Origin of the sequence: Vibrio variabilis (genome assembly GCF_003263785.1) — a bacterium.
Taxonomy (GTDB): Bacteria; Pseudomonadota; Gammaproteobacteria; order Enterobacterales; family Vibrionaceae; genus Vibrio; species Vibrio variabilis.
This window is the reverse complement of the sequence record NZ_JYJK01000073.1, coordinates 173015-286707: the sequence shown is the minus strand read 5'-3', so window position 1 is coordinate 286707 and position 113693 is coordinate 173015. Positions and strand designations below refer to the sequence as shown.

At 46.5% G+C, this 113693-nt stretch carries 86 protein-coding genes and 29 pseudogenes (1 of these 115 cut by a window edge); 61 read left to right on the top strand and 54 right to left on the bottom strand.

All coding sequences use genetic code 11. From position 1 onward, the window contains the following. The coding region (locus TZ48_RS12240) for a DnaJ C-terminal domain-containing protein (protein WP_275426434.1) at window positions 1-576 on the top strand (576 nt) is incomplete at its 5' end. 180 nt (window positions 577-756) lie between these two features. Further along, complete coding sequence (locus tag TZ48_RS12235; RefSeq protein ID WP_239670824.1) at window positions 757-1299, top strand: glutathione peroxidase; 543 nt, start codon at window positions 757-759, stop codon at window positions 1297-1299. Window positions 1300-1357: 58 nt separating this feature from the next. Here the strand turns inward: TZ48_RS12235 and TZ48_RS12230 are convergent, their stop codons facing one another. After that, window positions 1358-2488, bottom strand: a complete 1131-nt coding sequence (locus tag TZ48_RS12230) for an HlyD family secretion protein (RefSeq protein WP_112479348.1) — start codon at window positions 2486-2488, stop codon at window positions 1358-1360. Window positions 2489-2491: 3 nt separating this feature from the next. After that, complete coding sequence (locus TZ48_RS12225; protein ID WP_042495088.1) at window positions 2492-2875, bottom strand: DUF3302 domain-containing protein; 384 nt, start codon at window positions 2873-2875, stop codon at window positions 2492-2494. A gap of 110 nt (window positions 2876-2985) precedes the next feature. Here TZ48_RS12225 and TZ48_RS12220 point away from each other — a divergent pair, with 110 nt between their 5' ends. Further along, entirely contained in the window at window positions 2986-3876 is an 891-nt protein-coding gene (locus tag TZ48_RS12220) for a DMT family transporter (RefSeq protein ID WP_112479347.1), read from the top strand. 47 nt (window positions 3877-3923) lie between these two features. Here the strand turns inward: TZ48_RS12220 and TZ48_RS12215 are convergent. Further along, window positions 3924-5410 (bottom strand): annotated as a pseudogene (locus TZ48_RS12215) (transposase). Window positions 5411-5558: 148 nt separating this feature from the next. Continuing rightward, the gene (gene deoD, locus TZ48_RS12210) at window positions 5559-6269 is read right to left on the bottom strand and encodes a purine-nucleoside phosphorylase (protein ID WP_042495091.1); all 711 of its coding nucleotides are present in this window, start codon (window positions 6267-6269) and stop codon (window positions 5559-5561) included. Between the two features lie 347 nt (window positions 6270-6616). On the opposite strand from deoD, the gene TZ48_RS12205 reads away from it, so the two are divergent. The 4 genes from TZ48_RS12205 to TZ48_RS12190 are packed head-to-tail and all read left to right on the top strand — an operon-like array spanning window position 6617 to window position 10676. After that, entirely contained in the window at window positions 6617-7567 is a 951-nt protein-coding gene (locus tag TZ48_RS12205) for a YbgA family protein (protein WP_112479345.1), read from the top strand. Beyond that, window positions 7557-8357, top strand: a complete 801-nt coding sequence (locus TZ48_RS12200; RefSeq protein WP_112479344.1) for a MerR family transcriptional regulator — start codon at window positions 7557-7559, stop codon at window positions 8355-8357. The genes TZ48_RS12205 and TZ48_RS12200 overlap by 11 nt, the downstream gene beginning before the upstream one ends. Window position 8358: 1 nt before the next feature. Beyond that, window positions 8359-9765, top strand: a complete 1407-nt coding sequence (gene phrB / locus TZ48_RS12195) for a deoxyribodipyrimidine photo-lyase (RefSeq protein ID WP_112479342.1) — start codon at window positions 8359-8361, stop codon at window positions 9763-9765. Next, entirely contained in the window at window positions 9765-10676 is a 912-nt protein-coding gene (locus tag TZ48_RS12190) for a L,D-transpeptidase family protein (protein WP_112479341.1), read from the top strand. The genes phrB and TZ48_RS12190 overlap by 1 nt, the downstream gene beginning before the upstream one ends. Before the next feature lie 100 nt (window positions 10677-10776). Here TZ48_RS12190 and TZ48_RS12185 read toward each other — a convergent pair whose 3' ends face one another. Beyond that, window positions 10777-11025, bottom strand: coding sequence for an Lpp/OprI family alanine-zipper lipoprotein (locus tag TZ48_RS12185; protein WP_042495096.1), 249 nt, complete (start codon window positions 11023-11025; stop codon window positions 10777-10779). Between the two features lie 410 nt (window positions 11026-11435). On the opposite strand from TZ48_RS12185, the gene TZ48_RS12180 reads away from it, so the two are divergent. The 5 genes and pseudogenes from TZ48_RS12180 (at window position 11436) to pstB (ending at window position 16627) form a co-directional block, all read left to right on the top strand. Further along, entirely contained in the window at window positions 11436-12764 is a 1329-nt protein-coding gene (locus TZ48_RS12180; RefSeq protein WP_112479339.1) for a DEAD/DEAH box helicase, read from the top strand. A gap of 298 nt (window positions 12765-13062) precedes the next feature. Beyond that, a complete protein-coding gene (locus tag TZ48_RS12175) occupies window positions 13063-13884 on the top strand; it encodes a phosphate ABC transporter substrate-binding protein (protein WP_112479338.1) in 822 nt (273 codons plus the stop codon). Between the two features lie 94 nt (window positions 13885-13978). After that, window positions 13979-14910, top strand: a pseudogene (gene pstC, locus TZ48_RS12170) (phosphate ABC transporter permease subunit PstC). Between the two features lie 5 nt (window positions 14911-14915). Further along, on the top strand, window positions 14916-15779 hold the full coding sequence (pstA, locus tag TZ48_RS12165) for a phosphate ABC transporter permease PstA (RefSeq protein ID WP_112479337.1): 864 nt from the start codon (window positions 14916-14918) through the stop codon (window positions 15777-15779). Window positions 15780-15877: 98 nt separating this feature from the next. Beyond that, window positions 15878-16627, top strand: a complete 750-nt coding sequence (pstB, locus tag TZ48_RS12160; RefSeq protein ID WP_239670817.1) for a phosphate ABC transporter ATP-binding protein PstB — start codon at window positions 15878-15880, stop codon at window positions 16625-16627. A gap of 268 nt (window positions 16628-16895) precedes the next feature. On the opposite strand, the gene TZ48_RS12155 is transcribed toward pstB, so the two are convergent. From TZ48_RS12155 to TZ48_RS12145, 3 genes are all read right to left on the bottom strand, one after another. Next, on the bottom strand, window positions 16896-17192 hold the full coding sequence (locus TZ48_RS12155; RefSeq protein WP_112479335.1) for a hypothetical protein: 297 nt from the start codon (window positions 17190-17192) through the stop codon (window positions 16896-16898). 171 nt (window positions 17193-17363) lie between these two features. Continuing rightward, window positions 17364-18578 (bottom strand): MFS transporter, encoded by a 1215-nt coding sequence (locus TZ48_RS12150; protein WP_112479334.1) that lies wholly within the window; start codon window positions 18576-18578, stop codon window positions 17364-17366. 12 nt (window positions 18579-18590) lie between these two features. Continuing rightward, window positions 18591-18737, bottom strand: coding sequence for a hypothetical protein (locus TZ48_RS12145; protein ID WP_420822936.1), 147 nt, complete (start codon window positions 18735-18737; stop codon window positions 18591-18593). A 237-nt stretch (window positions 18738-18974) separates the two neighbouring features. Here TZ48_RS12145 and yjjG point away from each other — a divergent pair, with 237 nt between their 5' ends. The 6 genes and pseudogenes from yjjG (at window position 18975) to TZ48_RS12115 (ending at window position 26739) form a co-directional block, all read left to right on the top strand. Continuing rightward, window positions 18975-19649 (top strand): pyrimidine 5'-nucleotidase, encoded by a 675-nt coding sequence (gene yjjG, locus TZ48_RS12140; protein ID WP_112479331.1) that lies wholly within the window; start codon window positions 18975-18977, stop codon window positions 19647-19649. Window positions 19650-19865: 216 nt separating this feature from the next. Continuing rightward, a pseudogene (locus tag TZ48_RS12135) lies at window positions 19866-21907 on the top strand (sensor domain-containing protein). Between the two features lie 299 nt (window positions 21908-22206). Next, window positions 22207-22551 (top strand): c-type cytochrome, encoded by a 345-nt coding sequence (locus tag TZ48_RS12130; protein WP_112479330.1) that lies wholly within the window; start codon window positions 22207-22209, stop codon window positions 22549-22551. Beyond that, window positions 22535-23980: pseudogene (locus TZ48_RS12125) on the top strand (cbb3-type cytochrome c oxidase subunit I). Before TZ48_RS12130 ends, TZ48_RS12125 begins: the two are co-directional and overlap by 17 nt. Continuing rightward, the gene (locus TZ48_RS12120; RefSeq protein ID WP_112479329.1) at window positions 23977-24588 is read left to right on the top strand and encodes a cbb3-type cytochrome c oxidase subunit II; all 612 of its coding nucleotides are present in this window, start codon (window positions 23977-23979) and stop codon (window positions 24586-24588) included. The pseudogene TZ48_RS12125 and the gene TZ48_RS12120 overlap by 4 nt, the downstream one beginning before the upstream one ends. Further along, window positions 24585-26739 (top strand): annotated as a pseudogene (locus TZ48_RS12115) (c-type cytochrome). The gene TZ48_RS12120 and the pseudogene TZ48_RS12115 overlap by 4 nt, the downstream one beginning before the upstream one ends. A 71-nt stretch (window positions 26740-26810) precedes the next feature. Here TZ48_RS12115 and TZ48_RS12110 read toward each other — a convergent pair. Beyond that, a complete protein-coding gene (locus tag TZ48_RS12110; protein ID WP_112479327.1) occupies window positions 26811-28295 on the bottom strand; it encodes a peptide MFS transporter in 1485 nt (494 codons plus the stop codon). Window positions 28296-28549: 254 nt separating this feature from the next. Between TZ48_RS12110 and TZ48_RS12105 the strand changes: the two genes are divergently transcribed. Continuing rightward, on the top strand, window positions 28550-28903 hold the full coding sequence (locus TZ48_RS12105) for a hypothetical protein (protein WP_112479326.1): 354 nt from the start codon (window positions 28550-28552) through the stop codon (window positions 28901-28903). Continuing rightward, window positions 28858-29394, top strand: coding sequence for a hypothetical protein (locus TZ48_RS12100; protein WP_162674562.1), 537 nt, complete (start codon window positions 28858-28860; stop codon window positions 29392-29394). Before TZ48_RS12105 ends, TZ48_RS12100 begins: the two co-directional genes overlap by 46 nt. 84 nt (window positions 29395-29478) lie before the next feature. Here TZ48_RS12100 and TZ48_RS12095 read toward each other — a convergent pair. The 6 genes and pseudogenes from TZ48_RS12095 to TZ48_RS12070 all read right to left on the bottom strand — a co-directional run bounded on the left by TZ48_RS12095 (window position 29479) and on the right by TZ48_RS12070 (window position 37631). Beyond that, window positions 29479-32555, bottom strand: a pseudogene (locus TZ48_RS12095) (efflux RND transporter permease subunit). Between the two features lie 8 nt (window positions 32556-32563). After that, window positions 32564-33646 carry an efflux RND transporter periplasmic adaptor subunit gene (locus TZ48_RS12090; RefSeq protein ID WP_112479324.1) on the bottom strand — a complete coding sequence of 361 codons (1083 nt, stop codon included), beginning with the start codon at window positions 33644-33646 and terminating at the stop codon, window positions 32564-32566. A gap of 156 nt (window positions 33647-33802) precedes the next feature. Beyond that, window positions 33803-34756, bottom strand: a complete 954-nt coding sequence (locus tag TZ48_RS12085) for a LysR family transcriptional regulator (protein WP_162674561.1) — start codon at window positions 34754-34756, stop codon at window positions 33803-33805. Between the two features lie 96 nt (window positions 34757-34852). Continuing rightward, window positions 34853-35371, bottom strand: a complete 519-nt coding sequence (locus TZ48_RS12080) for a porin family protein (protein ID WP_162674560.1) — start codon at window positions 35369-35371, stop codon at window positions 34853-34855. 413 nt (window positions 35372-35784) lie between these two features. Continuing rightward, window positions 35785-36795: an AraC family transcriptional regulator gene (locus tag TZ48_RS12075; RefSeq protein ID WP_112479321.1), complete on the bottom strand. Its 1011-nt coding sequence runs from the start codon at window positions 36793-36795 to the stop codon at window positions 35785-35787. A gap of 56 nt (window positions 36796-36851) precedes the next feature. Beyond that, window positions 36852-37631: an SDR family NAD(P)-dependent oxidoreductase gene (locus tag TZ48_RS12070; RefSeq protein ID WP_112479320.1), complete on the bottom strand. Its 780-nt coding sequence runs from the start codon at window positions 37629-37631 to the stop codon at window positions 36852-36854. Between the two features lie 250 nt (window positions 37632-37881). Between TZ48_RS12070 and TZ48_RS12065 the strand changes: the two genes are divergently transcribed. From TZ48_RS12065 to TZ48_RS12055, 3 genes are all read left to right on the top strand, one after another. Next, entirely contained in the window at window positions 37882-38379 is a 498-nt protein-coding gene (locus TZ48_RS12065; RefSeq protein ID WP_112479318.1) for a GNAT family N-acetyltransferase, read from the top strand. Between the two features lie 14 nt (window positions 38380-38393). Next, complete coding sequence (locus TZ48_RS12060) at window positions 38394-38999, top strand: nucleotidyltransferase domain-containing protein (RefSeq protein WP_239670815.1); 606 nt, start codon at window positions 38394-38396, stop codon at window positions 38997-38999. Window positions 39000-39210: 211 nt separating this feature from the next. After that, complete coding sequence (locus tag TZ48_RS12055) at window positions 39211-39645, top strand: hypothetical protein (RefSeq protein ID WP_112479362.1); 435 nt, start codon at window positions 39211-39213, stop codon at window positions 39643-39645. 145 nt (window positions 39646-39790) lie between these two features. Here the strand turns inward: TZ48_RS12055 and truD are convergent, their stop codons facing one another. From truD to phnW, 5 genes and pseudogenes are all read right to left on the bottom strand, one after another. Next, entirely contained in the window at window positions 39791-40744 is a 954-nt protein-coding gene (gene truD, locus TZ48_RS12050; RefSeq protein WP_162674559.1) for a tRNA pseudouridine(13) synthase TruD, read from the bottom strand. Window positions 40745-40793: 49 nt separating this feature from the next. Next, window positions 40794-41386, bottom strand: a pseudogene (locus TZ48_RS12045) (NADPH-dependent FMN reductase). Window positions 41387-41802: 416 nt separating this feature from the next. Continuing rightward, window positions 41803-42621, bottom strand: a complete 819-nt coding sequence (gene phnX, locus TZ48_RS12040; RefSeq protein WP_112479316.1) for a phosphonoacetaldehyde hydrolase — start codon at window positions 42619-42621, stop codon at window positions 41803-41805. An 18-nt stretch (window positions 42622-42639) separates the two neighbouring features. Further along, window positions 42640-44006: pseudogene (locus tag TZ48_RS12035) on the bottom strand (aspartate aminotransferase family protein). Further along, window positions 44006-45108, bottom strand: a pseudogene (gene phnW, locus TZ48_RS12030) (2-aminoethylphosphonate--pyruvate transaminase). Before phnW ends, TZ48_RS12035 begins: the two co-directional pseudogenes overlap by 1 nt. Window positions 45109-45350: 242 nt before the next feature. Between phnW and TZ48_RS12025 the strand changes: the two are divergent. The 6 genes and pseudogenes from TZ48_RS12025 (at window position 45351) to TZ48_RS12000 (ending at window position 51521) form a co-directional block, all read left to right on the top strand. Next, window positions 45351-46358 (top strand): putative 2-aminoethylphosphonate ABC transporter substrate-binding protein, encoded by a 1008-nt coding sequence (locus tag TZ48_RS12025; protein ID WP_112479315.1) that lies wholly within the window; start codon window positions 45351-45353, stop codon window positions 46356-46358. Between the two features lie 172 nt (window positions 46359-46530). Continuing rightward, window positions 46531-47636: pseudogene (locus tag TZ48_RS12020) on the top strand (putative 2-aminoethylphosphonate ABC transporter ATP-binding protein). A gap of 45 nt (window positions 47637-47681) precedes the next feature. Next, window positions 47682-49384 (top strand): annotated as a pseudogene (locus TZ48_RS12015) (putative 2-aminoethylphosphonate ABC transporter permease subunit). A gap of 49 nt (window positions 49385-49433) precedes the next feature. Continuing rightward, window positions 49434-50141: a phosphonate utilization transcriptional regulator PhnR gene (gene phnR / locus TZ48_RS12010; RefSeq protein WP_112479314.1), complete on the top strand. Its 708-nt coding sequence runs from the start codon at window positions 49434-49436 to the stop codon at window positions 50139-50141. A gap of 88 nt (window positions 50142-50229) precedes the next feature. Next, a pseudogene (locus TZ48_RS12005) lies at window positions 50230-51129 on the top strand (EamA family transporter). Between the two features lie 101 nt (window positions 51130-51230). Beyond that, window positions 51231-51521, top strand: coding sequence for a hypothetical protein (locus tag TZ48_RS12000; RefSeq protein ID WP_042495170.1), 291 nt, complete (start codon window positions 51231-51233; stop codon window positions 51519-51521). 74 nt (window positions 51522-51595) lie between these two features. Here TZ48_RS12000 and TZ48_RS11995 read toward each other — a convergent pair whose 3' ends face one another. The 5 genes from TZ48_RS11995 to TZ48_RS11975 all read right to left on the bottom strand — a co-directional run bounded on the left by TZ48_RS11995 (window position 51596) and on the right by TZ48_RS11975 (window position 54566). Further along, on the bottom strand, window positions 51596-52045 hold the full coding sequence (locus TZ48_RS11995; RefSeq protein ID WP_042495172.1) for a PTS sugar transporter subunit IIA: 450 nt from the start codon (window positions 52043-52045) through the stop codon (window positions 51596-51598). Further along, complete coding sequence (locus TZ48_RS11990; RefSeq protein WP_112479312.1) at window positions 52042-53298, bottom strand: PTS ascorbate transporter subunit IIC; 1257 nt, start codon at window positions 53296-53298, stop codon at window positions 52042-52044. Before TZ48_RS11990 ends, TZ48_RS11995 begins: the two co-directional genes overlap by 4 nt. 12 nt (window positions 53299-53310) lie before the next feature. Continuing rightward, window positions 53311-53580, bottom strand: a complete 270-nt coding sequence (locus tag TZ48_RS11985; protein WP_042470938.1) for a PTS sugar transporter subunit IIB — start codon at window positions 53578-53580, stop codon at window positions 53311-53313. A gap of 291 nt (window positions 53581-53871) precedes the next feature. Further along, on the bottom strand, window positions 53872-54357 hold the full coding sequence (locus tag TZ48_RS11980; protein WP_112479310.1) for a hypothetical protein: 486 nt from the start codon (window positions 54355-54357) through the stop codon (window positions 53872-53874). Window positions 54358-54434: 77 nt separating this feature from the next. Next, entirely contained in the window at window positions 54435-54566 is a 132-nt protein-coding gene (locus TZ48_RS11975; RefSeq protein WP_112479309.1) for a helix-turn-helix domain-containing protein, read from the bottom strand. Between the two features lie 107 nt (window positions 54567-54673). Between TZ48_RS11975 and TZ48_RS11970 the strand changes: the two genes are divergently transcribed. Beyond that, window positions 54674-55306: a flavin reductase family protein gene (locus TZ48_RS11970; RefSeq protein WP_112479308.1), complete on the top strand. Its 633-nt coding sequence runs from the start codon at window positions 54674-54676 to the stop codon at window positions 55304-55306. On the opposite strand, the pseudogene TZ48_RS11965 reads toward TZ48_RS11970, so the two are convergent. From TZ48_RS11965 to TZ48_RS11955, 3 genes and pseudogenes are all read right to left on the bottom strand, one after another. Next, window positions 55303-56042: pseudogene (locus tag TZ48_RS11965) on the bottom strand (DeoR family transcriptional regulator). The gene TZ48_RS11970 and the pseudogene TZ48_RS11965 sit on opposite strands and share 4 nt — an antisense overlap. A 281-nt stretch (window positions 56043-56323) precedes the next feature. Next, window positions 56324-58746: pseudogene (locus TZ48_RS11960) on the bottom strand (formate C-acetyltransferase/glycerol dehydratase family glycyl radical enzyme). Window positions 58747-58751: 5 nt separating this feature from the next. Further along, window positions 58752-59657, bottom strand: coding sequence for a glycyl-radical enzyme activating protein (locus tag TZ48_RS11955; protein ID WP_112479361.1), 906 nt, complete (start codon window positions 59655-59657; stop codon window positions 58752-58754). Window positions 59658-59828: 171 nt separating this feature from the next. Here TZ48_RS11955 and TZ48_RS11950 point away from each other — a divergent pair. Further along, window positions 59829-60502 (top strand): annotated as a pseudogene (locus TZ48_RS11950) (fructose-6-phosphate aldolase). 55 nt (window positions 60503-60557) lie between these two features. Here TZ48_RS11950 and TZ48_RS11945 read toward each other — a convergent pair. Continuing rightward, window positions 60558-61087 (bottom strand): annotated as a pseudogene (locus TZ48_RS11945) (dihydrofolate reductase family protein). 232 nt (window positions 61088-61319) lie between these two features. Here TZ48_RS11945 and lhgO point away from each other — a divergent pair. The 3 genes from lhgO to TZ48_RS11930 all read left to right on the top strand — a co-directional run bounded on the left by lhgO (window position 61320) and on the right by TZ48_RS11930 (window position 64316). After that, window positions 61320-62552, top strand: a complete 1233-nt coding sequence (lhgO, locus tag TZ48_RS11940; RefSeq protein WP_112479307.1) for an L-2-hydroxyglutarate oxidase — start codon at window positions 61320-61322, stop codon at window positions 62550-62552. A 94-nt stretch (window positions 62553-62646) separates the two neighbouring features. Then, on the top strand, window positions 62647-63069 hold the full coding sequence (locus TZ48_RS11935; protein ID WP_112479305.1) for an N-acetyltransferase: 423 nt from the start codon (window positions 62647-62649) through the stop codon (window positions 63067-63069). 83 nt (window positions 63070-63152) lie between these two features. Further along, on the top strand, window positions 63153-64316 hold the full coding sequence (locus tag TZ48_RS11930) for a MalY/PatB family protein (protein WP_112479304.1): 1164 nt from the start codon (window positions 63153-63155) through the stop codon (window positions 64314-64316). Between the two features lie 49 nt (window positions 64317-64365). On the opposite strand, the gene TZ48_RS11925 is transcribed toward TZ48_RS11930, so the two are convergent. Beyond that, the gene (locus TZ48_RS11925) at window positions 64366-64911 is read right to left on the bottom strand and encodes a TetR/AcrR family transcriptional regulator (protein WP_112479303.1); all 546 of its coding nucleotides are present in this window, start codon (window positions 64909-64911) and stop codon (window positions 64366-64368) included. Window positions 64912-65189: 278 nt separating this feature from the next. Between TZ48_RS11925 and TZ48_RS11920 the strand changes: the two genes are divergently transcribed. From TZ48_RS11920 to TZ48_RS11905, 4 genes are all read left to right on the top strand, one after another. Then, the gene (locus TZ48_RS11920; protein ID WP_112479302.1) at window positions 65190-66065 is read left to right on the top strand and encodes an SDR family oxidoreductase; all 876 of its coding nucleotides are present in this window, start codon (window positions 65190-65192) and stop codon (window positions 66063-66065) included. 16 nt (window positions 66066-66081) lie between these two features. Continuing rightward, the gene (locus TZ48_RS11915; RefSeq protein ID WP_112479300.1) at window positions 66082-66765 is read left to right on the top strand and encodes a DNA alkylation repair protein; all 684 of its coding nucleotides are present in this window, start codon (window positions 66082-66084) and stop codon (window positions 66763-66765) included. Window positions 66766-66882: 117 nt separating this feature from the next. Further along, window positions 66883-67914, top strand: coding sequence for a metal-dependent hydrolase (locus TZ48_RS11910; RefSeq protein ID WP_112479299.1), 1032 nt, complete (start codon window positions 66883-66885; stop codon window positions 67912-67914). Window positions 67915-68105: 191 nt separating this feature from the next. Continuing rightward, window positions 68106-69077: a calcium/sodium antiporter gene (locus TZ48_RS11905; RefSeq protein WP_112479298.1), complete on the top strand. Its 972-nt coding sequence runs from the start codon at window positions 68106-68108 to the stop codon at window positions 69075-69077. Window positions 69078-69155: 78 nt separating this feature from the next. Here the strand turns inward: TZ48_RS11905 and TZ48_RS11900 are convergent, their stop codons facing one another. The 4 genes and pseudogenes from TZ48_RS11900 to TZ48_RS11880 form a co-directional block, all read right to left on the bottom strand. Further along, a complete protein-coding gene (locus tag TZ48_RS11900) occupies window positions 69156-69419 on the bottom strand; it encodes a hypothetical protein (protein WP_112479297.1) in 264 nt (87 codons plus the stop codon). A gap of 433 nt (window positions 69420-69852) precedes the next feature. Then, a complete protein-coding gene (locus tag TZ48_RS11890) occupies window positions 69853-71184 on the bottom strand; it encodes an LssY C-terminal domain-containing protein (protein WP_112479295.1) in 1332 nt (443 codons plus the stop codon). 109 nt (window positions 71185-71293) lie between these two features. After that, window positions 71294-72022, bottom strand: a complete 729-nt coding sequence (locus TZ48_RS11885; protein WP_112479294.1) for a glycosyltransferase family 2 protein — start codon at window positions 72020-72022, stop codon at window positions 71294-71296. Window positions 72023-72230: 208 nt separating this feature from the next. Continuing rightward, a pseudogene (locus tag TZ48_RS11880) lies at window positions 72231-74254 on the bottom strand (acetoacetate--CoA ligase). A 223-nt stretch (window positions 74255-74477) separates the two neighbouring features. Here TZ48_RS11880 and phhA point away from each other — a divergent pair. From phhA to TZ48_RS11850, 6 genes and pseudogenes are all read left to right on the top strand, one after another. Further along, the gene (gene phhA, locus TZ48_RS11875) at window positions 74478-75269 is read left to right on the top strand and encodes a phenylalanine 4-monooxygenase (RefSeq protein WP_112479293.1); all 792 of its coding nucleotides are present in this window, start codon (window positions 74478-74480) and stop codon (window positions 75267-75269) included. Further along, complete coding sequence (locus tag TZ48_RS11870; protein ID WP_112479292.1) at window positions 75262-75597, top strand: 4a-hydroxytetrahydrobiopterin dehydratase; 336 nt, start codon at window positions 75262-75264, stop codon at window positions 75595-75597. The genes phhA and TZ48_RS11870 overlap by 8 nt, the downstream gene beginning before the upstream one ends. Before the next feature lie 246 nt (window positions 75598-75843). Beyond that, on the top strand, window positions 75844-77010 hold the full coding sequence (locus TZ48_RS11865; protein WP_112479291.1) for an efflux RND transporter periplasmic adaptor subunit: 1167 nt from the start codon (window positions 75844-75846) through the stop codon (window positions 77008-77010). Beyond that, window positions 77003-80125 (top strand): annotated as a pseudogene (locus TZ48_RS11860) (efflux RND transporter permease subunit). The gene TZ48_RS11865 and the pseudogene TZ48_RS11860 overlap by 8 nt, the downstream one beginning before the upstream one ends. A gap of 288 nt (window positions 80126-80413) precedes the next feature. Beyond that, complete coding sequence (locus TZ48_RS11855; protein ID WP_112479290.1) at window positions 80414-81475, top strand: linear amide C-N hydrolase; 1062 nt, start codon at window positions 80414-80416, stop codon at window positions 81473-81475. Between the two features lie 92 nt (window positions 81476-81567). After that, window positions 81568-82299 carry a hypothetical protein gene (locus TZ48_RS11850; RefSeq protein ID WP_112479289.1) on the top strand — a complete coding sequence of 244 codons (732 nt, stop codon included), beginning with the start codon at window positions 81568-81570 and terminating at the stop codon, window positions 82297-82299. A gap of 214 nt (window positions 82300-82513) precedes the next feature. Here TZ48_RS11850 and TZ48_RS25025 read toward each other — a convergent pair whose 3' ends face one another. The 8 genes and pseudogenes from TZ48_RS25025 to TZ48_RS11810 form a co-directional block, all read right to left on the bottom strand. Next, on the bottom strand, window positions 82514-82588 hold the full coding sequence (locus tag TZ48_RS25025; protein ID WP_239670822.1) for a hypothetical protein: 75 nt from the start codon (window positions 82586-82588) through the stop codon (window positions 82514-82516). Window positions 82589-83207: 619 nt separating this feature from the next. Next, window positions 83208-83372, bottom strand: coding sequence for a hypothetical protein (locus TZ48_RS25015; protein ID WP_239670812.1), 165 nt, complete (start codon window positions 83370-83372; stop codon window positions 83208-83210). Window positions 83373-83541: 169 nt separating this feature from the next. Then, the gene (gene yiaY / locus TZ48_RS11835; RefSeq protein ID WP_112479287.1) at window positions 83542-84690 is read right to left on the bottom strand and encodes an L-threonine dehydrogenase; all 1149 of its coding nucleotides are present in this window, start codon (window positions 84688-84690) and stop codon (window positions 83542-83544) included. Between the two features lie 239 nt (window positions 84691-84929). After that, entirely contained in the window at window positions 84930-86249 is a 1320-nt protein-coding gene (locus tag TZ48_RS11830; RefSeq protein ID WP_112479286.1) for a BamA/TamA family outer membrane protein, read from the bottom strand. A 185-nt stretch (window positions 86250-86434) separates the two neighbouring features. Further along, on the bottom strand, window positions 86435-87355 hold the full coding sequence (locus TZ48_RS11825) for a M14 family metallopeptidase (protein ID WP_112479360.1): 921 nt from the start codon (window positions 87353-87355) through the stop codon (window positions 86435-86437). Window positions 87356-87471: 116 nt separating this feature from the next. Next, on the bottom strand, window positions 87472-87810 hold the full coding sequence (locus TZ48_RS11820; protein ID WP_112479285.1) for a cytosolic protein: 339 nt from the start codon (window positions 87808-87810) through the stop codon (window positions 87472-87474). A 112-nt stretch (window positions 87811-87922) separates the two neighbouring features. Beyond that, window positions 87923-88202 (bottom strand): annotated as a pseudogene (locus tag TZ48_RS11815) (type II toxin-antitoxin system RelE/ParE family toxin). Beyond that, on the bottom strand, window positions 88199-88483 hold the full coding sequence (locus TZ48_RS11810) for a type II toxin-antitoxin system TacA family antitoxin (protein WP_112479284.1): 285 nt from the start codon (window positions 88481-88483) through the stop codon (window positions 88199-88201). Before TZ48_RS11810 ends, TZ48_RS11815 begins: the two are co-directional and overlap by 4 nt. A gap of 213 nt (window positions 88484-88696) precedes the next feature. On the opposite strand from TZ48_RS11810, the gene TZ48_RS11805 reads away from it, so the two are divergent. Next, on the top strand, window positions 88697-89011 hold the full coding sequence (locus tag TZ48_RS11805; protein ID WP_112479359.1) for a PTS sugar transporter subunit IIB: 315 nt from the start codon (window positions 88697-88699) through the stop codon (window positions 89009-89011). 145 nt (window positions 89012-89156) lie between these two features. On the opposite strand, the pseudogene TZ48_RS11800 reads toward TZ48_RS11805, so the two are convergent. From TZ48_RS11800 to pyrC, 3 genes and pseudogenes are all read right to left on the bottom strand, one after another. Further along, a pseudogene (locus TZ48_RS11800) lies at window positions 89157-89593 on the bottom strand (acyl-CoA thioesterase). 99 nt (window positions 89594-89692) lie between these two features. Then, entirely contained in the window at window positions 89693-90001 is a 309-nt protein-coding gene (locus tag TZ48_RS11795; RefSeq protein ID WP_112479358.1) for a cysteine-rich CWC family protein, read from the bottom strand. Between the two features lie 112 nt (window positions 90002-90113). Continuing rightward, on the bottom strand, window positions 90114-91142 hold the full coding sequence (gene pyrC, locus TZ48_RS11790) for a dihydroorotase (protein ID WP_112479283.1): 1029 nt from the start codon (window positions 91140-91142) through the stop codon (window positions 90114-90116). A 197-nt stretch (window positions 91143-91339) separates the two neighbouring features. Here pyrC and TZ48_RS11785 point away from each other — a divergent pair. Then, a pseudogene (locus TZ48_RS11785) lies at window positions 91340-93159 on the top strand (MOSC N-terminal beta barrel domain-containing protein). Between the two features lie 80 nt (window positions 93160-93239). Here the strand turns inward: TZ48_RS11785 and TZ48_RS11780 are convergent. Further along, the gene (locus TZ48_RS11780) at window positions 93240-93485 is read right to left on the bottom strand and encodes an HP1242/YdcH family protein (RefSeq protein ID WP_112479282.1); all 246 of its coding nucleotides are present in this window, start codon (window positions 93483-93485) and stop codon (window positions 93240-93242) included. A 164-nt stretch (window positions 93486-93649) separates the two neighbouring features. Next, window positions 93650-94540 carry an ammonia-dependent NAD(+) synthetase gene (gene nadE, locus TZ48_RS11775; protein ID WP_239670811.1) on the bottom strand — a complete coding sequence of 297 codons (891 nt, stop codon included), beginning with the start codon at window positions 94538-94540 and terminating at the stop codon, window positions 93650-93652. A 117-nt stretch (window positions 94541-94657) separates the two neighbouring features. Here nadE and TZ48_RS11770 point away from each other — a divergent pair, with 117 nt between their 5' ends. Together TZ48_RS11770 and TZ48_RS11765 are read left to right on the top strand one after the other, a co-directional pair. After that, a complete protein-coding gene (locus TZ48_RS11770) occupies window positions 94658-95170 on the top strand; it encodes a nicotinate-nicotinamide nucleotide adenylyltransferase (protein WP_112479281.1) in 513 nt (170 codons plus the stop codon). Window positions 95171-95323: 153 nt separating this feature from the next. Next, window positions 95324-95695, top strand: a complete 372-nt coding sequence (locus tag TZ48_RS11765) for a hypothetical protein (RefSeq protein WP_112479280.1) — start codon at window positions 95324-95326, stop codon at window positions 95693-95695. Window positions 95696-95806: 111 nt separating this feature from the next. Here the strand turns inward: TZ48_RS11765 and TZ48_RS11760 are convergent, their stop codons facing one another. Continuing rightward, window positions 95807-96409, bottom strand: coding sequence for an AraC family ligand binding domain-containing protein (locus TZ48_RS11760; RefSeq protein WP_112479279.1), 603 nt, complete (start codon window positions 96407-96409; stop codon window positions 95807-95809). Window positions 96410-96607: 198 nt separating this feature from the next. On the opposite strand from TZ48_RS11760, the gene TZ48_RS11755 reads away from it, so the two are divergent. Then, the gene (locus TZ48_RS11755; protein ID WP_112479278.1) at window positions 96608-97750 is read left to right on the top strand and encodes a 1-acyl-sn-glycerol-3-phosphate acyltransferase; all 1143 of its coding nucleotides are present in this window, start codon (window positions 96608-96610) and stop codon (window positions 97748-97750) included. A gap of 108 nt (window positions 97751-97858) precedes the next feature. Here the strand turns inward: TZ48_RS11755 and TZ48_RS11750 are convergent, their stop codons facing one another. The 3 genes and pseudogenes from TZ48_RS11750 to TZ48_RS11745 all read right to left on the bottom strand — a co-directional run. Next, window positions 97859-98638, bottom strand: coding sequence for a slipin family protein (locus tag TZ48_RS11750; RefSeq protein WP_112479277.1), 780 nt, complete (start codon window positions 98636-98638; stop codon window positions 97859-97861). A 9-nt stretch (window positions 98639-98647) separates the two neighbouring features. Then, a complete protein-coding gene (locus TZ48_RS26615) occupies window positions 98648-98884 on the bottom strand; it encodes an NfeD family protein (RefSeq protein ID WP_476723315.1) in 237 nt (78 codons plus the stop codon). A gap of 82 nt (window positions 98885-98966) precedes the next feature. Then, window positions 98967-100013, bottom strand: a pseudogene (locus TZ48_RS11745) (NfeD family protein); the annotation flags it as partial. Window positions 100014-100167: 154 nt separating this feature from the next. On the opposite strand from TZ48_RS11745, the gene TZ48_RS11740 reads away from it, so the two are divergent. Both TZ48_RS11740 and TZ48_RS24385 read left to right on the top strand, forming a co-directional pair. Then, entirely contained in the window at window positions 100168-100959 is a 792-nt protein-coding gene (locus TZ48_RS11740) for a hypothetical protein (RefSeq protein WP_112479276.1), read from the top strand. A gap of 98 nt (window positions 100960-101057) precedes the next feature. Next, window positions 101058-101222 (top strand): hypothetical protein, encoded by a 165-nt coding sequence (locus TZ48_RS24385; RefSeq protein WP_156110033.1) that lies wholly within the window; start codon window positions 101058-101060, stop codon window positions 101220-101222. Window positions 101223-101302: 80 nt separating this feature from the next. Here TZ48_RS24385 and TZ48_RS11735 read toward each other — a convergent pair whose 3' ends face one another. After that, window positions 101303-101728 carry a DUF6515 family protein gene (locus tag TZ48_RS11735; protein ID WP_112479275.1) on the bottom strand — a complete coding sequence of 142 codons (426 nt, stop codon included), beginning with the start codon at window positions 101726-101728 and terminating at the stop codon, window positions 101303-101305. Window positions 101729-101842: 114 nt separating this feature from the next. After that, on the bottom strand, window positions 101843-102514 hold the full coding sequence (locus TZ48_RS11730) for a CatB-related O-acetyltransferase (RefSeq protein ID WP_112479274.1): 672 nt from the start codon (window positions 102512-102514) through the stop codon (window positions 101843-101845). A 157-nt stretch (window positions 102515-102671) separates the two neighbouring features. Between TZ48_RS11730 and TZ48_RS11725 the strand changes: the two genes are divergently transcribed. Further along, window positions 102672-103517 (top strand): GNAT family N-acetyltransferase, encoded by an 846-nt coding sequence (locus TZ48_RS11725; protein WP_239670810.1) that lies wholly within the window; start codon window positions 102672-102674, stop codon window positions 103515-103517. 26 nt (window positions 103518-103543) lie between these two features. Here TZ48_RS11725 and TZ48_RS11720 read toward each other — a convergent pair. After that, window positions 103544-104811: pseudogene (locus tag TZ48_RS11720) on the bottom strand (MATE family efflux transporter). Between the two features lie 480 nt (window positions 104812-105291). Between TZ48_RS11720 and urtA the strand changes: the two are divergent. The 9 genes and pseudogenes from urtA to ureC all read left to right on the top strand — a co-directional run. Beyond that, window positions 105292-106580 (top strand): annotated as a pseudogene (urtA, locus tag TZ48_RS11715) (urea ABC transporter substrate-binding protein). Window positions 106581-106686: 106 nt separating this feature from the next. Continuing rightward, window positions 106687-108310, top strand: a pseudogene (gene urtB, locus TZ48_RS11710) (urea ABC transporter permease subunit UrtB). A 9-nt stretch (window positions 108311-108319) separates the two neighbouring features. Continuing rightward, window positions 108320-109505, top strand: a pseudogene (gene urtC, locus TZ48_RS11705) (urea ABC transporter permease subunit UrtC). After that, window positions 109502-110351, top strand: a pseudogene (urtD, locus tag TZ48_RS11700) (urea ABC transporter ATP-binding protein UrtD). The pseudogenes urtC and urtD overlap by 4 nt, the downstream one beginning before the upstream one ends. 1 nt (window position 110352) lies before the next feature. Continuing rightward, complete coding sequence (gene urtE / locus TZ48_RS11695; protein ID WP_112479273.1) at window positions 110353-111048, top strand: urea ABC transporter ATP-binding subunit UrtE; 696 nt, start codon at window positions 110353-110355, stop codon at window positions 111046-111048. Next, window positions 111045-111944 (top strand): urease accessory protein UreD, encoded by a 900-nt coding sequence (locus tag TZ48_RS11690; protein ID WP_112479272.1) that lies wholly within the window; start codon window positions 111045-111047, stop codon window positions 111942-111944. Before urtE ends, TZ48_RS11690 begins: the two co-directional genes overlap by 4 nt. A 33-nt stretch (window positions 111945-111977) precedes the next feature. Then, the gene (gene ureA / locus TZ48_RS11685) at window positions 111978-112280 is read left to right on the top strand and encodes an urease subunit gamma (protein ID WP_042495301.1); all 303 of its coding nucleotides are present in this window, start codon (window positions 111978-111980) and stop codon (window positions 112278-112280) included. 57 nt (window positions 112281-112337) lie between these two features. Further along, window positions 112338-112672 (top strand): annotated as a pseudogene (locus tag TZ48_RS11680) (urease subunit beta). An 87-nt stretch (window positions 112673-112759) separates the two neighbouring features. After that, a pseudogene (gene ureC, locus TZ48_RS11675) lies at window positions 112760-113693 on the top strand (urease subunit alpha); it runs 766 nt beyond the window's last position.

The following is a 113693-nucleotide window of genomic DNA, read 5'->3' as shown; positions in this document are numbered from 1 at the left end:
GTGGTTTTTGAGGACATTTTCTCTCAAGCTCGTGGCGGACGTGGACGCCCGAGAGCGGAAAAAGGTCAAGATCAGGAATATACATTAACCGTAGATTTCGTTGATGCGATTCAAGGTACCGAGAAAGTCGTTGAACTGCCTATCAATGGTGAGAGCAAAAAGATCAATGTAAAAGTTCCGGCTGGCATTAAAGATGGTGAGAAAATCCGCTTTTCTGGTAAAGGCCGCCCGGGTGTCAACGGTGGCCCAGCGGGTGACTTGCTCTTGACCATATCGACTCGCTCACATGCTTTCCTTGAACGTGATGGCAATGACCTTATCTGTTTGACCAAAGTATCAATGGTGACGGCGGCATTGGGCGGTGAAGTCGAAGTCAACGTGTTGGACAGTCGCTTTAAACTTAAAATTCCTGCAGGAACGCAATCGGGTCGAAAATTCAAAATGACCGGCCGTGGTGTGACGAGCCGTAAAGGTGAAACGGGTGACTTATTGGTAAAAATTCAGGTGGAAACGCCGACGAATCTTACTGATAAGCAGCGTGAACTGCTTGAGCAATTCAAAGCAACGCTTGCATAACCAACAAGCTTTACAGAATCCAAAACAGCCACATTACCGTGGCTGTTTTGCTATCCATATGACAATACCTACTCTAGGACCTAGGTCCAAACAGGCTTCCAGATAGCGCCCTTTTGGGGTTTGAACTATTCTTGATTTTACCCGTAAGAAAATGTTCGCAATAAGGAGGTGGCAATGAGCATGGTTTTTAAAGCACTTATACTCGGACTGTTATTTGGCCTTTTCGCTAAGGAAACGCTGGCGAGCAGTTGCCCAACCCTCCTAGATTCCACGCAGCGAAAACTTAACTCGGCCGATACAGTGAGTCTTTGCGACGAGTATCAAGGCAAAGTGTTGCTGGTGGTGAATACGGCCAGCCAATGCGGTTTTACCGGCCAATTTGAACAGCTAGAAGCCCTCCACAATCAGTTCAAAGACCAAGGCTTCAGTGTCGTTGGCTTTCCTTCCAACGATTTCAATCAAGATAGAGGCAGTGAAGAGAATACTGCGAAGGTCTGTTATCTCGATTATGGTGTGACCTTTCCAATGATGGCGCGTAGTTCGGTAAAAGGCTCCGACGTCAACCCAGTTTTTTCCGAAATCGCTAAGCAAAGCGGCGTCACCCCGAAGTGGAATTTCTATAAATACTTAGTAGGCCGAGATGGCAATGTCGTCGGCGTGTTTTCGACAGGTACTTCGCCAACGGATGATAAAATCACCACGATGATTGAGCAGTATTTGTGATGAGTCACCCAATATAAAAACGGCAACCGATGAGGTTGCCGTTTTTGATGGTGCTAACTTAGTGATCCAGGTAGAGGTAGTTTTGCCAGCTCTTCATTCGGATCAGTACCTTACGCATAATAGAAACGTGGGTGAAGCTATCAGAATACACCGCAATTTCTACGTTAGAGCCCGTTGGTAGCACGTACTCACTCATATCATCGTCAATGACCAGCTTAACCATAGCTCGGCCAGTGGTATTGAATGTTTGAGTGGTTCGTAACGTACCGCTTGCTTGAATTTGGCCTTCAGGGATAGTGGGAAGAACCTCGACAACTTTGCCTTTAAAGACTTTGCCCGGCAGTGCTCTAAATAGAAACTCCGCTTCAAAACCTGATTTAAGACGTTGCAGTGAGTTTTGTCTGAACGCACCCACATAAAAATCTTGCTCTGTATGAACAAAGGTCATGAGTGGTGCCAGTGGCAGCGGTACCGCCATCATACCTGGTCTCAGTGCTAGTTGAGTTACGTAGCCATCGGTCGGAGCAACAACCGTAGTTTCTCGCAGATTAAACTCGGCTTGAATCAGTTGGGCTTTCAATTGAGCAACCATGGTGTTCTCACCGAAAATTTGCGACTCAAACGCAAGTCGAGCGCTCTCTTCTTGTGCTTGTGCCGCTTCAAGCGCAGCTTGGTTCGCTTTGAAGGTTTGAAGGCGAGTATCGACTTGTTGCTCAGTGAATGCGCCTTTTTTAAAGCCTTGTTGATATCGATTGTACTCTCTTTCGGCTTTATCACGTTCAGCGAGTGCTTTGATGGTATCGGATTGAGCGGCCTTGTAGGCACTTTCCAGCTCCAATACGTCTTGCTCAGCATCGGCAAGGGCTGCTTTAGCTCGAATGACTTCAGCTTCGAAAGGAATAGGGTCAATACGAAACAGTACATCACCTTTCTTGAGCTGTTGGTTGGCTTCGACTTCCACTGAGACGACTTTGCCACGCACGCTGGAAACAATCGGTGTGGTGGTGTAGAACTGGCCGCCAATCTGGCTAAATGGGTGGTTGTAGTTCATTAATAAAATCAACGTCCCAACCAGAACAACGCCGCCTAACACGGCGGTGGGTACTGTCCATTTGTTGAGAGGTATCTTGAAGATCTTAAAGATAGCAATACACAGTGCGGCGTAGGTTAATATTAATAATAGATCCATAGGTTACTTCTCCTCTGCCTGCACTTGGGTGGTCGCGGCTTTCTCTTGAGCCTGCTTACCCTTGAGGTAGCTCACCTCATTTTTGAGTTCATCGACTTGGTCAATGAGCTTTTCTAAACGGTGATGTAAATCGTGTTGCTCTTCCTCTAGTTTATGGAAGCCCCAGCCACGTTCATTTCGCCATAGCGTTGCCCAAATCCACAAAAATGGCCAAATGGCGTGTAGCGTAAATAAGCTTACCCATCCCGCAACATGTATGGCATCCTGGTGAGGATGATCTCGCTCTTTGGCGATCTCATAGGGGATGTCGTGAATGACGATGATTCCGTAGAACAGAACCAGGGCAACGAATACCAGCAGCCCTAAAGCAAAATAATCCAAAAACATAATGCATCCTTGGTGAAGAGTATTGAATCGCGTAATCAATTTACGCTGGTTAAGTATTTGTTATAATTATGTATTATGCAATAGCAAACTGATAAATATTAGAGGGTTGAGTGCAATTTCTTGGTGAATTTGCAGCCATTGGTGCTGCGATTGTGTGGGCAGTTGCCACATGGATATACAGTCAGTTCAGTCATCACTTTTCTGCGATGCAGCTCAATATTATTAAGGGTATTTTGGCATCGGTAATGATGCTACTGGTGATGCCTTTCGTTCCCATGCCGGATGTGCAACTAGAAGCGAGTTATGTCTGGATACTCGGCATATCTGGCATCATAGGCATCGCGATTGGTGATAGTGCCTACTTTGCTTCACTAAAACGTATCGGTGCCAGCAAAACGCTATTGCTGGAATCATTAGCACCGCCACTATCCGGCGTTCTCGCTTTGGTGGCGCTTGGCACGGCATTGGGGTTTCAGAGTTGGCTAGGCGTGATTATCACCGCCATTGCGGTGACCGCGGTCGTGTTTCAACCTGCCGATGAGCACAATCAAAAAGCGAGTTTGTCAGGCATTGGATTTGGATTGCTGGCCAGCGTGTGCCAGGCAAGCGGTGTTGTCATTTCCCATTTTGCGTTGGTGCAAGGAGACTTACCACCGCTACTGGGCGCTTTGATTCGTCTCACTATCGGTGTTGCAGCAGTGGCGCTTTTTATTGGTTTTGTTGAGAAAAAACCGTACCAAAAAATGGTTGAGCAGAGCAAAGGCATGAGTCAGAAAAACTGGTGTTGGTTGCTGGCAGCGATTTTTGTAGGGACATTCCTCGCTCTTTGGTTGCAACAGGTTGCGCTTAAACATGCTAATCCCGCTATCGCGCAAACCTTGATTGCCACCAGTCCTTTGTTCATTCTGATTATCTATGCCATCCGTGGTGAGCCAATTTCACGTCGTAGTGTCGTCGGTACTCTATTTGCGCTCGCTGGGATTTCGCTGTTCTTTTTGTAGTGCTTGATTGTAGCGATTGGTTGTAGCGCTTGTTTGTAACAAATGAGCTACTCAAGCAGGCAGCGTAGGGTCATCGGTGCTTCGGTGACCCCCAATCTTTGAGCGGCCGTCTGACCTTGCTTGTCTTGATAACACAGGTTGTGCCAAGCACGGAAAATATCCAGCAGCGGGTGGATCCCCGCAGGTCGTAGTTTTCGTCTTGGTTCATTCACAAAGCTTTCAAACAGCAAGTGGAAACGGTCTTGATAAAAGGTAACCTGTTTGGTTGAGGCGGTTTGTAGCCAATAAGAGGCATTTGGATTATTGCCCGCTAGGTAACACACTCCTTTGCTTGCCCCTGAAGATTGATTAGTGACCGCCCAGCGATCGCGCCACCATCCCATCAGCACCACGTCAATAAGCTCGGATGACTGTGCATCTTGCCAATGTTCATCTTGTTCTACGTACATTAGCTCCACGTTACCGTGTTGGATTTCACCCAGAAAAACAGTAAGCGCGGCAGAGCGCAGCACGGGATCTTGTGGCATGTATACCGTCACGCGCTTTTTGTTTTCTCCAGACTCGCTGCTTAGCGATTCTAGAATCGATAAGTAGTGAGCATAAGAGGTGTAGGGGGCTCTAATTAGCGAGCCTACAGCAGGGTAATGAAACTCGGCAAAGTTACCCAGAGGATCTTCGACGTTACTACGCGCAAGGATGTTTTGATAAGTAATATCAATTTGTCCTTTCAAATCGGTCGCCGTGGTGTTGATCTCATGATTGGTCTCTGCACTGTAGTTTTTCGGGAGCACTTGAGTACCCGCTGCATAGGCATCGTGATCTTCTCGTGTATTCTCGGCATCGGCTGAGCTGTAGTTGGTGTGTTGGCACAGCACATAACCTGAATCGGCATCGCAGGTTGCAAACCAAAAAACGCCGTTGTGGCTTTGTGGCTGCAATGGTCGATAATGTGAGGCCAGATGGAATGAATCTGAGTGCTTTATCCAACGACCATCGATATCCGCTAATTTACGACGACAGCGACTGGCAATCTGATCGATATGATCATAAAAGGTTTTTGGATTGATTTTTAGCTTTCGACAGATCTCGCGCACTGAGTATCCGGTAAACAAAAGTCCAAGTAACGACTCTTGGAAGCTCAGTTTTTTATTACTGCCCGACCATTTATCAACAAAGGTGCCTTGGCAAGATTTACAGCGATAACGTTGACGATCGCCACTAAACCCAAAAGAGTGATAACGCTCTTTGTGGGTATGTACCGACAGTCCAAAGTGTTCGCATTGCGGATCTTTGCACGAAGGGAGCCCTTCGTGATGATGCTGCTTCAATCGAGTCAGTTCATTGAGCACTTCTCGATTGTTAAGTAGGGGGGAAACGCGCCACACTCGCGGCATACCATCGCTGGCCGTTTGGGGTTACGGTGCTGCAGGATATAGAGGTTTGCATCACTTTGTCCAAAATTGTCACACGCCAATGTTTTACAAAAATTGAGCTGTAACCCGTCCGCGGCCATCGGCAGTTTGCCTTCTGACACGTTCACCCCTATGGTTTGGTGACATCAAGCCATGAATATTGCTATACATGAAGATTGCTATACAAGAATACTGTTATAGGGCTCGATGAAGTCTTTAAATCAGTTAGAAAAAGCCAGCTCACTTCAGGCTTGAGCTGGCTTTCTCCTTTTATAGGTTGATTGCAGTTTCTAGTGCAACGACCATCATATCGTTGAACGATTTTTGGCGATCTTCTGAGCTTAGTTTCTCACCACGGATGATGTGGTCAGATACGGTCAGTACCGTTAGAGCTTTCGCGCCAAGGTCTGCAGCAACGCCGTAGATACCCGCTGCTTCCATATCGACACCTAGGATGCCAAGGTGCTTCATTTTGTCGAAGATATCGGCTTCTGGAGTGTAGAACAGGTCTGCCGAGAAGATGTTACCTACTTTAACCGGTACTTCTTTAATGCGTGCTTGCTTCACGGCTTCTTCTAGAAGACCGAAATCAGCAATCGCAGCAAAATCGTGGTCATTGAATCGAATACGGTTCACTTTAGAGTCTGTTGACGCACCCATACCGATCACAACATCCATTAGGTTGACGTCGTCACGTACCGCACCACAGCTACCTACGCGAATTACGTTTTTAACGCCGTAATCTTTGATAAGTTCGTGAACGTAGATACAGCAAGAAGGGATGCCCATACCGTGACCCATCACTGACACTCGCTTGCCTTTGTAGGTACCTGTGTAGCCAAACATGTTGCGAACGTCACACACTTTCTCCACGTCTTCTAAGAAGGTTTCTGCGATGTATTGTGCGCGAAGTGGATCGCCTGGCATGAGTACTGTCTCTGCGAAATCACCTGGTTTTGCATTGATATGAGGGGTTGCCATGGGGGTCGCTCCTAAATTTTAACTAATTATGTTGAACGCTATGTTCGTTGTTGATGAGGATTTTAACTTGACCGGAAAGGGCTCTATGAGAGTTTAGTCACAAATTTGTCGGTAACGAACAGGAATTCGCTAAATGATAACTAATTTTGTTGAAAGTGGTTGGGCAATCGATTCTATCGATGATTGAAAGGGGGAGAAATATTTGTCTCGTGAGTGAACCATTTGCCTGCGGCAACCATACAATTGTACAAAAGAAAATTTTGTATCACTTATAGAAATAGTCTAATACTTATACATATAAATATTTTGTACAACGTTAGAAAGCGTGAGAACTCGAGGGAAAGACAATGAGCGATAAGATTACAGTGGGTATTAGTTCCTGTTTGTTGGGTGAAAAAGTACGTTTTGATTCTGGCCACAAGCAGAGTACGTATGTGAACAAAGAACTTAGAGATTACTTTGACTTCGTTTCAGTCTGCCCTGAGGTTGGGATGGGATTGCCCGTTCCTCGTCCTACCATTCGTTTAATGAGCAACGAAGAACGTATCGCGTTAGTAGATACAAAAGATGAAACTAAAGATCATACTGACGGGATGATGCAATTTACTACCCAAAAAGTCGCCGAGCTTGAAGATACCGAAATGTGCGGTTACATCGTATGTGCCAAGTCGCCGAGTTGTGGTATGGAGCGAGTAAAAGTCTATACCAGAGGACACGCAAGAACTGATGGCGTAGGCCTTTATACCCAGCACTTAATGAAGAGAATGCCGTGGCTTCCCGTAGAGGAGGACGGTCGTCTTAACGATCCAGTACTCAAGGAAAACTTCATTACTCGGGTTTTCGGCCTAAAAGACTTTTATGAGTCAATGGGAGGAGAGCCTACAGCAGGCAAAATCGTTGCTTTTCACTCTCGATACAAACTGACTCTAATGGCACACGATCCTCAATCTTACAAGGAGCTAGGTCGCCTTGTCGCTAACCAAGCAGACTATGATCCAGCAGATTTTTACAAAGCTTATCGACTTGGCCTAATGGAAGGTCTCAAAAATAGAGCGAGCCGCAAAAACGTGACTAACGTCCTTATGCACATTCAAGGCTATTTCAAGCGGTCGCTCAACAAGGACGAAAAAGCGGAGCTCGCGCGTGTCATTGATGAGTATCGTACAGGATTACTGCCGATCTTAGCACCACTAACTCTGCTCAAGCACTATTTAAGCACTTACCCTGATGACTATTTAGCGCAGCAGAAATTTTTACAACCTCACCCAGAGGAGATGCGTCTGAGATATGGATTGTAGTGAACGAATGTATGCGATACGCGAAGTCTCTGATATGACGGGTGTTAAGCCCGTTACTTTACGAGCTTGGCAACGGCGTTATAGTCTGATCCAGCCGCAACGCACAGAGAAAGGCCATCGTGTCTACAGTGCACAAGACATAGAGCGTATCAATACGATACAGAGCTGGCTAGGTAAAGGCGTGTCGATCGGAAAAGTTAAGGCGCTGCTCGATTCGGAAACCCTCGCTCACACAGCGGCTGACACTGAGCAGCTTGAAGAAGTGGCGGTTCTGCTTGATGCTCTGGGTAATTTGGATAGCAAAAAACTGGACGCCGTCATTGATACTGTTTTGAAGGCCTATCCTCTTGCCGTGGTGGAGTCTAAGTTTGTCATGCCCGTTCTCAACGCGACAGACTTTCTTAAAACCAGTCCGAAAGCGATTCAGCAATCTCTTTTCAAAACGGCCATGATACAAAAACTTGCTGTGTCAGCCCATGCCGAAAGAAAGCGCAAACAGGGCAATTCAGCACTTGTCGTCAATATGGATGTGACCGGCAATGTCTTTGCTTGGTTGAGTTACGCAAGGCTCGCAGAAAAGGGTGTCAATGCGACCTTTATGGATGGTGTTGAAGATATATCGTCTTTACTTTCAGAGGGCGTCAGCTTTGATTCCATCCACTTATTTGCAGAGAAATCTCTGTCAGAGAAGCAGTTAGAGGCTATTCGGCTTCAAAAAGAGCAGAGCGAGACACCGTGGTTTTTATCGCCTGTTATTGAACATTTAATTAGCAACAAAGCGAGCACCTAGAATGAAGCTTGTCCTTTTTAATCGTGATCTCAGAACCATTGACAATACTGCACTAATCGCTGCCATCGACGGCGTCAAGCCTGTGGTTGCCTGTTTTATCGTTACGCCGCAGCAATGGGCTGAGCATGACCTTGCTCCAATCCAAGCGGATTTGATATTTAGACGTTTGAAAGAGCTCGAGAATGAGCTCAGTGCGCTCAACATACCTCTGGTAGTGGGGTGTTCTGATAACTTCGATGGAGCCAATCAGTGGCTTGTAGAATTCTGCACCAAACATGGTATCGGTGATATCTATCTAAACCGAGATTACGAGTTCAATGAAAGTCAGCGAGTAGAGCAACTAGAGTTGCTGGCGGCTAATAATGGCGTAAATGTGAGCGCCTTTGATGACAAGTGCATGATGTTGCCAGGTAGCGTTCTTAACAAACAAGGCGGGTACTTTAAAGTATTCACGCCATTTAGAAAGGCATGGCAAAATCAGTTTTCAAGAGTTGAAGTTGTTAAGCCATTAGTCTCCGCACCTTGTACAGCTGACTTCCAAGGTTTAACTTCTTTGGAGGAATGCTTTACTTATCCAAGGCAAGATAGCCGTCAATATCCTGTATCGACAGATTCAATATTGACCCGTTTGAGGCAGTTCTCTGATGAATCCGTACGCAACTATCACAACGAACGTGACATACCGGCGATTGATGGTACGAGTCAATTGAGTCCCTATTTAGCGATTGGCGCGTTGTCTGTTCGTCAATGCATAGCTCGCCTTTACTATGATGCCGAGGGTGAGCCTTTGTCTGAAGGGGCACAAGTATGGCTCAGTGAGCTTATTTGGCGAGAGTTCTATCAACATCTCATCCACTTTGAACCGAAGCTCTCGAAGCACAAAGGCTATTTAGAGTGGGAGAAGGGGCTACGCTGGCCTGGAGAGGACGCGTGGTTTGAGCGTTGGTGTGAAGGAAAAACAGGCTACCCGATTGTAGATGCGGCGATGCAGCAGCTTAACCAGACAGGTTGGATGCACAACAGACTGAGAATGATTGTCGCGAGCTTTTTGACCAAAGATCTCAACATCGATTGGCGTCGAGGCGAGCGTTATTTTATGAGCAAACTAGTGGATGGCGACTTCGCAGCGAATAACGGCGGATGGCAGTGGTGTGCGTCGACAGGGTGCGATGGACAGCCCTATTTTCGGATTTTCAACCCTATCACCCAGGGTGAGCGATTCGATGCCCAAGGTGAATTTATTCGCACATGGCTGCCTGAGCTTCGCGATGTGCCTAACAAATTTATCCATAAGCCATGGACGTGGCCGCACTTCGATGGTGTAGCCTATCCGGCACCAATAGTTGATCACAAGACACAAAGAGAGATAACCTTAGCTCTATACAAAGAAGCTAAGGATCAATATTGATGTTACGTAAGACCTTACTGGCAGCTTGCTTAGGATTTTCTCAGTGGTTAAGCGCAGCGACTTTTGAGCTTCCAACTGATGGTAGCAATATGGTTGGAACGCTCCAGTACCACAGCGTTGAAGCGGGTGAGACCATGTCTGACATCGCTAAGCGCTACGATGTGGGCTTTTTGTCACTGATGGCCGCCAACAAAGGTGTCGACCCATTTTTGCCACCTGAAGGCTACGTATTGACCATACCATCTCAAGCTATTCTGCCTGAGGTTGATTACGAAGGTATCGTGATCAACTTGGCTGAACTGCGTCTGTATTACTTTGAGCCAGACAAAAACTTGGTGCACATTTTCCCAGTAGGTATTGGGCGTATTGGCCAAGACACCCCCGAAATGACCACGACGATCAGTCAATTGCGTGAAAACCCAACTTGGACACCACCGAACTCTATCCGTAAAGACTACTTAGCAAAAGGGATTGAGCTCCCGGATGTTGTGCCAGCAGGGCCTGAGAATCCGCTCGGTGATTACGCGATGCGTCTTGCCTACGGTACAGGTAGTTATTTGATTCACGGTACCAACAAAGACTTCGGCATTGGGCTTCGCGTGAGTGCAGGCTGTATTCGGATGGATCCTAAAGATATCGATTGGCTGTTCTATCAAGTGAAGCTTGGCACTAAAGTTCGTGTGATTGACGAACCAATCAAAATAGCGCTTGAGCCTGATAGAAGCGTCTTTATCGAGGCTCATGAGCCTCTCACTCGTAGCGACGGCACCAAAAAAGCGATGGAACTCCCCCAAGAGCTAACTTGGTGGCTAGAAGAGTACGGGATCCGAGACCAAATTGCTCGTGCAGCGGTATTAGCTCAAAACGGCGTGCCTATTGAGGTGGTGCCAGCGATGGATGATTTGGAGTAACTGCATATAGAGCGACCGAGATAACTCGGTTGCTCACTGTAACGTAGACAAAAAAACGCCCACGATATCGTGGGCGCTTTTCATTGTCTTAACTAGTGTCTTACTTAGTGTAAGATTGAGCGATGTTGTCGATACGCTCGTTTGCACGTTCAGCTTCTTCTTGAGCTGCCATTGCATTCTTGTTGCCTGCTTGTACTTCGTTTTTAAGCGCTTGAACGTCTGCACTTAGCTGGCTAACTTGGTTGCTTAGGTCATCCATTTTTGCTGTTGTTGCTTCATCTGGACCAGACGCACAACCTGCAAGTAGTAAAACTGACGATGCTGCAGCTGCAATTAAAACTTTCTTCATTATAAGCTCCTTCAGGATTAGTATTTAGAACAGCCCTGCAACGTGAATGTTCGCATAAAGCTATTTCTGAGTTTAGTGCCTAATTTTAAGAACGCAAATTATTTAAAAGTCAGAAAAACCAAAAAATTACGCCATTTTGGGGTTAATCTTCCTTTGTCTTAATTATGAGATTAACCTCAGCAAGATTAATGTGATCTGAATCACGTAGATGGAAACATCCCATGATAAGTCCCTGTAACCGCTGATTTTATTTTTTTGGGGTCAATAAGCGAGCAAATGTGATTCAGGCTTATCCTACAATGTGTGTATTGACCCCGTTTTTCGCCTCGATTGTTCGCTGGTGACAAGGAGAATTATCGGGTATCATGCGCCCTCATTTTTAGCCTGCAACCGTCTGAGGAGAACTTGCATTGCAATTTAAAGAACTTGGCCTAGATAACCGACTATTGAAGAACTTAAGTCATTACGACTTTAAAAAAGCGACTGACATCCAGAAACAAGCTATTCCGGTAGCCATTGCTGGTAAAGATTTGCTGGCGTCTTCAAAAACGGGCTCTGGCAAGACTTTGGCATTTGTATTGCCAATGCTGCATAAATCTCTTAAGAGCAAAGCATTTTCTGCAAAAGATCCACGTGGCGTGATTCTGGCACCAACGCGTGAATTGGCAAAGCAGGTATACGGTGAACTTAAATCTATGCTAGGTGGTTTGTCTTACGAGGCAACGCTTATCTTAGGTGGTGAAAACTTTAACGACCAAGTGAAAGCGCTGCGTCGTTTTCCAAAGTTCATTGTTGCGACGCCAGGACGTTTGGCTGACCACTTAGAGCACCGCTCACTGTTTTTAGACGGTTTGGAAACTTTGGTTCTTGATGAAGCTGACCGTATGTTGGATCTCGGTTTTGCTCCAGAGCTTCGCCGCATCCACAACGCAGCGAAACACCGTCGCCGTCAAACATTGATGTTTTCTGCGACGCTTGATCACGCTGAAGTCAACGACATTGCAGCAGAGATGTTGGACGCGCCAAAACGTATCTCGATTGGTGTATCCAACGAAGAGCACAAAGACATCACTCAGAAATTCTATCTGTGTGATCATCTCGATCACAAAGAAGCGTTGCTAGAGCGTATCCTTGAAGAAGCCGAGTACAAGCAGGTGATCATCTTTACTGCGACTCGTGTTGATACTGATCGTTTGACTAAATGGCTCAATGAAAAACAGCTTAAGGCTATCGCGTTAAGCGGTAATTTAAACCAGACTCAGCGCAACACCATTATGAGTCAGTTTGAACGTCACGTATTTAAGATCCTAGTGACCACAGATGTGGCTTCACGAGGTCTCGACATCGCAACAGTGACTCACGTGATTAACTTCGATATGCCAAAGCACACCGAAGAATACGTACACCGCGTAGGCCGTACTGGCCGTGCGGGTAATAAAGGTGATGCCATCTCTTTGGTTGGTCCAAAAGACTGGGATAGCTTTAAGCGTGTTGAGGCATTCCTTCAGCAGGATATTAGCTTCTCGGTACTAGAAGGTCTGAAAGGTAAGTTTAAAGGTTTCCGTCCTAAGAAACCGGCCTTCAAAAAGAAAGCGCAAGCGGCTAAAGGCAAAGCACAGCATAAGAAGGCGGCACCTAAGAAGCCAGCGAATCGCGACAAAACCTTCTATAAAAATGTGGCTGTGGGTGATTCTGTGTTCATTCCGAAGAAAAAACCTAAGCAACAAGATAGCGAATAACCGTAAAAAGGCCTCATTGAGGCCTTTTTTGATCGTGAGTAGCGCTCAAACTTTCCCCAAACAAACCACTTTATGACAAAGATTACCGTACAATTTTTGACTGTCATATTGGTGTTTGTACTCAACTATTCATGATAAATCACTGATTTTAGGTGATCTTCTCCCATAAACCTCCATCTTCAAAATTCTCATTTGTCATAGACCTTTCAAGTAACTGAAACACAACTGTCATATTTGGCTACTAATCTTGTCAGCGTTCAAACGAAACAAGGCAATCAAGCCATTAAAGGAAATTGTGATGAAAAAGACAGTTATCGGTGCAATCGCTCTACTAGGCGCACTAACAGTGACATCAGCTTCAGCAAAAGAAACTATCTCTGTAGTAGGTTCTAATAGTGCTTCTCCACTGGTTGAGGTTTTTGCAGAAACTTACATGAACAAAGGCGAACCAGTGTTTATCGAAATTCAAGCACCAGGTTCTTCAGCAGGTATTCGTGCAGCGAAGGATGGCAGCGCAGACCTAGGTATCTCTTCTCGTGACCTAAAGCCGGAAGAAAAATCAGCAGACCTTAAAGAGCTAGTTATCGCTCGTGACGGTATCGCAGTTGTTGTTAACCCAAACAACAGTGTTAAAGAGCTAACGTCAGAGCAAATCACAAGCATCTACAAAGGCGAAATCACTAACTGGAGCCAAGTTGGCGGTGAAAACAAGCCAATCGTTGCTATCACTCGTGATACCGCTTCAGGTACTCGTGGTGCATTCGAAGACATCATGAAACTAAAAATGAAGATCAGCGGTAAGAAAGTATCGGCTATCTCTCAACGTGCTCAAGTTGCTAACGGTAATGGTGCACTGAAAGTATCTGTAGCTAGCAACCCATACGCTATTGGCTACATCTCTCTAGGTACAGTAGACAACACAGTTCAGCCTCTAGTTATTGACGGCGCTGCAGCAACAGTAGACAACGTGAAGAGTGGTTCTTACAAAGTTGCTCGTCCATTCCTTGTTCTTTACAAAGATGGCAAGCCATCAGCTGAAACTCAACAGTTCCTAGACTGGATGGTTGGCGACGAAGCTCAAGCACTATCAGCTAAGAAAGGTTACATCACTGTAAACTAATCGAACCAGTAAATTATTTAAGTTGCTCAGCCCGCCTTTTAGGGCTGAGCCTTTTGCGCGTCTATCGAAGTAATACAAACATAGAAGCAGAATTATGACCATCGCAACAAATAGTGAGAAGCTTATGAACAATGAAGCGACTCAGTCTGGCACTCGAGGCCTAAAAACCCAAAAACGAGTGGATTGGAAAGAGAGAATCTTCCACGGACTTTTCCTAACCAGTGCAGTAGTCGGCATCCTTTCCCTTGCTGTTATTGCTTACTTCATCGTTAAAGAAAGTATTCCTGCATTCCAAGAAGCGGGTGTTTCTGGAATCGTACTTGGTCAGCACTGGCTACCGCCGGCGCTTTATGGTGTTGCCACCATGATTGTCGCATCGGTTGTGTCAACGCTTGGCGCGGTAGTGGTTGGTGTACCTATTGGTGTTCTAACGGCTATTTTCATCGCCGAGATTGCGCCAAAACGTCTAGCTGACATTATCCGCCCAGCGGTTGAGCTACTTGCGGGTATCCCATCGGTTGTTTACGGCTTCTTCGGCCTGATTATTATCGTACCGCTTATTCAGCAAATCTTTAATGTTCCTGCTGGTAACACGATTCTTGCCGGTATCATTGTACTTGGCGTAATGATTCTGCCGACGGTCATTACGGTATCTGAAACGTCGATTCGCGCGGTGCCTCGCACGTACAAAGAGGGCTCATTGGCTCTTGGCGCATCAAAAATTTACACCATTTTCAAACTTCTCGTTCCGGCAGCTCGTTCAGGCATTATGACTGGCGTCATTCTGGGTATCGGTCGTGCACTAGGCGAAACCATGGCCATCATCATGGTAATGGGTAACGCGCCAGCGATGCCAGGTAGCATTTTGGAATCAGCACGTAGCTTACCGCGAACATCGCGATCGAAATGTCTTACGCAAGTGGCGTTCACGCAAACGCGCTCTACGCGACTGGTGTTGTGCTTCTGGTATTTATCATGATGCTCAACTCAGCTCTACTTTACTTGAACCGTGAGAAAGCGAAGTAATTATTATGGATACAGTAAAACTAAAGAAAGCGCGTGACCAAAAAGACGCGATTCTAAACGCCTTTGTATGGGCAGCCGCAGCGCTGACCGTTGGCTTCTTGTTCTGGATTATTTGGTACATCCTTTCTAACGGTCTTCAGCACGTGGATTGGAACTTCATTACTGACAACTACACTGCAACGGGCAAAGAGAAGGGCATCTTCCCGATGATCATCTCGACCATTTACATGGTCATGGCGTCGATTGCAGTCGCTGCACCACTGGGCATTATGACGGCCATTTACTTGACCGAATATGCGAAAGTAGGCAGTAAGTTGGTTAAGGTCATCCGTTTCTGTACTGAGTCATTGGCAGGTATTCCGTCAATTATCTTCGGTCTGTTCGGTATGACGTTCTTCGTGGTTATCTTGGGCTTCGGCTTCTCGATTCTATCGGGTGCACTAACGCTGAGTATCCTGATTCTGCCGGTTATCATTCGTACCACAGAAGAAGCATTAATGGCGGTACCGCAAACTTACCGTGAAGGTTCTTACGGTTTGGGTGCATCGAAAATCTACACCATTTGGCGCCTTATACTGCCAAGTGCAACTCCAGGTATTCTTACTTCGGTCATTCTAAGTATTGGTCGTGTAATCGGTGAATCTGCACCGGTATTTCTAACAGCCGGTATGGTGGCACGTGTCCCAGACTCACTGTTAGATTCAGGTCGTACCCTAACGGTTCACCTGTACAAACTCACAACGGAACTGTTTACGATTGACGAGTGGAACCAAGCATACGGCACAGCGACCGTACTGATTGTGGTCGTCCTACTTATCAACACGCTAACGAAGTTTATCGCTAGCCGCTTTAACACAGCAACGTACTAATTGAGAACAATTCGGTGGATGATGAGGCCAGAACATAAAGAGCCAAGCCATCAATGAAAACTCGAATCTACACGACAAAGAATTTAGAGAATAAAGACATGAACAAGTTTAACATTGAAAATCTAGACCTTTTCTACGGTGACAACCAAGCACTGAAATCGATCAACCTACCGATCCCAACTCGCCAAGTAACGGCGCTAATCGGTCCATCAGGTTGTGGTAAATCGACCCTGCTACGCTGTTTGAACCGCATGAACGACCTTATTGAAGGCGTTAAGATCACAGGTCTTCTAGAAATGGATGGCACGGACATCTACGGCAACATCGACGTTGCTGACCTACGTATCAAAGTCGGTATGGTATTCCAAAAGCCAAACCCATTCCCAATGAGCATCTATGAGAACGTGGCTTACGGTCTGCGTGCACAAGGCATCAAAGACAAGAAGCACATCGACGAAGTGGTTGAAAGCTCGCTTCGCGGTGCAGCGCTTTGGGACGAAGTAAAAGATCGTCTTAAGTCACATGCGTTTGGCTTGTCTGGTGGTCAGCAGCAGCGTCTGTGTATCGCTCGTACGATTGCCATGCAGCCTGACGTTATCCTGATGGATGAGCCAACGTCTGCACTTGACCCAATCGCGACGCACAAAATCGAAGAGTTGATGGAAGAGCTGAAAAAAGACTACACCATCGTTATCGTTACTCACTCAATGCAGCAAGCGCGTCGTATTTCAGACCGCACTGCGTTCTTCCTAATGGGCGAACTGGTTGAGCACAACGACACTCAGGTTATTTTCTCTAACCCAAGTGATGACCGTACTCAAGGCTACGTAAACGGTGACTTTGGTTAATGGCAGCGTAACGCTTGTTATCGTTTGAACACAATTTTTATTTATCGCACGATTCATTTTGAATCACAGCATTAGCGAGTGACAGAATTTACTGGCATATCACTATAACTATAAGCGATGGTACTATTGCCCTTCCTTGTGAAGGGCTTTTTTTCGTCTGTACAAAGTGAGCTTGTTGATCGCTTCGCGGTTGAAAAACACAAACAAAAACGTCAAACCTCCTTCAAGGTTTGACGTTAGTCGTAGACGGGTTGTTTGCAGTCGCGAATTAGTTTTGGAATAGAAACACGCAACTGGAGAGGTAATCCAACATCTCTTGATGAGACACAGCCTGATCGGCGCGGTAGCCAGTAATCAATCCGTAAACAATGGCGTAATTTTTGTCGTTGTGCGCGACATGCTCCTGGGCAAAGAAGTCAGAAATCACCTTACTCAGCTCAAAGATATCACTGCGGTCTAGCGCCTCTGCGTTTACCTGTGGTGCACTGGCGAGGTCACCGAGCTTATTCGTTAGCCATTTGACGAGTTGCGAGTCTTCTACGGGACTTTGTTGATCAATTTCCACAATGTAATTCCAAGTATGAGTGAATGCTCTAATCCTAGGAAACTTTTCACTCTCTTGCCATAGGAGAAAAGTCGCAACTATCGAAGTTAGCGATTGAAGTCACACTGACCTTTTAAAAATAGAAAAAAGCCAACGAACAAACGTTGGCTTAATGAGATTGGGTTGTGCTAGCTAAGCGGTTGCCGTTGCAATTGGGCGTAAAGGCTTATCATTGATTGGCAAATGAATAAGCGCGGCTGCAAAAGCCAGAACAACCGTTGACCACCAGATAGGCTCGTAAGAGCCGTAATAATCGTAAATCCTACCGCCAGCCCAAGCACCAAGGAAACTGCCTACTTGGTGAGTGAAGAACACCAACCCGTACAAGGTTGATAGGTAACGCGCGCCGAAGATCTGACGAACGAGGCCAGAGGTCAGCGGTACTGTACCCAACCAACAAAAACCGATGGCACCACCAAATAGCGCCGCAGTGTGTTCAGTGACTGGCATCGTCACAAATGCCGCAATCACAACCGTTCTAAATAAGTACAGCATCGACATCACATGGCGTTTACTGAACTTATCGCCCATCAAACCCCAGAAGTACGAACCAAAGATATTGAAGATACCCACGTAAGCAAGCGCCAGTGCTGCACTACTAGCAGGAAGATCTTTATCGGCTAAGTAGCTTGGTAAGTGCGTCGCGATAAACATTACGTGGAAGCCACAAACGAAGAAACCAGCATGGATAAGCCAGTAGCCTTTATGGTTGAAGGCCTCTTTGAGCGCTTGCTTTAGTGTTAGCTCGTTTTGTTCAGCAGCGCCATTAGCACTATTTGCGGGACGGGCTGACTTCATAAACAGTGAGAAAGCAATCATCATGGTACAAAGCACAGCAAAGCCTTGTAGCGCGCCTTGCCAGCCCATGTCTTCTAACATCAACTGGGCACCAGGAATCATCGCAAACATACCGAACGATCCAGCCGCGGTAGTCAGGCCAAATGCTTTAGCAGCGTGTTCAGCAGGTACTACTTTAGCAACAGCGCCGAGAACAATTACATAACTCGTTGCGCTTAGACCCAAGCCAACTAATGCGCCGAGTGAAAAATAAAGCACAGAGGCTTCTGTGGTGACAGAGGTCAAATACAAGCCCACTGCATAGGCGATAGAGCCCATTAAAATGATGCGTTTTGAGCCCCATTTATCCGCAGCCATACCAACAAAGGGTTGAAACATACCAAACAGTAAGTTTTGCAGCGCAATGGCGAAGCTAAAAAACTCACGCCCTGTTTGGAAATGGTCGGAAATTGGCATCATAAAAATGCCAAATGACTGGCGAATGCCCAAGCTGACGATAAGGATGCCAATACCCAGCCAAACTAGGGCTGGAAAGCGGAAAATACTCATTGTAATAACACTCTAGTGATGATGGTGGTGTGAGTGATCCATAGGATCAGATGGGTTTTGTTGGTGACACCCACTGTTAATGGCTTGCTTGGCCAAAAGGTCGAGCAAGGCGGGTGAGTGGTGCACCGCCATCAATGCCACGGCAAGAAGCAGCAACATTCGTATTATCTGAGCAAAAATGGATTGTGAGGACATAAACTCAATTCGCGTTGATGCGCAAAAGTGGCGTTAAAAAAGAGCGCGCAGTGTAATGATCTACTGGGTATGACTCAAATGACATTTAGTGAAGTAATGTATGCATGAAATGCATATTTAAAAATCAACCTTCTTCCTCAGTACCTATTCGCCATTTGAGGGGGTATAATTCCGCGGTTCATCACTAGGGATACAACAATAATGAAGTACGATTGGGTTCTATTTGACGCGGACGAGACGCTGTTCCACTTTGATTCATTTGGTGGCATGAAGCTGATGTTTGAGCGTTTTGGCGTCAATTTCACGCGTGACGACTACGACGCGTATCAATTGGTTAATCAGCCGCTATGGGTGGACTATCAAGATGGAAAAATCACTGCTGATGAGCTGAAAACCATCCGTTTTGAAGGTTGGGCTGCGAAACTTGGAATCACCCCTTTTGAGCTAAATTCTGCATTCCTAGAGGCAATGGCGGATATTTGTACTCTGTTGCCGGGGGCAAAAGAGCTGCTTGATGCTCTTTCAGGTAAGGCAAAGCTCGGCATCATTACCAATGGCTTTACTGAGCTGCAAGCGATTCGTCTTGAGCGCACTGGGCTTAGTGACTACTTCGAACATGTGGTTATCTCTGAGGAAGTGGGCGTAGCGAAACCGGATTTTGGGATTTTTGACCATGCTCATCAATTGATGGGGCTACCATGTAAAACTAAAATTTTGATGGTGGGCGACAATCCTCATTCCGATGTGCTTGGCGGTATTAACTTTGGTATTGAGACGTGTTGGTTAAACACGCGAGGTGCTCAGACGCCTGAGGGTATTCGTCCACACTATGAAGTGAATTCCCTTGAACAGCTTAGAATGACGCTGTTTGCATAAGTTTTAGCTATGCCGAGTAGCGGTCTATTTAGGGGTAAAATGTGAGAAATTGTAAACTTAGCTTTGCACTTTGCCCCTTTAGAGGTACTGACAATCTTCACATTCAAACATCTGTTCGGTATAAATCTTCACTTTCATTTAGTACGATATGTTGAAACTTCGGCCGAGGGATCTTTGGCCTAGCCGAACGAATGAGTAGTTCTGAGTTTCTGTATCATGCCTTTAAAAAATCTTCCTACGCTTCAGCAATTTATTGATGCACTCGATGACCATATTTGGGTCAAGAATGCTGATGGTCAATATGTTGCTGTCAACGAAGCCAGCGAAACCGCTTGGCGCCACTCTCGCGAATATATCGTTGGTAAGACCGACGAACAGCTATTTAGCAAGGAACGTGCTGAGTGCTTTAAACGTATTGATGAGAAAGTGATCGCTAATGGCGGTCAGCGAACGGTTGAAGAGTGCGCTGCGCTAGATAAAGAAGGTAACGAAGTTTGGCTAGAGACAGTAAAATCTCCAATAAAGGATGAGACCGGCGACCTGGTCGGTATCATTGGTATGACCCGCAATGCCACAAGAAGAAAGCAAGTAGAAGCTCGGTTATCGCTTACTTCAGAGATATTTAACAATTTCCAAGAAGGCATGATGATCACTGATCACAACGCGAATATCATGGACGTTAACCGTGCATTCACCGCCCTTACCGGTTACGAAGAAGCTGAAGTCATAGGGCGCAACCCGAGCTTTCTTCAATCTGGTCAGCACCATCCAGACTTCTACACTGAGCTTTGGCGACAGTTAAGGGAGTATGGTCAGTGGAAAGGGGAGTTCATCAACCGCAAAAAGAACGGCAGTATTTACCCTCAGTTGGCGACTATCAGTGCTATTACCGATGAAAGCGATGAGATCCTGCACTATATTTGTGTATTTGAGGACATTTCACTTCGTAAAGCGCACGAAGAGAAGCTGCGCCGGATGGCCTTCTTTGATCCGTTAACCAATTTACCTAACCGTGTTCACCTTACCCATCTATTGGAACAAAGCATTGCTTTGGGCGAAAAGAGTGATACTCCGTTTGCGACTTTGTTTCTCGATCTTGATCATTTTAAACATATCAACGATAGCAAAGGGCATTTGTTTGGTGACCAGCTTTTAGCGCAAGTTGCTGAGCGTTTGCAAGCGATGCAAGCAGGGAATGCAACGATAGGCCGAATTGGTGGTGATGAGTTTGTTATTATCCTTACCGATTATGATGGTGAAGCGATGCTGCTCGATATTATCGATCAGACCTTAGGGGTGTTTAATACACCGTTCGTATTTGAGCAAAATGAACATCTTCGCGTATCGGGCAGCATTGGCGTCGCACGATATCCGAATGACGGCTACGATAGTGAAACATTGCTCAAAAATGCCGATACGGCTATGTATCTGGCTAAAAAGAACGGCCGCAGTGGCTACGCGTTCTACTCACCTGATTTAACCGATCGATCGGTGCAGCATGTTCGCATCCAATCTGCCCTTCATGATGCCGTCGATAAAGAACAGCTCTCGCTCGCTTACCAGCCACAATACCGCTTTGAAGATAACGCTTTAGTCGGCGTAGAAGTGCTGCTTCGCTGGGAACATCCTGAACTTGGCTTTATCCCACCAATCTTTTCATCCCAATTGCAGAAAAGACAGGATTGATACAACACATTGGACAGTGGGTGCTAAAAGCCGCTTGTCAGCAAGGAAGAGCGTGGCTCGAGCAGGGGCTTTTCTTTGGAAAACTGGCGGTTAACGTGTCCGCCTTACAACTGCAAAGAGCGGAATTTGTAAAACAGTTGGCCGATATTACCGAGCAAACGAAGTTTCCCTTAGAACAACTGGAGATTGAAATTACCGAGAGCTTTCTTCTTCATAATCAGCAGCATGCGTTCAATACATTGAATGAGCTTCGAGAGCTTGGCGTTGATGTTTCGCTGGATGATTTTGGTACCGGGTATTCTTCTCTTTCTTATTTGAAAGGCTTGCCGATCAACAAGCTCAAGATTGATCGCTCGTTTGTCAATGATGTGCCAGAGGAAAGTGATAGCAACGCGCTGGTACTTGCGATTATCGCCATGGGCAACGCGTTAGATTTGCGCGTGGTTGCAGAAGGGATTGAAACCAAACAGCAAATCGATTTTCTTACTCAGCATGGTTGTCAGTTTGGCCAAGGTTATGCCTTTGCTAAACCGCTGACAGCGACAGACTTTGTTTCCCTAATATCCTCATAATTATTGGCAAACCTTGTCGTTCGAGTTTGTAAGGTTTGCCAAATATACCCTCAAAGAAAATACGCCCTTGTTTGCACTATTGTTGTTGCTAGCGCGTAGCAGTTAACGTCAGGTCATAGCGACGTTAAGAGACGGGCACGTCTCCCTAAATAGAGAAAACAGGCACCAATCGCTTGTGCTTTTTGACTGACGACGCAACCCGTTACTATGCTTTCTAATCAAGCTAGCTTTATCAGACACGGTAAGCGTTACGTCAGTAAGCATGCAGTCCTGACTTTCGTCAAACAAGGAAGCGCATCATGGGTAAATTTACCTCCAGGGTGATTCTGGGTCTTTTTACTGGAACACTCCTGTTTTCATTTCAGACGCTCGCAGATGAGCGATTCAAAGTGGGCATGGAGAAAGCCAAAACCTGCGCCACCTGTCACGGTGACGAAGGTATCTCCAGCATAGAGTCCTACCCCAACTTACAAGGTCAAAAGATGGGATATCTGATGACCGCTCTTCGAAGCTATCAAACCAGAGAACGCAGCGGCGGCCTTGCGGTGTTGATGCAGCAACAAGCCGACGCATTGAGTGAGCAAGACATCGCTGACATCGCTTACTACTACTCTCGATTAGGCTCTGATGCCAACAAGCAGTGAAGGAGCCTTTATGGACATTAGGGCGAACAATTACGACACCAAAGTCGTACGTTACTTTATCTTAGCGTCACTCATCTGGGCAGTTGCCGGTATGGTAATCGGCGTTATTTTGGCTGCTCAGCTCTACTGGCCAGTGCTCAACTTTGACTCCGAGTACTTTCAATTCGGCCGGCTTCGACCGCTCCACACCTCTGGTGTGATATACGGATTTGTCGTCAACATATTGATGGGGACTTCTCTGTATATTGTTCAGCGCACATGCCAATGTGCACTGTTCAATAAAAGTTTGTCTTGGATGGTATTTTGGGGCTGGCAGTTGGTGCTGCTGCTTGCACTTATTTCGTTGCCGCTGGGTTACACGACATCAAAAGAATACGCTGAGCTCGAGTGGCCAATCGATTTACTGATCGTGTTGGTTTGGGTGCTTTATGGTGTGCTGTTTTTCGGTACGATAGCGAAGCGAAAAGTCGAACACATCTTTGTTGCCAACTGGTTCTTTGCGGCGTTTATCATCGTGATTGCGATGATATTTGTCGTTAATAATCTGGCTATGCCAGCTTCGTTTATGAAGTCATACTCCGTGTATGCCGGAGCGCAGGATGCTATTGTCCAGTGGTGGTGGGGCATAACGCCGTCGGTTTCCTACTCACAGCTGGGGTCATTGGTATGAACTACTACTTCATACCTAAAGTTGCCGATAGACCCATCTACTCTTACCGTCTTTCGATTATTCACTTTTGGGTTTGGTGGGCTTCTATACCTGGCTGGTACACACCATCTCATCTACAGCTCGGTGCCACTGTGGGTGCAGAATATTGGTATCGTGATGTCGTTAATACTTTGGCTTCCATCTTGGGCTGGGGCGTTTAACAGCGCGATGACCTTACTCCAGAACAAACAGAAGCTGAAAACCAATTACATCATGCTGTTTTTCTTATCAGCCATTCTCTACTACTGTCTTGCCACATTTGAAGGACCACTGCTTGCGATCCGTTGGTTTAACATGATTGCGCACAACAGTGAGTGGGTGATAGGGCATGTCCATTCAGGCGCCTTGGGTTGGGTAGGTATGTCTGGGATAGCCGTGTTCTATTACTTCATCCCTAAGTTATGGGGCAAAGACGAACTTTGGTCATCAAGGTTGCTTAAGTGGCACTTTTGGCTTGCTCATGCTGGTGTTGCCTTATATGCCATTGCGCTTTGGATAGCGGGTATCGGAGAAGGGGTGATGTGGCTTGCACAAGGCGAAAATGGCGAGCTGCAATACAGTTTTGTTGAAGCGATGAATTTCAAAGCACCTTGGTTGTTCTTGCGCTTCTTTGGCGGCGCGCTATTTGTTCTTGGCTTATTCCTGATGGTCTTGAACCTCTACAATACGGTGCGTATGCCGCTTACTCGTCGGGTGAGTAGTGAAGGAGGCGTATCATGAATGCTGATTTTACTAAGTCTTTGGTCATATTGATCGTATCGACCGCTGTGGTGGCGTCTTTCTCCATTTTAGTATGGGTGCTTCCAAATTTGTTACGTACCCCTGAGCTCGTGCAACAAAGTCAAGCGAAGCCACTTACCGCGATAGAGGTGGCAGGGCGAGATATCTATATCAGTGAGGGGTGCCATGTGTGCCACACGCAAATGGTTCGCCCACTTGAACCTGAAATAAAACGCAATGGCCGCGCCAATCAAGAGTCTGATGATATTTATGAATTTCCGAATCTCTGGGGCTCTAAGCGCACGGGACCCGATCTTACGAACCTCGGTAGAAAGTACTCAGATCAATGGCATGAGATTCACCTGATTGACCCGCGTCGTGTTGTCCCCACATCGATCATGCCTGCTTATCCTTGGTTGTTCGAACAGGTGTTGTCTGGCGATGCCATTACCGGAAAAATGCAAACGCTGAAAGCACTTGGCGTGCCTTATTCTGAGGATGAAATAGCCAACGCAAGGTTACAGGTCAGAGGCAAAACCAAAGGTGAAGCGCTGATCCGCTACTTGCAAAGTCTTGGTGTCGATACGGCTGGGGAGAGTGTGCAATGAGTAGTTTCTGGACTCTATGGGCTGCCGTTGGCACCGTCGTATTCTTCGCTCTAATGGTCGCTGTGATTGTTAAGTACTGGCGCAATAACCATCAAGCGGACAAAGACAAAGTGCTGGATACGTTCGATGGGATTGAAGAAAAAGATGCGCCGCCGCCAAAGATACTGTTTGTTTCTTACTTTGCTGCGTTCGTTATCTCTGTTGGCTATCTAATCTTATACCCGGGGATCAGCGGTTGGTCAGGCTTGCTCAATTACGACCAAGCCGACGACAAACTCAGTACACCGACGACAAGCCTTGATGAGCAGTTTTCCCAACTGCAAGATCAGTCTCTCATGCTTTGGCGGACAACACTGAGATAGTTGCTTCAGGGCGAATGTTGTTCCAAACCCATTGTGCTGCGTGCCATCGAGACAACGCACAGGGAGCGAAGCACTTCCCAAATCTCATCGATAATGAATGGATGTATGGTGGTTCAGACGAGGCCATCATCCATTCCATCGAACTCGGTAGAATGGTGCGATGCCGGGGTGGGTAGAGGTGTTAAGGCCAGATGAAATTGCCAAAATTTCTTACTACCTCGCATCGCTCAACCAACGTCATACCGATGTGCCGGAGGTCAAGGTGGAGCTGGGTAAAGAGCTGTTTGTGAAAACGTGCTCGTCTTGCCATGGCGACGGTCGCTTAGTGAATACGGAAACGGGCGTCCCCGATCTGTCTGACAACATTTGGCTTCATGGCGGAAGCATAGAAGAGATCCAACACACTATACGTGAGGGATTGAATAATGTCATGCCAGCCTTTGGTGAGCAGCTCACTCAAAATGAAATCCTTTCGATTGGTGCTTATATCACACACGCTCGGTTGCAAAACAACATCCGACTTGCGTCATTGGATGCAGAGGCGGTTGAGCGCGGCGAGTATCTGGCTCATGCAGGAGACTGTGTGGCTTGTCACAGTGCTGAAGGTGGAGAGCCGTTTGCTGGTGGCCTGCCGTTTGTCACGCCATTTGGTACCATTTACTCAACCAACATAACGCCTCATGTCACTGAAGGTATTGGCAGTTATGACTATGAGGACTTTAGAGCGGCTCTTGTTGATGGTAAGGGAAGGCATGGGTATCTGTATCCAGCAATGCCGTTTACCTCCTACCAGCATGTGACTGAGCAAGATTTGCGCGATATGTGGGAGTACATGCAATCCATTGCCGCTGTACCAAGACGCAATGATGCCAATCAGATGATGTTCCCATCGAACATACGCTTAGGTCTGTTAGCTTGGGATATTGCCTTTGCCGATCGCACGCCAATGACTTACGAGGTGCCAGTAGAGATCCAGGGTAACGTCGAGGATGTAGAAAAGTGGCAGCGGGGCAAATATTGGGTTGCAGGATTGGGCCATTGCTCGGAGTGTCATACGCCAAGAAATATCGCTCAAGCGCTGGATAATGATCGTATATTCCAAGGCAATTTAATCGATGGATGGCAAGCGCCTAACATTACTGCCGACGAATTGTACATCGATGGTTGGGATCTAAAATCTCTCACCGATTTTCTTCACACGGGTCATTCTGACAAAGGCAGTGCGTTTGCTGGAATGGCTGATGTGATCAAAAACAGCTTGAGTTTGATGACCAGAGAAGACATTGAATCCATGTCTTACTACTTATTAAAGGGCGATACCAACAACTTCATTAGTGCCACTGCGGTGCAACTACAGCCAAAAGGGTTCGATGAGGCTGCTTATTCAGAAGAGATTTATGCCACTTACAACCAAACCTGTGGCGCGTGCCACGGGCCTGACGGTAGAGGTCGTGACCCTATCGCACCAACTTTGCTCAATAACGGCATCATAATGCACAGCGATCCGTTCAACACAATCGCTGTGACGATTCGTGGGCTCCAACCGACGTACTTAGACAAAGAGCGCAACTTTATGCCGATGGCGAGCTTTGAAGATGTGTTGTCAGATAAAAAGCTGGCAGAGTTGATAACCTTCGTTCGACTGCATCTGGGGGCGCGTGAAGTGCCAGTGACGGAAGAGGATGTGAGGCAAGTGAGGGAGATGTTGGAAAAAGCAGGCTACTCAGGTGGCTTACATGTTACGCCTGAAATGTATGACCAGCGTGATGGCAGCATTAACGTCAACTAAGCCTGTTTTGAGTTGGGTTTAGTGGGAAGAAAAAGGCTCGCTACATTTAAAATAGCGAGCCTTTTCTATGGTTAACTTTCCGCTTCGGTCAGTTCCACTTGCTCTTTCGGTTGATGAGCATCCGCTGCGGCAAGCATCTTGCGAATTGCAATGGATGAGAGCAGAGCAACGAGCACCATGACAACGGCTAGCATGGTCAATAAACCAAAGTAGTCGCCGTAAACAGTTTGGACGAACTCTTGGGTGATCTCCTGGCCTTTCTCTGCCGCAATTGAGGTGGAGAAGACGGCACCGACAATGCCAGATAGGGCAATCGCCACCGAGAAGAGACTCACTGAGAAGTTTTCAATGTGTTTAGGTGCTACCGATAGGATAAACGCAACTACTAGCGATCCAACAATCACTTCAGCAAACGCTTGGAAGAAGTGAATAACGAGGAACACCTCTGGACGGATAATCACATCTTCCCCCACGTTCTTAACTGCAAACGCTAGGATGCCAAACGCAATTGCCGTCATGATGAATGAAAAACCAATCTTGGTAGCAGTGGTGAAGTGAATATTACGCTTTTCTAGTCCAGAGAACGTCGCGGCTATCACCGGCCCCGCGACAATGCACCAAAGTGGGTTCATCGACATGGATGCTTCCGGTGCGATTGGAATGATGCCAAACAAATCACCACGCATTGTATTGATGGTCACCATAGTCATTGATGTCATCATTTGTCCGTAGTAGACAAAGAACGCTGTCGTTAGAACGGTAACAATGATGATGGTACCCATGCGAAGTGCATCGGCTTTTTCTGCTTTGAACATCAGTGAGATGAAATAACCAATCGCAGCCAAACCGATGGCGTAAACGATGTTTTTACCAATGTCCATGTTCGAGAACATGAAGAACACCATGCCGATCATGGCCACGGAAGTGATTGCAAATTTTACCCAGTTCGCGTTAGAGACTGGCGCTTTATCAATATCCGCACCGATTCCTTGTAGCTGTTTTCTGAATGTGAACAGCATAAACAGAGCCGTAAACGCCAAAATGCCCGAAAGCGCAAAGCTGCCATAGAAGCCAATCACCAACACAAACATTGGGAATAAGTACTGACCAAGTAGGGCGCCAATGTTGTTCACCGAATAGTTAACAGGGTAACCATTTTCAAAGTCTTCTTGGCTTTTGAACGTGCGCTTATAAAGGCTTGGGTAAGATGGGGACATTAAGCCACGTGCGTAACTTGCCAGTGCGATACCAGCGAGACTCATTGGAATGTTAACGGTAGACGCGCCCAAAACCAGCAGACCATAACCACAGGTAAAACCAAGGTAGGCAATAGTTAAAGAGCGATACGCGCCTAGAAATTTGTCGGCGATAAAGCCACCTGCAATGGCGAACAGTGGGCCGATAGATGAGAAGGCGCCGACCACCATCATAGTATCCGCTTCGCTGTAATCGAGGTTCTCGAGGAAGAATCGAGTCAAGATGACCATGACGCCGTAAAATGACAGACCAAACATCATTTGGCAGAACATCATGGATTTGTTTAGTTTATTCCACATAACTTTGTCCTTAATAATTCATATTAAGTGGTTTAAATATCCATTCTTATGTTAACAGACAAAATTTGTTACATGTTTTATCGCTGGGTGAGAATGTGGGGCGCGAGCACGAGTTTTTCTAATCAACAAGGTGAGTATTACTAATGTGGCTGCTTTAGATAAACGTAATGTTTTGTTTACGCTGAAATAGTTAGTTACATGTGAAGTAAGTGGTGACACTTATGTTAATGTGCAAACAAAAAAAGGACATAAATATGAAGAATGTAACAACTGCTCTCCTCGCATCAACACTCGCTCTCCCGACACTGGCAGCCGACAATGACGAATGGATAGTGGATGCGAAACGTAATTTTGGTCGTGTACTGCAAGATCCGCTTGGTAACTTTCGTGGTGTGATTGCGGAGAATGCCGTTTATGGTGGATTTGAGGAGTCAGATGAAACCGCAGGCCTTATCCGTCTGCAAGGCCTATACGCGATTCCGATGCCAGAATATGGTATTAACTTTATCCCAAGGGTTATCGTCCCGGTTGTTGGCCTACCACCGGAGACCAGCCTTCCAATTTGGCTCAATCGCCAAACCCAACCAGCAATGACAACTGGGGTTTAAGTGATGTGATACTGCAAGGTTTCATTGGCCCATCGGATGCTGGTGATATCAAATGGGGTATCGGACCACAAATCTCGCTGCCAACCGCGAGTGAAGATTATCTCGAAGCCGCCGGTATGGGTGGTGGCTTAAGCGGGGTAGTGGTGACCAAAATTGGCAACTGGGGTTTGACTGGGGTTGCGGGTCATCTTTGGGGACAAAATGGCGATTTCTCTACATCACTATTTCGACCGTTTGTCAGCTACAATGTGGAGTCCATCCCAGGATTTTCTATCTCAACATCACCGCAGATTACTTACGATTGGAAAGCCGAATCGGGTAATGGCTGGACCATACCAATCGGTGGTGGATTTACTCAGGCCGTCCCTTTCTCCTCGACAAAAGCGATGCTAGTCGGACTCAGCGCTTATAAGTTCGCTCAGCAAGCGGAATTCGGTCCGGAGTGGCAGGTGAATCTGACTTTGGCATTTATGTTCGCAGAAGACCGTTAATAGCCCACCAGAGTAGAAAAACGCCTCGTAATGAGGCGTTTGCTTTTTAAGGAGTTTGCTTTTCAAGGAGTTTGCTTTACTGGTTTAAGTAATTGAAGCGCCTGAATTGAGCCGTTTCTTCACCATCAAACGATACATGACAGGAACAAAATAGAACGATAATAGCGTTGTCAGTACTGTACCGCCGGCAATGGCGACGGCAAATGGTGGCCAAAAACCACCACCAGCGATGATGAGAGGCATGAAACCACCCACCGTGGTAATAGTCGTGGAGGTGATGTGACGAGTACACGACATCACCGCATCAACCGAGGCCTCGATATCACCACTGGCGGCTTTTTCATCCATTCTTAGCTCAGCGAGTATGACGATCGCGGCATTAATTGCGAGCCCCATAATACCCAACATGGCAATGATAACGGTAAAGCCAAACGGGTAGTTAAAGATCCACACAGACAACAGACCCAAACCGCCAGCCAGACCAGCCACCATGAAAATGATCGAGCTTAGTCTAAATGAGTTGAACGACATCACCACAACTAAGACCATCAAAACCACCACGACAGAGATATTCGAGATGAGCAATGCCACCGAGCGATCACGCTCAGCGGATTCACCACCAAAATCAATGTGGTAGCCAGAGGGCAATGTATAAGATTCCAGTCTTTGTTGAAACTCGTTTAACACGGTTTGTGGTAATACGCCTGCTTGAATATAGCCTTCGATAGTATTGACTCGTTCACCGTTGCGGCGTGTGATGGCACCGCGACTGGTCGTCAGTTCCAGTTCGGCCAACGTCGATACGTTGACGCCAGTGGTGTAAACCTCAGAAGCAATAGGTAATCTTAGGTTACTAAGGTGCGATAGATTTTCACGCGCTTCATTGGCGACTCGAACACGTATTGGGATCGATTCACTGCCTTCCGTTACCGATCCGGTTTCTCGTCCTACCAAGGTAGCCTGCAACATGTTGGCAAATTGATTGAGTGAGATGCCATTAAGCTTGGCAGTGTCTTCATCGACTTTAAGCCAAACTTTGGGCGTGCCAGGTTGAAGCGTTTCCCGCGTATGCGTGACGTGCGGTGTATTGGCCAAAATAAGACGAATATCTTCACCTATCGCTTTGAGTGTATTTAGGTTTTCACCATAAACTCGAAGCTCAATAGGCGCGCGGAACGGAGGGCCTTGTTCGAGCTTTCTTACTAAGATCTGAGCACCAGGAAGCTCGCGATTTAGCCGAGCTTGCAGCTTAGGAATGAGCGCATTGGCCTGCCGAAAGTTTTCCATTTTCACCATGGCCTGTGAAAAATACGGCGCGTTGTTTTGTGTTGCTTGTAAGTTGTAATAGAAGGAAGGGAAGTTAGCACCCACTAGCCAATCAACACGTTCAACGCCCTGATAGTCGCGAATAATGGTATCGACATCCTCAGTTGTCGCTTTGGTCGCATACAAGCTAGCTTGAGGAGGCAGGTATACTTGAACCTCAAACATATCTCGGTCCGAGGGTGGGAAAAATTGCTCGGTTAGCTGCGACATACTCCAATAGCCAGTCACAGGAACGGCGAGAACCGCGACGAGTGAAATAGCGGGATGTTTGATGGCGAGTCTTACCGATTGGCTAAATCCACGGGTCAGCGCTGGAATGCGAAGACCGCTGTTATACCAATGGTTGCCAGAGGCATGGCTTGGCAGCAGCATAGTCGCAAAGCCAGCGATGACGGTATGCGACAGAATATAAGAGCCAACCAGAGAGAACGAAACAGTAATCGCAATCGCACCAACAAACTCTCCCGTTGCACCCGGCATTAAGAAGATAGGCGCAAATGCCAAAATGGTGGTCAGTGTAGAGCCAAGGAGCGGCACCCATAAGTGGGAGATAGCATTGATGGTCGCTTCCAATCTAGCTTGACCTTTGAGTCGATAACTCTGAATCGTATCCACCATGACCACGGCATTATCGACCATGATCCCCAGCGCGACAATGAGTCCGGTGACTGACATTTGGTTAATAGGAATGCCCGTCATTTTCATCAATGACAAGGTGATCATACAGGTCAGTGGCAACGCAATCGCAACGAGTATCGCTGCGCGTACACCAAGGGTGACAAAAAGTACGATGAGGATAAGAGAAAAACCAATCAGTAGACTTTTACCTAAATCGACCAAACGTGTTGTGGTGTAGCCTTGTTGATCAAATAACAGAGTGACTTTGATATTACTTGGAAGGTCGCGTTCGAACTGATGGATGACCGTTTTTGCTCGTGCCTTCCATTGATCAACTCGAAGTTCCGGCTCCATGCGAGCGGCAATAATCACACCCGGATGGCCATCGATGATAGCCACTTCACTTTCTGGTGTTTTTTGGCTACGAGTGACGCTTGCGATGTCTTCCACGCGGATGATATGACCGTTCTTAGCGACAAGAAGAGGCACCTGTTTGATACGCTCAATCGAATCGAGTTCAGACTCAATTTCCAAGCCGAATCGCGAGAACTGGCTGACTAGTTGCCCTGCTGAGTTCTTTGCATCAGCACCACGCAGGCTATCACCGATTTGAATGCTCGATGCCCCAAACGCGGAAGTGTCTGCGGTTCGTAGGTTCACTTGGATCTCTTCTTTCGGCATGCCGTATTCGTCAACAAACTCGGTGCCAGATAAAGTGCGTAGCCTTTTCGCCAGCTCCTTACCATAACGACCGAGTGTCAAAATATCCGGTTCGCCTGCACCCTCCCAAGTCAGTGAAGAGATGATAGTAAATGCGTAGGTATGATCGCTATCGAGGTCGGGTGGTGCTGTTCCCACTGGAAGCAACGGTTCAATATCGGAAAGTTTGTCTCTGGCTTTTGACAGATAGGCTCTGGCTCTGTCACTTCGTCTTTGAGTTCAATCGTGACGATAGAGACTCCAGGACGCGAACTGGACGTGAGCAGCTTAACTTCACTCAGCTCGCGCAATTTGTTTTCTACGACTTCAGTGACCAGTGTTTCTACGCGTTCGGCGCTCGCACCAGGGAAGCTGGTGGTGACGTTGGCAAAGCGATTACTAATGATTGGATCTTCTGCGCGTGGCAATGAAGTAAATGCCGCTAGGCCGCTGACGATCACTAATGCGGTAACCAGCAACAATAGACGAGTATTAGTGATTGCATCAATAAGCTTCATAGTGATCCTTATTGCTGCGCAACTTGAACAGGTTGCCCAGGTACGACACGATGTAAGCCACTGGCGATGATGGCTTCGCCATCTTCAACTGCTCCGGATACAAAAGCGCGCTGACCATCAGCATAAAGCACATTGACGCTGCGTCTTTCAACTTTATTGTCCTCTCCGACCACGTACACGTTCCAGACGCCACGGAGTCCATCGATAAGCGCAGTGAGGGGAACCCAGTAACCGCTGTCTTGCACCGTTTCATCAAAGGAAAGGTAGGCCAGTTGACCTTCTAGTAGGTCTGGGTTTTCCGGGAGTTGATATCTAAGCCCAACGCTTCGAGATTGGGTGTCGACCATCGCACCCGGATTGAGCAGTGTAGCGGCATAGTCGTTATCATCGACTCGGATGATAGGAGAAGTGAGAGCGGTAACGCGCTTTAGCTGCTTGGCAGGGATGCCGATAAATGCCTCTTTCCCTTGTGTTGCAAGCAGTACAAATGTCGGGGTACCCACATTGACAACGTCACCTAATGAGACGTAACGCTCTGAGATACGTCCCGCGTACGGAGCCAGAATAGTCGATTTCTCGATGCGCAATTTATTAGCGCGAATTGCCGCTTGCAAACGGACGAGATTCGCTTGTAGGACGCCCTTTTCGCTGGTGAGTGCATCGATTTCTGCATCCGCACTAAACCCTTTGGATTTTAGTGATTGTTGGCGTTTGAGGTTGGCATTGACGAGTTTTAATTGCGCACGCACTTCTTTGTCTTGGGCGTTAAGTTGACCAAGTTCCGTTTTCAGAAGATCGGTATTGAGCTGAATTAGCGCGGTACCTTTAGCGACGCTGTCACCGACATCGACCAAAATGGCTTCAACTTTTCCTGGGAGTTCAAAGCCAAGCTGAGCTTGTTGGCCGGCTTTGACGATTCCCACGTATTCGCGCTTTACTTGATACGATGGGCTGAGTTCGACATAGGTCGTGGAGACCGTCAATGGCTCGACAGCGGTGATGTCCGTTTCATTTTGCTCGCTACAGCCTAAAACGAGAGCCATAGCACTTAACATTGATGCTTTAATTAGTATTTTCGAAGAGCGCATCATTAATTCCTATACAACTAACTGCAATGTATAGGTTAATCAATGCGTTTCGCTGCTGTCCACCTTGGTTATATTAATGAAAGGTAAAATATAGAGAAGATGGCCGGGGTGTGAAGTTGATCGGAAAATGAGCGAGTGTTTACACTGTGCCACTCTCTTTTAATGTTGTTTACTGCGCTCAAAAATATCGGCTAGAGAGCGGGTAAACCAGTTCATCATGTCGCTATTGACGTGCCGAGAGTGAAAGTATCCATTCGCTGGGTAGTGTGCTTCAGGAACGTGTATGTCCGGTTCAAGCATCGCCAGATCAGGATAGTCTTGAATAGGGAAGCTGTCGTTTATCCCCATAAACATATCAGAGTGTCGCAGCACATCGATGAGCACCAATGGGAATTCGGAAGCAAACCCCACCTCAAGCTCAAATCCCAGGCGCTTAAAGGCCTCAACGGTAGGACTGGTAAGTTTGCTGTAGTCGCTAACTAAGAGGCGAGCGAGTGGGTAAGGGCTGAGATTTTCTGCCGTAATGGGCTGACTTGCTATGGGGTGATCATGTCTGACCAAGAGCTTGGCAGTAAGCTGCGTCAGTTGTTGCTCAACCAAAAAAGGCAAGCTTTCTGTGATTGGTGCATTCACGCCAAGCAGAATATCTCCCTTTTCTATTCCTTCAATGGTGTGCTCATTCCAAGAGGTGATGTGTACCGTTAAGTTAGGTGCAGTGTTAGAGAAGTAGCGATATATCTCTCCTGAGACTGAAAATACGAACTGAGATGACAATGCGATGGTGACTTCTCCATCAAGCTCTGCGGGATCGAATTCGCTGCTAGAATTGACCACGCTTTCAAGCTGATGAAGTAGCGGTAATAGATCTCGGGCAAGTTGCTCGGAAAACGTGGTTGGCTCAAGTCCGGTTTTTACTTTGACGAACAGTAAATCATCAAAATGATGTCGCAGCTTTTGTAAAGATTGGCTAACGGCGGGCTGTGATACAAACAAACGCTCAGCGGCTTTACGCATGTTTTTCTCTTCAAGCAGAATTTTAAACACGCGAAGTAGATTGAGGTCGAGATTGTTGAATCGATTTTTAGCCAAGGTGCTCACTCTTGTTTTTGACATTGTCGCGAACCTTAGCATAGTGCGTTTGAGGAATGTCATAGAGCCAACAAATCACTTGTTGGCTCTGGAAGAAAATAGTAACTAACTATGAATGTGCTAGAAGCGGTAGCCTACGGTAAATGACAGTGAATCGGTATCAACATTGTCGTAACCGCTCATGTCATAACGAAGATCTGCGTAGATGCCCATTTGGGTTTGCGCTCTCACGCCCATACCGATCATTAAGCTGGTATCGCTGGCAGAGAAGCTATCACGGCGATCGGAAATTTTCTCATTGGCAAAAGCAAGGCCGATTGCGCCATAGGGTTTTAGCCAAAGCTGGCCAACGTCGAACGTATAGCCAATATCCGTATCGATTTTGAACGTATTGAAATCGTAGTCGATATCAAATGCGCTTTTGCTGTTCATACTGTAAGAAGCGTTAACACCGAAAATGTGGTTGATGTCGTAACCGTATTCGAGCTTAAAGCCTGAATCGAGTTTTAAGTCGACTCCGCCTTCGCTCAGTGTCACACCAGAAATACCTGCGCCTACTCGATGACCCTGAAAATCCGTATTGGCAACGGCGCCAAATGAAAGCGTAGAGATAGCGGCGATGATGAGTGTTTTTTTCATGTTAATGTGCTCTTGTTGGGTATAAATCACAGCGTCCTAGCTGTATTAATCACTCCTTGTTGGACGAGCGGCATTGTAGAAGCGTGTTGTTTTCCCGACTAATCACCTTTGTTTACTAGTCTCATTAGCCCTACTTATCACCTAGCCAACCTTTATTACTCATGTTCAACTAATTAGAGGTATCTTGAAAAATCCTCACTGTTATCGACAAAGTTCACTTGATAACTTGGAGTGAGGAACACCAAAGGATTGGAAACGTTATGGAACTATGGATAAAGCTGGAGTATCTGGTGCTGCAAATCTGGGCGATATTTTTGATAAAAGCGCTGCTATTTGGGTGAGTTTTTAGGCGCAGCGCAGATAGTGATTTGTAGATGGTGTTTCATTGATATGGTAGATGATCTAATGTCAGACTATAGATGTTGCTCCCGTTGCTGGTGTGGCGACAACCCGTGCCAAGATGTGTGGGCGCGGATAAATGAATTACTTTCCTGAAAGCCCAGCAAGAACGCGATCTCACTGATCGGTAGTTGGGACTTAGTGAGATAATCGTGAGCCAAGCTCTGCCTCACTTCTTGCAGTAGCTCTTGATAGCTTTGTTCTTGTTCTGACAGTTTTCGCTGCAATGTACGCTTGCTCATCGCAAGCTGTCCGCTGACGTAGTCTATGCTGCTTTGCCCTTGGGGCAGTGCATTGATGAGTACCTGCGTAACTTGCGCTGTGATATCGGTATTCTCAGGGCTTGATGTACTTGTAGCGCGCTCTAGCTGTTTTTGTAATTCTCCTTCAAAACAGTTCAGCATAGTTTGATTGTGAGTGAGAAATGGCAGGGTCGCATCTGCCGCTGAAAATCTCACTTTAGTCTCTGAGCCCAAAGTCAAAGGACAACCAAAGTAGGCTTCATACTTCTTCGGATGTTTCGGCAATTTTGGTAGTTCAACTCGCGTCGGCGTGACGGTTTTGCGCGTTGCTAGTCGAGCCAACTGAGTAAAGAAAATCAGTTCAGAAAGGTTTAAACACAGGGGCAACGGCGCTTCATGTCCATAACATCGGATGCCAAGCTCGGTAAAATCGTGCGTTTGCTCAATATCCAATATCATCGGACCAATGAGAGGTTTGTACTCTTGTAAACGCTTTGCTGCTGAATTGAGGTTAGGGGTGCAAATGGCGGCATAGATAGGGACGTCAAAAAACTCAAGACTCATCACATTAGCAAATTCTAGCGGCATATCGCGACCTTGCGCCGCGATATCAATACCATGCCAAAGCTGGAAATACTGTGCAGGAGAAAGCTGTATCTTTTGTTGACGGAATAACCCGCTTGGCAGCTCAGCGCATGCAAGAACCTCTTCGATACTCAAACCCAAATCTTGAAACAGAAGCTTCCAGTTCGGTGGAATAACAAATTTATTCGCTCGTTTCATAGTGGTACGTCTATCTCCAAATCATAGTATCGGCTTGGTGCAATATAGGGTGGCAATTATCCGTTTTTCTCCATCGCTTGACGAGAGAGCTTGAGCACCATTCTTCGCGGTAACAACGGGACGATCCAGTTGAGCATAAATTTGAGGCTTGATTCATTAAAGGCAACCAAATCACCTTTCTCCATCGCTTGGTAGCCGCATTCTGCGACTGATTTCGGCGACTTCGCTTTATCGAAGATCTCAACACCTTCAAGATTGGCTGCCTCGACAAACCCTGTAGCAACCGCGCCCGGACACAGTGCTGTAACGGTGATGTTGTTGTCTTTAACTTCTTCGGCAATGGCCTGACTAAAGGAAGTAACATAGGCCTTAGTTGCGTAGTAAACGGCTTGCAAGGGGCCGGGCATAAACGATGCGGTAGAAGAAACGTTTAAAATACGTCCTTGATTGCGCTCAACCATGCCTTTCAAGTAGAAGTGAGTAAGATCAGTCAGCGTTAGCATGTTAACTTGCATCATAGCTTGCTCATCAACAAGCTCGCGCTCATGGAATAATCCGTGACCACCAAAACCAGCGTTATTGATTAGCGTGTCGATTTTAAGTCCTTGCGCTTCGGTTTGTTCAAAGATTTTTGCCGCGGAATCCGCTTTTGATAGATCAGCAGGAAGGACGGTTACCTTGATCTTGAACTGATTCTCTAACTCTTGTTTTAGGGCTTCTAATTTGTCGGCTGAGCGTGCTACCAACACCATGTCGCCGCCTTTTTGCGCGTGAATTTTCGCAAACTCCAATCCAATGCCACTTGATGCGCCAGTGATGAGTGCTGTATTTGCCATGATGCCGATCTCCGAGTGATGTTGTAGGTATAAGTTGTGATTTGATGGGATGAGTATAGGTAATCAAATAGCGCCATGAGACATCTGATCGTGCCAAAATCAATTCAGATCACGCCAATATGACAAAACGTCGGTGATGACAGCCTCACTCTCTAATATCACTTGAAATAGTGGTTGTTGCTTTGCAATATACCTAATCAGAAAACGTACCCACTCCCCTTAGTTGGCATCAAGTGTCGTGGTAATGAATATGATTGAAACAGAAAGATTAGTACTCCGACCCACACTACAAGATGATCTACAGCTTTATCGTGTGCTATTCCAAGATCCGGATATCGTTAAATACTTACCCGGTGGCGAGCCTTATTCGTCGGACTATATTGCCAATTACGTAACCGAAAAATTAGCGCACTGGGAAAAGGGCTTTGGGACTTTTACTATCACGTTGAAAGCGCAGCCCCAAGTACTGATTGGTTATGCAGGCGTAGAGCAATTGTTAGACTCTCTAGATCACGATGTGCGTTATGGTTTGCTTCCCGAGTATCAGGGCAGAGGTTACGCGTTTGAGGCAGCAAAGGCGGCCATTGACTTTGTGTTGACCAACTATCTAGATGAAGTGTTTGGCGTTGCTGTAAAGGCCAATGTTCCGTCTCTGAAGATCTTAAAAAAACTGGGTATGGAGCCGTCATCTGAGGTCTTGTACGACAGCGATGATCTTGTGACATTGAGTTTGAAGAAGCCTTTATAGGGTAAGGACAATCTATGATTCAACTCGACAATGGATTGGACGAGCATGGCTACATACGTAATGTCTATTCGCCTTTAAATATTCAAGATGAATTTAAGATTGTTGTAGATGCCGCAGTTAATGAGCTGACAACGAAATTTCCTGATCAAATAGATGGGATTTATCTTTACGGGAGTATTGGTCGCGGCAATGCCGTTCTTTGCAAGTCTGATCTCGATCTATCCGTGGTTCTCAAACACCCTCAAAACAACGTACAGCGTCAGGTTTTCAGGGGTATGGCTGATGATTTTCCTAGGCGTTACACACAGGTAAGTAAGATCGACCTGGATATAGGTCATGTGGATGAGGTATTGCAGGCCGATGAGTACTACCGATGGCAGTTTTGGCTTAAGCACTGTTGCTGTTGTATTTGGGGTAATGACCTGTCGAAAGGGTTTGAATCACAAAAGCCAAGTTATAATATTGCAATGGCGCTCAATGGTGACCTATTTAAGTTCACCGAACAGATGATACCCAAACTACTAAGTGGTAAAGAACAGGGCATTGAAAAAGTTATCGGCAAGAAGTTATTGCGAACTGCTACTATTTTGTCGCTGAACATGACCTTAGTTGGTACATAAATTTGGAACAATGTTTTGAGGCCTGTATCCGACATCACCCGAGTCATATTGAAGAGTTTCGAAAAATTTATGATGTTGCGACGGGTAATCCAATAAACCCTAACGATGCGCTCCACCTTTTTGAGCAGTTAAGCGAGTTTGTAAAACACAAATGGATGGCATGATTCACCTCAGTTTTGGTGTTAATTCATGGCCGATGAAAGGAACCTATATGAACAAAGCTCAACTTTTAAGCCAACTATATATCAGAGAATCAAGCGGTAAAAAGCTAGTACTACCAACTCAAATGATAATGGATTCCGTGGATCCTATTATGTTTCAGGAATGGCAGAACCGTAAACGAGAGCTTGTTCCTATTGATGCAGCAGACACGCATTGGATCAAAACATGCACCGAGGGATATATCACCGAAGTGGTGTTTCATGCAGATGGCACGTTACATGAGTACCGATTGTTCGATCGCTTTGAAACTAAGGGGACGTGGTTCTTAGCTGATGGCATTTTGTATGTAGAAATCATCAAAGGGGAAAATCGCTATTCCTTTGGCGTCGTGGGCAATGCAAATGTCAATATTCACTCTGCGGTTGAGCATAAGAACGGTGAACTGCACTCTTACCTTAAACTGGCCCAGGTCAAGCCAAACTGATGAAAAGTGAATGGTTTGAGCGGAAAGTGCGATAGCCAAGAGAGCGGCTACCGCAACTCTTAAAGACGAGTTACACAGAATTGTTTACAGGGTCATCATTTGAACTAGTTTTGCTGACAGGATGACCGTGCCAAGCTAAAGCCTACTAAACACCTAGAATGCCTTTTATTGCCATCGTTGCATAGCTGCCGGTTGGCAATGTGAACTGCAACTCACAGCTCTCAGAGTCGAGAGGTTTGGACTTAAAATGGCAATAAATAAAGCAGTCCCTTGTTGCAGAAAGTTTCTTAATTTCACCATCGATTGCGCGCCACTTGTCTATGGCTAATTTATTCGGAAGCTTATGCGCGGCGAACTCATCTTGGTTTGGAGCAAAATAACAGTTGTCTGCGATGCGGATAGAGGCGGTAGCAAAGCCTTCTGCTCGTATGAGTTCACTGAGCTTCTTATTCCACATGTACGAGCCATGAGAACAAAGCCAAAAAGCCCGTTCGCGCATAGGTATTACAGAATCTAGGTTTTCTACAGTGACCTCTCTATTTGCTAGCACGCCCGATTCACGCGCGAATTCTAGGCACTTGTCGAGGTTACCTTCCAGATAGTGTTGTCCGATCAGATGTGTCAGCGCGGGTTGATCAGGCAAGCCGAAACGTTGGCTGTCATAGTAATTCGGGATTCTAATCTGGGTTTCATTAATACTTGTAAGGGCATTTTGAGCCTCTTCGTCAAGTCCTCTTAAGACAATTTTAAATGCGTTACCAAGGTTAGAGCCTACAGTGATTTTATTATTAGAGAAACCAATTTGGTATAACTCAAGCCAGAAGTCACTATCTTTGTCCTTAAATTTATTAGGGACTTTCTGACTTTCAATGGTGAGATATTGCTGCGTGACTCCTTCCTCATCTTTTAAACCGGCTACGCCAATTTGACCTTCCTCTAGGTTAAATTCTTGGCTTATTATATCTATAGCGTTAAATGTTGAAATGCCACTTTTCACTAAACAAAAAAGTCGATAGTTAGTAGGGCTATCGGCAATATCTAAATTAATAACTTCGCATACCCTAAAGTCTTCATTTTTTTGTTTTACTCTATACTTCATCCATTTCTCCTTGCGATTACGCTTCATCTGGTTGAAAGTCAGTGATTAATTACATTCCGTATTGAAATGGTTTACCGGCACTTACCATGTCTCGGTGTACGGGGGCTAAAGCATTGGCATAGGCTGCAAGTAACTTGAGTGTATATTCGCTTCGAGCATGTTGTTTTTTGTCTGTACATTGGTGATCTGCAGTCAATATTTGTTCGCAGTTTCTAAAGATAAGATGGTCTGGCAAAAAACAGACGTGATTGTTTTTATTACCAGTCATACGCAGTTCGCTGATGGGGTATACGCCATTGATGCCAGCAGAGACGCTTACCAGTAACGCCGCTTTGTGTGCCAACTCGTCGTCGGTAGTCAACATCAAAAAATTCTTTAGTGAAGGCGTTGCCATACCATGCCACTCTGGCGTGATAAAAATAAAGGCATCCGACTGGTTTAGCTGCTGTCTAATGGGCTCGAATGGCGCCCATTCTTCGCTACCTTGCCACACCCCTCATTCCAAAAAGGTAAGTTTAATTGATGCAGGTCGAGAACATTGACCTGTTCAAAGTGTTGGTCAGCGAGTGTTGCGAGGTAGTTAGCCACATTGAGGCTTTGAGAGTTTGGCCTTTGGCTACCAGCAATAATGGTGATATTCATTTTAAGTTCCTTTTTGGCTTGATGCGCTAGCCGTACATGAGCTTTCAGCTAAATAATTTTAATCGTGTAGTATCATTAAAATTGGAGTGGTAATTGCGCTGAAAAAAATAATAAACTTATTCTCTAACTAGATTGTTAAATCATAAGTAGAAGTCTCAGTTAAATGTTTACTAAATTACCAATACTACTAGTTAGAGTGTATGCTGCTTATTATGGAACTTTATAATATGTGAAGCTTATCGAGTTGTTAGCTAGAATTAGTTTTAACCTTGTCATTAAATCTACATTTGGTGTGGCTGATTTTTTGTATATTCTTTAACTAGCGCAGTTGTTATTTTTGTCATTAAAATACCAAAGTTTAACAAAAAAGCTCACGAACTAGTCGTGAGCTTTTGCGTTTTAGAATGAGCTTGAAACTACGGACGTTCACCAGCCAAAATACGCTTCTCAATATCGGCAATCACATCAGGAAGGTCGGCAATCGTATCCACTAGATAATGAGGTGAAGCCTTGCCAAGCTTGATGCGTGCACGTTCGCGAGCTGCTGTTAGCGTTGCTTCATCAGCGGCTTGGTATTGGTCAAAGGTAAGGCCAGCCTCGTTGCCAGAAAGAAGCAGACCCACAGTCCACATGCCCGCATTGTGGCCTTCTTCGATACCGGGTGCAGCATCATCCACTTTTACGCAAGCACCGACGTTAGTTGCGCCCAACTCGATAACATTTTTCAGTGCCATAAATGCAGCAGGGCGGCCGCCTTGCGGCAAGTCATCCGTTGCGACGACATAGTCTGGTTTATAGCCATAATCTGCAGCCACTGGAATCAATACATCCATCACTTGACGTGGGTAGCCAGAGCAAGAGCCGATCTTGATGCCTTTGGCTTTTAGGTCGTTCACAACTTCTACTGCGTTAAGAATTGGCTCGGCGTGATCCGCGACTTTGGCTTTTTGAAGAGGCATGAAAGCAGCGTAGATGGCATCAACGTCGCTGTCTTGCATTTCTTGGCCAAATTGGGCTGCCCAACGTGCTTTTACGGCTGGAATTTGGCCTACTGCTTTAATGTGATCCCATTTACCAATGCCCATAGGTTCGCGAGCTTCGTCTAGAGAAATCTCTAAGTCAAAGCCTTGCTTAAATGCTTCGACAAAAATACTAGTCGGGGCGAACGAACCAAAGTCAACAATGGTGCCAGCCCAGTCGAAGATAACGGCTTGAATCGGTGATGAGTGAGACATGATGTCATTCCTTAATAGTTAATTTTTTATGTTCGATACGTGAGCAATAGCTTGCTCGAAGATGTCGAGTGCTTTGGTTAGCTCGTCACGGGTAATAATCAGCGGAGGGCTAAGCTGAATGACGTTGCCTTGCGACACCTTAAAGCTCAGACCTTGATTTAAACATTGATAGAGAACTTGCTCGGCTTCGTCGTAGGCTCTGTCTTTGGTGATGTGATTTTTCACAAGTTCCACTCCCCACAAAAGACCAATGCCACGAACATCGCCAATAATTGGGTATTGCTGCTTCATTTGAAGTAGACGCGCTTTAACAAATTCACTGTCTCTGCGTGTCTTTTCTAGTAGCTGTTCTTGCTCAATCGCTTCCATGGTGGCAAGCGCCGCTGCGCATCCAAGGGCGCTTTTCTCATGCGTGTAGTGACCTAGAGAGATTTCCGCAGCCGTGTTGTATTTGTCTTTAGTAACCATCGCAGCGATAGGAACCAAACCGCCGCCAAATCCTTTGCCGATACAAAGAATGTCGGGTTCAATGTCAAACGCCTGATAGGTAAACCATTCGCCACTACGTCCCATGCCATTTGGAATATCGTCAATAATGAGCAGCACATTGTGTTTGTCGCAAATTTCGCGGATACGTTTCCAATACGCCTTACTGGGTACCTGCACGTCGGTATTACGAACGCCTTCTGCGATAAACGCGCCGATGCCGCCTTCTTTTTCAATCACGTATTCGAGATAGTCAGCGTAGTGAACATCGGTTCCGTCTTGTGAAGGGAAGGCACCTCGATATGATACTGCTGGTGGAATGCGTTCGACACCGGCCATGAGTGGCCCCATGCCCTCACGAAAACACGCTTCACCACCGACTGAAATCGCATCAAGTGATGCACCATGAAATGAGTCCCACAAAGACACGACTTTGTAATTGCCGGTGATATAGCGTGCCAGCTTGAGCGCCATTCCAACCACAGAGGTGCCACCGGGCGCAAACAGCACTCGGTTGAGTTCTCCACCGCAGATCTCGGTAAGCTTTTCTGCACATTTGACCGCTGTTTCGTTGGTAAAACGGCGCGGCGAGAAGGGCAGCGAATGCATCTGCTCCGTTACACGTTTGATGACATGTGGGTGGCATAACCAAGTTGATGGACATTGTTGCCATGAAAGTCCATGTAGCGCTTTCCACGTGTATCTTGGATATAAATCCCTTCCGCCGCTTCTAGTGAGTCTAGGCAGGGCGTTGACATGGATTGATGCAAGAAGACATCAGCATCGCGTTTCAGCAGTGCTTGGGTCGCGTCGTCTTGTATTTGTTGATTCCACTCTTCACGCGCCGGAGTGTTGTTCACATCTCCCTCGCTGCGCAGGTGCGTTGCTTGGTCTGCCATTACGCTAGCTCCCAGTACATTGCGTTTTTCACGGCGCTGATTAAGCGCTTAATGTCCGCTGGATGCACGTCACCAATGTTGCCAATTCGGAAGCAATCGGCATTGGACACTTTGCCGGGGTAGATAACAAAACCCTGCTCTTTCAAGCGTTCATAGAACGCTTTGAACTGGTAGTCACTGTGCTCAGGTGAGTAAAACGAGGTAATGATTGGGGAGTGAAGATCATCGTTTAACAGTGTGCGGAAGCCCAAAGAGCGCATACCTTCGACCAATGTTTTTTGGTTGGTTTGATAGCGATTGAAACGCGCTTCAATGCCGCCCTCTTGTTCAAGTTCTATAAGTGCTTGATAGAAAGCACGTACAGTATGAGTAGGGGAGGTGAAGCGCCACTTGCCGTGGTTCACTTCCATGCAGTGCCATTGATCATAGAGGTCTAGGCTGAGTGAGCGCGCTTGGCCTTGGCATTTTTCTAGTTCTGATTGCTTGGCAACCACAAATCCAAAGCCCGGAACGCCCTGAATGCATTTGTTGGCAGAGCTAATCATAAAGTCGATACCGAGCTCACCAATATCCATTGGGATGCCACCAAAACTCGACATCGCATCAAGGATCACTGTTTTGTCATGTTGCTTTGCTAGTTTGATGACCGCTTCAATAGGGTTAAGCATGCCAGTTGTGGTTTCGCAGTGAACAATCGCAACATGCGTAATGGCACTGTCTTGCTCTAGGATGTTGGCAATCTCATCTAGGTTTGGTCTGCTGACTTCGCCTGGTGCAATGACACGGGTTTCGATATTTAGGTAGTGAGCAATCTGCGCAATACGAGCGCCGTAGGCACCATTGTCGACAACCAGCAATTTGCCCTTTGAAGTAATAGTACTACCAATTGTCGCCTCGACTGACGCGGTGCCGCTGCCTTGCATTAATACACTGGTGTAGCCCGCTTGCTTCGTGGCAAGTTGAGTCAGTTTAGCGCGAATGACCTCGACAATATCTTTGTTGTAGTCGTCATCCCATGTACACCAGTCTTTTAACATGCTTCGCGCACGGTTTCAGTCGTCGATAGCGGACCCGGAGTTAATAGCAAGTATTCGTTTTTCATCTTGATTCTCGGTTTGGACTATACCAATAAGTTGCGATTACTCTAGCAATCGAAAATACGCGTCGTAAAGTATCAAAATCAATATTCATAAAAGTTTCACACGTAGGAAAAGCCGCTTTAATTAGCCGTCCAATCCAACTTAATTTAGTAAAACTGCCACTTTTCGTTCATTTAATCGTCATAAACCAAAATTAAGGTGGTTTGTATCAACTGGTACAGACCAAATCTAACTGGAGACGACAATGAAAAACCGTTTGATGAAGGGAACACTGGCTACACTGGTTTCTCTATTAGCCACTAACGCATTAGCAGCAACAGAAGTCACTGTGTACACCGCTTTCGAAACGGACATTCTTGCGAAATACAAGAATGCATTCGAGAAAGAGAACCCAGACGTGAAAATCAAATGGGTTCGCGACTCAACGGGTATCATGACAGCGAAGCTTTTGGCGGAGAAAAACAACCCGCGTGCTGAAGTGGTTTGGGGTTTGGCTGGCTCTTCCATGGCATTGCTAAAAGAAGAGGGTGTGCTTAAGCCATATGCGCCGAAAGGACTAGAAGACCTGAAGCCGAGCCTGAATGATCCCCAGTCAAACCAAGCATGGTTTGGTAATGATGCTTTCTTTAACGCTATCTGTTTTAACGAAGCCGTGGCTAAGCAGCTTAACCTTCCAAAACCACAATCTTGGGAAGATTTGACCAAGCCGATATATCAAGGTCATATCGCGATGCCAAACCCGGCATCTTCAGGTACAGGTTATATGCAAGTCTCCGCTTGGCTCCAAAACATGGGTGAAGACCAAGCTTGGAACTACATGAAAAATCTCGATAAAAACATTGCACATTACACGCACTCAGGCTCTAAGCCATGCGTCCAAGCAGGAATGGGTGAGGTCGCTATCGGTATTTCTATGGCGGTTCGTGGTGCTAAGCTGATTAACCAAGGCGCGCCTCTTGCAGTGATCACGCCAAAAGGGATTGGCTGGGAGTCAGAAGCCGTTGGTTTGGTGAAAGAATCGGATGCGGCTAAGCGCGTCGTAGATTGGTCTGTGTCTAAGTCGGCAAACGAGCTGTATGTTGAATCTTACCCGGTGGTTGCTCATAAAGCGGTAACCGGTAATGTTAACAACTACCCTGAAGTTCAAGGGGCGATGGCCGAGATGGACTTTGGTAAGATGGGGGCAGAACGAGCTGAGGTTCTTAAAACTTGGTCTCAGAAGTTTGATGCTAAGTCTGAACCGAAATCCTAATAGACTTGTGTAAATTCTAATGGGGCGATCAAGAGATCGCCCCATTGTCGTTTTAATGAAAGCCAATAAACCAGTTCAAAAAATTCTGCACTGCAATCTACCTGCTACAAAACTGTCATGCCGATGAAATAAACCAGATTTAAATTTGGTATATACCATTGGAGAGACGACGATGACAGTATCCAACCCTTATCTAAATATCAAAAATGTGGTGAAACAGTTCGGTCAGTTCACGGCATTAAAACAAATTTCGCTTGCCATCAATAAAGGCGAGTTTGTCTGCTTCCTTGGCCCATCGGGCTGCGGAAAAACCACTTTGTTGCGTGCTATCGCCGGATTGGATCTTCCAACCTCCGGTGAAATTCATCAAGCGGATCAAGAGACTACTTTTCTGCCACCGGAAAAGCGCGACTTCGGAATTGTGTTTCAATCTTACGCGCTATTTCCAAATCTAACGGTGCAGGAAAACATTGCGGTTGGACTTAAAAATCAGGGTATGACCAACAAAGAAGCGCTGGAGAAAGTCGAGCACTGGCTAGAGATGATTGGTCTACCGACGTCTGGAAACAAGTACCCAAATCAACTCTCGGGCGGGCAGCAGCAGCGTGTAGCGTTGGCGCGCGCACTGGCGTTGTCTCCCGGTCTGTTATTGTTGGATGAACCTCTGTCGGCTCTGGATGCGAAAGTGCGTACTCATCTTCGTGAAGAAATTTGTCAGATGCAGCGTAGGCTCGGTATCACCACAATCATGGTGACTCACGATCAAGAAGAAGCGTTATCAATGGCCGATCGCATCGTGGTCATGAACCACGGCGTCATTGAACAAGTAGGTACGCCGCAAGAGGTGTATGAAAAGCCCGCGACTCGCTTCGTGGCGGATTTTGTTGGCAGCATGAACTTCATAGAAGCCTCGGTTGCATCGACCACCAGTTTACGTATCGCGGAAAGCATGTTGCCGCTGCCAACCTTGGACAATATGACGCTCGAGCAAGGCGATATTTTTGACCTCGCCGTGCGACCAGAAGGGCTGCGCTTTGTTGAGCGAGCATCCAATGCCATTCCGGTAAAAGTATTGGCGAAAGAGTTTCAAGGGGCGTTTTATCGCGTCGAAGTTCAGATGCAGCATGCCCCGACCTCAGCGCTATCTACATCGATGTGCCTATCAAGCGAGTGAACGAACTTGATTTGCGCCGCAACGACATTCGTTATATCGAGTTTGCAGAAGATGGCCTGTTAGGTTACGCCAGCAGCAAATCATCACTGGGCGCTGCAGCGTAGAGGCCGATGATGCAGATAACTTCAACATTAAATGCGAGTCAGACTATGAGACAGCGAGCAGCAACATTCACTGCACAGCATGTGACGGCGAAACTGAGCAAAGACAACATGGTGCTTTTCACTCTGTTAACTGTGCTGTTTGTTGGAATGGCGCTGTTCATTCTTATGCCGCTTTGGGCGATGGTGAAAAAGAGTTTGCAAAACAGTGAAGGAGAGTTTGTTGGACTCGCTAACTTTGCCAACTACTTTGCCACCGACAGCCTTTGGTTCTCACTCAGCAACACCATGACTTTAGGCCTTATTGTGACGGTTGTTGTAGGTGTGTTGGCATTCGGCTATGCGTTTGCTTTGACTCGCTCTTGCATGCCATTTAAAGGACTATTTCATTTGATGGGTACCGCGCCAATCCTCGCACCTTCTTTGCTACCTGCTATCAGCTTGATCTTTTTATTTGGTAATCAGGGCATCGCGAAGGAGTTGCTGCAAGGACATTCTGTGTATGGTTTGATTGGTGTTTCCCTTGGTTTGATCTTCTGGACGTTTCCCCATGCATTAATGATTTTAACCACCTCACTGCGAACCTCTGACGCGCGTTTGTATGAAGCGGCGAGAGCACTAAAAACATCACCAATCAAAACCTTCTTCATGGTGACGTTACCCGCTGCGAAATACGGTGTGATTAGCACGCTCATCGTGGTATTTACTCTGGTGGTGTGCGACTTTGGTGTGCCAAAAGTGATCGGTGGCAGTTACAGTGTCTTGGCGACAGATATCTTTAAGCAGGTCGTCGGACAGCAAAACTTTTCTATGGGTGCGGTGACGAGTATTTTGCTGCTGTTGCCCGCGGTACTTGCATTTGCCGTAGACCGCTGGGTTCAGAAAAAGCAAAAGAGCATGCTCGACACGCGCTCGGTGCCTTATCAGCCGTCACCGAACAAGTTCCGTGATTCGCTATGTTTTGTATACTGTTTGCTGGTGTCTCTTGCTGTGCTGGCAGTATTGGGCATGGCGGTGTATGGCTCGTTAGTGACTTTCTGGCCGTGGAACAAAGCCTAACACTAAACAACTATAACTTTGCTGAAATGAGCACCTATGGCTGGAGCCCTTACTTTAACTCATTGAAGCTGGCGACTTGGACTGCGATCATCGGCTCAGTGGTGATTTTTGTCGGCGCTTACTGCATTGAAAAAGGTCGTGCGTTCGCGCCAATTCGCCAAGCGATGCAAATGATGAGTGTGATCCCGATGGCAGTGCCGGGTTTGGTATTGGGCTTGGGTTACATTTTCTACTTCAATGATGCCAACAACCCATTGGGCGTGCTTTATGGCACCATGGCGTTCTTGGTAATTAATACCGTAGTGCATTACTACACTGTGGGACATATGACGGCGCTAACCGCTCTTAAGCAGCTACCGGCTGAGATTGAGGCCACAGCTGCATCTGTCAAACTGCCCCAGTATAAGCTGTTTTTCAAAGTGTCATTGCCGTGTTGTTTGCCGGCGGTGTTGGACATTGCCATATATCTATTTATCAACGCTTTAACAACGACGTCGGCAGTAGTATTCTTGTATTCAACCAATACGATTCCAGCGTCAGTGGCAGTACTGAACATGGATGATGCTGGCCAAACGGGCAGCGCAGCAGCGATGGCGGTGATGATTATGCTTTCCGCGGCTATTGCGAAACTGCTGCACATGTTGGTCGGAAAGTTGTTTGAAGCAAAGACTCAAGCTTGGCGTAAACGCTAATATTGAAATGTAGGATCGTGGGTAATGACGATTGATATAAGGATGCCAAGTGCAATACGTAAAAATTAAAGACGCTATCGTTGAGCAAATTGAGTCAGGAATGCTGTCTCCAAGACAAAAGCTACCTGCAGAGCGAAAGCTAGCAGAGTCATTTGACACCACCCGTGTCACTTTGCGAGAGGCACTTTCATTGCTTGAAGCAGAAGGGCGCATTTATCGCGAGGATCGCCGAGGCTGGTTTATCTCACCAGAGCCACTGCGCTATGACCCAACGCAAACACTCAACTTTACCAATATGGCGATTGCTCAAAATAGGCAGCCGCGTACCGAGCTTCTGTCGGCAAAAGGGATCCTAACGACCAAACAAGCGGCGCAACTGCTTGAACTGCCGCCATTCTCTGATATTTATCGGGTTGATAGGGTGCGTTTTCTAGAAGAGCGTCCAGTCGTTTTTGTCACCAACTTCATCAGGCCTGAGAAGTTTCCTGAATTGCTCAACCTTGATTTAGCTGGCGCGTCGCTGACAGATATTTATCGTGAAAAATACGGCGTGGTTTATGCCAAGGTGAAGTATCGCGTGACGACAACTTCACTGTTAGGCGAAGTGGCTCAAGCATTAAGAGCGACATCGGGCACCCCAGCAATGATGGTTGAGCGCATCAATTACAATCAACATGGTGAGCTGATTGATTGTGATATTGAGTATTGGCGCCATGATGCCATCAGCATAGAGTCTATCGCTCAGCTTGAACGTTAGTTCTTCTCTCTAGTTTCTACTAGTACTACGCCTCTACACCAAGCAGCATTGTATTAATGCTGCTTTGTTTTTCTACATGGATTTTGTTTTGACTCTTTACGCTGCACTTCTCGTCATTTTCTCCGCACTCCTTCACGCGGGTTGGAATATTCTTGGTAAATCAAACAGCGGCTCTGGCTACTCCTTTACTTTAGGTGCTGCGCTTTCTCAATGCTTACTACTTGCCCCGTTTATGGTTTGGTGTTTTGTCCAAATCGGGAGCAGCAACGTTTCCGCTCACTTTTGGGGACTGCTTGGTTTGAGTGCTGTTGGCAGGTGATTTATTTGGTGGGGCTTCTCAATGCCTATAAGCAGGGCGACGTTGGTGTTATCTATCCCATTGCGCGTGCGCTGCCCGTATTAATGGTTGGCGTTGGTGCTTGGTTCATTGGCCAATCGCTTGAAGTCAGTGCTTGGATAGGGTTTGCGATTCTAACGTTGGGTTGTTTACTGGTGCCTATTAAAACCTTTAGACAACTGACGGTGAGTGCTTATGCCAACCTTGGCGTATTATGGGCGTTTGTGGCGGCTATTGGTACCACCATCTATCAATTGTCGACAAAGAGGGGTTAACTGGTTGATGACCGAGACCTCTGCTTTGACTCCTCACCACATAGCTATCCTCTACCTAGGATTACAAACGGCTGGTATCGCAGTGTTACTCTTGATATGGCTACTTATCACTCGGCAGTTTGAACAGCTTTCGTTAACTTGGAAATACAAGCGTCAGTCATCTATCGCTGGTGTCATGATGGGGCTGACTTACGGCATTGTATTGTTTGCAATGACGATGGTTGAGAATGTTAGCTATGTGGTCGCGCTTCGCCAAGTCAGTATCATCTTTGGTGTATTTATGGGGATGTGGTTTCTCAAAGAGCCGTGGCTCAATACGCGTATTTTTGGGGTGGCTTTAGTGAGTGCGGGTCTTGTTATCGCGCTCGCGATCTAAAAATACGGCAAGAATGACATTGATCCAATCCATGTAACCGGGGCGAGAACTAGTGTACACTCTGGCAGTAACTCTATGATTAAAATGGAATTGAGTAATACATGCGATTGGAACACGTTATTGAGATCATTGAACACACCGACTCAGACCTATTTGCAGACGCGATTGAGCAGTTTAACGCGCAGGGCATAGTAACCGATGGCCAGCTGCCCTTTTTGGATGTTGTTTATCAATCGGCGCCTGACGCAGTATGTCAAAGGCTAGCATCGGCGGGCTTTAAAGGGCGACCTCAAGTAACTAGTGGCATCTTGTTCAACGGTTTTGTCATCTTTAATGCGGAAATGTTCGATAAAGAGCGCGCGTTGCACTTGGCCGCTGAAGAAATCAAATAGACAATTCGACTTCATAAAAAAAGCCCTTGTATCTGCATACAAGGGCTTTCTATTTCAAGCGTATCTTATTGAGGTTAGTACTTTTTCAGAATCTCAATAATCTCAGCTTCGTTTTGTGCAGCGATGATAGCGTCAACGTCATCTTCGTTTTGGAACAGTTCAGCCAGCGCCATAATGGTTTGGATGTGGCTGTCTGAATCCATTGCCGCTAGTGTGATTGAGAAGTAAACGTCACCGTTATCTTCTGACTCTAAATCCACACCGTTCTTGAACACAGTCACTTGAAGCGCCGCTTCGTTTACACCGTCTTCTGGGCGAGCGTGAGGCATTGCAATCTTTGGAGCCAGTACATAGTAAGCACCGATTTCTTTGTGCTTCTCTTTGATAGCTTCAAGGTAGCTTGCTTCAACCTTGCCTTGCTCTAGTAGCTTTGAACAAGTGATGTCCAGTGCTGCGTCAACCGATAGATTTTCTTCGTTGCAGATAACGATGCCGTTATCGCCGATTAGATTAAAGATACTCATTGAACCAACCAACCTAGAATTAGACCAACAACACCGAAGTCAAAGTCAGCAAACGTTGTTGCTTCTAGACCAAGACCACCTAGAACCGGTAGCAGTAGCATTGGTAGGAACGAGATACATAGACCTTGGGTGAATGCACCAAGAACCGCACCGCGTAGACCACCCATCGCGTTACCATAAACACCTGCTGCGCCACCTACGAAGAAGTGAGGTACAACACCGGCTACAATAATCGTCCAGTCAAATGCACCTTGGATACCCATAGCCACAAGACCAGCAGAGAAGGACGATAGGAAACCAATCAATACTGCATTAGGCGCAACTGGGAATACCATTGGACAGTCTAGTGCTGGTTTTGCGCCCGGTACTAGCTTGTCAGAGATGCCTTTAAATGCTGGAACGATTTCCGCAATCAACATTTTCACACCCTGAAGAACAATGTACACACCGCCGGCAAACGTTAGTGATTGCATAAAGGTGAACACAACCCAGTTTTGACCGCCAGACACGCTTTCTACAAATTCGCCACCTGCAAAGATAGAAGCAAACATGAAGAAGATAGCCATAGTCGTTGCAACCGCAACAGGCGTATCACGCAAGAACATTAGGCTCTTTGGTACGTTGATATCTTCTGTTGATTTAGATGCATCACCGAACTTGCTACCAACGAAGCCCGCAATAAGGTACGAGAACGTTGAGAAGTGACCCATAGCTAGCTGGTCAGTGCCCATTACTTTTACAGTATATTTCTGTGCTAGAGCAGGCATGATAACCATCAGCGAACCAACGATAATAGAGCCCATAGCCACTAGCATCGCACCTTGAATTTCCGCTGTAGACAGGATTACCGCAACCAGCATAGACATAAACATGGTGTGGTGACCTGTAAGGAAAATAAACTTTAGCGGAGTGAAGCGCGCTAAAATAATATTCACAAGGAATGCGAAAAACATAATTAGTGCCATTTCGTAACCGAACGCTTCTTGTGCTAGAGCAACAATTGCTTCGTTATTCGGAATAACACCACTTACGCCAAAGGCTTCTGTAAATACAGTAGAGAAATTATTTAGTGCGCCAACAAGTGCGCCAGCACCGAAACCCAAAATTAGGAAACCCATTACGGTTTTAATAGTGCCTTTTAGAATGGTCGATACATCAGCTTTCTGGGCAATTAAGCCCACGAAAGCTATTAGACCTACCATGATTGCCGGCTCTTTTAATAAGCCAAGCATAAACTCGAAGAAATTTTGCATTACAACGGTTCCTTACATGAACTTTTTCAATTGTTCTTCGATAGAAGCTTTATCAAAAATATTCGCAAGGCTTACAATGTTTTCTTTACCAGCGTCAGCTAGTTGGTTAGCAACGTCTGTTGCAGCTACCCAAATATCAGCAGTGCTTGACGCTGCAGATGATAGATCTTCATGATCAACTTCGGCATCCAGACCAATTTTACCTGCTACTTCTTTAACTGCCATTTCCATCATCAGTGAAGTACCAAGACCATTTCCGCATACAACCATAATCTTTTTCATATCATCATTCTCTTGTGAGTTTATAGGGGAGGAAGGCTTTTCCTCGCTATTGGATGGTACAAATCATATCCAAATTGACCAAAACAACAATAGACCTGCGTCACAAAACCAAATTGACCTTGTGACGTGGATCGCATTAATTTGAGTTAAAGTCTCGATTATGACGTCTTTAACTCTTAAGTGTTATGGTTCACTGAGAAGTATAGGAAAGGGTGGTGTTATTTGTAGTGTAAATGGGTGGGTTTTTGATTATACAAGGCGCTATGAATGCAATGGCAGTGCAGAGAGTTATTATTTACCGTAGTCAGTAAGCATTTTCTTAAGCATTTTATTTACATCTTTAGTTTTCTTATTTCTTTTAGTGAGTGCACTCAAAGAAGTTGGAAGTTGCGGCTGTTCGTTTTCTAAATCAGCTTCATTACTACTCTCGCGTAGTTTTTGTACTGCTGGACGAAGCATGCGAATTTCTTCGCCTTCTTCAGTCTCTAATAGAATAACATTCTCAGACTCAACCTGAGTGATGGTCAGTAATCCATGTTTTGGAGATAATACCGTTTCTCCAACCATCGACGATTGAATGGGAGCTGCTCGGTCAGTAATTTGACCTGCACGCAGTTTGGAAGCCGTGGTAGAGCGAATATTGCCCGTGTTCTCAAATGCAACAATCACGGTATGTGTGTTGTAATAGTCAATAACTGTTACAAATCCATGTGACTTTGTCTCAAATCTAGCACCTTTTTGCATATCTATAGGTGCTTCCATTTTTTTGAACTGCATGTGAAACTCGGTAATCGTTTATCTTAAAGTATTAATGAAATTATACACCTTTAAATATATTTATAGAAGAAGTGGAATTAGGTGAGTTGGCGATTTTGTCTGTTTCGAAATGCGGAAGGTGAAAGTTGAGTTACTTTCTTAAAGGCTCGATTGAAGTTGCTAACATCCTGATATCCCAGCTCAAACGCGACTTTCTCGATAACGTACATGGTAGCAGTGACCACATAGTGAGTAAATCAGTGTCACTGTGATCGAAACACATCTAACTTCAGTACCTTATTTCACCTCAATGTACTTAACTTAGGTAGCGATACGCATGCATGTGACAAATCAAGACATACGAAACCTAGAAGACCGTTATCGTGCCAACTTCGTCAATAGCTTATCTGGCTTTAAAAGCGCCAACCTTGTAGGCACTGCCGATCATGAAGGAAACACCAATCTCGCCATAGTGAGTTCGGTCTTTCATTTGGGAGCCAATCCGCCATTAATAGGGATGATTTCCAGACCGCATTCGGTTACCAGGGACACGCTAGAGAATATTCAGTCGGTGGGCGAATACACCATTAATCATGTAAATAGCGGCATCTGGAAACGAGCACACCAAACATCGGCGCGATACCCAAAAGAGGTGTCCGAGTTTGAAGCCGTGGGACTAACACCACAATGGCAAGAGGGCGTTCGAGCACCTTTTGTGGCAGAGAGTCGACTCAAATACTCGCTGGCGCTTAGAAGCAGTCAAACCATCGATTTGAACGGGGTGGTGCTGCTTATCGGAGAGATCACGCATTTGCACGTGGAGCGAGAGGCGATTGCGGAGGGTGGTTACATTGATATTGAATCGCTAGGCAGTGTCGCGGTATCAGGTTTGGACAACTACCATGTGACCGATAGTTTGGGGAGGCTCACTTATGCCAAGCCTCACACCAAACCAGAGATATTTGGCTAATCGACAATGACCTCAACGCCCTTGGACTTAAGGTGTTCAAGTATGTCTTTTGGGGCAGCTTTATCCGTGATAAGTACTGAGATCTCTTCTGTGCTACCGATGGATGATGGGAATATCTGTCCGAACTTACTGGAGTCGGTCAACACCACATTGCGGCGTTTCTTACCTAAGATGGTACTGGCGATGTCTGCACGCATCATGTCTCGGCTGGTAAAGCCGGTATCAATATCAAAGCCATCGATACCCAAGAAGGCTGTGCTGAAGTGAATGTTTTCAATACATAGCTTGGTTAGCGGGCCGACCAAGCTCTCTCCCTGATGCTGATAGACGCCGCCCAACAGAATAATGTTGGCTGAGGTGTGGCGAATTAAATGAGCGATGTAGCAGACGGTGTGATGATAGTAACATCGCCACGCTCTGCTAAGGTTCGAGCCAGCAAGGCATTGGCACTACCACCTTCAATCAAAACGGTTTCATTTGAGGCCACAAGATCGGCAGCTTTATTTGCCAGTTGCTGCTTGATGTCGAAGTGCACCTCTAGGCGAGACTCTATATCGTCACTTTGCAGCGAAACCGCTGCGCCATGAACCCGTTTTAGGTAGCCGTTTTGTTCTAAGAAGTTAAGATCTTGACGAATGGTGACGCCAGACACACCCGTTAGTTCAGACAGCTCGCTGACTTGTACTCGAGTTCTGTCGTTAACGAGGTTGAGGATTTCAGATTGTCTGGAGTTCATAGTCTCTCCTTGGGGCGTTTGGCTTCAACTTTTGAAACGTTTGATTTGGTGATGATGTGATTAAATGGATGGTGCTTACTTCAGCAAGATTCATGCCTGCGCAGGAATGACGAACGCAGTGACCAGTCATCCCGAATAATAGCGTCATCCCTGCGTAGGCAGGGATCTACTTAAAGCGATCACCAAACAAAAAGAGAGCTATTATAGCTCTCTTTCATTTAAGTTTCATTCGAAAGCCTAGTTCTTCACAAAAAAATGCGAAATGAAGTTTCTAGCTTGAATCAAAGCTCGTGTTCAGTACGCGCGATAATGTCGTCTTGAGCATCCGGTGACAGCGCAGTAAAGAACGCAGAGTAACCCGCGACACGAACGACCAAATCACGATATTGCTCAGGGTTACGTTTCGCGGCGAGCAGTGTTTCTCTCGATACGATGTTGTACTGAACGTGCCATCCTTTGTGGTGATTGAAGAAGGTACGAATCAACATAGACAGCTTGAGTTTGTCGCTTTCAGATGCAACGGCTGCTGGTGATAGTTTCTGGTTGAGTAGTACGCCCCCAAAATCTTATCAGCTTGGATCTTGCCAACAGAGTTGTAGACCGCCGTAGGCCCCAAACGATCAGAACCTGAGGAAGGGCTCGCGCCTTCAGCAAGTGGAGTCGTCGCTTTTCGGCCGTCTGGTGTTGCCATAGTAGACGCGCCAAATGGAACGTTCGCAGAAATACTCGATGTACCTGCATAGTAACCCCCACCAATCGGGCCACGACCATGACGGGTATTGACGAAGTTATTTAGCTCGTCGATATACACCCGGTACGCTTCAGCAAGCAGTAAATCGACAGAGTCATCATCGTTTCCGTATTTTGGTGCAAAGTTTAAAATGCGTTGACGAAGCTGCTCCTGCTCTGAGCCTTCAAAGTTTTCTGCTAGCGCCTTAGCAAGCTCAGGTTGGCTGATTTGCTGTTCATCAAACACAAGATGTTTGATAGCGGCTAGGCTGTTACCGAGGTTAGCGATACCCACTTGTAGACCAGACACCCAGTCGTATTTTGCACCGCCTTCTTTAACGGTTTTGCCGCTAGGTAAGCAGTTGTCCACTAATGATGAGCAGAAGATATCTTGAGCTTGCTGCTCCAGAACCGTATCGACGACTGTATCAATTTCAATCGACTTTCTGGCGTAGTAGCGAACTTGGTCGGCCCATGAACTCATGACTTCATCCATATTGGCAAAGTTGCCCTTCGCCAACGACTTGTCATGCGGCAAGAAGCACTCTCCAGTCGTCGCGTCTTTGCCTTCGTTGAGAGCGGCTAGCAAGATACGAGCGACGTTAATAAAGCTCATGCCTGTACAGCGATATCCCCATTTACCCGGAACAGCGGTCTCGATACAGCCGATTGAAGCATAGTTGTAAGCATCTTCGCGTTCGACGCCTAGCTTGATGAACTCAGGGATCACAATCTCATCATTGTTGAATGCCGGCATACCAAAGCCACACTTGATGACTTCGATACAGCCCATCAAGAACTCTTGATTAAGCCCTTCATGATAACGAACGCTTAAGTTTGGTTGCGTAGAACGAAGCTGGCCGCATGACTCAAGGATTGCCCAAGATAAAGGGTTTACGGCATCCATTGGCTCGCCGTTCTCACTGAGCTTTTGACCACCGATACACACGTTTTGGTATAGAGGAGAGCCTGCTGACGCTTTAGAGTGAGCACCGGAACGGATCTTGTTCACTTCAAGCAGTTTTAGCCAGCAGCTTTGCAGCAATTCTAGAGCGAAGCCATGCTCAAGTTTACCGCTGTTGATATCCGCAACGTAGTAGTCGTTCAAATACTGATCCATGCGGCCGAATGATACCGAGTGACCGTTCGACTCAATTTGCAGCATAAGCTGAACAAAATAGCTTAGCTGTAGTGCTTGCCAGAAGTTTGTTGGTGCATGGTAAGCGATGTGTTCACAGTTGCTTGCGATAGTAGCCAGTTCTTGTTCACGCTTGGTGTCTGCTTCGGTTTTTGCCATGTTAGAAGCAAGCTCAGCAAAGCGTAAAATGTGCTGCTGTATAGCACGAAGTACGATGTCTACCGATTTGTAGAACTGCTCCTTTTTCAACCCTTCATAGCTAGAGATATCATTGGCTCGGCGGTAATCGTCGACTTCCGTGATCAAACCATCTAAACCTAGAGCCAAGATCTTTTCATTGTCGACGGCAAGGTGTGCGTCACCAGAGGTCATGTTGCCTTCTGCTTTGATGATAGTACTTGCAAGAATGGCCTCTTGCTCATCGGTGAACATGCCATAACAACGATCTTGTACTGTTTTACCGCGCCAGTATGGCGTCAGTGAGTGAATGACTTCTTTGTCTTCTTCGGTGACATGAAAGCCAGCACCCGGGCGATCAGCAAGACCGTCGATCTCCGCTTCAATCCAGCGCACTGTGTATTCTGGGAAAATTGGCGCCGCGCGCAGTTTGCTCGCTTGGTTACCAACGATCAACTCGTTGTTGTCGATCCAAATAGTGCGCGTTCTTAAGTGTTCCTCAAGTGCGAGGGCACGTTGCACGATCACTGGCTTATCTTCATTCTCACGATAAACCTTAGTGTACGCCTCGGCACGTTCTGTACAGATCGGTGGCGTTACAATGTTCACCAATGCTTTTTTATGGTCTTGAATACGCTGTGGTAAGTAGTTGAGTTCCATAGTCATTAACCTCGTACGATTACGTTCATATGTGAATACTGCTTTGCGTGCTGTTGCGCGTATTCAAGCAGTTCAGGATTGTTCAGTGGTTTGTCTGCACATAAATAAGGCATATCGAGCAGACGATATTTGTTGATGCCCAAAGTGTGATAGGGCAGTAAGTGAATCTCTTTGCAGCTTTCGAGTGACGCTGCGAAATCAATAATGTCGGCCAGTTCGGTTTCGGTATCGTTGAAGCCCGGTACCACAGGTACTCGGATCACAATACGCTTGGCAATAGGTGCTAACTTTTGGAAGTTCGCCTTAATGCGCTTCAAGGAACCGTGCGCCCATTGCTGGAATTTTTCGTCGTTGGTGTGTTTGAGGTCAGCAAGCCAACAGTCTATAAATGGCGCTGTTTGTTCGACGTTCTTCCAAGGAACATGCATACAAGTTTCAATCGCTGTGTTGACGTCTTGCTGTTTTAGTTGGCTCGCGATAGACGAAACGAGCTCTGACTGCATAAGCGGTTCACCACCAGAGAAAGTCACTCCACCACCGCTTTGATCATAAAAAGGCTTGTCTTTCATGAGCGTGTTGATGAGCATCTCTTCTTTTGCTTCTTCACCACACACGCTTAGCGCTTGAGTTGGGCATACATTTTTAAGGGCGATGATCTGTGATTGGTCGAGCGTCTGACGATTTATTGTAATATCACCGCTGTCTTGAGACCTTTCAATTGAAGGGCAAGCATCGCTACAAGCATTGCAATCGACTAGACAGCTACGCTCATCAAATAGCAATGAATGTTTAGGGCTACGACTTTCAGGGTTCTGACACCACGGACAAGCTAAGCTACAACCCTTTAGAAATAGTATGCTGCGGATACCATCGCCATCATGTGTAGAAAATCGTTGTATGTTGAAGTACATGGTTACCTCTAACTTTTCGCCTTTCATTTAAAGTAAACTACTGCTTTCGTTAAATGAAATTTAAATCTTTCATATGAAGTTTGTTTTGATCGAAGTCAAGATCTTAAACATTCCGCAGATCTATATTGTTCACAACATGAGATTGCTCAAATAAAGAACTGAGAGATGACTATGATTGAATTGTACTTAGATACCGCAGACGTAAACGAAACCGCGCGCTATAGCCAATGCTTCCCGTTGAAGGGCATCACCACCAACCCTACGATTGTTGCGAAATCGGGTACAGGCTTAACTGAGACGCTACAGTCAATGTCAGAAGTACTAGGAAAAGAGGCGCGTTTCCATGCTCAGGTAGTGAGCAAAGACGTTGCTTCAATGGTGGCGGAAGCCAAAATGCTTAATGAACTTCCTTACGATATGGTAGTGAAAGTGCCAGCGACAGAAACCGGTCTCGCTGCGATTAAGCTTATGAAAAAAGAGGGTATTCAGGTACTGGCTACCGCTATTTACACCGCTCAGCAAGGCTTTATGGCTGCGCTTTGCGGTGCTGATTATCTCGCGCCGTACGTTAACCGCATTGATGCAATGAATGGCGATGGTGTTGCGGTGGTGCGAGATATTCAAACTCTTATTGAAAAAAATGGGTTGTCGTCGAAGATCTTGGCGGCCAGTTTTAAGAATGTTCAGCAGGCGATGGACGTGATGAAGCTAGGTATCGGCGCGATAACGTTGCCGGTGGATGTCGCTGCACAGATGTTCTCACACCCAGCGATTGAACCTGCGGTTGAGCAGTTTGATAAGGATTGGAGTGGGGCGTTTGGGGTAAGCTTTCATTTGAAAGTTAAAAACTGTAGGGCTGGCTTGATCTAAAAGCCAGTCTCTGTTTGTGAGAGGTTGACCTTATACCCTCACAAACCGATTTTTCACAATGCAATCCGCATATCTTACAGCTGACTCGTGCCTAAACTTCAACGGTTTATCTAACTCACCAAACAGAGGAATCCCTCCGCCCAGCAAAACTGGAATCGTGCTAATAATCAGTTCATCGATAAGATCTTCATTGAGGAAGCTCTGAATGGTTTTACCGCCATCAATATACAGGTCGTTGTAACCTTGAGACGCTAGGTCGGCAACGATGTTTTTAAGTTCGCCTTTGACCAAGAAAACTTTGCCCTCAAGACCCTCAGGTACCTCAGTCATCGTGTTGCTCAACACAAACACAGGTTTTGAGTATGGCCAGTCACAATCAAAGCTCAATACGATCTCTAGTGTATTACGTCCCATAACCAGAGCGTCAACTCTGTCCATAAACTCAGCGAAGCCGAAGTCGGAACCTTCTGGGTTTGGAATATCATGCAGCCAATCAACGCCGTTATTTTTGTCGGCGATATAACCATCAAGCTGGTGGCGATGTATACGATGTTGGCCATATGAGGCTCCTGAGTTGTGTTTTGGATAATTGCATATTTTCGTCGAAAGTATATTACCGCCTCGAAACTATGGAAAGTTTACAGGTCTTCGTTTTAGTTCTAATTAACTGTGAATGAGTGCCCGGTTTAGCGTGCTGTAAGATTTTAAATGTAAAGCAGTGACGCCAGCACTTCCTCACTAGAGACGTACAGGGTATGGTGAGAACATTCAAGTTGCTCACAAGGAAAAGTGATGTCAAAAGTCCATGATTTCATAGTGATTGGTGGCGGTATTGTTGGGGTGTCAACGGCGTGGCAGTTAAAGCAAAAATACCCTCACGCATCGATAGTGTTGGTCGAGAAAGAATCGAACTTTGCCAAGCATCAAACTGGCCATAATAGCGGTGTGATTCACGCGGGTGTCTATTATCAACCGGGAAGCCTCAAAGCGGATTTTTGTAAGCGCGGCGCGGAGGAAACGAAACGTTTTTGCGCGAAGCACAACATTGCTGTAGAGAACTGCGGAAAACTCTTAGTCGCTACAAACGCAGTTGAGAAACAGCGAATGGATGCTCTCTATGAGCGCTGTATCGAAAACGGTATCGATGTATCGCTGCTGAGCCAAACAGAGCTGGAACAAATTGAACCCAACATCACTGGGTTGGGGGCGATAAAAGTAGAAGCAACCAGCATTGTTGACTATCAATTGGTCACACAAACCATGGCGGAGCAGTTTCGGTTACTTGGAGGTAAAGTGCTGTTGTCGACGGAAGTCACAGCGTTAAAAGAGCAACAAGATTGGGTCGAACTCAATGGCATGACCAATGGAACACCAACCACTCTACAAGCCCGCCAACTCGTCGTTTGCGGTGGGCTGATGGCGGATCGATTGGCGTCGATGATGGGTATTGACGTCGACTTTCAAATCATTCCTTACCGCGGCGAGTATTATCAGCTACCAGCTAAGCATCATGACATCATTAGCCATCTCATCTATCCAATCCCAGATCCAGAGCTGCCGTTTTTAGGTGTGCATTTAACTCGAATGATTGATGGCTCGGTGACGGTGGGGCCGAATGCGGTGCAAGGCTTTAAACGGGAAGGTTATGGGCGTATCAACTTTAGCCTTGAAGACACGATTGATATGCTCAAATTCTCGGGCTTTTGGCGTGTATCACTTACGAATTGGAAATCGGGTCTGAGAGAGTTTAAGAATTCTATTTGGCGTCCGGGCTACCTTCAGCTAGTTCAAAAGTACTGCCCATCCATCAAGGTGGATGAACTCCTGCCTTATCCCGCTGGTATTAGAGCTCAGGCAGTGATGTCTGATGGCAGTTTGGTACACGATTTTTTGTTTGCTGAGACCGCTCGCAGCCTACATGTTTGCAATGCACCATCCCCGGCGGCTACCTCCGCTATCCCTATTGGTGAATACATTTGCAGTAAAGTTGAGGCCAAACTGCAAACTTTAGAAAATATCGACTGATTTCCCTTTGTGATCATAATTTCCAGCTACTATTGAAGTCGTGCCTCGGCACTGAGAATCGTATTTTGAGCAAGCTAGGAAACGGAATACCCTCATGATCAGAGAATACAACGAAGCAGATATCGATAGTGTTTTAAAAGTTTGGCTGACCGCTTCTGTCGAGTCTCATGATTTTGTAGAGCCAAGGTTTTGGCACGACAAACTCGATGATATGCGCAACGTCTACCTTCCAAACTCAGAGGTTTATGTTTACGAGCACGCTGGCCGGGTCATTGGTTTTTATGCGTTAGCAGATGATCAATTAGCAGCACTCTTTGTTGAGCCGCAAGCGCAAGGCGGCGGTATTGGCATGCGTTTGATTATGGATGCTCGCAAGAAGCGCGACTCGCTCTCGTTCTCTGTCTACAAAGACAATTGTCGGGCGATTGGTTTTTATCGTCGCTGCGGGTTTACGATTGTTGATGAATCGACAGACCCCCATACAGGACACTTACAATTAACCATGTCGAGCCACTAGCTCTATTGAAATCAAGAGTTTAAACTGGCTCTATTGTTTCGAAAATGCGCTATTTAGTTGGCGTGGTGAGATAGGGACTGGGCATGTTTGACTTTGATGAGATTGTAGAGCGTAGAGGAACCCATTCAGCAAAATGGGATGAGATGGAAGCGAGCTTTGGCGTTTCTACTGATGATGGTCTTCCGATGTGGGTCGCGGATATGGACTTTAAAGCGCCACAGGCCGTCAACCAAGCGCTTGTCGATGCCGCTGAAAACGGTGTTAATGGCTACTACGGTGATGACTCGCGCTATAAAGCATCCGTTGTTAACTGGATGGGTAAGAGGCATGACTGGCAAGTGTCTCCTGATTGGATTGTCACTTGTGCAGGTCTCGTTCAAGGGACAGCACTTTGTGTCCAAGCTTACACTGGGCCCGGTGATGGCGTTATTTTGTTCACGCCCGTATACCACGCATTCTCAAAAGTCATTAAAGCAAACCAACGTGTTGTAGTAGAAAGCCCATTGGTTCAACAGCACGGTCGCTATGAAATGGATCTTGCTGCGCTTGAAGCAAGTCTTAATGGCACAGAGAAGCTCGTGATCATGTGCTCACCGCATAATCCGGGTGGTCGCGTATGGACAGAGCAAGAGATCCAAGACCTCGCTAACTTTTGTGCGCGTCATGATCTGGTACTTGTGGTCGATGAGATCCACCACGATCTGGTTTTCCCTCCTAACAAGCATACCGTCGCGACACTCGCTGCCCCCGAACATGAGCAAAACATGGTGATTCTGGCAGCGACAACCAAAACCTTCAACATCGCTTCTGCGTTAACCGGCGCTGCTATCATCCCGAACCCTGAACTTAGAGATAAATTTAAGTTTGTGCTCAATGCTGCGGGCATAGGGCCAAACCGAATGGGCATGTTAATGGCAACGGCGGCCTATGAACATGGTGAAGCGTGGTTAGAGGCTTTGGTGGAATATCTAGATGAGAACCGTCGCTTATTTGATGAAGGTATCAACTCGATCAAAGGTTTGAAATCGATGCCGCTCGAGGCGACATACCTGTCTTGGGTCGACTTTTCAGAAACAGGTTTGGTACCTAAAGAGGTTATCGAGAAGGTACAAAGTGAAGCCAAAATCGCATCCAATCATGGTTCGACGTTTGGTTTGGGAGGCGAGCAGTTCCTTCGGTTTAATTTGGCAATGCCGCGCTCAAGAGTAATAGAAGCTATCGCTAGATTGCAGCGCGTGTTCGCTTAGCGAGTGATTGAACAAGGGAGCTTTCGCCTCCCTTTTCGTTGTGATGACTTTAGGCGATATGCTTGCCAACTAAGCTAGATACATAAGCATCTTCGAGCTCAGCGCCCGTCATCAGTTGGTGGTTTAAGAGCCCAAGCATCAAGGTATAGAGCTCGTTCGAGTGTGTGTTGCAGACATAGTCATTTAATAGCGCTAAGTACCTTTGATTCGCCACATTCATACTCGGGTCACTTGATACATTCTCATGTCCAATGACTTCAATGTAATCAGCGACAAGCTGCATTTCTTGAAAAAACCGTGGCGAAAGCTGCCTAAATATGGCGATAAAATTGTCTATTCGTTGAGAACGCGAGGCGTCTGTTGTTCTCGGGAAATCAATTAAAGCATCCGAATCAAAACTCACCATAGCCTCAGTCGCGGCCTTAAAGAGTTCATCCTTGCTCTTATAGTAATGATAAACAGCACTCTTGCTCATTCCTAACAAGTCACATAGTTGGCGCATACCCACGTTCTTGTAACCATGCTCTAAAAACACGGTCGTCGCTTTGAGGGCGATCTCTTGACGTCTCTTATCATGATCAACGATTTTCGGCATTTTTATCTCTAACTCTCTGAACCAATTCAATAATAGTAACACAGCCTTTATTATTTAGACCAACTGGTCAAAAAAGATCTTTACTCGATCAGATTGACGTTATACTTTAAAAAGACCAAGTGGTCTACAAAGAGTTTTGTTATGAATGTTAACAGGAGCTTCCCAAAGGTAAGAGGTGGTTTTTGGTGCGGTATTGATATGTTACTGGTGAGCCATATCTTGCGAGAAGAGCCGTATCGTCCCGAATCAGAGCAGACAGCAAAAGAGGAGATATAGGTATGTCACTAACCCAAAATATCTTAGTTGTTGGCGCGACCGGTTACCTAGGTCAGCACATCCTAAAAGAGTTGTTGATGCGAGAGGCTCGCTTCAAGGCGTTAGCTCGAAATCGCACTAAGTTAGAAGTAATGGGGCTAGATACGTCGCAGATAGTGGAAGCTCAGGTAACGAATCCTAAGCAATTGGAAGGTCATTTTAACGATGTTGATGTAGTGATTTCATGTCTAGGTATCACTCGACAACGTGATGATGTCACCTATATGGATATTGACTATCAAGCGAATCTCAATGTGCTTGAAGCGGCAGAAAAATCAGAGGTGAAAAAGTTCATCTACATTTCAGCCTTCGGTGCTGACCACCATCAAAACGTCAGATTGCTTGCCGCAAAAGAGCGATTTGCGCGCAGACTGTTAAACTCAGACGTGCTGGAACCTTGTGTCATTCGCCCAAATGGCTTCTTTTCTGACTTAAAAGAGATCTACAACATGACAGCCAAAGGAAAAGGGTATCTTTTTGGGCTGGAGGGTGTGCGTGTGAACCCGATTCATGGCGCGGACCTCGCTCGATTCTGCATTGAGGCGATTGATCGCACAGAACAGGAGCTAGATGTTGGTGGACCTGAGGTATTGTCTACGCGTGAAATGATTGAGCTTGCATTTAGTGCCCAAAGCAAAGAGTCGAAAATAATTGTTCTGCCAGACCTTATTCGAAGGTTTGGGCTTGTCATTGCGAGACGGCTACCAGAGAAATGGGGAGGGCCGGCTGAGTTTTTCCTGACTATGTTGGCGCAAGATGCCATCGCTCCTCGATACGGTCAACAAACACTTGGCGACTACTACATTCGCTGTTTTAATGAGGAGCACAGCGACAGCTAATGAATGTGGAGTAGTGATGCACGATTGGAGCATTGAAGTTAAACAGGCGCTAGAGCCTCTAAGAAACAGTGATAATGCCACCTTCATGAAGGCATACATGCGAGACCAGTATGAGTTCTATGGGATTCAATCAGGGCCAAGACGTGACGCGTTAAAAGTTCTATTCTCAAAACCGCATTTGCCCAGCTTAGAGGAATTGGCTGCTATTGTTGATGAGCTCTGGGCTTTACCTCAAAGAGAATATCAACTCGTTGCTGTCGATTTACTTATCAAGAAAAAGAAAGTGTTATCAGTATCTTTCCTTCAACACGTTGAGCGTTGGATCACGACAAAGTCGTGGTGGGATACGGTAGACATGTTGGCGACGCACATTGTAGCCAGCTTATTTCTGCAATTTCCGGATGAAGCAAGCAGTGTGATTAAGCAATGGCGCAAGAGTGACAACATTTGGTTAAGACGCACTGCAATCCTCTATCAGTTAAAGTTCAAAAAAAATACCGATCAAGATTTATTGTTTACCATCATCGCTGAAAACCAAGCAGACAAAGAGTTCTTTATTCAAAAGGCGATTGGTTGGAGCTTGAGGGAATACTCAAAGACTAACGCTGCAGCAGTGATTGAGTTTATCGATACTCAAAAGATTGAAGGATTGGCCAAGCGAGAAGGGCTGAAATGGCTAAAGTCCCAAAAGAAGATTTAGACCTTTGCAATCTAAATCCGAGTGGTCTTTTTTTTTTTTTAAATTAGTTACGTAAACTAGAGGAAGTTACGTAAGCTAAAACAAATAGTTAACAGAATTAGGGTTGATTAATCTTCAATGGACTCCGTTACACAAGCGGCCCTAGGGGCAACCGTTGCTGGTGCGATAGCTGGCAAGCAATGTAATGCAAAGGTACTTCTCACAGGCGCTGCGCTTGGTACTTTGCCAGATCTAGATGTCGTACTCGATTACGGTGATGCCGTAAGCAACACCATAAAACACCGCGGGTTTACCCATTCGTTGCTACTAATTCCTCTGTTTTCCCTTATTGTCAGTGGGCTATATTGCCGTTTAAGACCTGATACGTTTTGGTCCTTTAATCGCGTCTTTTCCTTAGTACTCAGCGTTCTCGTGACTCATGTTGCCATTGATGCGATGACGACCTACGGCACCCAGCTATTGTGGCCAATTCCCGGCTACTTTGAAGTAGGGAATATCTTCATCATCGATCCTCTTTATACTCTGCCACTTCTGCTCGGTATAGGCGTTGCTTTGTTCTCTCGTCAACGAGGAGGAGTGTGGTGTAAAGCAGTTGTTGCTGTATCGAGCTTGTATCTAGTTTGGGGCTATGCTGCGCAGCAAGTGATTGCCGATAGGGTAGAGCAGAACTTGGCTGCACAAAATATCAGTGATGAGCAGGTGCTGATTACCCCGTCTCCATTTAATACGCTGTTGTGGCGAGTGGTGGTGGTTGAAGGTGAACAGTATTTCGAGGGTTTGGCGTCGTTGCTCGATTCTGATAGTCAAATTGACTTCATTCAACGTTCTCGTGGCGAGTGGCCGCTAAAAGAAAAGCCAAAGACTCTTAAAGGATTAGAAGCGTTCTCTCATGGATTCTTGGGATATCGCCAAGACCAAGGAAAGCTTATCGTATCGGACTTAAGATTGGGTATGGCAGACAGTTTGGCGTTTGAATTCGTTTTTGCAGAGGCGAGAGCTAATGAAGAGTGGGAGCTGTTAGAAGCACCCACCCGGCATCCTAGTGAGCGTAGCTTGGATCAAATCTCCGTACTGTGGGAGCGTATGCTAGGCAATCAAGAGATTGATGCAAACTTGCAGAGGGTGGCCTTAAACAAAGCCAACGAATAATAGGTAGCACCAGCCATTGTGTATCCTGCGATAAAGACGAGCCATTCTAGGCTCGTTTTTTATCGTGACGATAAAAATCATTATTTGACGAAGCAATTCATGTAAGTTCACTATTCCCGTCCTAAAATTGTCACTGTTGACAGTGACTTGCTCGTCAAAAATACTCATCTTTCCCTAATGAGGACACGGATATGACACTTGCCGCTCTGGCGATTCTAATTGGTTTTATCTTATTGGTTTGGAGTGCAGACCGATTTGTTGATGGTGCGGCAGCCACCGCGAGTCACGCAGGCATGCCTCCTTTGCTTATCGGTATGGTGATTGTTGGTTTCGGTACCTCAGCACCGGAAATGGTGGTGTCTGCAATGGCAGCTGCTGAGGGGAATCCTGAGTTGGCATTGGGGAATGCGCTTGGTTCGAACATTGTTAACACCGGACTTATTTTAGGTGTCACCGCAATCATTGCGCCAATCATGGTGCAATCTGTGATTGTGAAAAAAGAGTTGCCGCTACTGTTCGCTATTAGCTTATTGCTAGGAGCATTACTTTGGAATGGTGTATTAGGTCGCGGTGAAGCTGCGATTTTGTTGGTGGGTTTTTTCAGCTTAATCAGCTGGAGTATCTACTCGGGAATCAAGGGTAAAGGTGACCCGCTTGAGACAGACACGCAGCATGAACTTGAAGAGAAAACCATGTCATTAGGCAAAGCAATCTTCTGGCTTGTACTAGGCCTTGTATTGCTGGTGGTGAGTTCACGTATTCTTGTTTGGGGCGCAGTAACGATTGCTCAATCTCTAGGCATTAGTGATTTGGTGATTGGATTGACGATTGTTGCATTAGGTACATCTTTGCCAGAACTGGCGGCTTCTATCGCAGCTGCTCGCAAAGGTGAACATGACATTGCGATTGGTAACGTCGTCGGCTCAAACATGTTCAATATCCTCGCGGTAGTGGGTATTGCAGGCATGATTTCGCCAATTGCGAATGTGCCAGAGGCTGTTCTCTCGCGTGACTGGCTAGTGATGATGGCGATGACGGTAGCGCTGTTCTTTATGGCTTACGGATTTGGTCGCCAAGGGCGCATCAATCGATTTGAAGGAGCAATGCTGCTTACAGGCTACGCTGCTTACAACATCTGGCTTGTTGTCTCTGTTACAGCCTAACTGCGTAACTGTTTTTTGAAATGAGCCCGTGATTCACTTTAGTGAGTCACGGGCTTTTTAGCATCGAATGGCTAAGAACTACAACTTGTCTTTTCGCTTGCTTTGCTGGCGGATGTAGTCGCCAAACTCATACTTTCTTTCTTGATGTCCTACCTGATAAAGCTCGCTTTCCGTGCGCTGCTGCGAGTAATTTGACGCTTTCATAGAGCCTTTTCCGACTCTCAACATGTTATCGACAACGCGTTTAAAGAATGAATCAATGCGTCGACCGTACATTTGAAGAACGCCTAGCATGCTGCAAAAGCTCATCGCCAAAGCGACAGTCCAGTGTATTTCTATCATGCCAATCCTCCACAGAGTGAAGAAAGTGTTGTTAAAGTGAGGGTGGTAAAGGGTTGGCGAGCAAGTAAAAGAGCAGGCTCTTTCATAGAGGTTCGAGAAGACAAAGCAGCTTGAATAGGTGGCGCTGCAGGTTGTGGGCGCGTTGAGCTGCGCAGTTGGTTTGGATCGCTTGTAGATGCGAAACGGGCCAAAGTGATCATTGAGTTTTATACCTTTATTATTTGAGCTGACTTTGCAAAAACTGAGCATGTTTTTGCTGAACGTGAATATTAGGTATGCGCCTTTGTAACATCAATGTGGTTGAAATTAGTTGATACAATCCGTCACACTGCTAAATGCTAATTAACGAGCCGTCGAAGTTTGACACGGCTGATTAATCTCTTTTGTGCTTGTATACAAATCTGCGAGTGACAGGATTGGGTCAATGGCATTTTTAGGGCTGGGGAACGTAACTCATCGAGATAAAATCAATACTCTCAGTGGGTTGTAGATTGTTTACATACGATGCATGTTCCGAGACGACTAATACTTGCCCGTCGGTAGAGTAGTCATGCTGTCGGTTTTTGGTAGTAACACTCGCCAGTGGAATGTTCTTGGCTTTCCAGCGGTCATTGAGTCGAAACACATCGGTTTTTAGCTGATCACGCTCAATGTCCACATTCGGGGAGACAGAATGAAGGAGCGTCAAAATACCGCCATACGGCGTCAACTTAAGGCCATTATCATAGCTGAGTGCTCCAATCCATACGGTTTGTTGGGTTTGCGAATCAATGCCCGCCTGCCACCAACGAATGTGTGAACGATGAGTAAGGGTGCCGGGTAGTTGAAACGCCAAATGCTGTGGCTGCCCATTCCAAAGTAAATCAGAAACGGGTGGTGTATTCTGTTGCAACAACTGGACATAATCACTGAGTTCGATGTCACTGCGCGAGAAGGTCTTGTTTTCAATCCAGCCTAATTCACCCATTAAATCGGCCGGGGTGTCGCCCAAGTAAACCACATTGACTGCTTGCGCTGAGTAAACGGTGGATTGACCTGCGTACACGCGATAATCAAGCTCTGATAAAGTGACTTCCGTTGGCACTGTATGCGCTAAAGGGACGACCTCGTTATCACTCCACCAAAAAAAGTGTGAGTAATTGAGCGCCAGCATACCACCAAGAAACAAGCTAGATGCCTTCAGCCAAGAATAGCGCCACTGCTTTTTGATGCCGAAATAGAGTAGTGCCAGCGATACAAGTGATAGACCTAAAGAGTATTTGTGCTCAGAAACAAACGTTGCGGCTTCACTCAGCATAGGTACGTTGTCAACGCCTGCAGCAAGCAAATATCCCCAGGTAACAAACTGACCTACACCGAGAACTAATCCGACGAATGCGTAGGCAGTGAACTTTTTCCAGCGAATGTGATTCGCACCTGCCATAAAAGGCACAACCCAAGCGATGGGACCAAGTAGACGAGCAAACGCAATAACCCAAAAGGCATTTCGGTTGATGAGAAGACGACAGCGCGCTAAAGGACGGCGAATCTTAGGCTGCCAGCGGAGCAAGGCTTTTTGTGCATTGAAGCCGTAACGACGCCCGATAAGGAAGCTAAGTTGGTCACCAATTAGGCCTCCGAATAATACGGCAGCGACGGCTATGTATGCGCCCGAATAGAGCTGATACCCAGCGGCTATCATAAACGGTTCACCCGGTACCACTAAGTTTGGCCCAATCAATGCGTCGAGAAGCGCACCTACAAACAGTCCCAATGTTTCAAACATACCCAATCCCTACCTACTTTATATCCAGCGACCTGTTGTGCTGTATTTACCTTATTCGCTGTTTCTGTCTTACTGTTTTTGGCTACTGTTTCTGCCTTACTGTTTTTGACTATTGTTTCTGATAATGGCCAAACTGGTATTCCATTTCGTTGTTGCGCATTTCACCAAATAGGAAACGTCGGACATTGGCTTTTAGGTAGGTAAAGCCCATTTTGAAGAAACCATCTTGCTCGAGGCGGCGCGGATCGAATTGAAAGCTGATCGGCAGAAATCTGAAACGCCAGGTTCTAGACGCCTTTTTGACGTAGTGGCAGTCTTCACAAAGCACGATCTCTTCGTCGAACCCACCGATCTCTTGGTGAACACGTTTGGTTGAAAAAATGCATGCGCCAACGGCGGTTGGGAAGAAGAATTGCGTGGCGAACAATCCAGCATTGAACAGGCCATAGCAAACTTTATACGCCGGTGCTAAGTTGCGTGAACCCATATAGACACCGGCGACTTCAAGCTTTTCTTGCTCAAGTTTATCGATGGCCTTTTGGAGGAAATCTTTGTCGAGACGAACATCTGCGTCCAAAAACAGCAAGCGTTCATGTTTCGCTAGCTTCGCGCCAGTGTTGCGGCCAAGGCTCACGCCGCGCTGAGACATTTGATGTACGGTTAGACTTGGCAGCGAAGCTTGATACTTACTGGCTACTTCACACGTTAGGTCATCGCTATTCGAATCGACAACGATGACTTCAAAGTCTTGATAAGTTTGGCAGCTAAGATCGCTCAGCAAGCGAGCGATACGTTTTTCTTCATTAAGGGTGATAACGACTACGCTAAGTGATTTCATCATTCTGTTCCTTTCGTTCAATGGTTCCATCGATAAAGGCCGCTTGGTTAGCTTGGTTAGATGATGCGGCCAGTTGATGAAGCCAGTATCGGCGAGTGGCACTGAATGAAGAATGAGTGGAGAGTTCAGAATCAGTTCATGTAGATGGGCAAGACGCTTTACCGACATTGAAACTTAGTAAAGCGTCTTTTAATCAGAGAGTTGGCAGTTACGCTGTGTGAGCGAGCTGCGCGACTTCATCAAGGACGTGCGGGTTAGCGATCGCTCCTTTGTTCTTTATTTCTTGGCCGTGCAACACCTGTTTTACCGCCAGCTCTACCAGCTTCCCTGACTTGGTTTTTGGGATCTCACTGATAGCATAGATTTCTGAGGGGACATGGCGAGGTGAGCAATGCGTTTTCAGTTGCTGTTTGATGGCATGCTGCAATTTGTCATCAAGTTCGACAGAAGGGGAAAGCTGCACGAATAGGACAATCTTTTCATCATTGAGATGTGTTCTGCCTACTGCGATGGAGTCGATAATGCCATCGAGCTGATTAACCTGCTGATAGATCTCAGCGGTACCAATACGTACGCCTCCCGGATTGAGTATCGCATCACTGCGTCCAAAAAAGCGCATACCCCCGTGTGAAGTCATCAAAACATCATCGCCATGACTCCAGCACTGCTCGAAGTCTGCCCAATAGGCGTTGTGGTAACGTTCACCATCGTCATTCCAAAAGCCAACGGGCTGGTTTGGGAAACTGTTCAGGCAAACCAGTTCACCACGCTCTTCTTTGACAGATTCGCCATTGGTATTAAAGACTTGGACATTCAAGCCTAAACCGGCGCTTGGCATTCACCGCGATAAACAGGGGATATAGGATTGCCAAGCACAAAGCAGCCGCAAATATCGGTTCCACCGGAAATAGACGCTAAATGGAGATCCGATTTGATGGCGTGATAAACATAATCAAATTGCTCTGGATACAAAACAGAGCCTGTAGAGCAAAGGGTTCTAAGGTGGGTAAGTGCAAACTTCTCTCTAGGGACAAAGCCGTTTTTTTCTATCGCTTCCAGATACTTAGCGGCAGTACCAAACAAGGTTACTGACGTGCGATTGGCCAGTTCCCACAGTACGTTTTCCGTGGGGTAAATAGGGTTGCCATCATAAATAACCAAGCTCGCCCCACTTGCCAGTGCCGATACGTGCCAGTTCCACATCATCCAACCACAAGTGGTGTAATAGAACACCCGATCGTCAGAGCGAACATCACAATGCAGCTGATGTTCTTTAAGATGATTTAAGGTGATGCCGCCAACAGAGTGAACAATGCACTTAGGCTTTCCCGTTGTTCCGGACGAATAGAGGATGAACAGAGGAGAGTTAAACGGAACGCGATGGTAATGAACCGATTCACTTTGAAAGTCACCAATGACGGACTCCCATTCGACGTTGATAGCGTTGCCGGAATTGATTTGAGAAGAAGTTGGCATTGATGGCTCGTTCTGACCGAGGTGCTGGTATCCCACAGTGCAAACGTGGGTAACAGAGTCTATTGCATTTGAGATGGCGCTGTTTTTATCTGCCATGGAGAATGATTTACCGCCAAATTGGTACCCATCCACGCAAAACAGCACCTTGGGTTTCACTTGTCCAAAGCGCTCAATAACGCTTTCCGCACCAAAATCCGGCGAGGTCGATGTCCAAATAGCACCTAGACTGGTGGCTGCGAGCATAGCAATCACGGCGTAGGGAGAGTGGGGGAGATAGCCAGCCACGACATCGCCTTCTGCTACGTTGATGCTTTGAAGCCACTGTTGCATGATTGACACGTGCTCAAGGAGTATTTTCCAAGTGTATTGCTCAACATGGCCTTGCTCATTTTGAAATAAAATGGCGACCTTTTCAGGGTTTCTCGTCCCATAGTCGAGTAGATTCTCTGCATAATTCAGTTTCGCCTCTGGAAACCAGACAGTGTCTCTCGCTGGGACGACATTACCCCATACTGCCTCCCCAAGCGTGGTCGTTTGACCTTGTTTCGAGCCCACAACGCCGCAAAAACCCCATACTCGTTCCCAAAAATGCTCTGGATTATCTAGTGTCCATTGATGCAACTGTTGATAGTCAGAAATGTTTAAGGCGGGATTGTCTGCAATGAGTTCATTGATGAATTGCTGGATATGACTTTGAGCAGCGCGAGTCGCGTTAGGTGTCCAAAGGGCTTGAGAGGAAGTAGGCTTTGTTAACATTATTGATACACTCGTCCTTGATATTATTATGAGTTTAATTTTTGTTGCTTTTAGTGGGCTAGTCAAACTTATCGGCTAAATTCAATTGATTGAATTTAAAGTTAAAAATATACGCATGTAAAATTTATGTTACACGCGAAGTGCAAGCGTCATTTAGAGGGGTTATTGTCAGGCCAAAACCAAACACATAGGCTTAATGTAAAGAGTTTGTTAAGGAAATGGCATGACTCAGTATGTATCTAACCCTGTGAATGAGCAGGGAATAATTGATTGGAGCGAAGAAGAAAACCGCATTTGGCATGATCTTGTTGAACGCCAACTGGATTTAGTCAAAGACAGAGCGTGCAAAGAGTATTTGCGCGGACTTGAACTGCTTGATTTACCGCTGGATAGAGCGCCTCAGCTGACTGAAATAAACAGCGTGTTGCAGCGTGAAACTGGCTGGCAAGTGGAGCCTGTTCCAGCGCTGATCGACTTTGACCGCTTCTTCGAACTGTTAGCATCACGTAAGTTCCCTGTGGCGACATTTTTACGCTCTCGAGAAGAGTTTGACTACCTTCAGGAGCCTGATTTCTTTCACGAAATCTTCGGTCACTGCGCCATGTTGACCGACCCGGATTTTGCCGAGTTTACTCAGCATTATGGAAAGCTTGGCTATCAAGCGAGCGGCAAGCAGAGAGTCTATCTGGCGAGATTGTATTGGTTTACCGTCGAGTTCGGACTTGTTGAGCAAAACGGCGATTTAAAAATTTACGGAGGCGGTATCTTGTCATCTCCAGGCGAGACTCTGTATGCACTCGATGATGAAAGGCCGCTGCGCCAAGCGTTTAATGTCGATAACGTGTTAAGAACGCCTTATCGAATCGACATTATGCAGCCGACTTACTTTGTGCTGGACGACATTCGCCAGCTGTATGAACTAAAACAACAGGACTTGAGCCAAGACGTCGCACGAGCAATGGAATCGGGCTTACTCCCTCCACTTTTTGAACCAAAGGACATGACACATGCTTAATGAACTACGCTGCGAAGCCTGCAGCAGCGATGCAATTGCACTGGGTAAGGATGAACAACAGCAGTTACTGACAGAGCTTAATGATTGGCAAATTGTACAGCGAGATGGGATTCCACAGCTCGAGAAACATTATAAGTTTAAAAACTTTAAGCTCGCTTGGGCGTTTTCAAATCAAGTGGCGGAGCTTGCCGAAGAGGAGTTTCATCACCCAACGATCGTGCTTGAGTGGGGTAAAGTGACCGTGACCTGGTGGAGTCACTCTATCAAAGGGCTACACCAAAACGACTTTATCTGCGCTGCCAAATGTGACCGATTTATCACTCAATAGAATCAATGGTTTGACAATAAGATCCTCGCTCTATGCGGGGATTTTATGTTTTCAGGCACTCATATAGGGTGGAGAAGGAAATGTCATACTTTGCATGTCAGTAACTGTATTGGTAAGAAGTCGATTTGAGTCAAAAAAGATGATGAAACCTTACAGTTTATATCAATTAATATGCGTACAATGGTTATAGACCTCACACGTACAGTTGTTGAGGTACGTTGACTCAAGAACACCATAAGGGACACTATGTTCAAGCGCAGTATTAAATGGATACTCCCGTTCGCAATCTTAGGCGTGGCGGGTGGCGGTTACTTCTTAGTTCAAAAGACTGCACCAGAAGTCGAGACAGAGAAAACGCTCGACACCACACCGCGTGTCAAAACTCAAATTTTGCAAGCACAGACTCATCAAGTACAGATTTCGAGTTTTGGCGAAGTCGTACCTTTAGAGCGTACAGCGTTGTCTACTCAAGTTTCAGGTGAAGTGACTAGCTGGCACCCAAATTTTGTCTCAGGTGGGGTGGTTAAACGCGGTGAAGTTCTGTTCACTATCGAGAAAGATGACTATCAAGCCGCGGTGCTGCAAGCTCAAGCAGAACTTGCACAGGCACAAGCTACCCTCATCGAAGAGCGTGCAAAAGCGAAAGTCGCTGAGCGCCAAGCCAAGAAAATCAAAGATACCCAAGTATCGGATCTTTATCTTCGTATCCCACAAGTATTAAGTGCAGAAGCCCGTGTGAAATCAGCGCAAGCAGGGCTGCGCCGTGCCAATCGCGACCTTGAAAATACTGAAGTTGAAGCGCCATACGATGCGCTAGTGGTGTCTCGCAATATCGGTGTTGGACAGTACATTACCGCAGGCTCTCAAGTCGCGGAAATCAATAACATCGAACACGCAGAAGTTATGGTGCCGATCGCTGGATTCGACGCGCCATTTTTACCCAAAGATATCGTGGGCGTCAGTGCTGAGATAATCGCTAAAGGTCGTATTGAAGCGACTCGAGAAGGTCAAATCGTTCGTGATTTGGGTGTGGTCGATAGTGCGACGCGTATGGTGAACATGGTGATTCGTATTGATGATCCCTACGGCCTTAAATCGAATCTGACCCCATTGCCGTTTGGCTCTTATGTTGAAGTCCAGTTTAATGGGCGAACCGTGGACAACTTATTTCAAGTGCCACAAGAGCTTGTTATTGATGAGCGAGTTTGGGTTGTGGATCCAGAAGACAAACTGATTCCAAAGCCTGTACATGTGCTTCGTGAGGAGCAGGCCAACTTCTTTATTGATTCAGGCATTGAGAATGGTGACGAGCTGGTATTGACGGTACCTGAGTTTCCGCAGATCGGTATGACCGTTATTCGGGTCAACGACGAAGCCGATGTGTTGACGCAGCAAGGAGAGGCCAGTGAGTAACTCGACCCAGCGCGGCATTATTGCTCTGTTCGCCAACAACTCGGTGGCGGCCAACTTGCTCATGGCGTTTGTACTCATTATGGGTACGGTCAGTTACTTTCTGATCCAGCGCCAAATGTTCCCGAACTTTGAAATCAACTACATTCGTGTGACCGCGTCCTACCCGGGGGTGTCGGCACAAGAGATCGAGGAAACCATCCTTATCAAAGTGGAAGAGTCACTCAAGGATGTCACCGAAATCAAAAAAGCAGTCACGGATGCGTATCGCGGTGGCGGCCAAGTCACGCTCGAAATCGATACCAAAGCCGATCTTCCGGAAGTACTCGACCGAGTCAAACAAAGGGTTGATGCCATTGCCAGTTTCCCAAGGGCAATGGAGCCAATAAAAGTCACGCAAATTGAGTTCAAGCAAGATGTGATTGGGATGGTGCTGTCGGGCAATACCTCACTGACTGAGCTCAAAACCATCTCTAAACAAGTAGAGAAAGAGCTGTTGCAACTGAGTGATGTATCGTTGGTTGAGGTCAGCTCGCCGCCGGATGAAATTGGTATTGAGATTCACCCTGATGAGCTGCGTACGTATGATTTGACGTTGGACGATGTGGTGTCGGCGATTCAGAAATACTCAGCGAACTTCTCAGCAGGGCAAGTGAGAACCAACACCGGCTTGGTTTCTATTCGAATTGAAAACCAGTATTACGATGGCTATGAATTCCGCCAAATCCCCGTCAAACTCGGTGCCAATGGTTCGAAAGTGTTGCTCGGTGATATTGCTACCATTAAAGATGAGTTCACTGAAGGGCAGCACTACTTTAAATTCTCGGGTGAGAATGGCATTTATCTCACGGTAAAAGCCACCAAAACTCAGAACATGGTGCCGGTAGCTGAAACGGTGAAGCGCTACATAGAAGCTCGCAACCAAACCTTGCCGCATGGGGTGCAAATCCACACCTTGATGGATATGACTTATTACCTCAACGCTCGCCTTGACATGATGCTCAAGAATTTGATGCAGGGTGCGGTTTTGGTCGCGGTATTGCTCACTATATTCTTGCGTTTTCGCTTAGCAATGTGGGTAATGGTCGGGCTGCCGGTTTGTTTCCTTGGCGCGGTGATGTTGATGCCGCTGTTTGGCGTTAGTATCAATATCATTACTTTGTTCGCCTTTATCATGGTACTCGGTATCGTGGTCGATGATGCCATCGTGATAGGGGAGAGTGTGTATACTGAGGTAGAGAAGAACGGAGGCGGCGTCACTAACGTGGTGCGCGGCGCTCAGCGAGTCGCAACACCTGCTACCTTTGGTGTATTAACCACCATCGCGGTGTTCGTCCCGTTTCTATTCTCAACCGGCCCTGAGAAAGCGTTTTTCTATGGCTTGTCGATAGTCGTTATCTTCTGTCTCATCTTTAGTTTGATTGAATCAAAACTTATTCTGCCTGCTCACTTAGCACATACTAAGTTCACACCAGTTAAAGAGAGCAGCTACCGAGCTCGGTTCAACCGCGCGTTCTTTAAGTTCATCAACGGACCCTATAAACGTACTGTCAGTAAATGTGTGGAATGGCGCTGGTCTGTCATGGAGGATTCATTGCCATTTTGGTCGTGAGTGCAGCCATGGTGACCTCAGGGCATGTCAGAATGATCCCAAGCCTAAAGTGCCTTCTGATTTCCCTATGATCAGAATCGAGATGAACAGCAATGCTTCAGATGAGCAAACCATCGATGCCTTGCTGACGCTTGAGAAAGTGGTTAAAGCGGTAGATAACGACATTCAAGATGAATTTGGCATGCCTGTCATTCGCGACATGATGACCATTAATACCAGCCGTACTGAAGGCATGCTTATCTTACCGTTAGTGGATGAGGAAGTGCGTCCTGTTGATGCGTTCGAGCACTCTCGCCGCTGGCGTGAAAAGCTGCCGACCATCGTCGGTCTTAAGTCCATTGTGATTAATGACAATGTGGCTGGTGGTGATGACGGTGATGAGTTTGGTTATCTGCTCTATGGGCCCGATATGGAAGTGCTCAATGAAGCCGGAAGAGAACTGATTTCCAAGCTGCAACTGCAAACTGGGCTGTTTGATGTCAGCTCCTCGATGGATACCGGCAGCGAGAAGTACAGCTTTCTTTAAAACCAGTGGCCTACGATCTTGGGTTAGATCTAGCCAGTGTCGCAGCGCAGGTTGGCGGCAGCTTTTATGGCGGAGAGGCGCAGCGTGTGTTGAGAAACACCGAAGAAGTTCGAGTGATGGTTCGCTATCCAAAGCTGACCCGTGAGGCCTTCTCATCCCTGCGCTATGCGCTGATCAATACTCCTTCGGGTAAGAAAGTGATGCTCGGCGATGTGGTAGAAATTGAAAGCAAACCGGGCATTAACCAAATTCGACGCGAAAATGGTTTTAGAACGGTTTACATCTACGGCTCTATTGACGAGACCGTTATCGAGCCGGATAAAGCAGTGAAGAACATCGAGGACAATGTCCTGCCAGCGCTAAAAGCCATGTTCCCAGAAGTTACCACTGAGCTTGGTGGCACGATTGAAGAGCAGCAAAAGCAATCCGCGGAACAAATCGTATTCTTCGTTGCGGGTATGATTACGGTGTATATCCTGCTCGCGGTGCCTCTCAAAAGTTATGCTCAGCCGCTGATCATCATGTCGGTGATCCCATTTAGTCTGACTGGGGCAATTTGGGGGCACTATTTCTACGGTTTAGATATGTCGATGATGTCGACGTTTGGTCTTATCGCGGCTGCGGGGGTAGTGATTAACGACTCGTTGGTGATGACCGATTACGTCAACCAAATCAAAGCACGCTGTGACTGCGCTAAAACAGCAGTAGTTGAGGCGGGATGTGCGAGGTTTAGGGCGATCACCCTTACTTCAATTACAACCTTCTTCGGCGTTCTGCCAATTATGTTTGAGACCAGCTTGCAAGCGGCATTCGTTAAACCTATGGCCGTTGCTCTAGGGTTTGCAGTCATGTACGCCACTGTAGTGACCTTGATTGCCGTGCCATGCTTGTATGTGATTTTGGAAGACATTGGTGGCGTATTCCGTAAGGTGAAAAGGCTCTATTTCCCGCTAAAACAACCTGCTGCTGAGCGCAGCTAATTCCAGTCTTAATTGGCTCGGTGAGCTCTGACTCCCGAGCCGATATCAACTTAATTCCAGATAATACCAATCAAAAACACCTAGCTTACTTAGTGATTCAATAAAATATAACTCTTTATTTATCAGATGATTGAGAGAGATTTCTTTGATTCAAAGTTGCTCATGTATTCGATTGGTAAATAGTTACTGCTTTGAGTAAATCTGCACCAATTCATAAAGTCACTACCAGAAAAACGAGGGCATCTTATCGTTTGATGTCTGGATTTTGGTTAACAAAGGTGACTGACAATGAAAAAAACAGTGATTGCGCTAGGTATTGCTGCGGTAGCAAGTTCGACTTTGGTGAGCACGGCAAACGCTTGTTCGAGAATTACGCTAGATACACCGTATGGAGTGTCCCAAGTTCGCACCCTTGATTGGGGAGAAAAGCTGGGAACGGTGGCGATTGTGACGCCAAAAGGAACGAAGGTTGTGACCAAAGACGTGCCTTCTTACCAGCAGGCCGCGTCGTGGACTGTGAAGTACCCAACGCTGAATTTGGAAGAGCGCGAAGTGTTTGTCGATACCTCAGGTGAAGCGATCAACAGTGAAGGTTTGTCAGCCTCTACGCTCTATATGTATGACTCACAAGCTTTCATCAAAGACTATAAAGACACGGGTGCTCCTGCTGTGAACTGGGGTGACGCTGCGGCATATATGGCTCAGAACTTTAAGACGGTTGCTGAAGCCGTGGCTGCATTTGAAGCGAATGAGTTCCAATTTGCTTGGGCGGATGGCATTCATGGCGCTCAACACGGTTTGCATATTTCGGTACAAGACAAATCGGGTGATATTGCTTTGTTTGAATTGAACGAAGGCGGCGAAATGGTGGTTTATCGGGGGTCAGTGAACGACAAGCTGCGTGTGATGGCGAATGCACCTCTGCAGCAGTATCACGATCAAAATGCTGAAAAGATTGGCGATATGTCAATTGTCGAGAACGGCTTCAAGATAGGCTCTTCAATTGCCTCATCGGAGCGTATGCTGCGCGGTCTATACAACACTGCACATGTAGAGTTCTCTGATACAGCAACATGGCAACAAACTGAGGGCAAGCTGCAGTCTACTTTTGATGCGGGCAACTTGGTGCCTCAAGACATTATTGACCCTACCAATGGTGAAACATACGCCACGTGGATCCAGTACACCTACAACTTAGAGAACGGCTCATTCAAGATGCGTAACTTGGATACGTATAGTGAAATTCGTATCGACCTGAATGAGTTAGCGACCATTTCTCAAGTCTCCTGCGCTGACTTGGTTGAACAAGCAGAAGTTTCTGGCACTGCAACCTTTACTCCTTGCCAATAAGGGCACCTTTATCCTGAGGGCGCCATTACTCAGGGATAATTCAATCCACGGACGACCTAATTAAAGGGACTTTTGTTTAATTAGGTAACTTCATGAAAAAAACATTACTCACTGTCACGTTATGCGCGATGACAGCAGGCGCATTCGCGTCAAATTCGACGCCTACGGACACTGCGGGTGAGGAAATTAACTACGGCGATCCAACGGCTTCTTTTTCTACCCTTGGTGTTTCTCGTTCAGGCGATGCCACACAGCTTAACGGCATGCTGGGGATGGGAAACAATATTTTCCAGCTAGACCTTGGTTTGGCGGATAAGAAAACCAATGACGACAAGCTTGATTACAACTATCGCGCTCGTTATTTCCATGTCACCGACGGTTTAGGTGTCAGCGTAGACGTACTGGGTGACCGAAACAGCACTACTGCTTTGGCGGGACTCATCTATAAGTTCCAAGTGACGGACAATATTATGCTGTTCCCAATGTTGTCGGTTGGCCGCACTTCTGCTGATTGGAAGGAGGTCGGAGTTAATTGGAACCTTGGAACAGCGGATATTTATGTCAAGGATCAGAAATTCGACTCTAATGTTTATCAAGCAGGCCTCTACGGCATGTACGCGTTCGACGCGGGTCATTGGTTGTATGCCAACCCGAAATCAACTTACGTCCAACAAGCAAAAGAGTGGGTGCCTCAAGTAGAAATCGGTGGTGGCTACATGGTTTCAGATGTTGTTTCAGTGGGCTTTAAAGTAGAACACACTGCGGAAACCAAGTACCTGAAAAAAGACACCACAGGCTGGCTACAAGCTAACTACTACTTCTAATGAGGTGAGATCGTGGAAGACACACTAGATATCGTCGAGATGTGTGTCATGGATGATCGCAGTTTTATACTGGCTTATTTGATTGGAGCGGCATCGATGGCTTTATGGTTTGAGTTTCGTAGGCTCGGATCAAACCCAAGATGCAGGATGATGAAACCAAGCAAGAATCAGGCAAAACAACGGCTCCCTAGGGAGCCGTTCTCTTTTCAATGACTTAGTTTAGCCGAGTCATTATCGAGCGCTGAAACTGCTTAGGCGTTTGACCAAACTCGTTTTTGAACAAACGAATAAAGTGAGAGATATTGTCATAACCTGTCTCGTAGCTGCGTCGGTGACAGACATCGAGGTTAAATGTCGCTTCGCCGCCTTTAAACGCAGTTGCGTTAAGTACTGCTTCGGGTTTTGTTCCGTCATTAGCTTGAACTTCTGTGAGAAGCTCGACAGCGACAATCCCACTTCTTCCGCAACCTGAGACAGCGATAATTGCATGCCCTCCTGAGAGTTCATTAATCGTATCGCGCGCTTAATTGGATGTGATTGATTGCCATTGATGATGCTGTGACAGGCGTTATTACGAAGAAGCTCAAACACTAACTCTTGACCTGTTAGGTCAATCAAAAAATCCATTCCAGTTTCTTGCTCACGAAGGATATCTTGCATTCTCCCATGTAGAGCATCAACCCGCTTCTCAATCGGGTTAACAACAAAACCTTGTGAATCGAATGATTGAGAGGTATCGAATTCTAAATAGTCGGAGACTCGCTGCGCGACTTTCTCGATCAGTGGTTCCGTGAACTCATACACCAATGCCTTGGTATACTCCGGCATCTTCATATGGATATTAGAGTTCGGCGGCAACAATACGAATTCATCGCTCTGATATTTAAACGCTTCTGACTGATTAACTTTTACAGATTTAGCCCCTCAAGGATGGTGCAAAGGCGAGGGGCTTCGTATGAACGGTATTCGTCGTGAAAGTCTTTTGGGAGGTCGTAATAGAGCAAATTGATTTGACCTGCGCTCAGGGCATACTCTCGCTCTGCGATGCGACTAAAGTTGCTTAACGTGTGCATGAGTGGTGCTTTGCTCCTATTACGAGGGTGAATCCCATAATAGACAGGAGAAAATAGCACAACATTGATCTGTGTTAGTTAATCTCTCGCCATTTATAAAACAAAACTGCAGGCAATCGTTTTACCTGCAGTTCTGAGATGTGACTCGAAATTGTTGCTCTAAATGGTCTTATAGAGCGGCGGCTAGAATACCAACAATCTCATCATGGGTGGCTTGTTTCGGGTTAGTGAAACCGCAGGCATCTTTGAGTGCGTTTTCAGCTAGTACGTCGAAGTCGTCGCGCTTAACACCAAGCGCTTCGAGGCCTGCTGGAATGCTAACGTCTTTAGAAAGCTGACGAATCGCGTCCAAACCGGCGTTTGCTGCTTGCTCATCACTCATACCCGCTGTATCAACACCCATCGCGCGCGCCACATCTGCTAGGCGTGCTGGGGCAACTTGTGTGTTGTACTGCTGAACATGTGGAAGCAGAACGGCGTTACATACGCCGTGTGGAAGATCGTAGAAACCGCCCAGTTGGTGTGCGATAGCATGAACATAGCCAAGAGATGCATTGTTAAATGCCATACCCGCCATAAACTGTGCGTATGCCATGTTGTCACGCGCTTCTAGGTTATCACCGTTTGCCACTGCTTCACGCAGGTTAGCTTGAATCATTTCAATGGCCTTGATAGCTGAAGCATCAGTAACAGGGGTGGCCGCGATAGATACGTACGCTTCGATAGCGTGAGTCAGTGCGTCCATACCGGTTGCTGCGGTCAGTGAAGCTGGTTTCGCTAGCATTAGCTCAGGGTCATTCACTGAGATAATTGGCGTGACGTTTTTGTCCACGATAGCCATCTTAATGTGACGAGCTTCGTCAGTGATGATGCAGAAGCGAGTCATCTCAGATGCTGTGCCAGCCGTGGTATTGATAGCAATAAGAGGAAGTTGAGGCTTTTTGGAAACATCTACACCTTCGTAGTCTTTGATTTCGCCGCCGTTTGTCGCAAGTAGCGCAATGCCTTTTGCACAGTCGTGCGGTGAGCCGCCACCGAAAGAAATAACACAATCACAGTCGTGCTCTTTAAGAAGAACAAGACCGTCATTCACGTTCTCGATGGTTGGGTTTGGCTTAGTTTCGTCGTAAACCACAGCGGCAACTTGCGCTTCATCTAGCAGCGTTGTCAGCTTATTTACTGCACCAATTTTGTTTAGAACGCCGTCTGTCACGATTAGGGCTTTTTGAAAACCGTGGCTTTCAATCGTTTTTACTGCGTCAGCTAGGCAACCAGCACCCATAAGGTTCAAAGATGGAATATAGAATGCGTTAGACATGTTCTACCTCGTTTAACTTTCAAAAATTATCAATTTCAAACCTATGAGTAGGTCTTACTTTATCTTCTGAACTCAGATTATCAGTGGTCGCAATGGGCAAACTAGCGCTGGTTTTATAGAAATAGTCGATTTTTTAAAAGTGACTGACGATGTGAAGTGCGTCGGCTCAAAGGCTGCGAGGAATTAGAAAAAGACCTCGATGTTCGAGGTCTTTGAGTCATCATACGAGAGAATGTGCTTTAAAAAGGATGATCAACCATGATCCAAAAGTTGGTGCTCTCTGGAGATTTGGCTAAATCCGCACGAACGACCAGACCTGCCATCAAAGCTCGCACTGAGCCGCCAGCATCGTACTTTAGGTCGGTGAGGAGTTCGTTGGCGGTATAGGCAGAGCCTACTCGACCGACTTCTACAAAGCCAACAAGCTGGATCCAATCGACTCGTAAGAAATCGAGCCATGAAACATTTTTAAGTGGGTTGTAAGCCAAGGTATAGCGATATTCCGCTGCGCCGTACAACACGGCTTTGTCATGGAAACGGTTATTGTCGTAGCCACGAAGTCGTGTGAAGCCTCCTAACGTCGCACCTTCATTGTATGGAGGGTTGCCGGTGACAACACGGTTGCCTTGTTGATCGGTGTTCACTTCCCATGTTGGAGAGATACCCGTCCAGAAGTTAAGCGCGATAACGCGTTGCGAAGCCCAATCTGATTTACCCAGCGAAAAATACTTGCTCATATCGAGCTCATTGAATGACCATTGCTGCTTAGACTCAAACCAGCCCCAGTCATGAGAGGTCGCAACATATTGGCGGCTACCGTATGACGGGTTCGGCGCAAAGTCCGTGTTGTCATAGAGAAGACCAAACTCCATGGCATGAATAGTGCCATCGAGCTTGCCTTGGTTAAACTCAAAAGATTGATAGCGGTTAAACTGGCGAGTCACAAAGATCGTAGAGCCACTTTCAAGCGGGTTCCACTCTTTGCCACCAGACGGCTCAGATACCAGCAAACCATTACGTATTTTGTAGTCGACTCGGCCATCATTTCGAGTCGCACCAATCGGAAGTACATACTCCATTTTGATATCAAACCAATTGGAAGCGCCGTCAGCTTGGAAAAATTGATCGTTTGAAGAGCCGTTGCTTCCCGGAAGGGGTGAGCCTGGTGGATAGGACTCAGTGCCCGTTGTATAAGCCCTCTGCTGAGGGTAATAGCCAAACATGCCATAGGCACTTAAAAAGACTCGCTCTGTGCCGGGGATCATATAGTTCCAGACGCCGCCAGCGATAGCGTGGCTCGTATCACCACCGAAAACTGTACCACCAATGGTCATTTGATCTTGATGAATACCTTTGATCATTCCGCCGACACCCACGTTCAAACCCATGGTTTCGGTACTAAAGAGGTACGGTAACACCATGGACTCGCGGATTTGATCTGGGGTCTCTTGACGGTCAATTCGTGATTTTACGCTTGTTGGCAAAGCTGCTTGCGCCAGAGTGGCATTGAGAGAGCATGTCAGCGCCGTAACCAGCCCTAATAGGCGACGATAAGTCATAGATGAGCGACTTCCTTGTAATTATGATTTTTATTTGTCGTTACATAGCCTAGCGTGATTTATCGTGCGAGAGAATAAATAACCAAGAGTTTGATGGTTTTTTGTTGCAGGTTTTACAAATGTGAGTTTTTTTGTGTGTGAATTTGCAAAACCCAAGCGCTAGTCTTGGGTTTTGAAGTCTTGCGTTACATCGATGTTTGTAGGAAATCGAGTGCCCCCACGACCGCAGCAACTTGAGCATCATTACATTCTTGTTCAGTCACTTTCGGGCTATCTGGATACACTTCTGTTGTGGTTGAGTACTCGCAATCCGTCATGCCAGTGCAAAGGCTAAGCTTTTTCAACGGATAGTTGATTACGCCATGCTGCACCACATCCGAGCCGATGATTTTGCCATTGTCGTCAGGCGGCGCAATGTGCGTCACTTTCTCAACAAAGCCAATCACGTGTTTTTGAAACGCCTCAGCTGGCTTTTCGGTGTTACCGACTAGATAAAAACCGTCAGGTACATTGTCTTCAATGTATTCAAGGCCGTCACGTGCAGCAAGAGCAGGGCGGAACTCGCTCTCATCCGTATCTGTGGTCTCATGAAGATCAATGTGAGCCCAAATCTCGGTGCCTAGCGACGCCACAAACGCCATGAGATTGGCCGACTCTTCCGCTGGAGAATTTTGATAGAACGAACGGTTTGGATCTACGGCGTTAGGATTCCAGCGGTTAATGGTTTCATAACCCCAAGGGCTCACACAAGGTGCGATAACGATATTGAATGCATCTTGGTAATCTTGAACGTTGTTCTTAGCAAACTGAAGCGCGCCGTGAACACCGGACGTCTCATAACCATGTACGCCACCCGTTACGAGAATTGTTGGTTTTTTTGCATCCCAGTTTAGAGTTTTAAGAGCAAACAGTGGAAAGCGAGCTTCGTCGTAAGAAAGCGCGCCGTATTGCACCACATCTAAGCTCTCACGCAGTGCGTCGATTTTAGGAAGGACATCTTCGCTATAAAGACGTTTGACCGACGTGCTTTCACGCCACTGTTGGACTTCGCTATCCGTCCATTTTTTCCCCGGAGTACCGATAGGGTATTGAAAGCTATTTTGCATGGTTTCCATTCTCAACATCTAATGTGCGAGAAAGCATAGCGGTGAAGAAGCGCAGTGGCAATCGAAGAGAAGTGAAGATTGTGACAAAATTGGTTTCCAGAACTCAATGAAGCTGTTTAATCTAAACGAGTAATAAAGGTCTTCTCGTCATCCACAAACGCCACAAAGCCGCCGTGATAGATAAACACTCGACCACGCCCTTCAACCAGACAGGCAAGTTGGGGGTTCAAATCTTCCTCGTTGTTTGGTCTTTGCAACGTGCCGGTATCCGTCACTACGCCGTCGAGTGAGGGCAGATACCCATAGGTGCGCTTGGCTTGATCAATCAGGCTCAATTCGCTGGTGGTAGAAAAGCAAGAAGGGATAGTGCCGGCATCTTCGATAAACATGGTTTTGAATTCTTCAAAGGCGGTGATCACCAACCAGTCGATGTCGTTTACATGATGGATAAACATAGAGTGTCTCTGTAATTCTGATGGGGGATGTTATCACTTTATGGAGGGAGGTGCTAAAGCGGGGGAAGTCAGTGCTGCGTGTTAATGTATGTTAGTTCCCAAGAAGAAGCGATCAATCCATAGGAAACTTTTGTTTCTGGTGGAGCACGCGCATGATTCGGATAATGTCTCTTTCAATCCAATAGGACACGATCATCGAAATCTCAGGAATTATTAGTAATCGTCCACGAATGCCGTCTCGTTGCAGACCCATAAGTGGCTGATCGGGGCAAATTTTCTACTTTTGCTTCAATGAGGTTGTCAGTTTTCTCTGCCGTATCAGGGTTGAAGTCATAGAGAAACTCACAGATCTTTCCGCGGTCATTAAGTGATTCTTCTTCCCATAAAATCATTGCTTACCTCGATTACGGATTCTGGCTTTGCGCTCCTCCATTCGAGATTTAGCAGTTTGGTGCTCAACGAAAACAGATTTTCCTGAGTCAATCTTCTCAAATGCTAGGTTTACTTGTTCAGTTAGCCATGCATCGTGAGATAATGTTTTTCTTTGTTGTTCAGCGAGTTGTTCAGTCAGTTCACGGCAAGCGCCACTGAGAGTGCGACCTTGGCTCTCAGCCATTTGTTGAGCTAGGCGTTTTGTTTCTTCATCAACGCGAAATTGAATTCTAGTGTCCATGATGTATTCCTCTGTTGGTGTGTGTACAAGTGTTAGCACCGGCCTTTGAGGTGGGCAACCAACAAATTGTTCAAACAGACAGCCCATTATTTTACTCTGGGTGTGAGCGTTGAGTAGATTCTGCATCGAGTGCGGAATGACGAGATGAAGCTCTACGACAAAACACCCAAGAAGGGTATAATCCCAAGTTGTCTCCCACTCAAGCTGTTGACTATGCTCCAAACCATCAAGCGAATATTAAAAGCACTAACCCAAGTTAACCCAAACCTCGAACAAGATGTCGACACTGTCATGGGCGCTATTGGTGGGCTTAACAATCTAGTCGAAACCGGTGCGTGTGCGACTAGACTTCGACTGACGCTCAAAGACACATCCATTGTCGACCAAAAGGCACTGAAAAATCACGGAGCGCATGGTGTGGTGATACTTGATGAGCACCACATACAGATTATTTACGGAGTAAAAGCCAATACCTACTCGCAAGAGATGGAAGAAAGACGCGTTAAACATGTGTCTGAAAACCAGTGAGTTTTGTTCCTTCGGATGAATATGTTTCGCTATCTAGAAACACAAACGGCCAAGTTCGTTAATGTTCTTGATAGCGATAAAAAGACGCCTTTCGTATCAAACAGCGTTGTTATCTGATACGAAAGGCGTCGTATTTACTTATTAACTAGCCCGCTGACTTATTTCGTGTCTCTTCAATCGCCTTCATCAATTTCTCAGAAATTAGCCCTTTCTTATTGGTGTTAAAGTCAAACATCACAATGGTTGCGCTGCCTATTGTTGTGACTTTGCTAAGCTTGTGGCTGACAATCTTATACTCCATCGTGAATCGGTCTTCTTTGACTTCGGTAATACGAGAGCCAACCAGTAGGGTATCTGGATAGGTAACAGGCAGTTTGTAGCGGCAGTAGGTGTCACCGAGTACGGGACCAACATTGGTGACGGCCATATCTTCCATCAAACTGATATGACGGAAGTAGTCGAGGCGAGCGGTTTCAAAATAGCGAAAGTACACCGCGTTGTTGACATGATTTAGGGCGTCCATTTCCCCCAAGCGACGGGGATTTCTGTGATGACTGGAAAACCTTCAAGCAATGATTCCATTTGTTATTATCCTTTTGTTGCTGGGCTTTTACTCTATTTTGTTTTTAACAAGCTTGCAACAACCTAGGAGGGGTACATCAAGGATATTGACGGATATGGCTATTTCAACGGCAGCTTACTCAAGCACTTACGACACAAACAGGTCGCCGATTTTTGCAAACTTGATGTATCACGCTTTTCTATCTCGAAACACCAGCAAGATGACTTTCCTGCTGAGATATCACAATAGGCGGGTTCGCCGCACCGCTGGCATTGGTGCGTGGATTGCTCGCCAGAGAGTTGCTCTACTTTGTCTTGGCGCTGCTCGTTATCCATAAAACGCCACTGCGAAAGTTCATCCATGGTTCGATGACATCCGCTGCAGATCCCACCTTCATTTTTACAGGCAGCGCGGCATGGAGTGACGATAACAACTTCTTGGGACATGAACAGCAATCTCAGTTGGGCTTGAAAAAATAAGGCTCCCATTATTGATTAGGGAGCCTTACATATCCAGTATTCGTGGGCGTTTTTTTAACGCTTACTTAACTTTCCAGTTTACTGTTTCGCCGCCACGAATTGGCACAACGATGTCGCTACCAAATGGCATGGTTTCTGGCACGTTCCACTCTGATTTTTCAAGCGTGATAGTGTCTGTGTTGCGAGGTAGACCGTAGAAGTCCGGGCCGTTGTGGCTTGCGAAACCTTCTAGGTTCTCTAGTTTGCCTTCTTGCTCAAAGACTTCTGTGTAAAGCTCAACCGCAGCGTGCGCTGTGTATGAGCCCGCACAACCACAAGCGGCTTCTTTCTTGCCTTTTGCGTGTGGCGCTGAGTCTGTACCTAGGAAGAATTTCTTGCTGCCACTCGTTGCTGCTTCGATAAGCGCTTGCTGGTGGGTGCCGCGCTTAAGAATGGGTAGGCAGTAGAAGTGTGGCTTGATGCCGCCAACCAGCATGTGGTTGCGGTTGTATAGAAGGTGGTGAGCTGTGATGGTGGCTGCTACGTTGTCGTTAGCGTTTTTCACGAAGTTTGCCGCATCTGCTGTCGTGATGTGCTCTAGAACAATCTTAAGGTTCGGGAAGTCATTCACGATAGGAGCAAGAACGGTGTCTAGGAACTCTTTCTCACGGTCGAAGATATCAACTTCGTGAGTGGTTACTTCACCGTGAACCAGCAGAAGCATGCCCACTTCTTCCATCGCTTCTAGTACGTGGTAGATGTTCTTTGCGGACGTTACGCCAGAATCTGAGTTTGTGGTTGCACCCGCTGGGTACAGTTTTGCTGCCACAACTGCGCCAGATGCTTTCGCTTTGCGGATTTCGTCTGGTGTGGTGTTGTCAGTAAGGTACAACGCCATTAGAGGTTCAAACTGCTCAGAAGGTTGCTCAGCCATAATGCGCGCTTTGTAAGCCAGCGCCATTTCTGTGTCTGTGACAGGTGGGATAGTGTTTGGCATGATCAGTGCGCGGCCGTTGTAGCGGCTGATATCGCGAACAGTATCTTTAAGAACGTCGCCGTCACGAAGGTGTACGTGCCAGTCGTCAGGACGAGTAATAGTCAATGTAGTCATTTGGGCTCCCACCAAGTTAGATTCTTCTTGAAACGGAGCCTAAACGGTGGCGAAAAATGTGAATGCAATCGCTTACGTTTAGGCGACAGGATGATAGAGGAAAACGAGTAAGATTTCACTATGTTTCTGGGACTAAGGGAAAAAAGACGTTACCATTGAGCTCAAAATAAGGAAGACAACAATAAAAGGGCTCAGTCGTGTCAAAATCTCCTCTGCTTTCCCAAATCAATATCTATCCCGTTAAATCCGTTGGCGGTATTTCTCTTTCTTCTTCTTGGGTCGAAAAACAAGGTTTGTGCTTTGATCGCCGATTTATGGTCGCGCTTTCCGATGGGGCTATGGTCACCGCTCGTAAATACCCAAACATGGTCAAGGTGTCGTCAAGCTTGTTGCCAACAGGGATCATTTTTACTTACCCAGGTATGGCGCCGCTAAAGCTAGAATACAGCAGTTTTAAATTACAGCAGACGCCAGCAACGGTTTGGAAAGACAACTTTGCTGCTTACACTACAACCGACGAAGCGGATGATTGGTTTAGTCAGGTGCTCGATCAGCGTGTTGAACTGTTGTTTACTGGTGAGCAATCGAACCGTGTGCGTGAGAAGCTAGGACACAATGTAAGTTTCGCCGATGGCTACCCGCTGCTCATCATTAGCCAAGCTCTTTAGATGAACTGAATCGCCGCAGTAGTGAAACACACTCGATGGAGCAGTTTAGAACCAACTTAGTGGTGGGTTCTGATGAGCCATTTATTGAGGACTCGTGGAAGCGTATTAAAATTGGTGAAGTCGAGTTTGAAGCGGTTAAACCTTGCGAACGCTGCATTCTGACGACGGTTGATGTGGAGAAAGGAGCCTTCCGTGAAAGCAAAGAGCCGTTGAATACGTTCTCGCGTTTCCGCGCGAATGAGAGAGGTGGCGTTTTCTTTGGTCAGAACTTGGTCGCCAAAAATGAAGGTATGATCCGCACTGGTGATGAGATTGAAGTTCTTGAATACAAAGATAAAGAAGTATACGACGATCTAGACGCTCAAAAACAAGAGTTTGTTTGTGTTGAGCGCGAGCGCGTTGCTCGCAACTTTGAAACCTTCTGGCTAGAGCCTCAAAAAGGCGCAATGCCCGATTACAAAGCAGGGCAGCACCTTCCAATTGAACTTAATCTTGATGGTCAAGTTGTGAAGCGTTTATACACTCTATCATCGAGCCCATCTCGTCCAGGGCGTTTGGCAATCTCAGTCAAACGTATCGATGGTGGCAGCGTGTCTAATTGGCTGTTCGAACACTTTCATGTGGGTGATACCCTAATTGCAGATAAACCAAACGGCAGCTTCCATATGGCGAATGCAGACCACGAGCCACTATTACTCCTCTCAGCGGGTAGTGGTGTGACACCTATGATGTCGATGCTTCGTGATTTGTCAGACCGAGACGCCGTTAACAATGTGGTGTTCTTCCATCAATGTTCTACTGTTGATGATATTCCGTTTGCCGAGGAGCTTAAATCACTAGAGGCGAAGCACGAGAATCTCACCGTGATGCTGTCTTTGACTCAATCTAGCGATGAATGGCAAGGTTTAAAAGGGCGCTTTAGTTTATCCCACCTGAAACAAATTCCAGATCTCACCGCAAGGCAGGTGTTTGTGTGCGGCCCTGATGGCTTCATGCAAAAGGCTAAGAACCTGATGCTGAAAAAGGGGCTAGCGGAAGATCATTATCATCAAGAAGCCTTTGGTGTCGCAACAGTGACGGAAGACAACGTTAAGGCGCTTCAAATCAGTATCGATGGCAACGTATTTGAAGGGGATAACCAAAAAACACTGCTGGAACAGGCAGAAGATGCGGGAATGTCGATTGCACATTCTTGCCGAGCTGGTTTTTGTGGCGCATGCAAGGTGACGGTGGAATCAGGCTTGGTTCATCAACCCGATGTACCTGCGATTCAAGAATCGGAAATTGCGGAAGGTAAGGTGTTAGCGTGTTGCTCAGTGCCAAGAACGGACGTGGAAATCGTGAGTTGATTGCTGTTGTGAGTTGATTGCTGTTGTGAGTTGAATTGTAGGTGCCAGTGTCCAACTGGCACTGGCTTTGATTTACATGCTTATTTTGAAGCACTCACTATACGTTGATGCAACGAGTCTTTTAAAACGGCTCTATTGTGTTTTAGCTGATGCATCTCGGTATCTTCGATGGGTGAACCGTTGAGTTCTAACACACGAATTTCTTTATCCAGAGCATTGTAGTTTTTAGTATCTGCAGCAAAGCCTTGATCGCTTTGTGTCAGTGCTAAAATGGTATCTTGATGTTCTGGAAATTCCTTAAGAAGAGAGTGATCTTCGCCTAACATAGCAACCCCTTTATATTCGATGAACAAGTGTTTTAGCTTGGGCATGTGCACAAGTGGATTGATGCGCGCGAAGGCGTGTTATCACCTGTGCTCTTATAACAATGGCACAAGTTAGGGGTGATTAAAAGTTGACCGGTGGGAAGATTTGATTTCAGCGAAGTAAATCACAAGCTAGAAAAAAGCCAGCAATTTTTTTGCTGGCTTTGGGCATTTATAAGACTCGGATTAGTCGTAGATTGTCGGGATCGCTTCACGTTTGTGTTGTGTTGCTTTGTAAATAGCAACCAACTTGTCTGAAACGTCTTGAGAAACGGGTTTGCCTCTAAGAAGTCATCAATCTGGTCGTAGGTTAGGTTTAGCGCATCTTCATCGGCTTTTTGTGGGTCGAGCTCTTCAAGATCGGCAGTTGGTGTTTTCTTAACAAGTAACGCTGGCGCACCAAGCGTTGCTGCTACTTCACGAACTTGGCGTTTGCTTAAACCAAATAGTGGTGCCAAGTCACAAGCGCCGTCACCAAACTTGGTGTAGAAACCCGTGATGTTTTCTGCTGAGTGGTCAGTTCCAAGCACTAAACCACCAACGTAACCAGCGATTTCGTACTGCGCTACCATACGTGCACGCGCTTTTACGTTACCTTTAACAAAATCGACTTTCGCCGCGTCTGTTGGTAGTAGACCAGTGCCTTCTAGTGCAACGTGTGATGCAGCATGAAGACCATCAACACCCGCTTTAATGTTCACTGAGACAGAATGAGTCGGCTCAATGAAAGAAAGCGCTAGCTGTGCTTCGTCTTCGTCTTTCTGCTCACCATAAGGCAAGCGCACTGCGATAAATTGGTAGTCGTTGCTGTCGCTCGCTTGGTTAAGCTCGTTTACCGCCAATTGTGCCAAACGGCCACAAGTTGTTGAGTCCACACCCCCACTGATACCAAGAACGATGGATTTGCATCCAGACTGCTGCAATTTCGTCTTGATAAATGCAACACGGCGTTCAATTTCAAATTGTGGGTCGATAGACGGAAGCACGCGCATCTCGTCTCGAATAAGTTGTTCCATGTGGGATCCCTTTTCCTGCAAGCAAAAATGATTTCTTGTATGATACCTACGAACATCGCTGAAAAAAAGTTACAGTGGTGGCCAATCTATGCATAGATACGATTTATTGAGATACATATGACAAAAATAGCGATATTTGGCAGCGCCTTTAACCCACCGAGCCTTGGCCACAAGAGCGTGATTCAATCATTGAGCCATTTTGACAAGGTGCTGCTAGTGCCAAGTATCTCTCATGCTTGGGGCAAAAGTATGTTGGATTACAGCATTCGCTGCCAACTGGTCGATATGTTTATAGACGATCTCGCCCAAAGTAATGTCGAGCGCTCAGATATCGAAGAGCATCTTTACCAACCCAATAGTTCTGTGACCACATTTGCGGTGCTAGAAGCCCTTGAGCAGCGTTACCCAGATGCGGAGCTGACTTTTGTGTTGGGTCCTGACAATCTATTTAGCTTTGAAAAATTTTATAACGCTCAGCAAATCGTTGAGCGTTGGTCATTGCTAGCCTGTCCCGAGAAAGTGAAAGTTCGCTCTACCACTATTCGCTACAGTTTGTCCCAAGGTTTGAATGTAGATCACTTAACGACGGTAAGTGTCGCTAAACATTTGGTCGCCCATAAGCTATATTGACCATATAACCAAAATGGATAATTTATAAAAAATGAAAGCAACATGGATTTGTATTGCTTTAGCAGTGGCCGTCAGTAGCCCTCTTGCGTATGCATTTTGTGAGAGTAAGTCGAGTAAGTCTGTCGTTATTAAAGCGACGGAGGAAGAGTCTTTTTGCTCGCTTATCACCAACCCTTCAGTTATATCGGCAACCAAGTTGTGACGCTTGGCGGTCTCATCGAGCCTGAACCCCCGACCAATTCCTTACAAGACTCCTACTGGGATCAGTGGCTGTTGAACCAAGAGTCTGAACCCGTGTTGACTGGAAACATCGACAATAGCTTTGTCGGGGTTGGCCTTTGGGCGCCTGAAGAAATCGCTCGTCGTAAAGATGAAATGTCGATGCAAGAGTGGTTGATGGCGCAAGGACTGCACTTTGGTGTTGGGTTTGGCGAGAAAGGTAAAGAGCCAAGATTGCGTCTTGATTATCGTTGGCACCAGGATTACCAGGGTGACATGATGATGCAAGTTGAAGTGCCATTTTAGAGCGTATTAGAAACTTTCAATCATTGAATAGATTTGAGCAGAATAAACACAAAGCGAGCCTAGGCTCGCTTTGTTGCATATTGGGAAAAAAGTCACCCGAAAGGGTGTCACCTAGAGTTCAGTACCCAGTAAGTTTTGGGTAAGTAGCTGGAACTGTGCTTGATTACCAGCAAACAGCTGCTTACAAATTGCCTCTGGCTTTTTACCAGACAGTTTAAGCTTGCGAGCTTCACGAACAAGCAGTACTAAGGCCAGTTCACCAGAAACAGAATTTGAACCCGGAGTCCAGCGCGAGATGTTTTCGCTGGTACTATCTAGAGTGAGTGCAGGTGACATCGCAGCAACCTCATGACGTAGGACTTGCAGCATATCGTTTTTAATCTCGTCACTCGATGCGCGGATGAGTCTATCTAGAATCGCGCTCGTTAGTGGCGTAGCTTTGACATGGCCTGCTTGACCAGGGAACTTATCGCGCAGTCGTACAGAAAACTTCACGGTACTTAGCTTGGTATGCGGTAGTATCGTCAAGCTTGTTAGGCAGTCAAACGGCAGCCAAAAGAGTTCGCCAGCTTGGTATAGATATTCATTCTTACCCAGCCTGACTATCACTTGACCTTCCTCGACACGAATTAGCTGGTTATGCAGCGTTTTTTTACGTGCGGTGATAGTGACAAAGTCGTAACTGTTTGATTGAAAGTCGATTGCGTGATTCATGATGGTCTTAAACTGTGGATCTGCGCGTAGGTTACCCCTTGATGGGGGAATGCCAACTAAAGATCACACTTTTATGTGGTTGATAGTGAACAAGATGGTAAAACTGTGGTCTGACCTTAACAAAAATAGACGTAATAGGGCTGCGGTCTTTAGTCACAGGGCGTAGAATATGGCAGCTTTTAATTTGATGTAACAAACATGACAACACAGACAGATCCTTATATTGATATTCGTCCTTACAATGATGACGAGATCCCAGCCGCAATTGATCGATTGATCAACGACGCTGAATTTATTGATGCTATTTTGCAGCACCGTTTTTCTAATCATGCGCCTTGGTTTAAAGCGCTGATGAGCCCATTGGTCAAAGTGTACCTAAAATTCAAGTGGGCGAAGCTTGATAGCGTAGAAGCTATTCAGCTAGAAGTGAAAAAGTACCTAGAGCAAACGCTAGACGCGACAACGCAAGGTGTGACTTATCAAGGTCTTGATAAGCTAGATAAAAACACCTCTTACCTATTTGTATCTAACCACCGTGATATCGCGATGGATCCGGCTCTGGTTAACTACGGATTACACCAAAATAACCATAGAACCGTTCGCATTGCTATTGGTGATAACTTACTTAAAAAGCCGTGTGCGACTGAACTCATGCGCCTTAACAAGAGCTTTATCGTTAAGCGCTCGCTTAAAGGCCCACGTGAGATGATGAGAGCCTTGGGCACATTGTCTTCGTACATTAAGCACTCGCTGGATACTGGTAACTCAATCTGGATTGCTCAGAAAGAAGGTCGTGCAAAAGATGGCAACGACTTCACTGATCCGGCGATTCTAAAGATGTTCCATGTTGAAGGCCGCAAGCAAAAAGTGGCGTTTGCAGAGTACATTCGCTCGCTGAAAATCGTACCTGTATCGGTGTCTTACGAGAATGACCCGTGTGACATTGCTAAGGCAAAAGAGCTGTACGAAAAAGCGACGCATGGCAACTATCAAAAAGGTGAGTTCGAAGATATCGAAAGCATCGTGCAAGGCATTGTTGGTCGCAAAGACCGCGTAAACGTCGTGTTTGGTGATGTGATTGACCAAGACTTCGAAACACCAGAAGCTTTGGCGCAAGAGATCGACCGCCAAATCCATGCAAACTACACCTTGTTCCCAATTAACAAGTTGGCTGCTGGTTTGGAAGATGACACCATTACTGAAGCTACGCGCACAACGCTAAAAGAGAAGCTTGATGTGCTGCCAGAAGGTGCACACCAATACTTGTTAGATAGCTATGCCAACCCGGTTAAGAACATTTTGCTAGATAAGGCAGAGATGCCTGAAGCCGCAGAAGCGTAAAGACGTTTCTAAGACTATCTAGAACAAGAAAACACCACCTTTGGAGCTATCCAATGGTGGTGTTTTTTTTGTGCGCAAAGTCATGCCACACCAAGCAGAGCGGTAAGATTAGCTATCGCTTGGTTTGTCTTTTTGTACTGCTTTAGCAATGTCGGATACCGCCTCTGCTAAGTTGATGGGCAGCGGGAACACAATAGTAGAGGTCTTGTCATTGGTTATTTCAGTGAGTGTTTGCATGTACCTAAGTTGTAGAGCGTTCGGCGCTTGATTCAGGATCTCAGCGGCCTCTTTCAATTTATTCGACGCCTCGAGCTCACCAGTTGCATGAATGATCTTCGCTCGGCGGTTACGTTCGGCTTCTGCCTGTCTTGCTAATGCCCTAACCATGCTTTCGTTTAGATCGACGTGTTTCACTTCAACGGTCGCGATTTTGATGCCCCAATCATCGGTTTGCTGATCGAGTATGGCTTGTAGATCTTTGTTAAGACGTTCTCTTTCTGACAACAGTTCATCCAGTTCATGCTGACCTAACACAGAGCGTAGGGTTGTTTGTGATAGTTGGCTGGTGGCATCGTTATAGCTCTCGATATTGTTGATGGCCATTTGTGGGTCAACGACGCGGAAGTAGACAACAGCATTCACGCGGACTGACACGTTGTCTCGGGTGATCAAGTCTTGAGTCGGCACGTCCAGAACCACGGTTCTTAAATCGACACGCACCATTTGCTGAATAAAGGGAATCAAGATAATCAGACCAGGCCCTTTAACCTCTTGAAATCGACCAAGAAAGAACACGACACCACGCTCATATTCGCGCAGCACTTTGAAAATTTGTGTCGCCAAAGCAATCAATAAAACGCCAATGACTCCAAATGTGTAACTTAACATACGCGCCTCCTAATTTTCTGGACGTTTATGGGACGTGATTTTGAGTTTTAGCCCTTGGATATCGACGACGGTAACTTTGTCGCCGCGCTGAGGGCTAGAGTTGTCGTCGGATGTTGCGCTCCAAAGTGCACCATTTAATTGAACTCGCCCGCGCCCATCGACAAAGTCATCGCTGACGACTGCGACCTTACCTGGAAAGGTTTCTGTACCCGTAGTGATGTGTTTACGACGAATGCGAAGCAGCAAACCCACGACCAGCAGAATGAGCGCTAATGAAAATAGCCAATGCCGAAAATGAGGGGTAGTGCCACCTGAAAATTGGGCAGTTCACTATCCATAAGAAAAATCGAGCCGAGCACGAAGCAACGAGTCCGCCAAGGCCTAGGATGCCGAAGCTTGGGCTGAATGCTTCCGCGACCATGAGTGCGATGCCAAGCAATAAAAGTGCAAGACCTGCGTAATTCACAGGCATCATTTGCAGTGCGTACATGGCAAGTAATAGGCAAATACCCCCAAGTACACCAGGAAGTCCAATTCCAGGGTTATAAAACTCAAGAAGAAGGCCATAAATGCCTATCAGCATTAAGATATAGGCGACATTGGGATTGGTGATAACGGCCAACATCTCTGCGCGCCAATCAGGTTTGCGTTCAACAAAAATGGGGCTTACGAGTGACGGCGTCACTTGCTGGTTGGCAACAGTGATGGCTTTCCCATTGATGGCGTCGACCAGCTCTTCAGGGGAGTTGACCAAGTAATCAATGACATTGAGCTCTAACGCGTCTGTGGCATCGAGACTGGCCGCTTCGGTTACCGCTTTTTGAGCCCACTCAGCATTTCGGTTATGTAGCCTAGCAAGGCCTTTGATATAGGCTTTCGCATCATTAATGACCTTTTTCTCTGATGCGGTTTTAGCGGGCACTTGCTGCGAGTTGTTATCGTCGTTAACGGGCTCTTTATCATCAGCTTTGCCTGCCGGAGAGGTTGGCGACTTACCTCCGCCCAAAGCAACTGGCGTAGCGGCACCAAGGTTTGTACCTTCAGCCATCGCAGCAATATGGCTGGCGAGCAAAATATAGGTGCCAGCACTGGCAGCACGTGATCCTGCAGGTCCAACCCAAGTCGCGATAGGGATATTGGAAGCCGTAATGGCGTGGACAATATCTCGCATGGCGTTGTCTAAACCGCCTGGCGTGTCCATTTTCAGGATAATAAGGCTTACACCTTGGGTATGAGCCAGTTCGATTTCACGTGATAGATAGTCACTGTTTGCAGGTCCAATCGCGCCGTTGACAGGTAAAATCCAAACGGTATTTGCTAGCGCCTGACTCGTAAATAGAGTCAATGTGAGAAGTAGTAGCCACAAACGTTTCATACTATCCTCCTATTCAAGGACTTGATGCGCTTGTTGTCCTTAAAGTATAGGCGAATTCCCTCTGATAATGGCTACAACACCATAGTCCGTCTAGACTCAAGCATGATGTGAATAGAATCCATTGAAATTAGCAAACTTCATGACAGGAGCGGCTATGATCTACCCAGAACCACTGCCTCACGGCGAATTGCATCACATCATCGACGACATCTATATGGTGACAGGCTCGGTGGAGATGAAAGCGCCTCATCCTAAGTTTGGTCCGTTCAAAATGACGTTTAGTCGCAATATGATGGTGATTAAACAAGGTAGTGAGCTGATTTTAGTGAACTCTGTGCGACTGAACGAAAAAGGTATCGCGCAACTCGATGAACTCGGCGATGTTACTCATGTGGTGCGTCTCGCTGCATTCCATGGTTTTGATGACCCATTTTACAAAGAGACGTTTAAAGCCACGCTTTGGTCTGTAGAGGCTCCGTATGTGCGCGGCTTCACTAAGTCTTCTAAAGCAGAATATTACCGAGCAGACCGAATATTAAAGCCTGGAAGTGAACTTCCGATTAAAGGGGCTTCTTATCATGAGTTTGCGACCAGTCATCCTAAAGAAGGCCTGATATTGCTCGAGCGAGAGGGCGGCATATTGCTGGCGGGAGACAGCATGCAGAACTGGCCCAAGCCTGATAAGTACTTTAACTGGTTTGCCAAAATCATGATGAAGCGAATGGGTTTCATAGCGCCGAGCAACTTTGGCCCAGGTTGGCTAGAGCTAGCGAAACCTGAAAAAGACGAGTTGATGGAGAAGGCAAGGCTTGATTACAGCGTGCTATTACCTGCACACGGTAACCCTATTATGGCGAATGCGCAGCAAGGATTTATTAGAGCCGCTGAGCAAGCTATTCTTAGAAAATGTATGGGGATAAATAAAACTAATCCGAAACCAACATAAAATCTCGTAACTAACTTACTGAAAATATTTGACCTTGCTCACAAAGTGGGTAGAATTCGTGCTGTCTTTTGAAATGTTATTACACAAGGGTGAGAACAATGAACTCAGCACTTCTATCAACATTGGACACTGAAAAATCAAACAAAGTAGAGAGCGCATCTAAGTCGTCAACGTCTACTGCGGCTGAAATTGCAACTATCGTTGCAATGTACCTTGCTACTTCAGCTGTGATTTTGTTACTAAGCCTAACTTGGGTGTTGTAACCAGCTTTTCAAGGATTTGAATGGAGCGATACTCGCTATAGCAGCACATGTGAGTATCGCCTAAACCGCTTTAAACTTTCCTACGGCTCTACCACCACATACTTGCCATTTCCGATGGACAAGAACCAGTTTCCTCTCGAAACAAAGTACTGTTGGCCACGTTTATTGACTGCTGTTGCCCCTTCGGGAAGCTGTCTGATGACTTTACCCGGTCGATAGCGACGCTTTGGTGGTTTTTCGACAAACACATATTTCTCTTTTCTCTGCTCGTAATAATGTCCATCGATGAGCGCGTACGTGACTCCTGCGATAGCTAATAAAATGGCATCTTTAGGTAGGCGATGCTTTGGATAGTGATGAACGACATGCACCTCTTTCTTTTTATGTTTGTGTTTATGCTCTTTCCAAGGCTTGTCGATAAATTTGTGCCAAGGGTCTGCAAAAGCAGGGCTATTGCCAAGAACGGTGCAGATAACGAGTGCAGAAAACAAAGATTTGTAAGTCATAAATGGCTCAATTGGAAACTTTGAGCTATTGTTTCGTGTCGCGGATGTTTGTGGGTTAGCACTTTGTCATGAACGAGTCGTGATTTGATGGGCGCTAAATGGTCGGTCTTGAAATTATTCGCTGGGTGAATCACTCAACTTGCCGCCTGTGAGCGCATCGCTACTTTGGTAAAACTCAAACAAGGCGTTGATATCAGGACTGCAAACGATGTCCATAGCTTGTTTCAACGTTTCTAAAGGCCAATCCCACCATTTCATTTGCGAAAGCTTCTGGATTTCTTGCTCGGTAAAGCGCTTTTTAATGACGGTATTGTGACCGACCACCACGGTGTAAGGCGCGACGTCTTTGGTGATCACTGAACGTGCACCAATAATCGCGCCGTCGCCAATGGTTACCCCTGGCATTATCATCGCTTCAGAACCAATCCAGACATCATTGCCAATCACAGTGTTTCCAGAGGGCAAAAAGCCATCTTGAACTTTGTCACCAAAGGTCTCACTCGAAAAAGGAAACGTCGATATCCAGTCCATTCGGTGGCCTTGGTTGCCAGCCATCATGAAGGTTGCTCCTGATGCAATAGAGCAAAATTTACCAATGTAGAGCTTATCGATATTTGAATAGAGACCGCTTTCCCATACTTCTCGAGTCGGTGGATCGCCAAGCAAATAGCGCACGGCACACTCTTCGAAGTTTTTTCCGTGATAAAAACCTGAATAGTAGGAGTGATCGCCGACCTGAATGTTAGGGTTAGTGATCGTATCTTTTATGACTTGGCCTTGAAGCAATTGGGAAAAGGATTCATGTTGTCGTTTCTTTTTGGTAGTGACTCACAAAAACTAGCATGAGAACCGTGCAAGCCCAAATCTAATCTTGTTTATCGGTTTTTAGGCCACTAGTTTACTAGCAAATGGTCTAGAAGAATATGTAGGGAAAGGGAAGTTTATGAAAGGATTTCGTATTAGAACCATGACGTTAGATGAAGTTTCCACCGCGGTTGAGTGGGCAGCACAAGAAGGATGGAACCCTGGGCTAAACGACGCACAGCACTATCACATGGCGGATCCTAATGGTTTTTTGGTTGGTGAACTCGATGGAGAGCCCATTGGTTGTATCTCGGTAGTAAAGTACGACGCGAACTTTGGTTTTTTGGGTTTCTACATCGTCAAACCTGAGTACCGTGGAAAAGGTTATGGCATCCAAATATGGAATCAAGGCATGGCGTATTTGGATGGCTGTAATGTCGCTTTGGATGGCGTTGTAGACCAACAAGAAAACTACCAACGATCCGGATTTGTGTTGTCTCATCGAAATGTTCGCTATGAGGGGCGCAGTGCCCAGCGTGCCTTTGATAGCAAAGCGATAGTGAAAGCAACCAGTGTCGACTTTTATCAGGTTGAAGATTATCTAAATGGTTTCTTCCCAGTGGCGAGAAGGGAGTTTAACCATGCTTGGTTTAGTCAAATGCACGGTACGTCTCTGGTCTATGTGAAAGAGGGTAAGGTGCTTGGTGCAGGGGTTATTAGGGATTGCCATACTGGCTACAAAATCGCGCCACTGTTTGCAGATAGTGAGCATATTGCCAATGAGTTGTATGCAGCGTTAGTCTCTAGCGTAGACGCTGGGAAACCGGTTTTTTTAGATGTGCCAGAAGTAAACGAGCCTGCCGTTACCCTGGCAAGCTCGCACGATATGACGACTTGTTTCGAAACCGCGCGAATGTACACTAAACAGGCACCGGCACTTTCCTTGGATAGAACCTACGGCGTGACGTCATTTGAAATTGGCTAGCCACGTCGGCTTAACATTGCGCTCGGCTAGGCTGCCGAGCGTTCTGTGTTTTCTGTTAAATTGTTCACCCATTTATCACTGTAGACTCGCCATGCCGCTGGCAGCACTTTGATAATTTCTTCTGATGTCATCAAGAGCAGTACCGTCGTAAAAGGTAATTCAAATACGATGGCACCCATAGCGGTCACAGGAACGGCCCACATCCATTGGCAAACAAAGTCCATGTTCATGCAAAATTTACTGTCCCCACCACTTCTCAGCACGCCAATGATTAGGGTGATGTTGATGGTGCGCAACATGATACTCAGCGCCACAATAGGGAAGCTCATAATCATGAGCTGTGTCACGTCATCAGATAGTGCGCCATAGAGAGATAAAATGGCGCTTTGTGCTACCAATAATACTCCACCAAGTAGGGCACCCAATACTATGGACGATTTGAGTGCCCATCTGGAATATTGTGTGCTGTGCTTAAACTGATTCGCGCCTAAGCTGTTGCCAATCATGATCCCAGTGGCAGTGGATAGACCGTGACCAAAGGCAAGGCCAATGGATTCAAGCGGAGTGATGACTGCTATCGTCGCGAGCTCAGCCTGCCCTATGCGGCCGAGGAGAATATTGAATGTGAAAAGTCCAGCGCACCAAATTACCGTACCAACCATGATTGGGTAAGTAACAGTGAAAAACTTACTGACCATGCGGCGTTCACAAGCCTCAACCACATTTTGCCAACGCAGAGCCAACACAGGAAAGTAGCGATAAATGATAACCAGCACCACGAGTAAGCGTATTGAACGTGCGATGACGCTGCCAATTCCAGCGCCGATGAGTCCCATAGCGGGCATACCTAAGTGGCCAAAGATCAGAATGTAATTGAAAGTGATATTAAGGGCTGTTTCTAGTATTGATACGTACAGGTTAATGCGAGTTTGGCCTATCGAGCGTAGCGCTGTGTCGGCAGCGATACCAAACCCAGATAGACACACGGCAATACCAAGCAATTGCACGTAGTCACTGGCGAGTGCCAATACGGTCTCACTTGGGTTAAATAAGCTAGGTAGTAATGTTGGAGTGAAAACGCACACCGCGAAACAGAAAAACGCGAGACCTTGAGTGACGCCTGTCCCCAGTGCAAGATAGCGTTTCAGGCCTTGTTCATCGTTCGCGCCCCAGTATTGGGCTAACAAGATCCCATACCGGAGCCCAATCCCCATACCAAGACGATGGAAACCCAAAATATTCGAGCGCCAATGCCCGCCGCCGCGACTTTTTCTGTGCCCAATTGACTGATCATTAAACTGTCGACAAAACCTAAACTGCTCATCAATAAGCTTTGAAGTGCAATTGGAATCCCAAGAATTAGGGCGTTTTTAATAAAGTAGCGATACGACGGTGGTTCCATAGCGTTCTCCCTGGTTGTTTGTTTTTCACGCTACTGACTTTGATCACGATATGCAACGAATTACTCTTTTTGTAGTGAGAGTTACCTCGCAAAACGCGGTGTGTCTTGCGCTCGTGAGAATGCCAAGTTATTAACTTGACTGCATTAAATTGGTGCTTATGCGAGCGATTTCTCTAATCTGGTGAAATATGGACTGTAATTGCACCAAGATGCAGCGCACCAAATTGAACTAACAGCATCCATGTTGTGCGCCAAAAATAAAACTAGAATATTTTCATAACGTTATGTCGCTATTAAACAATGTTGTCCAAATTGGCACTCTTCTTGAAGTAATAATTTTGAATAACTATTCATTACAAGGAGATATCCAACATGAACATGACGTTCAAATTAAAGCTTGCAGCGATGGGCGCGTCACTGGCTTTTGCATCTGGCATGGCGATGGCTGAAGAGGAAACGATCAAAGTCGGCGTTCTACACTCACTGTCAGGTACGATGGCAATCAGTGAAACGACGCTGAAAGACACCATTTTGATGTTGGTGGAAGAGCAAAACAAGAAAGGCGGCCTATTGGGCAAAAAGCTTGAAGCGTTGTGGTAGACCCAGCATCAAACTGGCCTCTCTTTGCCGAGAAAGCACGTGAGCTGATTGAGAAAGAGAAGGTTGACGTGGTATTCGGTGGTTGGACGTCGGTATCTCGAAAATCGATGCTTCCTGTGTTTGAAGAGTTAAACAGTATTCTTTTCTACCCAGTGCAGTATGAGGGTGAAGAGTCATCTAAAAACGTTTTTTACACAGGTGCTGCGCCAAACCAACAAGCCGTTCCTGCGGTTGACTACTTGATGAATGAGCTTGAGGTTAAGCGCTGGGTTCTGGCGGGGACAGATTATGTTTATCCACGTACAACGAATAAAATCTTAGAGTCTTACCTGAAGTCAAAAGGGGTGAGCGAATCAGACATCATGATTAGCTATACGCCATTTGGTCATTCTGATTGGCAGTCGATTGTTTCTGACATCAAGAAGTTTGGCTCAGAAGGTAAGAAAACCGCCGTGGTGTCGACCATCAATGGTGACGCAAACGTACCGTTTTACAAAGAGCTAGGCGCGCAAGGCGTCTCATCTGAAGACATCCCGGTGGTGGCATTCTCAGTTGGTGAAGAAGAGCTCTCGGGGATGGATACGTCCGCGTTGGTGGGTCACTTAGCGGCATGGAACTACTTCATGAGTGTGGATACCGATGCCAATGAAGAATTCGTTGAAACCTGGCAGAAGTTTATTGCTAGCGAAAAACGTGTGACGAACGATCCGATGGAAGCGCACTACATTGGCTTCAATATGTGGACACAAGCGGTGACCAATGCTGGCACGACAGATGCTGAAGAAGTACAAGATGCACTGATCGGTGTGTCTGTACCCAACCTATCCGGTGGCTACTCAACCATGCTACCAAACCACCACATCACGAAGCCGGTTCTGATTGGCGAAATCCAAGACGACGGTCAGTTTGACGTTGTTTGGGAGACCACAGGTCTAGTCGCGGGTGATGCTTGGTCTAACTACCTACCTGAATCAGCCAAGCTTTACTCAAGCTGGGCGAAGCCATTCTCATGTGGCGCATTCAACGTAGAGACAGGCAAGTGTTCAGGTAGCGCACAATAAATCCTCGTCATTCGGTGCCTCTCCCGTTCCTTCCTTAAAGGCTGAGGCGCCTTTTTATTTCTGCCGGAGTTCACGTCAGGCTCTGGCAGCCAAAAGGACGCATTTCATGAAAACCATAATTCAGATATTGAAAGTCGTGGTGTTCTTTGTTTTGAGTACGCACTTCGCGTTGGCTAGCGTAAGTGACAGGGAGACGTTTGCCCAAGCACTCATAGGAAAAAACAACCCTCTAAAAGAGTCAGCGATGACTTGGATTGTTGAGAATGAATCTTCAACAGTCGCAAAATCGGTATTAACCGCTTGGCTTGAAGGTGACCTCTATTATGTCAAAGACAAAAAGAGTGAGCAGTTTCAGGCTTTGTACATTTCAGACGACATCAAAAAGTCTCCCACCGCGAAAAGCGCTTGGGATGATACGACGCTTGCCATCGAGTCCTCTCGTCAGTTTAAGAAAGTTCGAGTAAACAACAAACTACGCGGCATGATTCGCCTAGAAATCGCATCGCTTGGTTTGTCGAATTCTGAACCTTCAATTCGTCTAAGCGCGGTAACCGCCTTTTTGGGTAAGACGGATGATGCCGTTATGGCGAAACTGCAGCAAAGAAAAGAGATTGAGCAAGATGCCGATGTGCTCAACATTCTTAACTTAGCGCTGGCGATTGACCAATCGCTAACAGGGGACACGAGCGTAGACAAAATCACCGCGATCGAGACCCTTTCTGGTTACAAGCAATCTGTCGTTTTACAGACCTTAAACCAAGTTATCGACAATGAAAAAGATGAGCGAGTCGTTGCTGCTGCCGAGCGAGCGCTTGACAGCTATCAGCAGAGTCAGAAATTTTACTCGGGTGTCGAAACTGTCTTCTTTGGTTTGAGTCTAGGTTCAGTACTCGTTCTAGCTGCATCGGCCTTGCCATTACCTTTGGCGTGATGGGCGTTATCAACATGGCTCACGGCGAGCTTATTATGATTGGCGCGTACACCACTTATGTGATGCAGCAGCTTATGCCAAACAATATCGGTATGGCGCTTATCCTATCAATTCCGATGGCGTTTATTGTCTCTGGTTTGGTTGGCATAGCGATAGAGCGAAGTGTCATTCGTCACCTCTATGGTCGTCCTCTAGAAACCTTATTAGCAACATTTGGTATCAGCTTGATCTTGCAGCAGGCGGTTCGCTCTATTTTCTCTCCTCTTAACCGTTCTGTGAGCACGCCAGATTGGATGTCAGGTGCTTTGAATATCAACCCAATGCTGTCACTGACCTATAACCGCTTATACATCATTTTATTCTGCATCATGGTGTTTGTTGGCTTGGTCATGGTGTTAAAGAAAACACCACTCGGTCTTCAGGTTCGCGCTGTGTCTCAAAACAGAGCGATGGCAAGAGCAATGGGTATTCGCTCAGAGCGAGTCGATGCTATGACGTTTGGACTCGGTTCGGGGTCGCGGGTGTGGCCGGTGTGGCGTTATCTCAATTGACCAATGTGGGGCCTAACATGGGACAAGCTTACATTATCGACTCCTTTATGGTGGTTGTGTTTGGTGGTGTCGGGAACCTATGGGGAACCTTAGTTGCTGGACTAAGTCTAGGTCTATTCAACAAGATCCTTGAGCCATGGGCTGGCGCCGTTCTTGCCAAGATTTTGGTGCTCGTGTTCATCATTTTGTTTATTCAAAAACGCCCTCGTGGACTCTTCCCACAGCGCGGTCGTGCGGCAGAAGGTTAAGGAAAACGTATGCAATCAACAATTCAATCTTCTGGCCATCCGGCAGGTGCTGGATCTCAGTCGTTTGTCCTCGCGGCAATGCGTGGTGATAAAGGAGGACAGCTCACAATCCTAGCGATCTTAGCCGCTGTTATCTTGATTCCGCTAGCGAACACACTATTGCCATCGGGTCATCCGCTTCACGTTGAGACATTTACTATTTCACTGATGGGTAAGTATCTGAGCTATGCCATGCTTGCCTTGGCGGTCGATCTGGTTTGGGGTTATCTCGGGATCCTCAGTTTAGGGCATGGTGCGTTTTTTGCGCTTGGTGGCTATGCCATGGGTATGTACCTGATGCGTCAAATTGGGGATAGGGGAGTGTATGGCAACCCGATTCTGCCTGACTTTATGGTGTTCCTAAATTGGCAAGAGCTTCCTTGGTTTTGGCACGGCTTTGACCAGTTTTGGTTCGCTTGTCTGATGGTTGTGCTTGTGCCTGGTGCATTAGCCTATGTGTTCGGCTATCTGGCGTTTCGCTCCCGTGTTTCTGGTGTTTATCTCTCCATTATGACTCAGGCTCTGACCTATGCTTTGATGCTGGCGTTTTTCCGCAATGAAATGGGTTTTGGCGGCAATAATGGCCTGACCGATTTCAAAGACATTCTTGCTATAGCCTGCAGCAAGATTCCACCAAAATTGCTCTATTTGTGGTGACGGGGATTGCACTCATCATTAGCTACATTGTTTGTCGAACCGTTATCAGTAGTCGTCTTGGTCGAGTATCTATGGCAATCCGTGATACGGAATCAAGAACGCGCTTCATGGGTTATGACGTCGATGGCATCAAACTATGGATATTCGTCTTATCAGCAGTCATCGCTGGTATCGCGGGTGCGCTTTATGTGCCTCAAGTTGGCATTATCAACCCAGGTGAGTTTGCTCCGCTTAACTCCATTGAAATCGTCGTGTGGGTGGCGCTTGGCGGTCGAGCCACTTTGTTTGGGGCGATTGTCGGTGCGCTGGTTATCAACTACGCCAAGAGCTGGTTTACGGTTGAGTTTCCTGAAGTATGGCTATTTGCCTCGGTGGACTGTTTGTATTGTCGACCATGTATTTCCCGAAGGGTTTGATTGGTTTTATTTCAGACAAAATAGCTCTAATGAAGAAGCGATCTACACCTACTCAGGCGTCTGAAAAGGAGGTAACAGCATGACGACATTACACAGAGCCCAGCAGCTAAAAAGCTCGGTACAGGAAATTACCAAGCGTGATGAGGTGTTCTCATTTCTAAAGCCTGACCAACATCCTCTTGTCGACACTCGCCATAATATTCTTTTGTATGTAGAAGGCGTGAATAAGAGTTTTGATGGTTTTAAAGCCATCAATGACTTGAACCTCTATATCAAGGAGGGGAGCTGCGCTGCATCATCGGACCTAATGGCGCAGGCAAAACCACCATGATGGACATCATTACTGGCAAAACCAAACCCGACACGGGTGAGGTTTGGCTCGGATCAAACATTAATTTGCTCAAGATGAATGAATCTGAAATTGCCAACGCAGGGGTGGGGCGTAAGTTTCAAAAGCGACTGTGATTGAATGTCTAACCGTTTGGCAGAACTTAGAGCTTGCCATGTCGGGCGTTCGTGGTGTGTGGGGAACTTACACCGCGTCTTTGTCTGGCGAGCAGCAAGACAAGTTGGAATCGGTACTTGAGCTTATCCACTTAAAAGACAATGCCGCTTTAAATGCAGGGAATCTTTCTCATGGACAAAAGCAGTGGCTAGAGATCGGCATGCTACTGATGCAAAACCCCAAGTTGCTACTGGTCGATGAGCCGGTGGCAGGGATGACGCACCAAGAAATGGACAGAACCTCAGAGCTGCTGAACTCGCTCGCGGGTAAACATTCTGTGGTGGTGGTTGAGCACGACATGGACTTTGTTCGTTCCATCGCAAGCCATGTGACCGTGTTACATCAAGGTCATGTGCTGGCCGAAGGAACCATGGATCAGGTTCAGTCGCATCCGGAAGTTAAACAGGTTTATCTAGGGGAATAGCATGCTACAGATTCAATCACTCAATCAGTTTTATGGTGAAAGCCACACCTTGTGGGATCTTGATATGTCGATCCCTGAAGGTAAATGTACCGTGCTCATGGGACGTAATGGTGTCGGTAAAACCACGTTACTTCAGTGCATCATGGGTTTGGTCAAAGTTAACAGCGGCGACATTCAGCTCCATGGTGAGTCCTTGTTGAAGCACGATGCTGAGTCTCGTCCACGAATGGGCATCGGCTATGTGCCTCAAGGTAGACAGATTTTTCCAATGCTAACGGTGCAAGAGAATCTAGAAGTGGGTCTTCCGATTCGAGCTAAGGGCGATCGTAAGATCCCAGAGTTCATTTTCGATCTGTTCCCTGTCCTAAAAGAGATGCTTCATCGCCGAGGAGGCGATCTATCGGGAGGTCAGCAGCAGCAACTGGCTATTGGTCGTGCTCTGGTGGTCAATCCGAAGCTGTTGATCCTCGATGAGCCAACCGAAGGCATTCAGCCAAACATTGTCCAGGAAATCGGTGACATCATCCGAATGCTCAATGAGAAGTTGGGTCTGACGGTGTTGTTGGTGGAGCAGAAGCTCCCATTTGCGAGAAAAGTGGGTGATCAATTCTGCATTCTCGACCGAGGTCGCCAAGTCGCTGAAGGGGAAATGTCGGCACTGAATGATGGACTCATTAAGGAGTATTTGACGGTATGACGGCAACTGCACAAACACATGTTGAGCCGCATCTAGGCCTTGGACAGGTTATTGATGCACAAACCGAGTTTGGCTGGAAAGCGACACTCGATCTTGGTTTTGTTAACCGAGGCGATAAAACGGTGCTTAAGCACCGTTCACAGAAAGGGCCGCTCGCGATTCAGCGGCCGCTCTATCCCGAAGGGAATCCGTGTCATACCTATTTACTCCATCCTCCGGGTGGCGTCGTTGGCGGTGATACATTACAGATCAAGGCGATAGCAGAGCGCGGAGCGCAGGTACTCATAACGACGCCTGGTGCCACCAAGTTCTATCGCTCAGAAACTAAATACGCCAAACAGCGTCAGATCCTTAAGGTTGAAAAGGGATCTCGCCTTGAGTGGTTACCTCAAGAAAACATCTTTTTCCCAGATGCGCATGTGCGTATGGATACCGAGGTGCATTTAGAAACCGGTGCACAATTTTTGGGCTGGGAGATGCACTGTTTTGGTCGCCCTGCACTAAGTGAGGGATTTAGCTCTGGTCATTTGGTAGGAAAAACAGAGATTTACCTTGATGGAAAGCGACTGTTGACAGAAGGCTTGAATGTTAGAGGTGAAGATAACCTTCTGAAAAACAAAGGGCTTCTCGACTATCAAATGATGGGGACTTTGTATATTTCAATTGATGACGAAGATTTTAGCCAGTTGGTACAGAGCTTGCTCTCTAACATGCAGCAAGACAACAAAAAAGGTGCAGTGGTTATCGCTGCGAGCCAGTTAGAAAATTTGCTTGTAATTCGTGCGTTAGGTAACTGGAGCGAAGTGATCTTAGATTGCTTCCAACAGGTTTGGCAGGCGGCGAGAGAGCATTGGACGGGCGAATGTCCTTATCCACCTAGGATTTGGGCAACCTGAACCAACAAATAGAATCGACAATAAGGCTTATCAATGGAATTGACCCCAAGAGAGAAGGACAAACTTCTGATCTTTTGCGCAGGCATGCTCGCTAAACAGCGCAAAGACAAAGGCTTAAAACTCAATTACCCAGAATCCGTTGCTTTGATCTCTAGCGCCATTTTAGAGGGCGCTAGAGAAGGCAAGACCGTTTCGGAACTCATGGATTTTGGCCGCACATTACTTACCACCGAAGATGTCATGGAGGGCGTACCCTCAATGATTCCCGATGTTCAAGTTGAAGCCACCTTTCCAGACGGCACCAAATTGGTGACTGTCCATGAACCTATTGTCTAAGACTTTCTTTTAAAAACTGGTGTTTAACAAACTCGTTTAACGGAATTAGGAGGTGACATGGCAGGTTCATCAAAGCAATACACAGGCTTCGTGCCAGGCAGGTTGAAACCGCCAAAGGCGACATTGAGCTCAATGTCGGCAGAGAAACGGTGTCTGTGAAGGTCGAAAATCTCGGTGATCGCCCAGTGCAAATTGGATCGCATTACCACTTCTTCGAAGTCAATAACGCCTTAAGCTTTGACCGAGAACTCACTCGCGGATTTCGTCTCAACATACCTGCAGGTACTGCCACACGTTTCGAGCCAGGGCAGTCTCGCACGGTTGAGTTGGTGGCATTTGCAGGTAAACGCGAAGTCTACGGTTTCCAAGGCAAAGTAATGGGAACGCTTTAACGTCTGGTACTGACGTTAGGCAAGCATTGCGCTAGTTAATGTCGCTTTGCAAACAAAACGCCAATCTAAAAACAACAAGGAAGAATAATGGCGAAGATATCCAGACAGGCATACGCGAGATGTTTGGTCCCACAGTAGGGGATCGAGTCCGCTTAGCTGACACAGAACTTTGGTTAGAAGTTGAAAAAGATCTCACAGTCTATGGTGACGAAGTTAAATTTGGTGGTGGTAAGGTCATTCGTGACGGGATGGGACAAAGTCAGCGCCCTAGCGCAGAAACGCCTGATCTTGTTATTACCAACGCATTGATTCTTGATTACTGGGGCATTATCAAAGCAGACGTCGCAGTAAAAAACGGGCGTATTCAAGCACTAGGCAAAGCGGGAAACCCAGACATTCAACCTGGTGTTGATATCGTCGTGGGTCCCGGTACCGAAGTGTTAGCGGGAGAAGGTTCAATTTTGACCGCTGGTGGCATTGACTCCCATATTCACTTTATTTGCCCTCAACAAATTGAAGAAGCGTTGGCATCTGGCGTCACGACTATGATTGGCGGCGGCACGGGGCCGAACACAGGCACTAATGCGACAACCTGTACGCCGGGTCCTTGGAACATGCACCGCATGCTTGAATCCTTGGATCAATTTCCAATGAACTTTGGTTTGCTCGGTAAAGGTAATGCTAGCCAACCGGAGGCATTGCGTGAGCAGATCACGGCGGGGGCAGTAGGTCTCAAACTGCATGAAGATTGGGGACAACACCGGCTTCCATTGATACCTGTTTAACCGTTGCCGATGAAATGGATGTGCAGGTTGCCATTCATACCGATACGCTTAACGAATCTGGTTTTGTGGAATCGACACTGGGTGCTATAGGCGACCGCGTCATTCATACCTACACACGGAAGGGGCGGGAGGGGGCACGCTCCAGATATCATCAAAGCCGCTGGTGAATCCAATGTACTGCCATCCTCCACCAACCCAACGAGACCATACACGGTCAACACAGTAGATGAACATCT

Bases quoted from the DNA above. Each gene is read 5' to 3' on its own strand.
- yjjG (WP_112479331.1), top strand. From the start codon at position 18,975: ATGAAGTACGATTGGGTTCTATTTGACGCGGACGAGACGCTGTTCCAC.
- TZ48_RS24385 (WP_156110033.1), top strand. From the start codon at position 101,058: ATGAACTCAGCACTTCTATCAACATTGGACACTGAAAAATCAAACAAA.
- TZ48_RS12075 (WP_112479321.1), bottom strand. From the start codon at position 36,795: ATGAAACGAGCGAATAAATTTGTTATTCCACCGAACTGGAAGCTTCTG.
- TZ48_RS11725 (WP_239670810.1), top strand. From the start codon at position 102,672: ATGAAAGGATTTCGTATTAGAACCATGACGTTAGATGAAGTTTCCACC.
- TZ48_RS12060 (WP_239670815.1), top strand. From the start codon at position 38,394: ATGATTCAACTCGACAATGGATTGGACGAGCATGGCTACATACGTAAT.
- TZ48_RS11850 (WP_112479289.1), top strand. From the start codon at position 81,568: ATGAAAAAAACATTACTCACTGTCACGTTATGCGCGATGACAGCAGGC.
- TZ48_RS11930 (WP_112479304.1), top strand. From the start codon at position 63,153: ATGTTTGACTTTGATGAGATTGTAGAGCGTAGAGGAACCCATTCAGCA.
- pyrC (WP_112479283.1), bottom strand. From the start codon at position 91,142: ATGACTACATTGACTATTACTCGTCCTGACGACTGGCACGTACACCTT.
- phrB (WP_112479342.1), top strand. From the start codon at position 8,359: ATGAAGCTTGTCCTTTTTAATCGTGATCTCAGAACCATTGACAATACT.
- TZ48_RS11920 (WP_112479302.1), top strand. From the start codon at position 65,190: ATGTCACTAACCCAAAATATCTTAGTTGTTGGCGCGACCGGTTACCTA.
- TZ48_RS12230 (WP_112479348.1), bottom strand. From the start codon at position 2,488: ATGGATCTATTATTAATATTAACCTACGCCGCACTGTGTATTGCTATC.
- TZ48_RS11740 (WP_112479276.1), top strand. From the start codon at position 100,168: ATGATCTACCCAGAACCACTGCCTCACGGCGAATTGCATCACATCATC.
- deoD (WP_042495091.1), bottom strand. From the start codon at position 6,269: ATGGCAACCCCTCATATCAATGCAAAACCAGGTGATTTCGCAGAGACA.
- TZ48_RS12225 (WP_042495088.1), bottom strand. From the start codon at position 2,875: ATGTTTTTGGATTATTTTGCTTTAGGGCTGCTGGTATTCGTTGCCCTG.
- TZ48_RS12110 (WP_112479327.1), bottom strand. From the start codon at position 28,295: ATGTGGAATAAACTAAACAAATCCATGATGTTCTGCCAAATGATGTTT.
- TZ48_RS11690 (WP_112479272.1), top strand. From the start codon at position 111,045: ATGACGGCAACTGCACAAACACATGTTGAGCCGCATCTAGGCCTTGGA.
- TZ48_RS12150 (WP_112479334.1), bottom strand. From the start codon at position 18,578: ATGAGTATTTTCCGCTTTCCAGCCCTAGTTTGGCTGGGTATTGGCATC.
- TZ48_RS11995 (WP_042495172.1), bottom strand. From the start codon at position 52,045: ATGAGTATCTTTAATCTAATCGGCGATAACGGCATCGTTATCTGCAAC.
- TZ48_RS12235 (WP_239670824.1), top strand. From the start codon at position 757: ATGGTTTTTAAAGCACTTATACTCGGACTGTTATTTGGCCTTTTCGCT.
- TZ48_RS12065 (WP_112479318.1), top strand. From the start codon at position 37,882: ATGATTGAAACAGAAAGATTAGTACTCCGACCCACACTACAAGATGAT.
- TZ48_RS12205 (WP_112479345.1), top strand. From the start codon at position 6,617: ATGAGCGATAAGATTACAGTGGGTATTAGTTCCTGTTTGTTGGGTGAA.
- TZ48_RS12000 (WP_042495170.1), top strand. From the start codon at position 51,231: ATGCGATTGGAACACGTTATTGAGATCATTGAACACACCGACTCAGAC.
- TZ48_RS12055 (WP_112479362.1), top strand. From the start codon at position 39,211: ATGAACAAAGCTCAACTTTTAAGCCAACTATATATCAGAGAATCAAGC.
- TZ48_RS11980 (WP_112479310.1), bottom strand. From the start codon at position 54,357: ATGCAGTTCAAAAAAATGGAAGCACCTATAGATATGCAAAAAGGTGCT.
- yiaY (WP_112479287.1), bottom strand. From the start codon at position 84,690: ATGTCTAACGCATTCTATATTCCATCTTTGAACCTTATGGGTGCTGGT.
- TZ48_RS12175 (WP_112479338.1), top strand. From the start codon at position 13,063: ATGAAAAAGACAGTTATCGGTGCAATCGCTCTACTAGGCGCACTAACA.
- TZ48_RS12185 (WP_042495096.1), bottom strand. From the start codon at position 11,025: ATGAAGAAAGTTTTAATTGCAGCTGCAGCATCGTCAGTTTTACTACTT.
- TZ48_RS11770 (WP_112479281.1), top strand. From the start codon at position 94,658: ATGACAAAAATAGCGATATTTGGCAGCGCCTTTAACCCACCGAGCCTT.
- TZ48_RS11870 (WP_112479292.1), top strand. From the start codon at position 75,262: ATGCTTAATGAACTACGCTGCGAAGCCTGCAGCAGCGATGCAATTGCA.
- TZ48_RS11970 (WP_112479308.1), top strand. From the start codon at position 54,674: ATGCATGTGACAAATCAAGACATACGAAACCTAGAAGACCGTTATCGT.
- TZ48_RS12070 (WP_112479320.1), bottom strand. From the start codon at position 37,631: ATGGCAAATACAGCACTCATCACTGGCGCATCAAGTGGCATTGGATTG.
- TZ48_RS11910 (WP_112479299.1), top strand. From the start codon at position 66,883: ATGGACTCCGTTACACAAGCGGCCCTAGGGGCAACCGTTGCTGGTGCG.
- TZ48_RS11885 (WP_112479294.1), bottom strand. From the start codon at position 72,022: ATGAAATCACTTAGCGTAGTCGTTATCACCCTTAATGAAGAAAAACGT.
- TZ48_RS12130 (WP_112479330.1), top strand. From the start codon at position 22,207: ATGGGTAAATTTACCTCCAGGGTGATTCTGGGTCTTTTTACTGGAACA.
- phnX (WP_112479316.1), bottom strand. From the start codon at position 42,621: ATGTCTCACTCATCACCGATTCAAGCCGTTATCTTCGACTGGGCTGGC.
- TZ48_RS12190 (WP_112479341.1), top strand. From the start codon at position 9,765: ATGTTACGTAAGACCTTACTGGCAGCTTGCTTAGGATTTTCTCAGTGG.
- TZ48_RS11990 (WP_112479312.1), bottom strand. From the start codon at position 53,298: ATGCAAAATTTCTTCGAGTTTATGCTTGGCTTATTAAAAGAGCCGGCA.
- TZ48_RS11855 (WP_112479290.1), top strand. From the start codon at position 80,414: ATGAAAAAAACAGTGATTGCGCTAGGTATTGCTGCGGTAGCAAGTTCG.
- TZ48_RS11830 (WP_112479286.1), bottom strand. From the start codon at position 86,249: ATGACTTATCGTCGCCTATTAGGGCTGGTTACGGCGCTGACATGCTCT.
- TZ48_RS11780 (WP_112479282.1), bottom strand. From the start codon at position 93,485: ATGTTAGGCGAAGATCACTCTCTTCTTAAGGAATTTCCAGAACATCAA.
- TZ48_RS11890 (WP_112479295.1), bottom strand. From the start codon at position 71,184: ATGTTTGAAACATTGGGACTGTTTGTAGGTGCGCTTCTCGACGCATTG.
- TZ48_RS11810 (WP_112479284.1), bottom strand. From the start codon at position 88,483: ATGGACACTAGAATTCAATTTCGCGTTGATGAAGAAACAAAACGCCTA.
- TZ48_RS12085 (WP_162674561.1), bottom strand. From the start codon at position 34,756: ATGTCAAAAACAAGAGTGAGCACCTTGGCTAAAAATCGATTCAACAAT.
- TZ48_RS12090 (WP_112479324.1), bottom strand. From the start codon at position 33,646: ATGATGCGCTCTTCGAAAATACTAATTAAAGCATCAATGTTAAGTGCT.
- phhA (WP_112479293.1), top strand. From the start codon at position 74,478: ATGACTCAGTATGTATCTAACCCTGTGAATGAGCAGGGAATAATTGAT.
- TZ48_RS11735 (WP_112479275.1), bottom strand. From the start codon at position 101,728: ATGACTTACAAATCTTTGTTTTCTGCACTCGTTATCTGCACCGTTCTT.
- TZ48_RS11825 (WP_112479360.1), bottom strand. From the start codon at position 87,355: ATGCAAAATAGCTTTCAATACCCTATCGGTACTCCGGGGAAAAAATGG.
- TZ48_RS12025 (WP_112479315.1), top strand. From the start codon at position 45,351: ATGAAAAACCGTTTGATGAAGGGAACACTGGCTACACTGGTTTCTCTA.
- TZ48_RS12200 (WP_112479344.1), top strand. From the start codon at position 7,557: ATGGATTGTAGTGAACGAATGTATGCGATACGCGAAGTCTCTGATATG.
- TZ48_RS11820 (WP_112479285.1), bottom strand. From the start codon at position 87,810: ATGTTTATCCATCATGTAAACGACATCGACTGGTTGGTGATCACCGCC.
- TZ48_RS12145 (WP_420822936.1), bottom strand. From the start codon at position 18,737: ATGTTGCTGCTTCTTGCCGTGGCATTGATGGCGGTGCACCACTCACCC.
- TZ48_RS25015 (WP_239670812.1), bottom strand. From the start codon at position 83,372: ATGCACACGTTAAGCAACTTTAGTCGCATCGCAGAGCGAGAGTATGCC.
- lhgO (WP_112479307.1), top strand. From the start codon at position 61,320: ATGTCAAAAGTCCATGATTTCATAGTGATTGGTGGCGGTATTGTTGGG.
- TZ48_RS11915 (WP_112479300.1), top strand. From the start codon at position 66,082: ATGCACGATTGGAGCATTGAAGTTAAACAGGCGCTAGAGCCTCTAAGA.
- TZ48_RS12105 (WP_112479326.1), top strand. From the start codon at position 28,550: ATGAAGAATGTAACAACTGCTCTCCTCGCATCAACACTCGCTCTCCCG.
- truD (WP_162674559.1), bottom strand. From the start codon at position 40,744: ATGAAGTATAGAGTAAAACAAAAAAATGAAGACTTTAGGGTATGCGAA.
- TZ48_RS12080 (WP_162674560.1), bottom strand. From the start codon at position 35,371: ATGAAAAAAACACTCATCATCGCCGCTATCTCTACGCTTTCATTTGGC.
- TZ48_RS11865 (WP_112479291.1), top strand. From the start codon at position 75,844: ATGTTCAAGCGCAGTATTAAATGGATACTCCCGTTCGCAATCTTAGGC.
- urtE (WP_112479273.1), top strand. From the start codon at position 110,353: ATGCTACAGATTCAATCACTCAATCAGTTTTATGGTGAAAGCCACACC.
- TZ48_RS11900 (WP_112479297.1), bottom strand. From the start codon at position 69,419: ATGATAGAAATACACTGGACTGTCGCTTTGGCGATGAGCTTTTGCAGC.
- ureA (WP_042495301.1), top strand. From the start codon at position 111,978: ATGGAATTGACCCCAAGAGAGAAGGACAAACTTCTGATCTTTTGCGCA.
- TZ48_RS11750 (WP_112479277.1), bottom strand. From the start codon at position 98,638: ATGTTAAGTTACACATTTGGAGTCATTGGCGTTTTATTGATTGCTTTG.
- TZ48_RS11760 (WP_112479279.1), bottom strand. From the start codon at position 96,409: ATGAATCACGCAATCGACTTTCAATCAAACAGTTACGACTTTGTCACT.
- TZ48_RS12120 (WP_112479329.1), top strand. From the start codon at position 23,977: ATGAATGCTGATTTTACTAAGTCTTTGGTCATATTGATCGTATCGACC.
- pstA (WP_112479337.1), top strand. From the start codon at position 14,916: ATGGATACAGTAAAACTAAAGAAAGCGCGTGACCAAAAAGACGCGATT.
- TZ48_RS11925 (WP_112479303.1), bottom strand. From the start codon at position 64,911: ATGCCGAAAATCGTTGATCATGATAAGAGACGTCAAGAGATCGCCCTC.
- pstB (WP_239670817.1), top strand. From the start codon at position 15,878: ATGAACAAGTTTAACATTGAAAATCTAGACCTTTTCTACGGTGACAAC.
- TZ48_RS11905 (WP_112479298.1), top strand. From the start codon at position 68,106: ATGACACTTGCCGCTCTGGCGATTCTAATTGGTTTTATCTTATTGGTT.
- TZ48_RS11985 (WP_042470938.1), bottom strand. From the start codon at position 53,580: ATGAAAAAGATTATGGTTGTATGCGGAAATGGTCTTGGTACTTCACTG.
- TZ48_RS11805 (WP_112479359.1), top strand. From the start codon at position 88,697: ATGCTCCAAACCATCAAGCGAATATTAAAAGCACTAACCCAAGTTAAC.
- TZ48_RS11755 (WP_112479278.1), top strand. From the start codon at position 96,608: ATGACAACACAGACAGATCCTTATATTGATATTCGTCCTTACAATGAT.
- nadE (WP_239670811.1), bottom strand. From the start codon at position 94,540: ATGGAACAACTTATTCGAGACGAGATGCGCGTGCTTCCGTCTATCGAC.
- TZ48_RS11955 (WP_112479361.1), bottom strand. From the start codon at position 59,657: ATGTACTTCAACATACAACGATTTTCTACACATGATGGCGATGGTATC.
- TZ48_RS11975 (WP_112479309.1), bottom strand. From the start codon at position 54,566: ATGTACGTTATCGAGAAAGTCGCGTTTGAGCTGGGATATCAGGATGTT.
- TZ48_RS11935 (WP_112479305.1), top strand. From the start codon at position 62,647: ATGATCAGAGAATACAACGAAGCAGATATCGATAGTGTTTTAAAAGTT.